At 62.3% G+C, this 114,948-nt stretch carries 103 protein-coding genes, 1 tRNA gene, 6 pseudogenes and 1 riboswitch (2 of these 111 cut by a window edge); of the genes and pseudogenes, 51 read left to right on the top strand and 59 right to left on the bottom strand.

Features of this window, described 5'->3' with window-relative positions; translation table 11 throughout:
- The 4 genes from purB to NWI_RS11320 all read left to right on the top strand — a co-directional run.
- Positions 1–970 carry the 3' portion of an adenylosuccinate lyase gene (purB, locus tag NWI_RS11305; RefSeq protein WP_011315390.1) on the top strand. The gene continues 338 nt to the left of window position 1, outside the view, so the window shows 970 of its 1,308 coding nt (coding positions 339–1,308); its start codon lies off the left edge, out of view; it ends in the stop codon at positions 968–970.
- A gap of 176 nt (positions 971–1,146) precedes the next feature.
- Positions 1,147–1,755, top strand: coding sequence for a PilZ domain-containing protein (locus tag NWI_RS11310; RefSeq protein WP_041345035.1), 609 nt, complete (start codon positions 1,147–1,149; stop codon positions 1,753–1,755).
- A 107-nt stretch (positions 1,756–1,862) separates the two neighbouring features.
- Positions 1,863–3,290, top strand: coding sequence for a porin (locus tag NWI_RS11315; protein ID WP_011315392.1), 1,428 nt, complete (start codon positions 1,863–1,865; stop codon positions 3,288–3,290).
- Positions 3,291–3,786: 496 nt separating this feature from the next.
- Positions 3,787–4,407: a transglutaminase-like cysteine peptidase gene (locus NWI_RS11320; protein ID WP_011315393.1), complete on the top strand. Its 621-nt coding sequence runs from the start codon at positions 3,787–3,789 to the stop codon at positions 4,405–4,407.
- A gap of 407 nt (positions 4,408–4,814) precedes the next feature.
- Here the strand turns inward: NWI_RS11320 and NWI_RS11325 are convergent, their stop codons facing one another.
- From NWI_RS11325 to NWI_RS11335, 3 genes are all read right to left on the bottom strand, one after another.
- Entirely contained in the window at positions 4,815–5,279 is a 465-nt protein-coding gene (locus NWI_RS11325; RefSeq protein ID WP_011315394.1) for an FKBP-type peptidyl-prolyl cis-trans isomerase, read from the bottom strand.
- 99 nt (positions 5,280–5,378) lie between these two features.
- On the bottom strand, positions 5,379–5,909 hold the full coding sequence (locus NWI_RS11330) for a gamma carbonic anhydrase family protein (protein ID WP_011315395.1): 531 nt from the start codon (positions 5,907–5,909) through the stop codon (positions 5,379–5,381).
- Between the two features lie 55 nt (positions 5,910–5,964).
- Positions 5,965–6,294, bottom strand: coding sequence for a DUF6949 family protein (locus NWI_RS11335; protein ID WP_011315396.1), 330 nt, complete (start codon positions 6,292–6,294; stop codon positions 5,965–5,967).
- A gap of 202 nt (positions 6,295–6,496) precedes the next feature.
- Here NWI_RS11335 and NWI_RS11340 point away from each other — a divergent pair, with 202 nt between their 5' ends.
- On the top strand, positions 6,497–7,213 hold the full coding sequence (locus NWI_RS11340) for a hypothetical protein (protein WP_011315397.1): 717 nt from the start codon (positions 6,497–6,499) through the stop codon (positions 7,211–7,213).
- Between the two features lie 10 nt (positions 7,214–7,223).
- Here NWI_RS11340 and NWI_RS11345 read toward each other — a convergent pair whose 3' ends face one another.
- Both NWI_RS11345 and cysE read right to left on the bottom strand, forming a co-directional pair.
- On the bottom strand, positions 7,224–7,442 hold the full coding sequence (locus NWI_RS11345) for a DUF3126 family protein (RefSeq protein ID WP_011315398.1): 219 nt from the start codon (positions 7,440–7,442) through the stop codon (positions 7,224–7,226).
- A 99-nt stretch (positions 7,443–7,541) separates the two neighbouring features.
- Positions 7,542–8,372, bottom strand: a complete 831-nt coding sequence (gene cysE / locus NWI_RS11350) for a serine O-acetyltransferase (protein WP_011315399.1) — start codon at positions 8,370–8,372, stop codon at positions 7,542–7,544.
- A 259-nt stretch (positions 8,373–8,631) separates the two neighbouring features.
- Between cysE and NWI_RS11355 the strand changes: the two genes are divergently transcribed.
- Positions 8,632–9,996: a hypothetical protein gene (locus NWI_RS11355; protein WP_187147970.1), complete on the top strand. Its 1,365-nt coding sequence runs from the start codon at positions 8,632–8,634 to the stop codon at positions 9,994–9,996.
- Here NWI_RS11355 and NWI_RS11360 read toward each other — a convergent pair.
- Together NWI_RS11360 and NWI_RS11365 are read right to left on the bottom strand one after the other, a co-directional pair.
- Complete coding sequence (locus NWI_RS11360; protein ID WP_011315401.1) at positions 9,954–10,706, bottom strand: alpha/beta fold hydrolase; 753 nt, start codon at positions 10,704–10,706, stop codon at positions 9,954–9,956. The two genes, NWI_RS11355 and NWI_RS11360, sit on opposite strands and share 43 nt — an antisense overlap.
- Before the next feature lie 55 nt (positions 10,707–10,761).
- A pseudogene (locus NWI_RS11365) lies at positions 10,762–11,873 on the bottom strand (hypothetical protein).
- Between the two features lie 405 nt (positions 11,874–12,278).
- Between NWI_RS11365 and NWI_RS17035 the strand changes: the two are divergent.
- Positions 12,279–12,524 (top strand): zinc-finger domain-containing protein, encoded by a 246-nt coding sequence (locus NWI_RS17035; protein ID WP_011315404.1) that lies wholly within the window; start codon positions 12,279–12,281, stop codon positions 12,522–12,524.
- Positions 12,497–13,735 carry an FAD-dependent monooxygenase gene (locus tag NWI_RS11375; RefSeq protein ID WP_011315405.1) on the top strand — a complete coding sequence of 413 codons (1,239 nt, stop codon included), beginning with the start codon at positions 12,497–12,499 and terminating at the stop codon, positions 13,733–13,735. The genes NWI_RS17035 and NWI_RS11375 overlap by 28 nt, the downstream gene beginning before the upstream one ends.
- Positions 13,736–13,785: 50 nt before the next feature.
- Here the strand turns inward: NWI_RS11375 and NWI_RS11380 are convergent, their stop codons facing one another.
- The 4 genes from NWI_RS11380 to NWI_RS11395 all read right to left on the bottom strand — a co-directional run bounded on the left by NWI_RS11380 (position 13,786) and on the right by NWI_RS11395 (position 16,022).
- Complete coding sequence (locus NWI_RS11380; protein WP_011315406.1) at positions 13,786–14,175, bottom strand: hypothetical protein; 390 nt, start codon at positions 14,173–14,175, stop codon at positions 13,786–13,788.
- Between the two features lie 86 nt (positions 14,176–14,261).
- On the bottom strand, positions 14,262–15,533 hold the full coding sequence (locus NWI_RS11385; protein ID WP_011315407.1) for an aminopeptidase: 1,272 nt from the start codon (positions 15,531–15,533) through the stop codon (positions 14,262–14,264).
- A gap of 145 nt (positions 15,534–15,678) precedes the next feature.
- Positions 15,679–15,861, bottom strand: coding sequence for a hypothetical protein (locus NWI_RS11390; protein ID WP_011315408.1), 183 nt, complete (start codon positions 15,859–15,861; stop codon positions 15,679–15,681).
- 72 nt (positions 15,862–15,933) lie between these two features.
- A tRNA-Leu gene (locus NWI_RS11395) sits at positions 15,934–16,022 on the bottom strand.
- A 155-nt stretch (positions 16,023–16,177) separates the two neighbouring features.
- On the opposite strand from NWI_RS11395, the gene NWI_RS11400 reads away from it, so the two are divergent.
- Complete coding sequence (locus NWI_RS11400; protein ID WP_011315409.1) at positions 16,178–16,576, top strand: hypothetical protein; 399 nt, start codon at positions 16,178–16,180, stop codon at positions 16,574–16,576.
- A 15-nt stretch (positions 16,577–16,591) separates the two neighbouring features.
- Here NWI_RS11400 and NWI_RS11405 read toward each other — a convergent pair whose 3' ends face one another.
- The 4 genes from NWI_RS11405 to NWI_RS11420 form a co-directional block, all read right to left on the bottom strand.
- Positions 16,592–17,197, bottom strand: coding sequence for a 2-hydroxychromene-2-carboxylate isomerase (locus NWI_RS11405; protein WP_011315410.1), 606 nt, complete (start codon positions 17,195–17,197; stop codon positions 16,592–16,594).
- 243 nt (positions 17,198–17,440) lie between these two features.
- Positions 17,441–17,947 (bottom strand): xanthine phosphoribosyltransferase, encoded by a 507-nt coding sequence (gpt, locus tag NWI_RS11410; RefSeq protein ID WP_011315411.1) that lies wholly within the window; start codon positions 17,945–17,947, stop codon positions 17,441–17,443.
- A gap of 99 nt (positions 17,948–18,046) precedes the next feature.
- Positions 18,047–18,787, bottom strand: coding sequence for a competence/damage-inducible protein A (locus NWI_RS11415; protein ID WP_011315412.1), 741 nt, complete (start codon positions 18,785–18,787; stop codon positions 18,047–18,049).
- 172 nt (positions 18,788–18,959) lie between these two features.
- Positions 18,960–19,259 carry an usg protein gene (locus NWI_RS11420; protein ID WP_011315413.1) on the bottom strand — a complete coding sequence of 100 codons (300 nt, stop codon included), beginning with the start codon at positions 19,257–19,259 and terminating at the stop codon, positions 18,960–18,962.
- Positions 19,260–19,681: 422 nt separating this feature from the next.
- On the opposite strand from NWI_RS11420, the gene groES reads away from it, so the two are divergent.
- Positions 19,682–19,999 (top strand): co-chaperone GroES, encoded by a 318-nt coding sequence (groES, locus tag NWI_RS11425; protein ID WP_011315414.1) that lies wholly within the window; start codon positions 19,682–19,684, stop codon positions 19,997–19,999.
- Between the two features lie 40 nt (positions 20,000–20,039).
- Positions 20,040–21,677, top strand: coding sequence for a chaperonin GroEL (gene groL / locus NWI_RS11430; protein WP_011315415.1), 1,638 nt, complete (start codon positions 20,040–20,042; stop codon positions 21,675–21,677).
- A gap of 241 nt (positions 21,678–21,918) precedes the next feature.
- On the opposite strand, the gene NWI_RS11435 is transcribed toward groL, so the two are convergent.
- From NWI_RS11435 to NWI_RS11450, 4 genes are all read right to left on the bottom strand, one after another.
- The gene (locus NWI_RS11435; RefSeq protein WP_041345038.1) at positions 21,919–22,116 is read right to left on the bottom strand and encodes a hypothetical protein; all 198 of its coding nucleotides are present in this window, start codon (positions 22,114–22,116) and stop codon (positions 21,919–21,921) included.
- Entirely contained in the window at positions 22,103–22,327 is a 225-nt protein-coding gene (locus NWI_RS11440) for a hypothetical protein (RefSeq protein WP_011315416.1), read from the bottom strand. Before NWI_RS11440 ends, NWI_RS11435 begins: the two co-directional genes overlap by 14 nt.
- Before the next feature lie 231 nt (positions 22,328–22,558).
- Positions 22,559–24,055, bottom strand: coding sequence for a glycosyltransferase family 39 protein (locus NWI_RS11445; protein WP_011315417.1), 1,497 nt, complete (start codon positions 24,053–24,055; stop codon positions 22,559–22,561).
- 7 nt (positions 24,056–24,062) lie between these two features.
- Positions 24,063–25,193: a glycosyltransferase gene (locus NWI_RS11450; protein ID WP_011315418.1), complete on the bottom strand. Its 1,131-nt coding sequence runs from the start codon at positions 25,191–25,193 to the stop codon at positions 24,063–24,065.
- A gap of 290 nt (positions 25,194–25,483) precedes the next feature.
- Here NWI_RS11450 and NWI_RS11455 point away from each other — a divergent pair, with 290 nt between their 5' ends.
- From NWI_RS11455 to bcsS, 3 genes are all read left to right on the top strand, one after another.
- Positions 25,484–26,287 (top strand): DUF72 domain-containing protein, encoded by an 804-nt coding sequence (locus tag NWI_RS11455; protein WP_011315419.1) that lies wholly within the window; start codon positions 25,484–25,486, stop codon positions 26,285–26,287.
- An 11-nt stretch (positions 26,288–26,298) separates the two neighbouring features.
- Entirely contained in the window at positions 26,299–26,760 is a 462-nt protein-coding gene (locus NWI_RS11460) for a DUF488 domain-containing protein (protein WP_011315420.1), read from the top strand.
- Between the two features lie 169 nt (positions 26,761–26,929).
- Positions 26,930–27,631 (top strand): cellulose biosynthesis protein BcsS, encoded by a 702-nt coding sequence (gene bcsS, locus NWI_RS11465; protein ID WP_244374905.1) that lies wholly within the window; start codon positions 26,930–26,932, stop codon positions 27,629–27,631.
- A 31-nt stretch (positions 27,632–27,662) separates the two neighbouring features.
- Here bcsS and NWI_RS11470 read toward each other — a convergent pair whose 3' ends face one another.
- The 8 genes from NWI_RS11470 to NWI_RS11505 form a co-directional block, all read right to left on the bottom strand.
- The gene (locus NWI_RS11470; protein WP_011315422.1) at positions 27,663–29,267 is read right to left on the bottom strand and encodes an NTP transferase domain-containing protein; all 1,605 of its coding nucleotides are present in this window, start codon (positions 29,265–29,267) and stop codon (positions 27,663–27,665) included.
- Positions 29,264–29,956 (bottom strand): XdhC family protein, encoded by a 693-nt coding sequence (locus NWI_RS11475; RefSeq protein ID WP_011315423.1) that lies wholly within the window; start codon positions 29,954–29,956, stop codon positions 29,264–29,266. The genes NWI_RS11470 and NWI_RS11475 overlap by 4 nt, the downstream gene beginning before the upstream one ends.
- Positions 29,957–29,999: 43 nt before the next feature.
- A complete protein-coding gene (locus tag NWI_RS11480) occupies positions 30,000–30,323 on the bottom strand; it encodes an XdhC family protein (protein WP_011315424.1) in 324 nt (107 codons plus the stop codon).
- Positions 30,307–31,533, bottom strand: coding sequence for a vWA domain-containing protein (locus NWI_RS11485; RefSeq protein ID WP_011315425.1), 1,227 nt, complete (start codon positions 31,531–31,533; stop codon positions 30,307–30,309). The genes NWI_RS11480 and NWI_RS11485 overlap by 17 nt, the downstream gene beginning before the upstream one ends.
- 12 nt (positions 31,534–31,545) lie before the next feature.
- Entirely contained in the window at positions 31,546–32,490 is a 945-nt protein-coding gene (locus NWI_RS11490; protein ID WP_011315426.1) for an AAA family ATPase, read from the bottom strand.
- A 1-nt stretch (position 32,491) separates the two neighbouring features.
- A complete protein-coding gene (locus tag NWI_RS11495) occupies positions 32,492–33,298 on the bottom strand; it encodes an FAD binding domain-containing protein (protein ID WP_011315427.1) in 807 nt (268 codons plus the stop codon).
- Positions 33,299–33,343: 45 nt separating this feature from the next.
- The gene (locus tag NWI_RS11500) at positions 33,344–33,829 is read right to left on the bottom strand and encodes a (2Fe-2S)-binding protein (RefSeq protein WP_011315428.1); all 486 of its coding nucleotides are present in this window, start codon (positions 33,827–33,829) and stop codon (positions 33,344–33,346) included.
- Positions 33,830–33,956: 127 nt separating this feature from the next.
- Positions 33,957–34,403 (bottom strand): SRPBCC family protein, encoded by a 447-nt coding sequence (locus NWI_RS11505; RefSeq protein ID WP_011315429.1) that lies wholly within the window; start codon positions 34,401–34,403, stop codon positions 33,957–33,959.
- A 137-nt stretch (positions 34,404–34,540) separates the two neighbouring features.
- Here NWI_RS11505 and pcaD point away from each other — a divergent pair, with 137 nt between their 5' ends.
- Positions 34,541–35,323, top strand: coding sequence for a 3-oxoadipate enol-lactonase (pcaD, locus tag NWI_RS11510; protein ID WP_011315430.1), 783 nt, complete (start codon positions 34,541–34,543; stop codon positions 35,321–35,323).
- A gap of 158 nt (positions 35,324–35,481) precedes the next feature.
- Here pcaD and NWI_RS11515 read toward each other — a convergent pair whose 3' ends face one another.
- Positions 35,482–36,006, bottom strand: a complete 525-nt coding sequence (locus NWI_RS11515; protein WP_011315431.1) for a hypothetical protein — start codon at positions 36,004–36,006, stop codon at positions 35,482–35,484.
- A 416-nt stretch (positions 36,007–36,422) separates the two neighbouring features.
- On the opposite strand from NWI_RS11515, the gene NWI_RS11520 reads away from it, so the two are divergent.
- The 5 genes from NWI_RS11520 (at position 36,423) to NWI_RS11540 (ending at position 41,709) form a co-directional block, all read left to right on the top strand.
- Positions 36,423–37,337 carry an ABC transporter permease subunit gene (locus NWI_RS11520; RefSeq protein WP_011315432.1) on the top strand — a complete coding sequence of 305 codons (915 nt, stop codon included), beginning with the start codon at positions 36,423–36,425 and terminating at the stop codon, positions 37,335–37,337.
- 10 nt (positions 37,338–37,347) lie between these two features.
- The gene (livM, locus tag NWI_RS11525) at positions 37,348–38,733 is read left to right on the top strand and encodes a high-affinity branched-chain amino acid ABC transporter permease LivM (protein WP_049750636.1); all 1,386 of its coding nucleotides are present in this window, start codon (positions 37,348–37,350) and stop codon (positions 38,731–38,733) included.
- The gene (locus tag NWI_RS11530) at positions 38,730–39,566 is read left to right on the top strand and encodes an ABC transporter ATP-binding protein (RefSeq protein WP_011315434.1); all 837 of its coding nucleotides are present in this window, start codon (positions 38,730–38,732) and stop codon (positions 39,564–39,566) included. The genes livM and NWI_RS11530 overlap by 4 nt, the downstream gene beginning before the upstream one ends.
- Complete coding sequence (locus tag NWI_RS11535; RefSeq protein WP_011315435.1) at positions 39,563–40,306, top strand: ABC transporter ATP-binding protein; 744 nt, start codon at positions 39,563–39,565, stop codon at positions 40,304–40,306. Before NWI_RS11530 ends, NWI_RS11535 begins: the two co-directional genes overlap by 4 nt.
- A 287-nt stretch (positions 40,307–40,593) precedes the next feature.
- Entirely contained in the window at positions 40,594–41,709 is a 1,116-nt protein-coding gene (locus NWI_RS11540; protein WP_011315436.1) for a branched-chain amino acid ABC transporter substrate-binding protein, read from the top strand.
- Between the two features lie 95 nt (positions 41,710–41,804).
- Here NWI_RS11540 and NWI_RS11545 read toward each other — a convergent pair whose 3' ends face one another.
- Positions 41,805–42,539: a cytochrome c biogenesis CcdA family protein gene (locus NWI_RS11545; protein ID WP_011315437.1), complete on the bottom strand. Its 735-nt coding sequence runs from the start codon at positions 42,537–42,539 to the stop codon at positions 41,805–41,807.
- 150 nt (positions 42,540–42,689) lie between these two features.
- Between NWI_RS11545 and NWI_RS11550 the strand changes: the two genes are divergently transcribed.
- A complete protein-coding gene (locus NWI_RS11550) occupies positions 42,690–43,688 on the top strand; it encodes a P1 family peptidase (RefSeq protein WP_011315438.1) in 999 nt (332 codons plus the stop codon).
- 184 nt (positions 43,689–43,872) lie between these two features.
- Positions 43,873–44,130, top strand: coding sequence for a hypothetical protein (locus NWI_RS11555; protein ID WP_011315439.1), 258 nt, complete (start codon positions 43,873–43,875; stop codon positions 44,128–44,130).
- A 103-nt stretch (positions 44,131–44,233) separates the two neighbouring features.
- Here the strand turns inward: NWI_RS11555 and NWI_RS11560 are convergent, their stop codons facing one another.
- A complete protein-coding gene (locus tag NWI_RS11560) occupies positions 44,234–45,436 on the bottom strand; it encodes an outer membrane beta-barrel protein (protein ID WP_011315440.1) in 1,203 nt (400 codons plus the stop codon).
- Positions 45,437–45,654: 218 nt separating this feature from the next.
- Between NWI_RS11560 and rpe the strand changes: the two genes are divergently transcribed.
- Positions 45,655–46,356 carry a ribulose-phosphate 3-epimerase gene (gene rpe / locus NWI_RS11565; protein WP_011315441.1) on the top strand — a complete coding sequence of 234 codons (702 nt, stop codon included), beginning with the start codon at positions 45,655–45,657 and terminating at the stop codon, positions 46,354–46,356.
- A 193-nt stretch (positions 46,357–46,549) separates the two neighbouring features.
- A riboswitch (cobalamin riboswitch) is annotated at positions 46,550–46,761 on the top strand.
- A 111-nt stretch (positions 46,762–46,872) separates the two neighbouring features.
- The gene (locus tag NWI_RS11570; RefSeq protein WP_011315442.1) at positions 46,873–48,951 is read left to right on the top strand and encodes a TonB-dependent receptor plug domain-containing protein; all 2,079 of its coding nucleotides are present in this window, start codon (positions 46,873–46,875) and stop codon (positions 48,949–48,951) included.
- Between the two features lie 185 nt (positions 48,952–49,136).
- Here NWI_RS11570 and NWI_RS11575 read toward each other — a convergent pair whose 3' ends face one another.
- Both NWI_RS11575 and NWI_RS11580 read right to left on the bottom strand, forming a co-directional pair.
- On the bottom strand, positions 49,137–49,718 hold the full coding sequence (locus NWI_RS11575) for a peptidoglycan-binding domain-containing protein (protein WP_011315443.1): 582 nt from the start codon (positions 49,716–49,718) through the stop codon (positions 49,137–49,139).
- A 22-nt stretch (positions 49,719–49,740) separates the two neighbouring features.
- Entirely contained in the window at positions 49,741–51,567 is a 1,827-nt protein-coding gene (locus NWI_RS11580; protein WP_041345041.1) for a PAS domain-containing sensor histidine kinase, read from the bottom strand.
- Positions 51,568–51,989: 422 nt separating this feature from the next.
- Between NWI_RS11580 and NWI_RS11585 the strand changes: the two genes are divergently transcribed.
- The 4 genes and pseudogenes from NWI_RS11585 to NWI_RS11605 all read left to right on the top strand — a co-directional run bounded on the left by NWI_RS11585 (position 51,990) and on the right by NWI_RS11605 (position 54,966).
- Positions 51,990–52,406: a DUF5330 domain-containing protein gene (locus NWI_RS11585; protein ID WP_011315445.1), complete on the top strand. Its 417-nt coding sequence runs from the start codon at positions 51,990–51,992 to the stop codon at positions 52,404–52,406.
- Positions 52,407–52,481: 75 nt separating this feature from the next.
- Positions 52,482–52,910, top strand: coding sequence for a SufE family protein (locus tag NWI_RS11590; RefSeq protein WP_011315446.1), 429 nt, complete (start codon positions 52,482–52,484; stop codon positions 52,908–52,910).
- Positions 52,911–53,188: 278 nt separating this feature from the next.
- Positions 53,189–53,877, top strand: a pseudogene (locus NWI_RS17040) (IS5 family transposase); the annotation flags it as partial.
- A 138-nt stretch (positions 53,878–54,015) separates the two neighbouring features.
- Positions 54,016–54,966: an IS481 family transposase gene (locus tag NWI_RS11605; RefSeq protein ID WP_011315447.1), complete on the top strand. Its 951-nt coding sequence runs from the start codon at positions 54,016–54,018 to the stop codon at positions 54,964–54,966.
- Positions 54,967–54,993: 27 nt separating this feature from the next.
- Here the strand turns inward: NWI_RS11605 and NWI_RS17670 are convergent, their stop codons facing one another.
- The 7 genes and pseudogenes from NWI_RS17670 to NWI_RS11635 form a co-directional block, all read right to left on the bottom strand.
- Positions 54,994–55,617, bottom strand: a complete 624-nt coding sequence (locus NWI_RS17670; protein ID WP_041345605.1) for a DUF6456 domain-containing protein — start codon at positions 55,615–55,617, stop codon at positions 54,994–54,996.
- 108 nt (positions 55,618–55,725) lie between these two features.
- A pseudogene (locus tag NWI_RS18275) lies at positions 55,726–55,986 on the bottom strand (helix-turn-helix domain-containing protein); the annotation flags it as partial.
- A 146-nt stretch (positions 55,987–56,132) separates the two neighbouring features.
- Positions 56,133–56,546 (bottom strand): MucR family transcriptional regulator, encoded by a 414-nt coding sequence (locus tag NWI_RS11615; RefSeq protein WP_011315449.1) that lies wholly within the window; start codon positions 56,544–56,546, stop codon positions 56,133–56,135.
- A gap of 134 nt (positions 56,547–56,680) precedes the next feature.
- Entirely contained in the window at positions 56,681–57,505 is an 825-nt protein-coding gene (locus NWI_RS11620) for a hypothetical protein (RefSeq protein WP_011315450.1), read from the bottom strand.
- A gap of 394 nt (positions 57,506–57,899) precedes the next feature.
- On the bottom strand, positions 57,900–59,306 hold the full coding sequence (locus tag NWI_RS11625; RefSeq protein WP_011315451.1) for a M20/M25/M40 family metallo-hydrolase: 1,407 nt from the start codon (positions 59,304–59,306) through the stop codon (positions 57,900–57,902).
- 34 nt (positions 59,307–59,340) lie between these two features.
- The gene (locus NWI_RS11630) at positions 59,341–60,657 is read right to left on the bottom strand and encodes a glycosyltransferase family 87 protein (RefSeq protein WP_049750581.1); all 1,317 of its coding nucleotides are present in this window, start codon (positions 60,655–60,657) and stop codon (positions 59,341–59,343) included.
- 105 nt (positions 60,658–60,762) lie between these two features.
- Positions 60,763–62,328 carry a helicase HerA-like C-terminal domain-containing protein gene (locus tag NWI_RS11635; RefSeq protein ID WP_011315453.1) on the bottom strand — a complete coding sequence of 522 codons (1,566 nt, stop codon included), beginning with the start codon at positions 62,326–62,328 and terminating at the stop codon, positions 60,763–60,765.
- Between the two features lie 580 nt (positions 62,329–62,908).
- Between NWI_RS11635 and NWI_RS11645 the strand changes: the two genes are divergently transcribed.
- The 12 genes from NWI_RS11645 to NWI_RS11700 all read left to right on the top strand — a co-directional run bounded on the left by NWI_RS11645 (position 62,909) and on the right by NWI_RS11700 (position 75,522).
- Positions 62,909–63,316 (top strand): DUF4332 domain-containing protein, encoded by a 408-nt coding sequence (locus NWI_RS11645; RefSeq protein WP_011315454.1) that lies wholly within the window; start codon positions 62,909–62,911, stop codon positions 63,314–63,316.
- An 83-nt stretch (positions 63,317–63,399) separates the two neighbouring features.
- The gene (folP, locus tag NWI_RS11650; protein WP_011315455.1) at positions 63,400–64,278 is read left to right on the top strand and encodes a dihydropteroate synthase; all 879 of its coding nucleotides are present in this window, start codon (positions 63,400–63,402) and stop codon (positions 64,276–64,278) included.
- Entirely contained in the window at positions 64,275–64,640 is a 366-nt protein-coding gene (folB, locus tag NWI_RS11655; protein WP_011315456.1) for a dihydroneopterin aldolase, read from the top strand. Before folP ends, folB begins: the two co-directional genes overlap by 4 nt.
- Before the next feature lie 8 nt (positions 64,641–64,648).
- Positions 64,649–65,140: a 2-amino-4-hydroxy-6-hydroxymethyldihydropteridine diphosphokinase gene (folK, locus tag NWI_RS11660; RefSeq protein ID WP_011315457.1), complete on the top strand. Its 492-nt coding sequence runs from the start codon at positions 64,649–64,651 to the stop codon at positions 65,138–65,140.
- A gap of 80 nt (positions 65,141–65,220) precedes the next feature.
- Positions 65,221–67,140: a methylmalonyl-CoA mutase subunit beta gene (locus NWI_RS11665; RefSeq protein ID WP_011315458.1), complete on the top strand. Its 1,920-nt coding sequence runs from the start codon at positions 65,221–65,223 to the stop codon at positions 67,138–67,140.
- A complete protein-coding gene (locus NWI_RS11670) occupies positions 67,137–67,601 on the top strand; it encodes a GFA family protein (protein ID WP_011315459.1) in 465 nt (154 codons plus the stop codon). Before NWI_RS11665 ends, NWI_RS11670 begins: the two co-directional genes overlap by 4 nt.
- A 6-nt stretch (positions 67,602–67,607) precedes the next feature.
- Positions 67,608–69,773 (top strand): methylmalonyl-CoA mutase, encoded by a 2,166-nt coding sequence (scpA, locus tag NWI_RS11675; protein ID WP_041345044.1) that lies wholly within the window; start codon positions 67,608–67,610, stop codon positions 69,771–69,773.
- A gap of 163 nt (positions 69,774–69,936) precedes the next feature.
- Positions 69,937–70,749 (top strand): DUF3298 and DUF4163 domain-containing protein, encoded by an 813-nt coding sequence (locus NWI_RS11680; RefSeq protein ID WP_011315461.1) that lies wholly within the window; start codon positions 69,937–69,939, stop codon positions 70,747–70,749.
- Positions 70,746–71,726, top strand: coding sequence for a methylmalonyl Co-A mutase-associated GTPase MeaB (gene meaB, locus NWI_RS11685; RefSeq protein WP_011315462.1), 981 nt, complete (start codon positions 70,746–70,748; stop codon positions 71,724–71,726). Before NWI_RS11680 ends, meaB begins: the two co-directional genes overlap by 4 nt.
- A gap of 145 nt (positions 71,727–71,871) precedes the next feature.
- Positions 71,872–72,513, top strand: a complete 642-nt coding sequence (locus tag NWI_RS11690; RefSeq protein ID WP_011315463.1) for a pyroglutamyl-peptidase I — start codon at positions 71,872–71,874, stop codon at positions 72,511–72,513.
- A gap of 279 nt (positions 72,514–72,792) precedes the next feature.
- Complete coding sequence (locus NWI_RS11695; RefSeq protein ID WP_041345046.1) at positions 72,793–74,052, top strand: multidrug effflux MFS transporter; 1,260 nt, start codon at positions 72,793–72,795, stop codon at positions 74,050–74,052.
- A 102-nt stretch (positions 74,053–74,154) separates the two neighbouring features.
- The gene (locus NWI_RS11700; RefSeq protein WP_011315465.1) at positions 74,155–75,522 is read left to right on the top strand and encodes a TIGR03808 family TAT-translocated repetitive protein; all 1,368 of its coding nucleotides are present in this window, start codon (positions 74,155–74,157) and stop codon (positions 75,520–75,522) included.
- Positions 75,523–75,685: 163 nt separating this feature from the next.
- On the opposite strand, the gene NWI_RS11705 is transcribed toward NWI_RS11700, so the two are convergent.
- The 5 genes from NWI_RS11705 to NWI_RS11725 form a co-directional block, all read right to left on the bottom strand.
- Positions 75,686–76,180: a TIGR03809 family protein gene (locus NWI_RS11705; RefSeq protein WP_011315466.1), complete on the bottom strand. Its 495-nt coding sequence runs from the start codon at positions 76,178–76,180 to the stop codon at positions 75,686–75,688.
- A gap of 410 nt (positions 76,181–76,590) precedes the next feature.
- Complete coding sequence (locus tag NWI_RS11710) at positions 76,591–76,794, bottom strand: CsbD family protein (protein WP_011315467.1); 204 nt, start codon at positions 76,792–76,794, stop codon at positions 76,591–76,593.
- A 783-nt stretch (positions 76,795–77,577) separates the two neighbouring features.
- Positions 77,578–79,461, bottom strand: coding sequence for a S8 family serine peptidase (locus NWI_RS11715; protein ID WP_011315468.1), 1,884 nt, complete (start codon positions 79,459–79,461; stop codon positions 77,578–77,580).
- A 77-nt stretch (positions 79,462–79,538) separates the two neighbouring features.
- Complete coding sequence (locus NWI_RS11720; protein WP_011315469.1) at positions 79,539–80,231, bottom strand: hypothetical protein; 693 nt, start codon at positions 80,229–80,231, stop codon at positions 79,539–79,541.
- Positions 80,228–80,797, bottom strand: coding sequence for a sigma-70 family RNA polymerase sigma factor (locus NWI_RS11725; RefSeq protein ID WP_011315470.1), 570 nt, complete (start codon positions 80,795–80,797; stop codon positions 80,228–80,230). The genes NWI_RS11720 and NWI_RS11725 overlap by 4 nt, the downstream gene beginning before the upstream one ends.
- A gap of 526 nt (positions 80,798–81,323) precedes the next feature.
- Between NWI_RS11725 and NWI_RS11730 the strand changes: the two are divergent.
- The 3 genes and pseudogenes from NWI_RS11730 to NWI_RS11740 all read left to right on the top strand — a co-directional run bounded on the left by NWI_RS11730 (position 81,324) and on the right by NWI_RS11740 (position 84,373).
- Positions 81,324–82,432 (top strand): annotated as a pseudogene (locus NWI_RS11730) (DUF2336 domain-containing protein).
- 105 nt (positions 82,433–82,537) lie between these two features.
- A complete protein-coding gene (locus NWI_RS11735) occupies positions 82,538–83,260 on the top strand; it encodes a hypothetical protein (protein ID WP_011315473.1) in 723 nt (240 codons plus the stop codon).
- A 333-nt stretch (positions 83,261–83,593) separates the two neighbouring features.
- Positions 83,594–84,373, top strand: a complete 780-nt coding sequence (locus NWI_RS11740; RefSeq protein ID WP_011315474.1) for an enoyl-CoA hydratase — start codon at positions 83,594–83,596, stop codon at positions 84,371–84,373.
- Between the two features lie 45 nt (positions 84,374–84,418).
- Here NWI_RS11740 and NWI_RS11745 read toward each other — a convergent pair whose 3' ends face one another.
- The 5 genes from NWI_RS11745 to NWI_RS11765 all read right to left on the bottom strand — a co-directional run bounded on the left by NWI_RS11745 (position 84,419) and on the right by NWI_RS11765 (position 93,695).
- Complete coding sequence (locus tag NWI_RS11745; RefSeq protein WP_011315475.1) at positions 84,419–86,266, bottom strand: acetyl-CoA hydrolase/transferase C-terminal domain-containing protein; 1,848 nt, start codon at positions 86,264–86,266, stop codon at positions 84,419–84,421.
- Positions 86,267–86,461: 195 nt separating this feature from the next.
- A complete protein-coding gene (locus tag NWI_RS11750; RefSeq protein WP_011315476.1) occupies positions 86,462–87,709 on the bottom strand; it encodes a threonine ammonia-lyase in 1,248 nt (415 codons plus the stop codon).
- A gap of 103 nt (positions 87,710–87,812) precedes the next feature.
- Positions 87,813–91,340, bottom strand: a complete 3,528-nt coding sequence (locus tag NWI_RS11755) for an error-prone DNA polymerase (protein WP_011315477.1) — start codon at positions 91,338–91,340, stop codon at positions 87,813–87,815.
- Complete coding sequence (locus NWI_RS11760) at positions 91,337–92,944, bottom strand: Y-family DNA polymerase (protein ID WP_244375021.1); 1,608 nt, start codon at positions 92,942–92,944, stop codon at positions 91,337–91,339. Before NWI_RS11760 ends, NWI_RS11755 begins: the two co-directional genes overlap by 4 nt.
- Entirely contained in the window at positions 92,883–93,695 is an 813-nt protein-coding gene (locus NWI_RS11765) for an ImuA family protein (RefSeq protein ID WP_011315479.1), read from the bottom strand. The genes NWI_RS11760 and NWI_RS11765 overlap by 62 nt, the downstream gene beginning before the upstream one ends.
- Before the next feature lie 169 nt (positions 93,696–93,864).
- Here NWI_RS11765 and NWI_RS11770 point away from each other — a divergent pair, with 169 nt between their 5' ends.
- From NWI_RS11770 to NWI_RS11790, 4 genes and pseudogenes are all read left to right on the top strand, one after another.
- Positions 93,865–95,109 (top strand): putative DNA modification/repair radical SAM protein, encoded by a 1,245-nt coding sequence (locus NWI_RS11770; protein WP_011315480.1) that lies wholly within the window; start codon positions 93,865–93,867, stop codon positions 95,107–95,109.
- Positions 95,106–95,834: pseudogene (locus tag NWI_RS11775) on the top strand (TIGR03915 family putative DNA repair protein); the annotation flags it as partial. The gene NWI_RS11770 and the pseudogene NWI_RS11775, both read left to right, overlap by 4 nt.
- Before the next feature lie 87 nt (positions 95,835–95,921).
- Positions 95,922–96,858 (top strand): IS630 family transposase gene (locus NWI_RS17060; RefSeq protein WP_148203782.1). Its coding sequence is split into 2 segments (ribosomal slippage): positions 95,922–96,257 and positions 96,259–96,858, totalling 936 coding nucleotides; the frame shifts between segments, so codons are not numbered across the junction.
- A 20-nt stretch (positions 96,859–96,878) separates the two neighbouring features.
- A pseudogene (locus tag NWI_RS11790) lies at positions 96,879–97,595 on the top strand (UdgX family uracil-DNA binding protein); the annotation flags it as partial.
- Between the two features lie 40 nt (positions 97,596–97,635).
- On the opposite strand, the gene NWI_RS11795 reads toward NWI_RS11790, so the two are convergent.
- Together NWI_RS11795 and hpnO are read right to left on the bottom strand one after the other, a co-directional pair.
- Positions 97,636–98,805, bottom strand: a complete 1,170-nt coding sequence (locus NWI_RS11795) for a M20 aminoacylase family protein (protein WP_011315483.1) — start codon at positions 98,803–98,805, stop codon at positions 97,636–97,638.
- 76 nt (positions 98,806–98,881) lie between these two features.
- The gene (gene hpnO / locus NWI_RS11800) at positions 98,882–100,273 is read right to left on the bottom strand and encodes an aminobacteriohopanetriol synthase HpnO (RefSeq protein WP_011315484.1); all 1,392 of its coding nucleotides are present in this window, start codon (positions 100,271–100,273) and stop codon (positions 98,882–98,884) included.
- 166 nt (positions 100,274–100,439) lie between these two features.
- Between hpnO and NWI_RS11805 the strand changes: the two genes are divergently transcribed.
- Positions 100,440–101,024 (top strand): DUF2147 domain-containing protein, encoded by a 585-nt coding sequence (locus tag NWI_RS11805; RefSeq protein ID WP_148203847.1) that lies wholly within the window; start codon positions 100,440–100,442, stop codon positions 101,022–101,024.
- On the opposite strand, the gene NWI_RS11810 is transcribed toward NWI_RS11805, so the two are convergent.
- Positions 100,992–103,580 carry an MMPL family transporter gene (locus NWI_RS11810; protein ID WP_041345049.1) on the bottom strand — a complete coding sequence of 863 codons (2,589 nt, stop codon included), beginning with the start codon at positions 103,578–103,580 and terminating at the stop codon, positions 100,992–100,994. The genes NWI_RS11805 and NWI_RS11810 overlap by 33 nt on opposite strands.
- A 508-nt stretch (positions 103,581–104,088) precedes the next feature.
- Between NWI_RS11810 and ispH the strand changes: the two genes are divergently transcribed.
- Positions 104,089–105,015 carry a 4-hydroxy-3-methylbut-2-enyl diphosphate reductase gene (ispH, locus tag NWI_RS11815; protein WP_148203939.1) on the top strand — a complete coding sequence of 309 codons (927 nt, stop codon included), beginning with the start codon at positions 104,089–104,091 and terminating at the stop codon, positions 105,013–105,015.
- A 46-nt stretch (positions 105,016–105,061) separates the two neighbouring features.
- Complete coding sequence (gene hpnH / locus NWI_RS11820; protein WP_011315488.1) at positions 105,062–106,231, top strand: adenosyl-hopene transferase HpnH; 1,170 nt, start codon at positions 105,062–105,064, stop codon at positions 106,229–106,231.
- A gap of 520 nt (positions 106,232–106,751) precedes the next feature.
- Here the strand turns inward: hpnH and NWI_RS11825 are convergent.
- The 6 genes from NWI_RS11825 to NWI_RS18280 all read right to left on the bottom strand — a co-directional run bounded on the left by NWI_RS11825 (position 106,752) and on the right by NWI_RS18280 (position 112,996).
- On the bottom strand, positions 106,752–107,606 hold the full coding sequence (locus tag NWI_RS11825; RefSeq protein WP_041345050.1) for a phosphorylase: 855 nt from the start codon (positions 107,604–107,606) through the stop codon (positions 106,752–106,754).
- A complete protein-coding gene (gene shc, locus NWI_RS11830; RefSeq protein WP_011315490.1) occupies positions 107,603–109,567 on the bottom strand; it encodes a squalene--hopene cyclase in 1,965 nt (654 codons plus the stop codon). Before shc ends, NWI_RS11825 begins: the two co-directional genes overlap by 4 nt.
- A gap of 13 nt (positions 109,568–109,580) precedes the next feature.
- Positions 109,581–110,834 carry a hydroxysqualene dehydroxylase HpnE gene (hpnE, locus tag NWI_RS11835; protein ID WP_011315491.1) on the bottom strand — a complete coding sequence of 418 codons (1,254 nt, stop codon included), beginning with the start codon at positions 110,832–110,834 and terminating at the stop codon, positions 109,581–109,583.
- Positions 110,834–111,670 carry a presqualene diphosphate synthase HpnD gene (gene hpnD / locus NWI_RS11840; RefSeq protein WP_011315492.1) on the bottom strand — a complete coding sequence of 279 codons (837 nt, stop codon included), beginning with the start codon at positions 111,668–111,670 and terminating at the stop codon, positions 110,834–110,836. Before hpnD ends, hpnE begins: the two co-directional genes overlap by 1 nt.
- Positions 111,667–112,545, bottom strand: coding sequence for a squalene synthase HpnC (hpnC, locus tag NWI_RS11845; protein WP_011315493.1), 879 nt, complete (start codon positions 112,543–112,545; stop codon positions 111,667–111,669). Before hpnC ends, hpnD begins: the two co-directional genes overlap by 4 nt.
- Before the next feature lie 193 nt (positions 112,546–112,738).
- A complete protein-coding gene (locus NWI_RS18280; RefSeq protein WP_011315494.1) occupies positions 112,739–112,996 on the bottom strand; it encodes a hypothetical protein in 258 nt (85 codons plus the stop codon).
- Between the two features lie 545 nt (positions 112,997–113,541).
- Between NWI_RS18280 and NWI_RS11855 the strand changes: the two genes are divergently transcribed.
- Positions 113,542–114,042, top strand: coding sequence for a hypothetical protein (locus tag NWI_RS11855; RefSeq protein ID WP_011315495.1), 501 nt, complete (start codon positions 113,542–113,544; stop codon positions 114,040–114,042).
- 41 nt (positions 114,043–114,083) lie between these two features.
- On the opposite strand, the gene NWI_RS11860 is transcribed toward NWI_RS11855, so the two are convergent.
- Positions 114,084–114,948: the 3' end of an efflux RND transporter permease subunit gene (locus tag NWI_RS11860; RefSeq protein ID WP_041345051.1), read on the bottom strand. Its footprint extends 1,502 nt past the window's final position; the window shows 865 of its 2,367 coding nt (coding positions 1,503–2,367); its start codon lies off the right edge, out of view — the gene reads right to left on this strand; it ends in the stop codon at positions 114,084–114,086.

Consider the following 114,948-nt stretch of genomic DNA (forward strand, 5'->3'; position numbering starts at 1 on the left):
CGACATCCTGATCGCCGATATCGACAAGCTGCTCGGGGCGCTGAAGACCCGCGCGTTCGAACACAAGATGACGCCGACCATCGGCCGCTCGCACGGCATTCACGCCGAACCCGTGACCTTCGGCCTCAAGCTCGCTTACGCCTATGCGGAGTTCTCGCGCGCCAGGGAGCGCCTGACCGCGGCCCGCCGGGAGGTCGCGACCTGCGCGATCTCGGGCGCGGTCGGCACCTTCGCCCAGATCGATCCGCGCGTGGAAGAGCATGTCGCGGGCGCGATGGGATTGATCCCCGAGCCGGTCTCAACCCAGGTGATCCCGCGTGACCGCCACGCGATGTTCTTCGCGACGCTCGGCGTCATCGCGTCGTCGATGGAGCGGCTTGCCATCGAAATCCGCCATCTGCAACGCACCGAGGTGCTGGAAGCGGAGGAGTTCTTCTCCGAAGGCCAGAAAGGCTCGTCGGCGATGCCGCACAAGCGCAACCCGGTTCTGACCGAGAACATCACGGGGCTGGCGCGTATGGTGCGCGCCTATGTGACGCCGGCTCTGGAGAACGTCGCGCTCTGGCATGAACGTGATATCTCGCACTCCTCGGTCGAACGGATGATCGGCCCGGACGCCACCGTGACGCTCGACTTCGCGCTCAACCGCCTCGCGGGCGTGATCGACAAGCTTCTGGTCTATCCCGCCAACATGCAAAAGAACCTCGACCGTCTCGGAGGACTCGTGCACTCGCAACGCGTGCTGATCGCGCTCACGCAAAAAGGCGCGAGCCGCGAGGACGCCTACAAGCTGGTTCAGCGGAACGCCATGCCGGTGTGGCGCGGCGAAGGCGACTTCGAAACGCTTCTGAAGAACGATGCCGACGTGACGAAATATCTCACCGGCGCCGAGATCGCCGAGCAGTTCGACCTCAACTATCACCTCAAGCACGTTGACACGATCTTCAAGCGGGTGTTCGGAAGCGCTTGAGCGGGCAGCCATCACCGATTTGGATGTCGACGCCGTTTCTTCACGCGAGCCGCCATCCAATCGGGGGAGGCCCGACGACAGGCTTTCCTCGAAAACGCTACAGGCTAACTCCGCGTTAACCCTGACACTCGTAGGGTTTCTTGATACCGATCACCGGTCGACCGGCGGGCCGATTTATGGCGTTGGCGCAGAAAATCTCAAACCTACCGGTTGAGCGCCGGCGCTTCCAGCGGGTCAGGGTTCACCTGCTGGGCCGCTACATGCTGCCCGATCGGCGCGAGTTCCCCTGCCAGGTTATCAACATGTCCCCCGGCGGGCTGGCCATGCTGGCGCCCGGTATCGGCCATGTCGGCGACCGCGTTATTGTCTATCTCGACCACATCGGCCGGGTCGAAGGCAGGATCACCCGCATTATCGACAGCGGGTTCGCCATGAACATCAGCGCGACCCCGCGCAAGCGCGACAAGCTGGCCTCGCAACTCACCTGGCTCGCCAATCGCGATATCCTCAACCTTCCGGAAGACCGCCGCCACGACCGCATTATGCCCCGCAACCCGATCGCGATCCTCACCCTCGAGGACGGAACAAGGATGACATGCCGGATCATCGACCTTTCGATGTCAGGCGCCGCCGTCTCGGCTGAAAAGACGCCCCCGCTGCAGTCCAGGGTCGCACTCGGCAAGGTGCTGTCCCGCGTGGTACGAAATCTGGAAGAAGGTTTCGCGCTCGAATTCATCCACGAGCAACATCCCGACACTCTTGAAGACGACGTTACCGCCAGGTAAATGGCCTCAGCCTCCGCGGTGTAATAAGCGTGTCATAAGCACCTGAAATAACGCCTCCGGTTTCAATGGGTTCCAGTGACGGATCTCTGAAAAGAGGCGAAGCAATAATGAATAAGAAGAAATTCAACGCGGCAGTATGCGGCTTTGGATTAGTTTTGGCTACATCCCAACTCTCCCCGGCCGGCGCCCAGGAAATGGAACTGTATGTCGATACAGTGACCAAGCAGGTTTACACGGAGCCCGGTAAAAACAGGGTCATGATGGGAACTTTTCAGCAGATAAAGAAGGGTTCAGGCCAGCGGGCGCAGAGGGGCTCAAGCCGGCAGGCACAGCAAGGCTCAGGACAAACCGTCGCCCACCGGACCGTCACGCAGGACAATGATCTCCCGGTTGTAAAATCCAGGGAGAAAAAAGAGTGGTACGACAAACTCAAAATTCGTGGCTACACGCAATTCCGCTCCGCCAGCACCGTGGGCGGAGACAAGGATGCAGTCTCGTACTGGCCGGATAAATCGGTAGGCGAGAACAGCTCTTTTCTGATCAGGCGAGCACGTGTGATCTTGTACGGAGATGTCAGCGATAATCTTTACGTGTATCTACAGCCTGATTTCGCCAGCACGCCATCCGGCTCCAGCACAGGCCATTTTGGTCAGCTAAGGGATGCCTACGCCGACATCGCCTTCGATCAGAAGAAGGAATTCCGCGTCAGGGTCGGGCAATCAAAAATCCCCTTCAGCTTTGAAAACTTGCAATCCAGCCAAAATCGCCTTGCGCTCGACCGTAATGACGGACTCAACAGTTGCTGCCGGGATGAGCGCGACATCGGCGCCTTCTTCTACTGGGCCCCGGCTCATATACGCGAACGGTTCAAGGATCTCGTATCGAACAATCTGAAGGGATCGGGCGACTACGGCGTGTTCGCCTTCGGCGTCTACAACGGACAGGGCGCCAACCGTGTCGAACAGAACAATGATATGCATATGGTCGTCCGCTTCACCTATCCGTATATGTTTGGCAACGGGCAGATTTTTGAAGCAGGCGTGCAGGCCGTCCATGGCCGCTTCGTTACATCGACAGGCCCCATAAACGGAGTCACTCCAATCATGGATGCCCCCGCGAAAGGATTTAAAGATCAGCGCGTCGGGGTCCATGCCGTGCTTTATCCGCAGCCCTTCGGGTTTCAGGCGGAATGGAACTGGGGACGGGGACCTCAGTTGAACGACACTCAGACAATGCTCACTGAATCCTCGCTGAGCGGCGGCTACGTCCTCGCAAACTATCGACTTAACGCGGGACAATGGGGAATGCTGTTCCCATTCGTTAAATGGCAGCACTTCGAGGGCGGTCAAAAGTTCGAGCGCAACGCTCCACACAACTACGTCAATGATTGGGAATTCGGCGTGGAGTGGCAGGTCACGAAAGAGATCGAGCTTACAGCGGTTTATCACATGATGAATCGCACCGATCTGGCGAACGCTCCCTACGAACGATACAAGGCCGATGTCCTGAGATTCCAGCTCCAGTGGAATTACTGACGCTCTCAAGCCGGACAATGGTTTCTTGAGCATGGTCCGATTTCATGCTTAAGGCATCAAGAACGCCTCATTGACAGGCTCACCCAGGCGCTGGTCGTGTGAGCGTAGCGCCGTCAATCGGCATCGTACTCGGGCTCATTCGGGAGTCGCATTCCGGCGCTCTCGCGAATAGCGTCACCGCCCGGTAAACGGCCGTTCTCGAAAAATCACGCCCCGATCGCCGCCGTCCGCTTCCGTCACGGGAGAAATCCGCGATCCTCAAGGTTAATGGCAATCGCGTTTTCGCTGCGAGAACCCTGATTCAATCGGGATTCAATCGCTAATACTTAAAATTTGAATCAAGGACGATCGCTAAAATTTGAATCAATATCGATTCAAGTATTGATTCAATTAGCTGAGAACTTGACTCGTATTTGCGTCGAATACACTTCGAGTACTTAGCGGCGGCGCAAATTCTTTGTGCGAAATGTGGTCCCAACAAGAAACGGGGGCCACAATGCTCAACAGGGGACAGGGAGTGGGACTGGCGGTCGTTGGCGCCATCCTGTGGGGAATAGCAACATCGGCGGGCGCCGCGGGAGCAGAAAAGCTCTATGCAAGTCTCGGCGACACCACACGGGCTCCGATCGGCTGGGTTGAGTTCTGCAACGACTCTCCGAAAGAGTGCCGCCCCGGCGCGACGCAGCCGCGCGATATCGTCTTAACGCCAGACGCCTGGCGGGATCTTCTGAAGGTCAACCGCTGGGTCAACGAAACCGTCAAGCCGATGACGGACAAGGATCACTGGGGCGTCGTCGAAAAGTGGTCGCTTCCCACCGACGGTCACGGAGATTGCGAGGACTACGTCCTGTTGAAGCGCAAGATGCTGATAGACGCCGGATGGCCACGCGAGGCATTGCTGGTCACGGTCGTCCGCGACAAGCAGGGCGACGGCCATGCCGTCCTGACCGTAAAGACCGACAAGGGCGAGTTCATCCTCGACAACCAGAATGAGAACGTCATGGCCTGGACGAAGACCGGCTATCGCTTCATGAAAAGACAATCGCAAAGCGATCCCGATATCTGGGTCGCACTGGATGACAACCATCCGGCGGTGGCGACGGCCAGTTCCCGATAGGCGGCCAATACGAGACCCGCGACCCGGTCATACCCCTCCCCGTCCCCAGACCGGCTCGCGCGCGGCCAGCCTTCCCCCAAGAGGCTGGCCGCACCCTTTTTGGGAAAGCTGACGAGGACTATAGCGTTTTCGGGCGAAGCATGTCCTCGGGTTGCCCCGAGAATGGATAGCGGCTCGCGTGAAGAAAACGCGCCAAACAACAATCCAAAGCTTCGCTTCTGATTCAATCAGAAGCGAAATGCTCGAGATCATGATGGCCCTGGATCGAATCGATCCAGGGTCATGAACGTATCGCCTTCAGTATTTTTGAGAAGCGGAACGCGGCCGGAAAACCGCGCCGCACCTTGTCTCTTCCCGCTCTGGAGCCGATCAGCGCGCTACCTATGAAGCAGCCGGCTGCCAGCATCTCAACCTTTCAGACCAAGCAACTCGACGTCAAAAATCAACGTCGCATTGGGCGGAATGACGCCGCCGGCGCCGCGCGCGCCGTAACCCAGTTCCGGCGGAATGATCAGCGTACGCTTGCCGCCGACCTTCATCGTCGCGACGCCTTCGTCCCAACCTGCGATCACGCGACGCTTGCCGATCGGAAACTCGAAGGGTTCGTTGCGATCCACCGAACTGTCGAATTTCTTGCCCTTCTGTCCGTTCTCGTAGAGCCAGCCGGTGTAATGCATGATGCAGATCTGGCCCGGCTGGGGCAACGGACCATCCCCGACCTTGGTGTCCGTGATCTGCAAACCCGATGCTGTCGTCATGGTTTTCTCCGCGGTTTGGGCCGCTGCTGTAGCCGAGGCCTCGATCAGAATAACGCCGCCGGACGCAATCGCGAGAACAAACGCCAAAACGCCCGCATGTCGAAGCATCCGCATCGCTACGTTCTCCAGCCTGTTACCGGTGTCCACATCTAACCCAAGAGATACGCCACGACCACGGCTTTTTGCGACCCCCAGCGTTGAGGTTCCACCGGGTCAGCCTGTTCGCTTCAGGCCTTTTTGGAAACGCTGGCCGTTCGCGGCGTAGGCCTTCGCGCCGCCTCCCGTCGTCTCGATCTCGGAAGGCTCAAGCGTGCGGATCACGCGCGCCGGCGCGCCGACGATGAGGGAATACTCCGCGAACTGCTTGCCTTCGGTGATGAGCGCGCCGGCGCCGACGATACAGCCGCGACCAACCCGCGCACCGTTCATCACGATCGAACCCATGCCGATCAGCGCGCCATCCTCGATCGTGCAGCCATGCAGAATAACGTTATGGCCAATGGTACAATCGCTGCCGATGGTCAGAGGAAACCCTTCGTCAGTGTGGCAGGTGCAGCCGTCCTGAACGTTGGAACCCGCTCCCACCTCGATCCACTCATGATCCCCGCGCAGCACCGCGCCGAACCACACGCTCGCATTCTCGCGCAGACGGACCCTGCCAATCACCGCGGCGGTTTCGGCGATGAAATAGCGTCCGCTTTCAGGGAGATCCGGCCCCTGCCCATCGAGTTCGTAAGTCGCCATGACGGTCTCCTGCTATAGCGAAAACACTCCAGAGGCGACAATGCCACGGCGTCGCTCAGGCGAGCAGTCCGACCGCCTTCAGCGTCAGAACCACGCAGGTGCCGGACATCAGGCTCCAGAACCCCGCGACAACCGTCGCCATCATGACGAACTCGAAACGGCGGCGCTCAATGCGTCGTCCGCGAAGTGTATTGCGCATGATGATGAAGGGCGCCGCGAAGACCAGGAACGGCACCGCGGCAAACGCCCGGGCGACGACACCCTGCTGCAGCAATCCGAAGCCGGCCGGCCGTTTGACCAACGCCTGATAACCGCTGGCAAGCGCGCCCGCGATGGCGAACCCGATGCACAGGGAGAAGAAGGAGTTCAACGCATTCGGCGACATCAAAGGGGCATCCGTTCACGACGACGACGCCCCCCCTTCGCAAAATGCCGCCTGACCCGCCACCTCATCCTTAAGAAAAGGTTAACGCGCCGCACGCCGCGAGTTGCGTGGCAACTGCGAGTGCTTCCGCTCTCTCGCATGAAAACTTCACATTGCGTGGCATAGTCGCGGGCTGATTCGTCCTCTCGGAAATGTCCATCCCATGGCCTTGCTGCTGTCCGCTCCGCGTCGGTCGCGCGGATCACGTAAATCTCGCGCCCATCACCTGACCCCGCTTCTCGCCGCCGCCGTGATCGCGATGCCTTCGATCACCGCGGTCGCCTATCTGTTGTGGCCGACCTGGACTCCCAAAGCACCTGACGACAACAAACGGTTGCCGGTCAGCATTGGGCAAACCGTGTTCAATGTGCCGGAGCGCGCCTTCCGCGTGAAAGTTCAGAGGCATTCCGGACCGCAGGAGCGGATCGATCTGAGTTTCCTCTATCCTTCGCTCGCCACGCCCGACGCGCCAAGACGTGTCACCGCCGAAAGCGCCGAAGATGAACCGCGGGCGTTGGACCGCATCTTCCTGTCGATTGCCGCCCATCACGATTCTCTGGCGCCGGACACCCTCGTGCGGACAATCTACCCGCGCTATCTGGATGCGGCCCGCGCGCAGGCCGAGGACGGATTATCGATGCACGCATTCCGCGACGGAACGCCATATGCCGGCGAGGACCTGTTTATCGCGCAGTCACCCGCGCTGGTGACGCGATGCACGCGCGAGGCCATGACGCCCGGCATGTGCCTGAGCGAACGCCGGATCGGCGATGCCGACCTGACGTTCCGTTTTCCGAGACAATGGCTGACCAGGTGGCGCGACGTTGCCGGCGCGATGGAACGGCTCGCGCAGCAAGTGCGCCCGGGGCAAGATCGTTAACCCAAGATCGTTAACCAACGTCGGCCAGATCTTCCTCGAGGATGGCCATCTGAAACTGAAACGAGCGGTCGTCATCCTCGTCATCGACGAACAGCACGCCAATGAACTCCTCGCCGATATAGACCTCGGCCGAGTCGTCCTTCTTCGGACGCGGCACCACCCGAATCTTGGCGTTGCCGAACACGCGCTTGAGGTAGGCGTCGAGTTTCCTGACTTCCTGAACGTTCACGACAATCTCCAGATGTAAGGGTTCGCAGAGCTTCTAGAGCATGATCCCGAAAAGTGGAAACCACTTTTCGGGTTCATGCTCCGGAGAACCTCGGCAAGCTCATGTTTCGAGTGTCGCGTTCAGCATCTGATTCATCGTGCGCGAGGGCTCCGAGCAGCCGGCCGGACCGATCGTCCTGGCTGGAACGCCGGCGACGGTGACATTGTGCGGCACGGGTTTCACGACGACCGATCCGGCCGCGATGCGCGCGCAATGTCCGACCTCGATATTGCCCAGGATTTTCGCGCCCGCGCCGATCATGACGCCGTGACGGATCTTCGGATGGCGGTCCTCGTTCTCCTTGCCGGTGCCGCCGAGCGTCACGCCATGCAGGATCGACACGTCATCTTCAATAACGGCGGTTTCGCCAACCACAAACCCGGTGGCATGATCGAGAAAAATGCCGCGGCCGATCCTGGCTGCCGGATTGATGTCCACCTGAAACACCGACGAGGAACGGCTTTGCAGGTAATAGGCAAAATCCTTGCGGCCTTTCTGGAAGAGCCAGTACGCAAGGCGGTGGGTCTGAATGGCCTGGAACCCCTTGAAATAGAGCAGCGGATCGATGAACCGCGCCGTTGCCGGGTCCCGGTCATACACCGCCACCAGGTCGGCGCGAAACGCGTTGCCGATGTCGGGATCGTCGCGAAGCGCCTCATCGAAGGTCTGGCGGATCAGGTCGCCTGACAGGGCCGAATGGTCGAGCCGCTCCGCGACCCGATGCACCACCGCAGCCTCGAGCCGATCATGGTGAAGAACGGCCGAATAGATGAAGGCCGCCAGCTCAGGCTCGCGGCGAACGATGTCTTCGGCCTCGCTGCGGACGCGATCCCAGATCGGATCGAGCGCAGCGAATTTGGGGTTCTGCGGATTGACGTGCTGGATCGCCATGGTCGTCTCGAAACCTTGAATTCTGCCTCGCAGTTTAACATGGCGCGAGGTGGTTGTCCTTGCCGTTCAGCGAATATTCATTCGGCCTGCTTAAGATCCGGACCCTTGATCAGGGGATCTCCCGAGCGGATCGATTTACCTCAAGCAAATTATGCATTTACGCCGGACACTCAATAGGCGTAACGGCGGGATAGGCGTAACGGCGGGCCGCGCAACCGGAGGAACACGCATTTCCACCCGAGTCCTATACAGGCGCTCCATGGAAGCACCTTGGGCCTGGATCGCGGCTGTCATCATTCCCATTCTTCTGCTCGCCCCCGCGATCTGGAACGGCTATCCGCTGCTTCAACATGATACCGGCGGCTATCTGGCGCGATGGTACGAGAGCCATCTCGAGATCAGCCGCTCGAACGCGTATGGCATCTATCTTCATTTGGGCCAGGGCTCCTACTTCTGGATCAACCTGGCATGCCAGGCGCTGCTGACGCTGTGGATCCTGCATTTGACGCTGCGCGTGCTCAACATGGCGCAGCCATTGCGGCTTCTCACGATCGCCCTGATCCTGATCGCCGCCACGGCGCTACCCTGGCTCGCCAGCATGCTGCTGACCGACATTTTCGCGGGGCTGGCGGTGCTCACGCTCTATATCCTCGTTGCGCATAACGGCAAGCTCTCGATCGCCGAGAGGATCTCGCTGTTTCTGTTTACGTCCTTCGCAGCGGCCAGCCACACGGCGACGTTCGGTGTTCTGTTGGGCCTGTGCTGCGCGGGATGGATCGTCAAGCCGTTGCTCGGCCCCAGGCTTCAGACCGGAGGCCTGATCCAGGGTTCCCTCACCATCGTGACCGGCGCGGCCATGCTGCTGGCCGCCAACTTCACGTTGACGGGTCAGCTTACCTGGACGCCCGGCGGCGCGGCCGTATCGTTCGGGCGGATGATGCAGGACGGTATCGTGGCGCGCTATCTCAACGACCACTGCGACAAAATCAAGCTGAAGCTGTGCCCCTATCGCGATCAACTGCCGGCAACGGCGGATGACTTCCTTTGGGGTAACGACAGCATATTCGACAAGCTCGGCCGCTTCGAGGGCATGAACGGGGAGATGGAGTTCATCGCCACGCACGCGCTGGTGGCCTACCCGCTCTGGCAGGCCGAAGCCGCGGTCGAAGCAACGGCAGAGCAACTGGTGAGCGTCGACACCGGCGAAGGCAACACCGGATGGATACCGCACACCTACGGCATCATCGAGCGCTATCTGCCGGAACAAGTGAAGACCATGCGCGACGCGCGGCAGCAGCACTGGAATATGAAATTCACGGCCATCAACTGGATCCACGTCCCGGTCGCACTCGCCTCGATGCTGTTGCTTGCCGCGATCGCCCTCGCCGCGCTGTGGCGCCGGCGGCTTGACGACGTCGATCTTCTAGCCGTCACGGTCACCGTCGCGCTGCTCGGCAATGCCTTCATCTGCGGCGTTTTATCAGGCCCCCACGACCGCTACGGCGCGCGAATGGTCTGGGTCGCGACCTTCGTCGTGCTGATCGCCGCGGCGCGATTTCTCGCCCACCGCCATGATCCGCCTTACGGCCGGCGTGACAAAAACTTCAGCACGCCGTCCTTATAGACCTTGTCGCCCACCGCCCGCATGTGGTCGCGGTTCGGAATATCCAGCACTTCCGCGCCGGGAATGATCTTCGCCAACGCCTGCGCGGAGCCTGCGATTTCGTCTTTGCTGCCGACCGCGATCAGCGTCGGCACGCTGATGCTCGCGGCTTCCGCTTCCGTCATCAGCCGCCGTGATCCGCGCAGGCAGGCCGCCAGCGCACGACGGTCTGAACGGGTTTGATCGGCGAATGCGCGGAACGTGCGGCCGAAGGGATCGGCAACGTCGTCGAGCGAGGCTGCCTCCAGCGCCCTCGCCACGCTTTCGCCGGGACCGCCGCCCTCGATCAGGCCGACGCCAAGCCCGCCGAAGATTCCGGAGCGTACCCGCTCGGGCCTTGTATGGGCCAGGATTCCCATGATCCTGGCCCCAAGCGAATACCCCATGACATCGGCGCGCGCGACGCCAAGATGATCCATCAGCGCTGTGACGTCGCTCGCCATCGTGCCGATGTGATAGTCTTCCGGATCGTAGAGCTTGGTGGAATCGCCATGGCCGCGATTGTCGAGAGCGATGACCCGGAATCCGTTCTTGCGCAATTCCGACACCCAGGTCGGATACACCCAGTTCACATTCTTGCTCGACGCAAAGCCGTGCACGAGAACGACGGGATCGCCCTCGCCCTCGTCGAGGTAGGAGACTTCAACTTCGCCGTGATGAAAGCTCGGCATCAGCGCTTCCGTGATTGGGTGGAGACGGGATGGCCAGCAACGATCGGTTGGACGATTACGCCGGCGACGACACCGCGGAAAGTCGGCGCTGACGCCTGGCCCTTGAACGTTGCAGCGATGAGAGCGTCAGGCGCTCGGTCGCGGCCCTGATCGATGACAGGAAACCGAACAGCGCCAGCGCGGCGCTGAACACCCACATCGTAAGATTGAATGCACCGGCGGTGAGCAGCAGCGCCCCTCGTCCCAGGATCTTGATGATCGCGCGGGTCTGTCCGCCTTTGGCTTTTGCAAGGCGGGCGGCGCGCGCCACATCTTTCGGCCCCTGAGCGATCCGCAGAACGTCGAACGCACCGCGCGTCCCAGTCTTCTCGCTGATGCGGCCGACATCCTTGGCGAGCCGCACCAGTCCGCCGGCTTTCTCTGCGCGAACCGCGGCCTTGATGGCGACCGCCGTCCGCGCGGTTGCGCCAGCGACCCCGCCGCAAAGGCCTTTTGCAGTTGCCGCATATCCACCATCTCGCGCGCCGAACGACCTGCCCACCGGCTCAGGCCCTCACCGAGCCGCCCGGCCTTGCGGGCATCCTTGACCAGGGTAAGCCCGACCCGGGCCGGCGCCGCGCTGCCAACGGTCGCGAAGGTGGCGCCGGTCACGGCGACGCCCGCGACAGCAAGCCCCAGCAACAGCCGATCGGTATCCTCGCCCTTCGCCAGATGGCTTCCCTCCCGCACGATGTCCCGGACATCACCGAATACGCAAAGATCGCCGGCGAGCGTGCCCGAAAGACTGGCTCCATCGACGGCATTGCCCGTGACCAGCCCGGAAAAGAATCTCTTTGCGACGCCCTTGGTGGAATTCTCTTCCTCGGCGGCCTCGGTGACGCGTTGAGTCAAATCGCCGGGGATCGATATCCCCCTGGCTTCCGCAAGATCGACGAAACTACCCGCAAGGTCCGGATCCTGCGACGCCAGCGCCGCCTCGATGTTGCGCCCGATCAGCGCAGGATCGTTTCGAAGAACGGATTCAAGCTGAAGATCTGCGAGCCGGACGGGGTCATCCTGGGCAACCAGAACGGCTCCGGCATCCGTGGCGCGTGGCGCCAGCACGGCGAACGCCGCCGCGCAGATTGCCGCCGCCGTCATCGCGCTGCCCGTTCGCCGCTCGCTCATTGAAAATCCCGATCGCGGCGCGCCTTCGTTGCACGCCCAAGGTGGTATGCCGTTTTTCAAGCACAGCTTGTCCCACCAAAAAAGGGGTTCCCTTGAACGAAAGGATTGTGTCGAACTGCATGGCTAACGAAACGGCAGATTTTCTAGGTGAACGAGAAACCGGTTCGCGAAAAGCCCGGTGAAAACAATAATCTAGAACTTCGCTTCCGAGTCAGTCAGGAAAATTGCTCTGGCTTTTTGATCTGACGCGTTTTCTTTACCCGAACCCGACCATGCTCGGGTCAAGCCCGAGGATACGCTTCACTTGAAAACGCTATAGGAATTCGAAGCGCCGACAAGTATGGTACCGCGCGATGTCGTCGTCATCGGTGTATCGATGTCTGGCGACGACCTGAGGTTGAAAGCATGTCCGATCACGTTGTTCCCCACTTCCATAACGATTCCGGCGTCGCCGTCATTGAAATCGGCTCGCGGGAGTTCATGTGTGTCGGAGCCAATCCTCCGTTCGATCATCCGCACGTCTTTCTCGATCTCGGCGACGACGGCGAAATCATCTGCCCCTACTGCTCGACGCTGTATCGTTTCGCGGCCGACCTAGGTCCCGGACAGTCCCGTCCTCCCGGATGCGTGGTGAGGGACAAGGCCGCCTGATCCACCCTGTGCGCACGTTACGCACAGTCGTCATCGCCGGCGCCGGAATCGGAGGCTTGACGGCGGCGCTGGCGCTGGCGGCGAGAGGGTTTCGCGTCCTCGTCATCGAAACGGCCGAACGCCTCGAAGAGGCCGGCGCGGGGCTGCAGCTTTCGCCAAATGCAACGCGTATCCTGATTGGGCTCGGCCTGCATGAGCGGCTGTCCGCCCGCGCGCTAATTCCGGAAGCCGTCAGCATCATGAGCGTAAGGCACGGCGGCGAGATCTGCCGCCTCCCGCTTGGCGAGGCAGCCGCCTCGCGCGCTGGTGCGCCCTACTGGGTGATGCATCGCGCCGACCTGCAGGCGGCCCTGCTGGAGCAGGTTCACGATCATCCCGGCATCGAGCTGCGTCTCGGCGCTAACGCCGAAGACGCGGCCGCATATGCCACCGGCGCGAATGCCGAGGTGTGCGGCGGCACGACACACCCGCAGGAGACCGCATGGGCGCTGATCGGCGCTGACGGGGTATGGTCCGCCTTGCGCAGGCGGCTTTTTCCGAACGCTGCGGCGCTGTTTTCCGGCCTGATCGCATGGCGTGGGACCGTCGAGACCGCTCAACTCCCGCATGACATGGCCGCGCCGCGCATCCAGCTCTGGATGGGTCCGGACGCGCATCTCGTGACCTATCCGATGTCGGGAGGGCGCCGGATCAACCTGGTCGCGGTCGTCCCTGGCGGCTGGACTGAGCCCGGCTGGAGCGCGGTCGGAGATGCCGCGGAGATCCAGCGCGCTTTCGCGCAGGCGTCCTGGCCCCAGCCCGCGCGCTTGATGATCGACGCGGTGGACCACTGGCGCAAATGGGCGCTGTTCACGATGCCGCCGATGGCCGCGTGGCACCGCGACACCACAGCCCTGCTCGGCGATGCCGCCCATGCGATGCTGCCGTTCGCCGCGCAGGGGGCGGGCATGGCGATCGAGGATGCCGCGGTTCTGGCGCGGTGTCTCGGCGAAGCCGCGAACGGGAACTCCGAAAGCGTCGCGTCCGCGCTCGCGCGTTACGCCGGGCTGCGCCGCGCACGCGTTGCGCGGATGCAAGACACCGCGCAACTAAATGGACGAATCTACCATCTTCGGGGCGTCGCCGCCTCGGCGCGCGATCTCGCCATCAGGGCGATGGGTCCGCAGCGTATGCTGGCGCGTCAGGACTGGATCTACAATTGGCGGCCCTGAACCGGGATGGTCCAGGCCCGTCCTTCATCAGGAAGAGCACCTGACGAAGATTACTTGCGAGCGTCGCCTGCGGGCGTCTCCTGCGCCGCGGAAGCCTCGTCACATCTGTTCTTCCGCCACGTTTCATCGGCAAGTTTGGCCGACGCGCGCGTGGTGATGTAGTCGTTGCGATACGCGACTTCGGCAACGGCGACACCCGCGACGCCGGTGTGAGCCTTTTCGATCAGCCCCTGCAACTCCGCCGTGCGGGTCGCCAGATACCTGCGCTGCTGGGCAAGTTGCGGGCAGTCATAGAGATCATACTTCGCGGGATCAACGAACGCGCCCGAGACGGCGCTGTCGCCGAGATTGGCGCAACCGCCAAGACCGCCACCCATGATGAGGAGAGCGACGACCGCGGGCAGCCGCAGACGACGGTCATTCGCGGTTCGGTCCGGCATGGGTCCCCATTGACGATGCCGGGCGAGAGGCCCGGCAAACTGCGAAAAAGCACCGGCTCGTGACCGCATTGAGGCCGATCGAACGATCAGGCGCGGGCGGCTTGCGCCCACTCGCCCTTGCGGAAAACGGGAACACGACTGCCGTCGCCGCTGATGCCGTCGATATCGGTCTCAGCTGACCCGATCATCCAGTCGATGTGAATGAAGCTCTTGTTGCCGCCTTGCGCCGCTATCTGCTCCGGCGAAAGCTTCTCGCCGCCGACGAAGCACTTCGAATAGCACTGGCCGAGCGCGATGTGGCTCGCCGCGTTTTCATCGAACAACGTGTTGTAGAATAACAGACCGCTCTTCGAAATCGGCGAGGAATGCGGCACCAGCGCCACCTCTCCGAGCCGCCGCGCGCCCTCGTCCGTATCCAGCACCTTGTTGAGTACGTCGGCGCCGCGCGACGCGTGGGCCTCGACGATCCGCCCCTGCTCGAAGCGCACCGCGATCCCCTCGATCAGCGTGCCCTGATACGACAGCGGCTTGGTGCTTCGGACGCGCCCCTCGACCCGCAAGGCATGAGGCGTCGTGAACACCTCCTCGGTCGGGATGTTCGGATTGCAGATGATGCCATTCCTGGCCATGGAAGCGCCGCCCACCCATTCATGACCGTCGGCCAGACCGACCGTGAGGTCGGTGTCCGGTCCGGCGTAATGCAAGGCATGGAAGCGCTGGCTGTTGAGCCAGTCGGTCCGCTGGCGCAACGCCGCATTGTGCGCGGTCCAGTTCGCCACCGGATCATCGTCGTCGACGCGCGAGGCCGAAAAAATCGCCTCCGCAAGCTTCGCCACCGCGCCGTCCGGGCTGTCGTCGGGAAACATCAGTCTGGCCCACGCCTCGCCCGGATAAGCGACGATGTTCCAGTTGACGTCGAAACCGACGATCTTTTCAAGCGCCGGCTGGTAGGCCACGGAATTCGCCTTGTTGGCGCGGGCGACTTTCGCTGCGTCTTCGCCCGACAGCAGCATCGGATTGTCGCCGACGATGGCAAGCCGCGCGGTGTTGGCCGCGAACGCCTTCGCCATGCCCTCATAGAGCCATCCGGCGGCGCGATCGAAACTCTGGTCCGGCCCGAACCTGTAACGCGACAACGTGATGTCTTCGTCGGAGAAAAACGGCGTCACCAGCCCCGCCCCCGCCCGATAGGCATGTTCGGCGATCCGCCGGACCAGCGGCAGCGCCACCGCGGGCGCGGTGATCAGAAGATCCTGTCCCGGCGCAAGCCGCAGGCCGACCTTGACCGCGACTTCCGCCAGACGATCCAGCTTCACCGGATCGATCGGCGTGATGATATTGCGCTGATGCTGGGTCATGCGAACTTATCCCAAAATGGCGCGGGCTTAAATCAGGGCCGCCGACTAGAGCACGATCCCGAAAAGTGGAAACCGGTTTTCGGATAAGATCATGCTCTAACAAAAAATAAGCGACGAGTCTGATTCAACGCAGTTGAAACAGTTTCTAGCCGTCAGGCGTCGTCTTGAAGCGTCCGACCAGACGCTCCCCGTCCCACATTTCCACGTGACGGACGCCGACCAACTTCTTTGCAGCTTCGATGGCCTGGGCGTCATCATCGCTCACGATGAGCGTGTCGCTCTGAATGTGGCCTTTGTCGTTAAGGATGTAGACTCGATAATCGGTCACCTGTCCTGTCTCCAGATTCTCGCTGTCACCGGCGCGCCTGCGGGCGGAGCGGGCCGGCGCCGGTTCACAAAATGGTGCCCCCAACCCGAGTCGAACGGGTACGTCCCTGACGGGACTACAGATTTTAAGTCTGTTGCGTCTACCAATTTCGCCATGGGGGCGGCGATTTCAAGTCCCTTCGTCTACCGATTCCGCCATGCCCGCGCGCTTTTCTTTTCAGACACTTATAGGGGAAATGCAATGGCGGTATTGCAAAGGACCCGCGCGTTCTGCAAATGCGTTCACTCGGCAATGAAACGATGCAGGAGATGCACCCATGACCTCAACCGACGACGTGACGAACCTGGTGGAGCGGTTGCGGCAGGACGCCGAGATGCTCAAGGACGGCTATCAGAGCAACCTCACCGAGCTTTGGCATGGCGTCGTCGTGAAGGATGCCGCAAAGGCTTGCGCGGAAGCCGCCGACCTCATCGAATCCCAGGCTCAGGCAATCAACAACGCCAAGGCGGAATGGGACGCATTGGATCAATCCCACCGATCCATCGGCGAGCAACTCGGCAACGAAGGCAGGCGTCGTATCGCCGCCGAAACCAGGCTGAAAGAGGCCGAGAAGGTGGTCGAGATGGTCGCGGCGATGCGAATTAACAACTCCGAGCAGATTCGACTGGTGACGCGCGCCCGCGCCTATCTCGCTTCAAAGGTGAAGGAAGAATAAGAATCGCCGCGAGCATTACGCGGCCTTCTTCCGTTGCAACGCCTCGCGGATCAGGGGCAGACGGTCGTTGCCGAAATACATGTCTGTCTTGTTCAGGAAGATCGTCGGCGATCCGAACGCGCCGCGCGCGATCGCCTCGTCGGTGTTGGCCTTGAGTTCGTTCTTGATACCCTCATCTCCGATGCCGGTCAGAAGCATTTCAGGATCGATGTCGAGCGACCTGCAAATCTCGGCCAGCACCGGTTCACGCGAGATGTCCTTGTCATCGCGCCAATAGGCCTCGAACACCGACCTCGCGAACGGCACCATCGCGTCGTTGCCGAGCCATAGACAGCCGCGCATCGCCTTGACGCTGTTCACTGGAAACACCGTCGGCGGCATCCTGATCGTGAGTCCAGCCAGCCGCGCCCAATCCGCGAGATCCTTCTTCAAGTAGTGAACCTTCGCCGCCACCGGATTTTCCCGCGCGGCGGAAACGCTCGGATTGACGGCATTGAATATTCCGCCGGCCAGAACCGGCCGCCACGAAATCTGCGCACCGAATTCTTTCGCCAATGGCTGGATGTTGTGGAAAGCGAGATAGGTCCAGGGACTGGCGCAATCGAAGAAGAATTCGATCATGGGCTGCTTCCTTTAATTCGTCCGATCGGATTGGCCCGCCGACCCATGGCTTGTCAACCTTGACACAACATGACGCTCAGGATTCGATGTCACGATGTCGATCATAGGAAGAACCCGTCGCACTTTTATGTAAGATCGCGCGATGTCCGCCATGCGCGCACGATGGATCACAGCGTGACGCATTATCCCGTTTGAAACGACCGCGTTTTCTTTCCTGTTGCAGGCAGGAACGGCGAAGAATTTCTACGCCGCGCCGTCGCGCAATGGCGGGGCGAAGGCAAGATCGAGATCCCACGGAAAATAGATCCAGGTATCCTGCGAAACCTCGGTGATAAACGTATCGACCAGCGGCTTGCCGAGCGGCTTGGCGTAGACGGTAGCGAAATGCGCATCCGGAATCATGCCGCGCACCACGCGCGCGGTGGCGCCGGTGTCGACAAGATCGTCGACGACCAGAAGATTCCTGCCTGAGCCGCCGCCGAGCTTCACCGTCATATCGGAGATGCCTTTCAGCACCTTCAGTTCGCTTTTGTGGAGATGATCATAGCTTGCGATGCACACCGTATCGATCACGCGGACACCCAGTTCGCGCGCCACGATCGCGGCGGGAACGAGACCGCCGCGCGTGATCGCGACCACCGCATGGAAGGGTCCGGTCTCGTTCAACCGCCAGCTCAGCGCGCGGCAGTCGCGATGAAACTGGTCCCAGGACACCGGGAAAGCCTTGTCGGGTGTTTTGTGAGCGCTCACTTGGTGATTCCGTCAGGAGTGTTTTCTTGATAGCGCTTTCGAGCGAAGCATGTCCCTGGACTTGAGTGCAAGCACGCCAACAGGAACAACGAATGACCGTTACTGAAGCACCTTGAGCGTCGCCAGCATCGCCTTCACGGCGTCCATTGCCGTTGTCAGGTTGGCCTGATCGCGGGATCGCACCACGATGCTCGTGTTCGGCTTGCCGTTCTCGTCGAGGAACGGATAACTGCCGATTGCGGTGTCCGGATGCGCCTCGGCGATCTCGCGCAGCGGCGTGCCGATGTCACCCTCACGGCAGTTGCCGCGCACCGATTCCGACAGCATCCGATCGCCGACCCGCAGCGTCGGCGCGACGATATCCATCATCGCTTGCATGATCGAAGGCACGCCCGCCATGACGATAACGTTGTCGATGCGGAAACCGGGCGCCAGAATGGTTGCGCTTTGAATCGGTTGGGCTCCCTGGGGAATGCGCGCCATCCGCAACCGCGCCTCATTCAACTCGCCGGGCTTCTGGTAGCGCTCCTTGAAACGCGCCACCACTTCGGGATGATGATCGATGCTGACATCCAGGGCTTTCGCGACGCTGTCGGCGGTGATGTCGTCATGCGTGGGGCCGATCCCTCCGGTGGTGAAGACATAGGTGTAACGCGCCCGAAGCGCGTTCACCGCCGCGACGATATCGGATTCGTCGTCGGCGACGATTCGAACCTCCTTGAGATCGATTCCGATATTCGTCAGGTATTCCGCGATGAATCCGATGTTTTTGTCCTTCGTCCTGCCGGACAGGATTTCATCTCCGATCACCAGAACGCCCGCGGTGACAATATCACCCATCACCTCTCCTCGCCGTCAGCAGGCTCTTGTCGCTCGCCACGCAAGGAAGCGATCGTGACACGGCTGCGCGCATTCGTGATCATCACATGACCCGCAGCCACGCCAGCGTCAAGACGCGCGCCTCCAACTGCGGAACGGCAAGAGCCGGCGGCGTTCCATCGTGAGGCTCGCCTCAATGCAGACGAAACACGCCATCCACCGCGCGCAATTCCGCAGGCTTGATCAGCCTCGAATGCGCGACCGTCACGGAAACCAGTGGACCGTCGAGCTGCTTTTCCCAAAAGGCGAGGAAGTCGCACAGCACCGGAAACTTCGGAAACATGTCGTAATTCTGCCAGACGTAACTCTGCAACAGCCACTGCCGATCGGGCCGGCGGTACAGGATTTCCGCAGTCGTCAAACCATAGCCGAGCACCTGCTTGCGAAAGTCGTCGGTAACGCCGCCGGGCCGCACATCATCCTTCGAAACCATGTCCAAACCTCCCTGGAAGGAGGCTGCGCCATCGGCGAAGTGACGGACTGGCTTCCCCGATCGCGCCAATGCCTCCATAGACCCGGCTTCGAACCGTTGGCTGACGGCCGCCATTCTTCGACGGATCATCCAGAAAATGTGACACCGCCCCGCCCCGATCGCAAGGTGGGCAACAGAATAGCATGTTGATTAACTTAGTTCTGGCAGCGACTTACCGCGCCTGCTAACAATGGATTTGCCGTTGCGAGGATCGGATGAACCACATTGGCAGTCTCCACCCTGGATTGCTTAAAAAATCCGCCTCTCACCCTTGTCCACGTCCCGAGCGTGCCTTATGTCCTGTGCGGTCATGCTGGCACTCGCTGGTATTGACTGCCAGAATTCACAAACATCACAGATTTTCAATGTCTTAGGAGGACTGCATGAAATTCCGTCCGCTTCACGACCGCGTCGTGGTCAAGCGCATCGACGCAGAAGAGAAGACCGCAGGCGGCATCATCATTCCCGACACGGCCAAGGAAAAGCCCTCGCAGGGCGAGGTTGTCGCCGTCGGCCCCGGCGGCCGCGACGAGGCCGGCAAGCTGATCCCGATCGACCTCAAGGTCGGCGACCGCGTGTTGTTCGGCAAGTGGTCCGGCACCGAGGTCAAGATCGAGGGTCAGGATCTCCTGATCATGAAGGAATCCGACATCATGGGCGTCCTCACCGACGTCGCGCCCGCCAAGAAGAAGGCCGCCTGAGCGCCATTCCCTGCACGATCATTCAAAGGAACAACTCAACATGTCAGCCAAAGATGTCAAATTCGGCGTCGACGCTCGCGACAAGATGCTGCGCGGCGTGGACATCCTCGCCAATGCCGTGAAGGTGACGCTGGGTCCGAAGGGCCGCAACGTCGTGCTCGAAAAGTCGTTCGGCGCGCCCCGCATCACCAAGGACGGCGTCACCGTCGCCAAGGAAATTGAGCTTGACGACAAGTTCGAGAACATGGGCGCGCAGATGGTGCGCGAAGTCGCCTCCAAGTCAGCAGACGCGGCCGGCGACGGCACCACCACCGCGACGGTTCTGGCCCAGGCAATCGTGAAGGAAGGCGCCAAGTCGGTCGCCGCCGGCATGAACCCGATGGACCTGAAGCGTGGTATTGATCTCGCCGTCGAAGCCGTGGTCGCAGACCTCAGCCGCAACTCCAAGAAAGTCACCTCGAACGAGGAAATCGCCCAGGTCGGCACCATCTCGGCCAACGGCGATTCCGAAATCGGCAAGTTCCTCGCCGACGCCATGAAGAAGGTCGGCAACGAGGGTGTCATCACCGTCGAGGAAGCCAAGTCGCTGGAGACCGAACTCGATGTCGTCGAGGGCATGCAGTTCGACCGCGGCTACATCTCGCCCTACTTCGTCACCAACGCCGAAAAGATGCGCGTCGAGATGGACGACGCCTACATCCTGATCAACGAGAAGAAGCTGTCCTCGCTGAATGAACTGCTGCCGCTGCTCGAAGCCGTGGTGCAGACCGGCAAACCGCTGGTTATCGTCGCGGAAGACGTCGAGGGCGAGGCTCTGGCGACGCTGGTGGTCAACCGCCTGCGCGGCGGCCTCAAGGTCGCGGCCGTCAAGGCGCCAGGCTTCGGCGACCGCCGCAAGGCCATGCTGCAGGACATCGCGATCCTGACCGGCGGTCAGGCGATCAGCGAAGACCTCGGCATCAAGCTCGAGAACGTCACGCTGCAGATGCTCGGCCGCGCCAAGAAGGTGATGATCGACAAGGAAAACACCACGATCGTCAACGGCGCCGGCAAGAAGGCCGACATCGAGGCGCGCGTGGCGCAGATCAAGGCGCAGATCGAGGAGACCACCTCGGACTACGACCGCGAGAAGCTGCAGGAGCGTCTGGCCAAGCTCGCGGGCGGCGTCGCGGTGATCCGCGTCGGCGGCGCGACCGAGGTCGAGGTGAAGGAGCGCAAGGATCGCGTGGACGACGCGATGCACGCGACCCGCGCGGCGGTCGAGGAAGGCATCGTGCCGGGCGGCGGCGTCGCCCTGCTCCGTGCTTCCGAGCAGCTCAAGCGCATCAAGACCCAGAACGACGACCAGAAGACCGGCGTCGAGATCGTGCGCAAGGCGCTGTCCGCGCCGGCCCGCCAGATCGCGATCAACGCGGGCGAGGACGGCAGCGTCATCGTCGGCAAGATCCTCGAGAAGGAGCAGTATTCCTACGGCTTCGACTCGCAGACCGGCGACTACGGCAACCTGATCTCCAAGGGCATCATCGACCCGACCAAGGTCGTGCGCACCGCGATCCAGAACGCCGCATCCGTCGCCTCGCTTCTGATCACCACCGAAGCGATGGTCGCCGAACTGCCGAAGAAGAACAGCCCTGCCCCGGCGATGCCGGGCGGCGGCATGGGCGGCATGGATTTCTGATCCACTCGTTCGAGCAATTCACGAAATGCAAACCCCGGCAGCGATGCCGGGGTTTTCATTTTTACAAGCTCGAGACTCGTCACGCCGAACGCGATGCAGAACGGAAGCACTACGTCGCACAGCGAATACAAAAAAGCCTAGCGGAAACGCATGGCTTTATCGCTGGCAACGCAAACTCACTCGGAAATGCAACTTGAACTCTTCCATGGCGACCCTGAAAGTTGCCGGTGCCAATCTAAATCTATTCTTCGAGCTTCTTTTCGAGATAAATATGCTTAAACAGATCAACCACGTTTTGCACATAGACCGTAATGTCTTCTGCAGCATCCTGTAGCTGGGGCAACGTTGTATAAGCCCGCATCAGTTTGAATTTTCCCTCTCCCTCCCGCTCATACATCAGAAGCTCGAAGCGATGATTCTCTTTCCTATCGGTGGTCAATGAAATGAAACCATGCGCTAGATTTGCGCAGATCGTTGTACTTCAGAAGATCCTCGCAAGCCTTCTCTAACTCAAACCTATAGGCCTCGTAGCCTTCGCGCTCTGCAATGCGCCGCACCGCCTTGATACGCTTGTCGATTGGATAAGGAAACTTCAGCTCTAGCTTTACTGCGATATCGGCCAGCAGAAATTCGACCTGCGCGTAAGACATTATTATCCGCCCCCGGACATATGTCATTTCCTTCACAAGCGATTTCTGGAGTTCAGTCGGCCCGTTCATCTAATGCCCAACCAAATAGAGGACAAACGCCGCTACCACAGTGGCCGGAATGCCGACAATCCCTTGGCGCAAACGCTCAATCCAAAAAATCAACAGTGACGATATCGCATGTCCGCATTCCAGCACGGACCATTGGTGCGAAAAGTACAAGCACCACGCGCGCTACCTCAGTTCCACCGGCAGCGGCGCGAGCACGTCGCCCTTGGGCTCCGCCACCACATTGATCGCGAAGGTCTCGATCGTCAGCGGACCACGCTTGCGTTCGAGGGTTGCGATCTTCTCGACCTGATTGAAAGAGTGCGCAACCGGCGGCCAGTTGCTGGAGCCGTCATCGACGAAAAGCAGCCGGCCCGCGAGCTGGTCCGCGTCCGGCGGCGGGGCGTTGATCCAGCGAATGCGCTCGAAGTGCTGCGCGACGCATGTGCCCTCCGGCAGGTAGAACCGGAGCCAGCTCGTCACGCCATACCCCTGAGCGAGCACGCACCGTGCGCCGTTTTTATCGCGCAACGCCTCGATCCCGGCGGCAAGCTCGCGCACCCCAACGCCGACGCTGCGCACCGAGGCATCACGCCGATAGGCCGAGAGAACGCCGGTGTTCACCTGCACCACCAGAGCCACGAACATGCCGACGCCCACCGGCAGCGCCCAGCGGCGGCACGCATCGGCGAAATTCCGGCCGCACGGCTGCCAGCGCGCGACGTCGGAAGCGACCGCCGCCGCGATCGCCAGCGCCGGATAGATCGGCCCGAACCAGTTGGCCTCGACGCGGCCATGCAGCGAATGCCAGACGAAATAGAGCGTCAGCGTCCACACCGTCGCATTGATCAGCACGCGCGCGGCGCGCGTGCCCTCGCCGCGCTTCGACAATGCAAACAGCCCCATCGCGGCGAGCGCAAACACCGGCGGCGTCGCAAAGGCGATCTGGGTCGGGATCAGTTCGACGATATAGCGAAGGGTGAACTGATCGACGCGCGCGCGGCCGAACTGCTTGGCGAACGACACCCAATGGTGCTCGGCATTCCAGATGATGACCGGCGAGAAGATCGCCAGCGCCACCAGACCCCCGAGATAGGGCCACGGCGTCCGCAGCCAGCGCCGCAACTCAGGTACAGTCAACAGCCAGATCAGGATCACCGGTCCGAAGAATAGCGCGGTATACTTCGACAGCAGCGCCGCGCCGACCGCAGCGCCGACCGCGAGCCACCAGGCGCCGCGCCCGCTCACCAGCAGTTCAGCAAGGAACAGCAGCACGAAACTCGATGCCGCCATCAATGGCGCGTCGGGAGTGACGATCACGGTGCCGGCCGCGACCATCAGCGTGACATTGAGAAAAACAGCCGCGGACGCCGCCGCGTGCGCACTGCCAAACAGCAGCATCGTCGTGCGGTAAACCGCAAAGCTCATCGGTAGCACGAGCAGGATCGACGCCAGCCGCACGCCGAGTTCGGTATCGCCCGCGATCATGGCGCCGAGGCGGATCACCACCGCCACCAGCGGCGGATGATCGTAATAACCGCCGGCCAGATGTTTCGACCATGTCCAGTAATAGGCTTCGTCGAAGGTCAGCGGCGTCAGCGCCGCGCAGACCAGCCGCAACGCCACCAGCGCGAGGACCGTAAGAACGACGGCGCGGACAGACCACGTCCCGGCCAGGCGCATCGCCGTGCTATCGCCTGCGCCAGACGAACAGGCTGGACACCGCGTAATTCCAGACCACGCCCATCAGCGCACCGGCCGCGCCCGCCAGCCACCAGATCGGCTTCTGATCGTAGACCGAAAACGCGACACCGACATTGGCGAGCAGGCCGACGCTGCACACCAGATAGAAAATCAGGAGGCCGCGAACAATGCCAAGTCCTTTCAGGCGCTGGTCGCGATAGGTCAGGAAATTGTTGAGCAGGAAGTTGCTCGTCATCGCCAGGATCGCGCCGAAGGCCTGCGAGTGCGGAAATGGCCAGGCCAGCACTTCGAGCGCGACAAACAGGCCGACGAAATGCACGACGACGCCGACCGATCCCACCAGAGCAAACAGCAGGAACCGCAGCGATACGGCATCATGAGTCAGCTTCGCCAGCACGAGGCCGAGGAAGTCCAGCGCGACCATCGAATCCAGCTTGCTCTCGCCGTGCAGACGCGAGCCGAAAGTGTAGGGAATCTCCCGGACACGCAACGCGCCGCGCGCCGTCGCGATCACGTCGAGCAGGATCTTGAAGCCCTGGGTCGAAAGCTCAGGCGCAAGCCGTTCGAAACGGTCGCGGCGAATCATGAAAAAGCCGCTCATGGGGTCGGCGATCTCGATGCGCAGCAGCTTCTTCGCGACCGAGGTTGCCAGCATGCTGAAGCCCGCGCGCTGCTTGTCGAAGCTGTCTGCGCTGCCGCCTTCGATGTAGCGGCTGCCGACGACGAGGTCGGCGGCGTTGCTTTCCAGCAGCCCGTGCATAGCCGGCAACCGGGTTTCATCGTGCTGAAGGTCGGCATCCATCACCGCGGCGCACGGCGCGCTCGAGGCCAGAATACCCTCGATGCATGCGCCGGACAGCCCGCGGCGGCCGACGCGCCTGATGCAGCGAACACGGGGATCGACCGCGGCCAGTTCGCGCACCACGTCCGAGGTTCCGTCGGGGGAATTGTCATCCACATAGATGACCTCCCACGCGATTCCCTTCAGCGCAGCGGTCAGCTTCTGGTACAACGCAACCACGTTGTCGCGCTCGTTGAAGGTGGGCACGACGACCGAAAGCTGGCGCGGCATACTGATTGATGGCTCGACCGGCTCCGGTCTGATGGCTTGATTCATGGCGCCAGCATATATCCGCGGCGGCTGGCAATGCCAAGATGACGGGCATCAGGCCAGCGGACACAGGACCGAACCGGCCGGGAGCGGGAAATTCTGATAAAAGCCAATCCCGATAAAAGCCGAAGATGTATGGGGAGCTGGCCGAAGCCAACGACCACGAACAACGGAGCGCGCGTACATCCGGCGCAGCCCAGTCATCCCGTGGTCGTTCCGGCGATGGAGCGGGCTTCGACATCGCCGTTGCGTTTAAGGTAGGTACGATCCGAGCGTCCGCAAGAGGCAGGGCCCCAATGGCGAGTAAAGCAGGCAACATTTATATCGGAATCGGCGGCTGGACCTTCGCGCCCTGGCGCGGCGTCTTCTACCCGGAGAAGCTCGCGCAAGCGAAAGAGCTGGCATATGCCGCCTCCAAGCTGACCTCGATCGAGATCAACGGCACCTATTACGGATCGCAGAAGCCGGAAAGCTTTCGCAAATGGGCGCTCGAGGTGCCTGACGGCTTTATATTCTCTCTGAAGGGCCCGCGCTTCGCTACCAATCGCCGGGTGCTGGCCGAAGCCGGCGATTCGGTGCAACGTTTCTATGATTCAGGCGTGCTGGCACTGGGCGACCATCTCGGACCAGTGCTGTGGCAGTTCGCGCCGACCAAGGCATTCGACGAATGCGATTTCGGCAAGTTCCTTGAGATCCTGCCGCGAAAGCTGGAGGGACATACGCTGCGGCACGTCGTCGAGGTGCGCCATGACAGCTTCCGCACGCCGGCCTTCATCTCGCTCCTGCGCCAGTTCCAGGTCCCGGTCGTATTCGCCGAACATGGCAAGTATCCGGCGATCGCCGATGTCGTCGGGGATTTCGTCTATGCGCGCCTGCAAAGGGGCAGCGACGAGATCAGGACCTGCTATCCTCCGGAGCAGCTCGACGCCTGGGCGAAGCGCTTTAAATCATGGGCCGCGGGGGAGGAACCCGACGATCTGCCGCGCGTGGACGAAGCCCGACCGAAGAAAGCGCCGCGCGACGTGTTCGCCTATGTGATTCATGAAGGCAAGGTGCGCGCACCTGCGGGCGCGATGGAGTTGATTGCGCGGGTGACGTAAAGGAACACGGCATGAAGTCACCCACGCCCCTCTTCACCATCGGTTACGAGCAGACCCCGGCCAATGCCGTCCTCGACGAACTCCAACGGGCCGGCATCAAGTGGCTGGTCGATGTCCGCGCGGTCACATCGTCCCGCCGTCCCGGCTTCTCAAAGAACCAGCTTGCCGCAAGTCTCGGCGATCGCGGCATCGCCTACCTGCACCTGCGGGGGCTTGGAACGCCAAAGCAAGGCAGGCTGGCCCGGCGCAGCGGCAAATTCGACCTGCTGCACGAGATTTACGCCGCGCACCTGAAGACGCCGCAGGCCCGCGAGGAAATCGACCAACTCTCGGCGCTTGTGAGGCAGTCCGGACCGGTCTGCATTCTCTGCTATGAGCGCGACCATCAGCATTGTCACCGTCGATGGATCGCAGAGACCATCGAAACCCGCAACGGCGTCACGGTGGAAAACCTGATCGCGCGGCCGCTTTGAAAACTCAAAGGTTAAAAAAACCCTGAGGGTGTTTCCATATTGTTCACTACGCGACACCCCGCCCGCCTGCTATCAGTAGTTGTACGTAGGGGCGTTTGGAGCTTGCGGGGGCTCGGGGACGTTGGTGAGCGTGCGCGCAGTTTGCATGGCCGCCTTGCTGGCGTGGCCGATGATCAGTCGGTCAGCGGCCCAGCCCGTAACCGGTCCACCGCTGACCGACAATCTCATCGGCGGCTCCAAACCCGAACGATTCCTGTTTTTCAGCGGCGTCGACGTCTGGCGCAACGGACTGGCCGGCTATGACGGAATGCTGCTGGCTCCTCAGGGCGACCTGAACAAGGACGGCTTTCTGGTTCGCCTGTTCATGTCCGACAACATTGAATTTTACGACACCGCGACGCGTCGCTTCACCACCAACATCTTCCGCGCCTCGGCCCTGCCCGGCTGGCGAATCAAGCGCGGTGATCTCGAGGTCCGGGTGTTTGCCGGTCCAACCATCGAAATCCGTGGCTTCAAACCCGCCGTCCAGATCGACAAGCTGAGCGGAAGCCGTTTCGGCGTCCAGTTGGCGAGCGAGCTTTGGTGGGAGCCCACGCCGGCGATGATGGTCGCCGCCGCCGCCGCCGTCACCACCATCAACTCGGTTTACAGCGCCCGCGCCGCGGCGGGCTGGCGCTTGTTCGACCGGTTCTGGATCGGACCCGAAGTATCCATGTCCACCGATCGGTTCAGCACCCAGTACCGGCTCGGCGCGCACGTCACGGGTTTCAGGACCGGGGTGCTGGAATGGTCGGCCGGCGTCGGTCTCGTGCAGGATAGTTTCGACCGCAACGGCGTTTACGGACGCATCAGCGCCCTGTTCCGAAAGTGAAGTTTTCAATGGAGCCTCTGACAGAGCGGTGTCAGCCGCGTTGAACCGCCGCCAGTGCTTGAGGCGTATCGATATCGAAGAACGCGCCGTGAGTATCGACAGAGACTTCCGCCACCGCCGCGGCATGACTCGCGAGCAGGTGGCGCCCGCCAATGTCGCCGTCAAGCGACATGAGCTCGCCGAAGAAGCGCCGCGACCACAACACCGGATTGCCCTGCCTGCCGTCGCTGACAGGCACGGCGATCAACTGGCCGCGATCCGGTGCGAAGGCCGCGATCAGCTGATCAATGAGATCCGCATCGACCAGCGGCATATCCCCAAGGCAGACCAGCGCGCCTCCTGCCTCTTTCGGGATCGCGCCGATCCCGACCCTGATGGAACTGGCAAGGCCCTCGGGAAAATCCGGATTATATACGAATGTGACGTTAAGCCCTCGCAGCGTGCGCTCGACCTCCGCGGCCTGATGGCCGGTGACCACGGTTACGCTCGACGCTTTTGATGCCAGCACCTGCTCTGTCACGATGCGCAGCAGCGGCTTGCCGCCTACCTCCGCCAACAGCTTGTTGGGACCGCCCATGCGGGTCGAACACCCGGCGGCGAGGATCAGCGCGGCGATATTGCAGTTACTGTCGGCCGCAGGTGAGATACGCGGTTGCGGCCGCGTCACGATTTCCATCAGCAGACCGCCCACTCCCATGCCGGTCAGGTCGCGTTTGGCGACCTTCAATCCGGCGAGAAGGCGCATCAGCACCCAGTCGAACCCGTTCTCAACGGGGGACCGCGCGCAGCCCGGCGCACCCAGCACCGGCACGCCGCGCGCTTTCCCGATCAGGAGCAGGTTTCCGGGATCGACCGGCATGCCGAAATGCTCGACCACGCCGCCGGCGCTGGTGAGAGCCGCGGGGATGACATCGCGACGGTCGGCGATCGCGGATGCGCCGAACACGATGACCAGCTCGGCGCCGAGATCGAGCATTTCCTTGATCGCGGCCGACAGCACGGCCTCCTCGTGCGGCACGCGTCGCTCGGCAATGATGGTCGCGCCCGCCGGAGCAAGACGCTCGGCGGTCACGCGCAAGGTCTTGTCGATTACCTTCGGCGCAAGACCTGGGAGCATGGTCGAGACGATGCCGACGCGCTTGATACGGTAAGGCAAAACGCGCAACACGTCACGTCGTGCCGCCGCCACCGCGGCATCGCGCAGCTTCGCCTCCACGCCGAACGGAATCAGCTTGACGGTGGCGACCATCTCCCCCTGCACGACCGGCTTGCAGGCCGGCAGCGTGGCGAACGTAATGGCTTCATCGATATTGTTGATACGGTTGACCGCCGGGCGATCGATCACCAGCACGCCGGCCCGCGCGGCGAACAGATTGGCCCGGCCGGTAAACGCCCGCTCCACCGTGACGCCTTCACCGGCGACGGCTTTCGCGACGTCCGCGGCCGCCACATCCTCGGACACATCGCCGTCCTCGAGGCGGACGACGACGATCTCCTTCACCCCCGCTCTGTTGAGCGCCTCAACCTCCATTGGACCGATGATGGTGCCCTTCTTGAGCACAAACGCACCCTGCCGCAGGGTATGAACGGTAACGCCGCCAAGGGCGTCGTCCGGAGTAGCGGGGCCAAATTTCATGCCGCGCTCGCTTTCGGCAACCGTAGCTGCGCCGTGATCTCCGCCATGATGGCGACGGCGATCTCGGCGGGCGTGATCGCGCCGATTTCCAGGCCAATCGGCGCGTGAATGCGTTCGATGCCGGCCTCGGAAACGCCCTTTGCTTTCAGGCGAACGGCGCGCTGACCGTGGGTATTCCGCGAACCCAGCGCTCCGATGTAGAAGCAGTCGCGCTCCAGCGCGTGCAACAGCGCGGGATCGTCGATCTTGGGATCATGAGTGAGAGCAACGAAGGCTGTATAATGATCGATGTTGAGCGGCGGCAGCGCAACGTCCGGCCATTCAGCGATCAGCCTCACGTCAGGAAAGCGCGCCGGACTTGCAAATGCCGAGCGCGGATCGACCACGGTGACGTCATAGCCGAGCGAACGCGCCAGCGGCGCCAGCGCCTGACTGATATGAACCGCGCCGATGATCACAAGTTTTGCCGTCGGCGCATAGACGTTCAGAAACAGCTTCCGGCCCTCGACTTCAATCACGCTGCTCTTGCCCATACGCAGATGACGCTCCAGTTCGATATGCAGCGGATCACGGGCGATGTCGACGGCCTTCACGAGGCGCTGCGCGCCATTACCGATATCGGTCACCACGATCACCGGCCTCCGCGCGGCTCGCTCGGCATTGATCGCTGAAAGGGTGGCAAGGTTCACGAGAAACGTCCGGGATCAAATGCATCAACATACGCCAATGGCGCTACACCACTTTCTCAACAAATACGCGGATCCTGCCGCCGCATGACAGGCCGACAGTCCACGCCGCCTCATCCGCTACGCCGAACTCCAGCATCCTGGGCGCTCCACTGGAGATCACGTCGAGCGCCTCGGTCACCACGGCGCCTTCGACGCAGCCGCCCGACACCGAGCCCAGAAACGTTCCGTCTTCGTTGACCACAAGACCCGAGCCCGCCGGACGTGGCGCGGAGCCCCAGGTCTCAACGACCGTCGCCAGCGCAACGCCTTTGCCCGCCTCCGCCCAACTTTCCGCCGCCTTCAGAATATCCTCATCGCGATCGAGCATAATGCCCCTCGTTCAAGCCGCGGGCGGCGCCGCGACCATGTCGTCCCGGTGCTTGGGAAAGCGCGGCAATGAGTCCCTCGATGGATGACAGATTATGCACCGGGCGAAATTCGTCAACGTGCGGCAGCATCATCTTAATGCCTCGCGCCCTGGGTTCAAAGCCATCATAGCGCAATAGCGGGTTCAGCCAGATCAATCGGCGGCAGGATCGGTGCAGCCGATCCATCTCGAACGCCAGTTCGGAGCCGGCCTCCCGCTCCAGCCCGTCAGTGATCATCAGGACGACGGCGCCTTGCCCGAGCACGCGCCTGCTCCACAGCTTGTTGAAATCGTGGAGCGAGGTCGCGATCCGCGTTCCCCCCGCCCAATCCTCCACCACCGAGGAACAGGCGGCCAGCGCCTCGTCGGGATCGCGCGCCCGCAACGCGCGCGTGACATTCGTCAACCGCGTTCCGAACAGAAAGACCGAAACGCGCCCGCGCCGGTTTGTGATGCCATGGAGGAAATGCAGGAACAGGCGGGTATACTCGCTCATCGAGCCGGAGATATCGAGCAGGGCTACGATCGGAGCCGGCTTGTCGATCCTCCCAAGGCGATGAATATCGACAATCTCGCCCCCGGTGTGCAGCCCGCCACGCAGCGTGCGGCGCAAATCCAGCCGCGACCCTCGTGGATCGGGCCGGATACGTCGTGTGTGCAGTCTGGCTTGCGGCAGCTTCATGTTCGCGATGATCTGCGTGACTTGGGCCAGTTCGGCTGCGCTCATCTGCGCGAAATCCTTCTTTTGCAGCACCTCCAGATCGGAGACTGAAGGCCGCATCTCCTGTCCCTGCGGCGCCTCGCGCTCGCTCGTGATCGCAGGTCGCGACAATGCCTCAAGAACACGCCGGGACGCCGACGGCGGCGGCTTCCTGGCCTGGTCCAGCGGCTGGACCGGATCCAGCATGTTTTTCCCTTCCTCCGCGATGCAGAAGAAAAGATCAAAGGCCTGGGCGAATATCGGCGCATGGTCGTGGCGCGTCATAAAAATCGCCTGAAGCGTGCTGAAGACGTCCGCGCGATTGCCGATGTCGATCAGACGCAAAGCCTTCAGCGCGTCGATGACCGCGCCGGGACCCACCGGAAGACCACAAGCGCGCAGCGTGCGGGCGAAGCCGGCGACATTGTCCGCGATGTGGCCGGTCGGCGAATCAAAGTGATTGATAGCCATGCGAATTCCGCCTTATGGATCGGTGGCGGCTTCTTTCAGCAGGTTTTGCACGACGTCGTCCTGCATCCGGCTGATATCGTCCTGATATTTCAGGAGCGCGCCGATCGTATCGCCGACGATCTGCGGCGTCAGCAAACGGGTATCGAGTTCGGTCAGGGCCATCGCCCAATCGATCGTCTCGGCGACGCCCGGATTCTTGTAGAAATCCCGGTTGCGCAGCGCCTGCACAAAGCCCACGACCTGCTGCGACAATGCGGCGGATATGCCGGGCACCCTTGACCTGACGATCGCAAGTTCGCGCTCGGCGGAAGGGTAATCCACCCAGTGATAGAGACAGCGGCGCTTCAAGGCGTCATGAATTTCACGCGTCCTGTTCGACGTCGCGATGACGATCGGCGGCGGCGCCGCCCTGACGGTGCCGAATTCGGGGATCGTCACCTGAAAGTCACCGAGAATTTCCAGAAGAAACGCTTCGAAAGCCTCATCCGCGCGATCGAGCTCGTCGATCAGAAGCACCGGCGGGCCGCGGACATCCGGCTCCAGGGCCTGGAGCAACGGCCGTTTGATCAAATACCTCTCGGCGAAGATGTCGCTCGACAACCGCTCGCGATCGGTATCACCCGCCGCTTCCGCCAGCCGGATCGCAATCAACTGAGCGTGGCTGTTCCACTCATAGGCGGCGGAGGCCAGATCCAGTCCTTCGTAACATTGCAGCCGGATCAATCTGCGGCCCAGCGCGGCCGACAGCACTTTCGCGATCTCGGTCTTGCCGACACCCGCCTCGCCCTCGACGAACAAAGGCCGCGCCATGCGCAGCGAGAGAAACACCACCGTCGCCAGGGACCGCTCGGCGAAATAGCCGTGCTTCGCCAGCAGATCGAGCGTGGCATCGACGGACGATGGCAGCGCCGATTCCGCTATCATGAGATCCGGCCCGGCGCGGCGAGGATCTCGCATGTCATGCCCTATCGTTCGCTGCGTCAACGGCGCGCCGCGCAAGCAACCCGATCAGATGCGCGCGATATTCCGCGCTGCCGTGCAGGTCGCTGTTGAGACCGTCGGAAGGGATGCTCAACCCTTCGAGCGACTTCGACGTAAAGCTCTTTTTCAGAGCCTCCTCGAACGCCGCCAGACGGAACACGCCGTCGGCCCCTGCGCCGGTGACGGCGACACGCACATCCGACGGCAGCCGGGCGACGAACACGCCCACCAGCGCGTAGCGCGATGCCTGGTTGCGAAACTTCTGATAGGCCGCCTGCTTCGGTAGCGGAAACATCACCTGTGCGATGATCTCATCCGCGTCCAGCGCGGTGGAGAACATTCCCTGGAAATAGTCATCTGATTCCAGCCGGCGCTTGCTGGTGACGATGGTGGCGCCGAGCGCCAGACACGCCGCCGGATAATCGGCGGTGGGATCGTTATTGGCCAGCGAGCCTCCGATGGTGCCCTTGTGGCGCACGGCGGGATCGCCGATCATCGCCGCGAGTTCGGCGAGCGCCGGGATGGCCTCGCGCACGATCGGCGAGTCGGCGACATCGGCGTGCGTCGCGGTCGCGCCGATCGCCAGCATGCCTTCCCTCATCTCGATGCCATCAAGCCCTTCGATATGAGAAAGATCGATCAGGTGCGCGGGGCTGGCAAGCCGCTGCTTCATGACCGGCACCAGCGTGTGGCCTCCCGCGATCAACATGGCGTCCTCGTTCTCGGCCAACAGGTTGACGGCCTGCTGCAAGGTGTCCGGCCGATGATACTTGAATTCGTACATGGCTCAGGGTCTCTGGTGTCGTTCCGCGGGGTTGTAAATCGGAACTCAAGCGCGATCGGATTTGGCCATCGCGGTCGCGCCGGCCGCGATCGATGCGACGATATTCTGATAGCCGGTGCAGCGGCAAAGATTGCCCTCCAGTTCCTCGCGAATGGTACGCTCGTCGAGAGCGTAGCCCTTGCGGCGAACCATATCGATCGCGCTCATGATCATGCCCGGCGTGCAGAAACCGCACTGGAGACCATGGTGCTCGCGAAACGCCTCCTGCATCGGATGCAGCGGGGCGCCGTCGGCTGCGAGACCTTCGATGGTTCTGATCTCGTGCCCGTCGGCCATCACCGCCAGCATGGTGCATGACTTCACCGCCTTCCCGTCGAGATGCACGATGCAGGCGCCGCACTGCGAGGTGTCACATCCGACATGGGTGCCGGTGAGACGCAGGTTTTCGCGCAGGAAGCGCACCAGCAACGTGCGAGGATCGATGTCGGCGGTGGTCGGTTCGCCGTTCACGATCAGCGAAATCTTGGCCATTGGCGCTCTCTACGGTCGCACGTCGGAATGATCGCGCTTTATAGCACGATATGAGCCGCCCCAATAACGGGTTCGCGCGGGCGGCGCCGGTCGTCGCGCCGAAAATAGGTCTGCCCCTAAGTCGCGCTTATCCCTCAATGGCTTTGGCGAACTTCGCGAAGAATTCACCGGCCAGCTTCCTGGCCGTACCGCTGATCAGCCTTTGCCCCAGTTGCGCCAGCTTGCCGCCGATCTGCGCCGCGGCTTCGTACTTCAGAAGAGTGCCTCCATGATGATCGAGCAGCACCACGGTTGATTCACCCTTTGCAAACCCGGCCACGCCGCCTTCCCCCTCGGCTGCAATCCTGTATCCGTTCGGCGGGTCGATATCGCTGAGCGTCACCCTGGCCTTGAAGCGGGCGGATACCGGACCGATTTTCAATCTGGCGACGGCCTGGAACTGGTTCTCGTCGACCTTGATGAATTCCTCGCAACCGGGAATACAGCTTTTCAAGACTTCGGGGTCGTTGAGCTTGGCCCATACAAGATCGCGAGAGGCTGCGAGTTCGACCTCGCCGTTCACTGTCATCGCCATGAGCCTGCCCTCTTGTCGGCGGTCACGCTGTTCCGAAAGCGTCCACCCTTGACGTAGAGGACGACGGCCGCAAAAGAAAGAGACGGCGATGGAATCGTTCCCGTTTCAAACGTTTGTGGCTGGCAGGAGAAACGACAATGCCCATGATCTATGCGGATGGCTGCCTGCTGAATGTTTCCGTCGAGGGGCGCGATGGCGGCCCGACGCTGATGCTGTCGAACGCGCTCGGCTGCACGCTGCAGATGTGGGAGCCGCAGATGGCGGCGCTGTCCAAGCTGTTCCGGATCATCCGCTATGACCGGCGCGGTCACGGCAAGTCCGGCGTTCCACCCGGTCCCTATTCGATGGAGCGCTTTGGCCGGGACGTGCTGGCGATTCTCGATGACCTCAATATTGCGAGGACGCACTGGTGCGGATTGTCCATGGGCGGCATGGTCGGCCAATGGCTCGGAGCACATGCGCCGGAACGTTTCGACCGCATCATTCTCGCCAACACGAATTGCTACTATCCCGATCCGGCCAACTGGCACGCCCGCATCAAGACCGTGAAGGAAGGCGGCCTCGCCGCGATCGCCGAGACCGTGATCAGCGGCTGGCTGACCACGGGCTTTCGCGAACGCGAACCCCAGATCACCGCGAAGATCAAAGCCATGCTGAGCGCTTCCCCGGTGGAAGGCTATATCGCCTGCTGCGAGGCGCTGAGCACCCTGGATCAGCGCGAGCTGCTGCCCCGCATCAAAAGCCCCACGCTGGTCATCGCCGGACGGCACGACCAGTCTACACCTGTCGCGGCCGGGGAATACATCCGCAGCCGGATTCCTTCCGCCAGCATGACCATTCTCGATGCCGCACATATCTCCAACGTCGAACAATCACATGCCTTCACCGAGGCGGTGACCGGATTTTTGATGCAGCAATAGAGCGTTTTCGAGCGAAGCATGTCCTCGGGCTTGACCCGAGGATGGATGGCCTGTTCGCGTGAAGAAAACGCGTCAAATCAATATCTGACAGCCCCGCCTCTGATTCCGTCAGAAGCGGGAAGGCTCTCGCCACCCGGCCAGAAAACCGGCGTGATAATTCAGGAACTGGAACTGGTGAAAGGCTGGACGTTCGGCTGCGAAGGCCAAGGCCGCACCGGCGGGTCGCGCTGGAACGGCGGCTCGGTCGCCATCAGGATCGCGCCGCCAAGCAGCAACAGCAGTTCGGTCGCATGCAGGCGCAGCGCGGCCATCTCGCCGACCTGTGACGCCATCACCATGCTGGCGAAGGCGATGGAGCTGCCGATGCCGAGAGCCAGCGCCAGCGCCTCATCGAAGCTGCCTGACTTCCGGACCGATGCGCGCGTGGTCATCACCAGGAACACCGCGAAGAACACAACCACCGTCATCTTGCCGAGCGCCAGAAGCCAGGCGAAACGCACAAGGTCCATCGCTACGACATGGAGGTGGTCGCTGAGAAACAACGCAACCGACACATTGGCCAGATCGTAAAGTCCGTGCACCGGCGACGCCACGATCTTGAATGCGACGAAGGTCCAGACCGGAATGAAATAGAGCGCCAGCAACGCTCCGTTGACGGTGCTGATGCGCCAGGAACTGGTCATGCGCCACCCGCTTTCGCGTGGCCGTGTCGAGAGCCGGCAAGGCCTTGACGGTGATTAACGCCGGGTAAACGCGGGAGCGCAAAGGAAACCCTTTGTTAACCTTAACAAGACCCGCTTCTGTGGACAACCGCCGGCCGTGGCCGCCGGAATGCAGGACATTTCCCGTCGCCCTTGCAGCTCCCCGCTTCCCCGCTCGACCGAAGCCTGCAAGACCCGGAGCCTGCAAGACCCGGAGCCTGCGAAACACCGGCGAAATGCACAGCCTTTATACGCTGCCGCCAGCCCCGCTGAACGGCTGCGGTTGCCGCACGCGAGCGCCACTGTTAGACATTGATTCAAGACGCGCCGGTCGGCTGCCGGAGCCCGTTACCGCGTCTGATATAAGTCGCATTCGGAATACCAGATTACGGCGGCGCATGGATTATTTTGCCCAGCAACTGATCAACGGCGTCGTGCTCGGCTCGATCTATGGGCTGATCGCGACCGGCTATACGATGGTTTACGGCATTGTCGGCATGATCAATTTCGCTCACGGCGACATCTTCATGATCGGCGGCTTCATCGCGCTGATCACCTTCCTGATCCTGATGTCGATGGGCCTCTCCGCCGTGCCGCTGATCCTGCTCGTCATGCTCATCGTTTCAATGGCCGTCACCGCCGTTTACGGCTGGGTTGTCGAGCGCATCGCCTACAGGCCCCTGCGCCAGTCGTTTCGACTCGCGCCGCTGCTGTCGGCGATCGGCATGTCGTTCGTACTCATGAATTTTTCGCAGGTTTCCCAGGGCGCGCAGGTCAAGCCGATCCCGCCGCTCATCACCGGCGGCTACACGCTGCACGATTCTGGAAACTTCGCGGTCCAGCTATCCAATGTCCAGATCGTGGTGGTGACCACCACCATCGTGCTGCTCGCGATCTTCAGCTACATCGTGTCGCGTACGCGCTTCGGCCGCGATATGCGCGCCTGCGAGCAGGATCAGACCATGGCGGCGCTTCTCGGCGTGAACGTCGATCGCACCATCTCGATGACTTTCGTGATCGGGGCGTCGCTCGCCGCCGTCGCCGGAATGATGTACCTGCTGTATTATGGCCTTGTTGATTTCTTCATGGGCTTCGTCGCCGGCATCAAGGCATTCACGGCCGCGGTTCTCGGCGGCATAGGCTCGCTGCCCGGCGCGATGCTCGGCGGCCTTGCGATCGGGCTGATCGAGACGTTCTGGTCGGCTTACTTTTCGATCGAGTATAAGGATGTTGCAGCCTTCTCGATCCTGATCATCGTGCTGATCTTCATGCCTACCGGCCTGCTTGGCCGTCCCGAAGTCGAAAAAGTCTGACGGTCCGGACGTGACAGCGCCCGCTTTGAGCCAACAAACCGCCACGCGCGATCGTGGTGTCGCGGCCATCATCAAGAACGCGGTCGTGAGCGCGCTGCTGGCGCTGGTGCTGTTCTCACTCATGATCGGCATCCGCACCGAAACCGGCCCATCCGGACAGTTGACCTACTGGACCCGGTTCGGCGAACTCGCGGCCGTCGTCGGCGCGGTATTCATCGGCAGCATCATCGTCGAAACAATCAAGCGCTGGACCGGCCCCGTCGGCAGCGTCGAACTGCCGGATACCGTGCGCCGTGCATTCGCAATGCTGGGCCGCCTGCTGATACCCGCGCTCCTGATTTTCGCCCTGCTGGTGCCGGTCATCTTCTATAATCAGCGCTACCTGCTCGACCTCGCGATCCTCGTGCTGACCTATGTGATGCTGGGTTGGGGGCTCAACGTCGTGGTCGGTCTCGCCGGACTTCTCGATCTCGGCTACGTGGCGTTCTATGCCGTCGGCGCGTACTCCTACGCGCTGCTGGCGCAGAGCGGGCTGCCGTTTCCGTATTTTATCGAGACCTATCCCTACGTCGCGATCGACTTCCTGCAACTTGGTTCGTGGGCGTTCTGGGCGCTGTTGCCGGTTTCCGGCCTGCTGGCCGCATTCTGGGGGGTGCTGCTCGGCTTCCCGGTGTTGCGGCTTCGCGGCGACTATCTCGCGATCGTCACGCTGGCGTTCGGGGAAATCATACGGCTTGTCATCCTCAACTGGCAGGATCTCACCGGCGGGCCGAACGGGATCAGCGGCATCCCGCGCCCCACCGTGTTCGGCATTCCCCTCACGCGGGGCGACGACGGCTTCGCGGCGCTGATCGGCGTTCCGTTCTCGCCCACGCATCGCCTCGTCTTCCTGTTCTACATCATCCTTGCGCTAGCGCTGCTGACGAACTGGGTCACCATCCGCCTGCGGCGGCTGCCGATCGGCCGCGCCTGGGAAGCGATGCGCGAGGATGAGGTGGCCTGCCGCGCGCTCGGCATCAACATCACCACAACGAAACTCTCGGCCTTCGCGATAGGCGCGATGTTCGGCGGCTTCGCGGGCGCGTTCTTCGCGACCCGGCAGGGCTTCATCAGCCCTGAGTCCTTCACCTTTCAGGAATCGGCGCTGGTGCTCGCCATCGTCGTCCTGGGCGGCATGGGCTCGCAACTCGGCGTGGCGCTCGCCGCGATCGCAATGATCGGTGGATTCGAGTTGTTCCGCGGCCTTGACCAGTTTCGTATGCTGGTGTTCGGCGGCGTCATGGTGCTGCTGATGATCTGGCGGCCGCGCGGTCTCGTCAGCCATCGCGCTCCCACCGTGTTCCTGCAAAAACCGACCGAGATATCATCGTCGCTGGTCAAGGAAGGCCGCGGATGACGACGCCTGCTCCCATTCTCGACGTCGATGGACTGACGATGCGGTTCGGAGGCATTCTCGCCATCAACGAGCTGTCGTTCACCGCGCAGCGCCGCCACATCACCGCGCTGATCGGGCCGAACGGCGCGGGCAAGACAACGGTGTTCAACTGCGTCACCGGGTTCTACCGGCCCTCGCGAGGCGCCATGCGCCTGGTGCACGATGACGGCGCGACCTTTCGGCTCGATCGCCTGCGCGACTTCCGCATCTGCAAATACGCCAAGGTGGCGCGTACCTTCCAGAACATCCGCCTGTTTCCCGGCATGACGGCGCTGGAGAACCTGATGGTCGCGCAGCACAATGCGTTGATGCGCGCGTCCGGTTTCAGCCTGCTCGGCCTGATCGGCGCCCCGTCGTTCCGGGCCGCGGAGAAGCAGGCAATCGATTCCGCGCGCGACTGGCTCGACCGCATCGGCCTGCTGCAACGCGCCGACGACGCCGCGGGCAACCTCCCCTACGGCGACCAGCGCCGCCTGGAGATCGCGCGCGCAATGTGCGCGCAGCCCGCGCTGCTCTGCCTCGATGAGCCGGCCGCGGGGCTCAACGCCAACGAGAGCGCGGGCTTGAGCGAGCTGTTGCTGTCGATCCGCAGCGACTTCGGCACGTCTATCCTTCTGATCGAGCACGACATGAGCGTGGTGATGGAAATCTCCGACCACATCATTGTGCTCGACCACGGCGTCAAGATCGCCGACGGCACGCCACGCGCGGTGCGCGACGATCCGAAAGTCGTCGCTGCCTATCTCGGCGCCGACGAGGACACCGCCGCCGCCGTGATGGAGGGCGACGTATGAACGCCGGCGCAACGCCCCTGCTCGCCATTCGCGGGCTGCGCGCCGCCTATGGCAAGATCGAAGCCCTGAAAGGCATCGATCTCGAAATCCAGGCCGGCGAGATCGTCGCGTTGATCGGCGCCAACGGCGCCGGCAAATCGACCTTGATGATGACCATTTTCGGCCGTCCCCGCGCCCGCGCCGGCCAGATCCTGTTCGACGGCCAGGACATCAGCTCCATGCCGACGCACGAGGTGGCTCGGCTGCGCATCGCGCAGTCCCCGGAGGGGCGGCGCATTTTCCCGCGCATGACGGTCGCGGAGAACCTGCAGATGGGCGCGGACGCCACGCCCGGCAGCAAGGCTGAGCGAGCCGCCAGCCTGGATCGCGTGCTAAAATTGTTTCCGCGGCTACAGGAACGCATGACGCAGCGCGGCGGCACGCTGTCCGGCGGCGAGCAGCAGATGCTGGCGATCGGCCGCGCGCTGATGAGCCGCCCGCGCCTGTTATTGCTGGACGAACCTTCGCTTGGTCTTGCGCCGCTGATCACCCGGCAGATTTTCAGCGCCATCCGCGCGTTGAACAACGAGGACCATCTCACGGTGCTGATCGTCGAGCAGAACGCCAATCATGCCCTTCGCCTCGCCCATCGCGGCTATGTGATGGTCAACGGGCTGATCACGATGAGCGGCGAAGGCATGGAGTTGCTGCAACGCCCGGAAATCCGCGCAGCCTATCTCGAAGGCGGCCGCCATGCCTGACGCAGGCGCTTGCTGGGCGATGACGTGGATGCGGAATTCGCTCCACCATAGCGTTTTCAAGCGAAATGGAATCCAGTTCGCGTGAAGAAAACGCGTCAAAAACATAAAGATAGAGTCTTTCATCGTTTCCGTGAAGCGGTGAAAGACTCTGGCCCGGCGTGACCAGGTGGCTGTCGCCGGATGAAACGGCGCTCGAAAATTTGTCCATGACACCGGCGGCAAATCATCGGACAATGTCCGCAATGTCAAACATGGTAACCTGCCCTACCTCCGCGAGGCTCGCTCGAATGAAATCATTGAAGCTGATCTGCCTGGCCCTTTGCGCCTCCCTGGCGCTGTCGGCCACGGCGTTCGCCCAGGACATCACCGTCGCGGTGGCCGGCCCGATGACGGGCAGCGAATCCGCTTTCGGCCGCCAGTTGCATAACGGCGCCGAGCAGTTCGTCGCCGATGCCAACGATATGGGCGGCGTGCTCAACAAGAAACTCAAGCTGTTCGTCGGCGATGACGCCTGCGACCCGAAGCAAGCGCGCTCCATCGCTGAACGAATCGCAAGCCGGGGCATTCCGCTCGTCGCCGGACACTTCTGCTCGTCGTCGTCCATTCCGGCTTCAGAAGCCTACGCCGACGGAAATACACTACAGATCACACCGGCCACCACCAACCCGCTGTTCACGGAACGCAAGCTGTGGAACGTGCTGCGCGTCTGCGGCCGCGACGACCAGCAAGGCATCGTCGCCGCCGAATACATCGTCAAAAATTTCAAAGACAAGAACATCGCCATCCTCAACGACAAGACCACCTACGGCAAGGGACTCGCCGACGAAACCAAGAAGGCGCTGAACAAGGCCGGCTTTCAGGAGAAAATGTTCGAGTCCTACAACAAGGGCGACAAGGACTTTAACTCCATCGTCTCCCGCCTGAAGCGCGACAACATCGATCTGGTGTTCATCGGAGGCTATTATCAGGAAGCCGGACTGATCCTGCGGCAGATGCGTGATCAGGGACTCAAGACCATCATGATGGCGGGCGATGCGCTGAACGACAAGAAGTTTGCCTCCATCACCGGCCCGCTTGCCGAAGGAACGCTGTTCACCTTCGGTCCCGACCCGCGCAACAAGCCGACCGCCAAGGCAGTCGTCGAGAAATTCAAGGCCAGGGGCATCGATCCGGAAGGCTACACACTCTACACCTATGCGGCGATGCAGGTGTGGGCGCAGGGCGCAGCGAAAGCGGGCACCACGGACCCGATGAAGGTGATGAAAGCCATCAAGGCAGGCGCGTGGGATACCGTCCTCGGCAAGCTGGAATTCGATGCGAAGGGTGACATCAGGCAAATCGACTATGTCATTTACAAGTGGGACGACAAGGGCAACTACGCTGAAATCGACCCTGCTTTGTGAACTGAGGCGTTCCTTTCAGGTCCTTGCATCGTTCCCTCGAAAGCAGCGAAGAGCCATGCTCCGGTCGGAGAACAAGCGGCGACGGCCTCCTCCCGTCATCCGAAGTTCTGCAACGCCGGAAAGGTCTCCAGCAGCCAGATGCTGACGTTGGAGATCGTTCCGGTGAGGAATGCTACGCCGGTCAGCACCATCAGCACGCCGATTCCGCGCTCTATTTTGGTGAGATGGCGTTTCAGCCGGTTGAACAGCGAGGAAAACCTTTCAATCATGAGCGCCGCCAGCAGGAACGGAATGCCGAGCCCGGCTGAATATACCGCAAGCAGACCGGCTCCCTTTACGACGGTGGCCTCCGCCGCCGCCACCGATAGGATCGCCGCCAGGATCGGCCCGATGCATGGCGTCCACCCGAACGCGAAGGCGAGGCCCATCACATAGGCGCCCCATAACCCGACCGGCTTAGGGGCCGTGAGCCGCCCTTCGCGCATCAAGAAGCCGATCCGCGTCAGCCCTAGAAAGTGCAGGCCCATGATGATGATGACGATACCCGCGACAATCGACAACTCCGCCGACCAGGCCCGGATAAAACTGCCGACGAAGCTCGCACTGGCGCCAAGCGCGACGAAGACCGTGGAAAACCCGAACACGAACATCAAGGCGGCGAGCATCACGGCCCGCTTTGAGGTCTTGGCCGTCTCGTCGTGAGAAACGTGTTCGATGGTGGCGCCGGTAAGATAGATCAGGTAGGGCGGCACCAGCGGAAGGACGCAGGGCGACAGGAAACTGACAAGGCCCGCGACCATCGCGGCGGGAACGGAAACGTCGTGAATCATGCGGCTACTTGCCCTGCCATCGCCCCGCGATGCAAGAGCCTCGGTTCCTTCCGCGACATTTGTGATCAGACGTGATCGATTGACCCGGCCTCGCGACTGCCGTCATCTGACAGCAACCCTTTTCCATCCGCCCGCGAACGAGACTGAACCATGAAGAACCTCCTCACCGACATTTCCGGGGTCCGTGTCGGCCACGCCGACGACGCACGGCTGGCGTCAGGCGTGACGGCGGTGCTTTTCGACACCCCCGTGGTGGCGGCGATGGACGTGCGCGGCGGGGGGCCGGGCACCCGCGACAGCACCCTGCTCGATCCGGTCAACACGGTGGAGCGGATCGACGCGCTCGCGCTGTCAGGCGGCTCCGCTTTCGGAGTCGAGTCCGGCGGCGGCGTTCAGGCCTGGCTCGCCGAACAGGGGCGCGGCTTCGTGATCGGCGACGCGACCGTCCCGATTGTGCCCGGCGCGGTGGTGTTCGACCTCTTGAACGGTGGCGACAAGAAGTGGGGTCGTTTTGCGCCTTATCGCGATCTTGGCTACGCCGCCGCAGCGGCGGCGGGAGAAGATTTCGCGCTCGGCAGCACCGGCGCCGGACTCGGCGCGACGACCGCCAATCTGAAAGGCGGCATCGGCTCCGCTTCGGCGGCCACGCCCGGCGGCGTGAAAGTGGCGGCGCTCGCCGTGGTGAACGCCGTCGGCAGCGTCACAGTCGGAGATGGCCCCTGGTTCTGGGCGGTGCCATTTGAAACCGGCGACGAATATGGCGGACGCGGGCTGCCGCCGTCGTTCACGCCGGATATGCTGGCGATGCGATTGAAGGACGGCGCGACAGCGAAGGCCGGCGAGAATACCACGCTCGCCATCGTCGTCACCGATGCCGTGCTCACCAAGCCGCAGGCCAGGCGGCTCGCGATAATGTCACAAACCGGTTTCGCACGGGCGATTTATCCGGTTCACGCGCCGCTGGACGGCGATATCGTGTTCGCTGCCGCTACCGGAGACAAGCCCATCGATCCGTTCGTCGAATTGACCGAACTCGGAATGATTGCGGCCAACACGGTGGCTCGCGCGATCGCGCGTGGCGTCTATGAAGCAAAAGCACTTCCGTTTCCGGATGCATTGCCGGCATGGAAGGACCGGTTTGCGCGCTGACCGCAATCGAGGCGCATAGGTTTTTCTCCTGAGCAAAGCGGTATGTATTTAAAGTATAGTTGGTGTATTTACGTGGATTAATCGACGTATTTAAGGTTAGTTTTCAGTACAACTTGAAGTAGCGGTTTGACCGGCGGATGCTCTCCTGGTGCGCAGTATCGCGCATCTAACAAGGAGAACCGTCATGAAGAAAATTCTCGTTCTCGCCGCAGTCGTCAGCGCTTTCATGAGCGCGCCGGCTTTCGCCAACAAGGGCCAGGGGATCGGTATCGGAGCGAACGTGCTGACCGGCCGCGGCGGCGTGGTCGGACTGCTCAACGGACGTGGCGCGCTTGTCGTCAACACCGCGGTCACCACGGGCAAGAGCGGCGTGCTCGGCGCGGTGCTCGGCCGCAGCCTTTCTTCGGGCGGCTTGCTCGGCGGCGGATGCGGCTGCCACTAGCTATAGCGTTTTCGAGCGAAGTGGACACCGGTTCGCGTGAAGAAAACGCGTCCAAACAAAGATCCAGAGCTTCGCTTCTCATTCAATCAGAAGCGAGCGTGCTCTAGCTTGGTGGAAGGCGGACGGGGCATCCCCGTCCGCACGACGCCGGTGCGGCGGATGCGGCTTTGTTCGGCTCGGGCGGGGCCGCGGAGAAGCGCTTCGTGATCGACGACATCACCACGAGCCCGTTCGACTGATCACCCGAAATCAGCAAGCCTCTTGCATAGGCGACATCGATGCTGACGCTCAGGTCATGGTCAAAGTCGCGAATCGCGCCGACGCCGCAAGTGAGAGTCCGCGCACGAAAGGGCGAATCCAGATACTCGGAAATCGAATAGCCCACCGAGGCCGCCAGCGTCATCTTCGGCTCCCAATTCCACGAGACCCTCGCTGAATATGCGGTGTCGATGGTGATCGGCGAAATGGGAAACGTGGTTTCACTCGCGCGCCGCCATGCCGTGAGGTCAATTCCAAAAGGCGCCGCGCGCCAGCTTAAACTTGCATCGAACAGAATTCGATCGACATTGGTGAAATCGGGATCGTGCCACGTCCCGTACAACCGTGAAACGGAGCCAAAGGCGGTCACGGCATCGCCGCCATACTTGGCGAACAGAAACGGCTGCACCCTCTCATTGTCGCGACGATAGCCGAACACATCGAACTCCTGCAGGTAGCGCCGCGCCGACAGATTCACGGACGCGCCGATTTCGAACTTTCCGCTGACGAGGCTGACGCCGGGGATCAGCGTGCCCCGCAGATGCTGCTGAGGGTCGGGGAGAAAATCCTGAAAGATCGCGTTGGCCTGATTCAGGCTCGACCGTCCCCCCTCCGCCGTAGCGAACAGCTTGATCGGGCCGCGCCGGGATTCAGCCCTGACCGATTGGATCAATTCGGACGATCGCAGAGTGTAGCTGCTGACGTCGGCAATGGTCGATGTGGAATCCAGCCTCAGATCGTCATCACCGATCGAGCCGCGCAGGATCACCTTGCCGCCACGAGTGGGCGTTATCCGCTGCTGCGCATAGTGCATGGCGGTCGCTTCCGCCGCGACGCCTAGCGTGTAGCCATCGGTCTTCATGCCCGCGGCCAACGCCGTGTCGGCGGCGACGAACAGGCTGCCGCCGCCCTGACCGATCGCCAGCAGCGGATTGGTGTCGAATCCGCCGCGCAGCCGGAACGAAGCCGTGAAATCGTTTTCGGCGCAGGCGTGGGAGCCGGCAAGGCCGAGGCAGCCGGCGAGTAGAAATACTTTCGGTATATGCATACGGCCCCGTATTACTTCGAAACAAGGACCGAATACTTGTTGTGTATGGTTATCGGATCATGAAAATCAGCGCCGACTGCGCAATGATGCGGATGCGGCGAACCCAAGACTACCGCTCATAAAGACGACCGCCGAAAACACGACCGCGCATTGCTCCGGGGCGCGGCTCATGTTACGCGGGGCTCTCTCAAGCTCCGCTGATATTTCCGGAAACGTTCATGTCCCAGACTTTTGCGCCGCGTCCTCTCGTCATCGCACCGTCGATCCTGGCCTCGGACTTCTCGAAGCTTGGCGATGAGGTTCGCGCCGTCGATCAGGGGGGGGCCGAGTGGATCCACCTCGACGTGATGGACGGCCATTTCGTGCCGAACATCTCCTATGGGCCCGATGTCATCAAGGCGATGCGTCCGCACAGCAAGAAGATCTTCGATGCCCATTTGATGATCTCGCCATGCGATCCGTACCTCGAAGCCTTCGCCAAGGCAGGTTGCGACCACATCACGGTTCACGTCGAAGCGGGACCGCACCTGCATCGCTCGCTGCAAGCCATTCGCAACCTCGGCAAGAAGGCGGGGGTCACGCTCAATCCCGGAACGCCATTGTCCACCGTCGAATACGTGCTCGACATGGTCGACCTGGTGCTGGTGATGTCGGTCAACCCCGGTTTCGGAGGCCAGAAGTTCATCTCCTCTGCGGTCGACAAGATTCGGGATTTGCGCGCGATGATCGGGGGACGGCCGATCGACATCGAGGTCGACGGCGGGGTCGGACCCGACGTCGCGGGTGATCTGGCCGCCGCCGGCGCCAACGCCTTCGTGGCGGGCTCCGCGGTGTTCAAGGGCGGCACGATGGAATCCTACAAGGCCAACATGGACGCGATCCGCAATGCCGCCGCCGCGGCGCGCGGCGAAATAGTCTGACGCAAGCGCGGTCGCCAACCGCCTACAGTTCTGTCAGGCCGCACGCGTTTTCTTCACGCGAACCGGTATCCATCCTCGGGCCAAGCCCGAGGACATGCTTCGCTCGAAAGCGCTCCTGCTGCGGATATGCAACGCCACGGGGAAAAGCCGGAACTCGATCGCCCCGTCGATTGACATCGACTTTGTTCCCCCCCAAACAGATCGGCGACGGTTCTCCCTTGGGAGATCAAAAGGGAACGTGGTGCGGGATCATCCTAACACCGGGATCATTCCAACGCCACGGCTGCCCCCGCAACTGTAAGCGGCGAATCTGCGTCACACGCCACTGGGACATCTCGGCCCCGGGAAGGCGACGTCAGGTAACGACCCGCGAGCCAGGAGACCTGCCGTCAACCCGTGGTCACACGCGAAGATGTCAGTCGGGGACTACAGACATCCGCTTCATCGGCGCCGCGCAGGCTCCTGTGAAACCTCGTTCGCTGTGACGTGCCACCGACGTCCAGCCGAGGTTTTCTTATGTCCGCCGCCTTCGTGTCCGGAGCTTATCGCAGAAGCCTGCTTGCTTCCGCCCTCCTCGCCTCGCTGGGATCGATCGGCCTGAATACGCCCACAAGCGCGCAGCAATCCGCCTCTCCCAACCTGCTGCCTCCGATCCGGATCGCGCCACCCCCGGATCGAGCGATGGCGCCCGCACACCGCACGACTTCGCGATCACGCCGTGTCGTCCGCCCCGCTCCCCGGCAAACTCCTGTCGCTGAGACTCATGTTCCGGGCACGATGGGTTCGACCGTAGTCAGCCCCACGGGAGTGGTGACGCCCGCGGGCCAGCTGGCCAGCTCCATCACCGTCGTCACCGAGCAGGATATCCAGACCCAGCAACACCGCAGCGTTCCGGATATCCTCAGGACGGCTCCCGGCCTGAATGTGGTGCAAGCCGGCGGACCTGGCGCCCAGACCTCGATCTTCATGCGAGGCACGAACGCCAACCACACCAAGGTGATGCTCGACGGAATCGACATCGGCGATCCCGCCAACTCGAATGGCGCGTTCGACTATGCGCACCTTCTCACGGCGGACATCCAGCAGATGGAAATCCTCCGGGGCCCGCAGAGCGGACTCTACGGCTCCGACGCGATCGGCGGCGTCATCTCCATCATCACGAAAAAGGGCGAAGGTCCGGCGCGGGTCACCGGCTCACTCGAGTCCGGCTCGTTCAAAACCTTCAACCAGACGCTCGGACTGAGCGGCGCCGAACGGAACTTCAACTACGCGGTCAACGTCGCCCATCTCCATGCCGGAGACGTTCCGGTCACGCCGCCCGAGCTTCTGCCGCCGGGGCGGCAGGCGATCGGCAACAACTATGACAACATGACTTACTCGACCAAGCTCGGAGTCGATCTCAATGAGTATCTGACCGTCAATTCGGTGGTCCGCTATACCGACTCGACGCTGCTGTTCACGGGCGACGGCGGATTTCCAAGCACTCCCAACGCCAGCCAGAGCACGCACGCCGTCCAGCAACTCTTCAACCGTCAGGAGGCCGTGTGGTCGCTGTTCGACGGACGCGTCCAGAGCTTCTTCGGTCTCAATTTCACGAACAGCAGAGCCTATGACGTGGGTCCGGGCGACCCGGCCGCGACGATCACCACGGGAGAACGCCTCAAATTCGACTGGCGCACCGTGACCGAGATTACGCGAGACAACCATCTGATCGTCGGCGCCGAGCATCAGACCGATCGCATGGACACCGCCGATTTTGCCGCCAGGAACGGCAACAAGGCAGGTTTCGTGCAGTTGCAATCGGCTTTCGCGGACCGCTTTTTCCTGGTGGCCAATGTCCGCCAGGATTCCAACGACCTGTTCGGCGGCCGCATGACTTACCGGATTGCGCCGGCGGTCATTGTTCCCGTTACCGAAACCAAGCTGAAAGCAAGCTACGGCACGGGATTCAAGGCGCCCTCGCTGAGCCAGTTGTTCCGGGATTATCCGACCTTCAATTTCTTCGCCAATCCCAACCTGCAACCGGAAGACAGCCGGGGCTTCGACGCCGGTTTCGAGCAACCTTTGTTCAACGACCGCGTGCGTTTCGGCTCGACCTACTTCCGAAACGACATCACCAACCTGATCGACTACAATTCCACGTTCACCTCACTGGTGAACGTGAACAGCGCGACGACCGAGGGCACCGAGACTTTCGTCGCGGCGCAGATCACCGAACGTTTCGGAATCCGCGCGGATTACACCTTCATCCGCGCCGTCAATGCCGCCACCGGCATGCAACTGCTGCGCCGGCCCAAGGAGAAATGGAGCGCAACCGCGACCTGGCTTCCGCTTGATGCGTTGACGTTGTCGGCAACTTTGGTCCGGGTCAACGACTGGCTCGATGTCACCCGCGACGGGATGGCATCCGGAATCACGGTGCCCGGCTATACGCTGGTGAACTTGCGCGGCGACTACGCACTCAGCGACCAGGTCAAGGTATTCGGACGGATCGATAATCTCCTGGACTTCCGCTACCAGAATCCGACCGGATTCCTCGCGCCGGGCCTCGCGGTTTTCGGCGGCATCCGGGTGGCCAGTTACGGAGTGCGATAGCGCTCGAAGGCCGCTAGAGCATTTTCCGGCGAAGTGGAAACCGGTTCGCGTGAAGAAAACGCGTCAAAACAACAATCTAGAGCTTCGCTTCTGATTCAATCAGAAGCGAAAAGGCTCTAGAGCCAAATCCCGAAAGCCTGCTTCCTCTTTATGCTGGCGCCGACCCTTCGGGTCGGGATCATGCCCTAATTGATCGGCCGCCCGGTCAAGGCAGAAAGCTCGCGCACGAGGCGGTCCGACATCTGTCCGGTCACCGGCATCCGGCGCGCCTGCTCGAATTTCCGGATCGCGGCCTGGGTTTCGGTCCCGACCGTTCCTGTCGGCTTCAATTGACCAAAGCCATATTCCGTCAACGCCCGCTGCACGGCGGCGATGCGGCGATTCGCATTGATGATGTCGGCAACGGGATCGCTATGCGGCCCGGCCTGTTGGACGGGATTGCCGGGCGCATTCGCCGCTCTCGCGCGCGGTTCGGCCCGTCCCGTCTCATCCGCCTCGACCGGGCGAGGCCGCGGCAACGGATTGCCCTGCTGCACCGCGTTGCCCTGCCGCGCCGGAGAAATCGTAACAGCCGATCCGAATATCGGCGACGGATGATGGCCGGCCTGCATGAACATGGCGTTGGCGATGATCGCGCCGGCGGCGGCAAAAGCCATGCCCCCCGCGACCAGATCTTTCGGGCTGTGCATGAGGATGCGCATCGCCAGACCACGCTCCTCGTCAGCCCCGCTCTTTCCGGTCGCCACGCCGCGACGGCGTGGCCGCATCCCATCCTCTCCAACAACTTTTCTAGGCACTCTTCCTCACCCGATAACCCTGGTCCTGCTTGCCGGAGCGGGAGGCCGGCGTCAGCGTGGCGATGTTGTTCGATGGCGGCTCCGCGGCGGGCATGAGCGTCAGCGGCAACATCACGGTGACCGTGGTCCCCTCTTCCACCTTGCTCTGCACGTCGATCTCGCCCCCATGCAACCCGACGAGACTCTTGACGATCGACAGCCCGAGCCCGGTCCCTTCATGGCGGCGCTGGTAGGTTTTTCCAGCCTGGAAGAAAGGGTCGCCGATCCGCTTGAGATCTTCCTGCGCGATGCCGACGCCGTTGTCCACCACGCGCAGCACCATGCGCGCTCCCTCGACGCGGGCCGAGATCGTGACGCGGCCGCCACGCTCGGTGAACTTGATCGCGTTCGACACCAGATTCAGAACGATCTGCCGGAACGCGCGCGGATCGCCGACCATCTGCGGCAGATTCTCCGGAACACGCGTGACCAGTTCGATGTCGTTGTCGCGCGCCTTGAGCGCGAGCAGATTGCTGCCGCTGAGCAGCACCTCGCGCGGCGCGAACGGCTCGGGCAATATCTCGAAGCTTCCGGATTCCATTTTCGACATGTCGAGAATGCTGTTGACCACCGATAGCAGATGCTGGCCGGAATCGTTGATGAGCTGGGCATACTCCTTGCGGCGCGTTGCATCGAGCGGCAGGGTCGCCTCCTGGACGATCATGTCCGAAAATCCGATGATCGCATTGAGAGGCGTGCGCAGTTCGTGGCTCATGGTCGCGAGAAATCGCGTCTTGGCGGCGTCAGCGCGCTCGGCCGCGGTTCGCGCCAGATCCAGCGCGTGCTCCTGCTGCTTCCTGTCGGTAACGTCCCGCATCACCGCGACGACTTCGGGTTCGGCCGGAGAGGACGGCTCAAGCGGCTGACACCGCATCTCCACCCATATGAAATTCCCGGAAGGGTGCCCCTCGAATTCTGCATCGGACGCGGCGTCGCGCCTGAGCCTGAATTCGACGCTCTGCGCGCCCTTGCCGAGCGCAGCCGCCGCGAGCGCGGTGAGATAGGCCGGACGATCGGCGACATGGACCCGGTCGAACAGACCATGGCCCTGCAACTCCGATACTGGCACGCCGAGCAGAGATTCCGCGGCCGGCGAAATGAACTGCACGGCTCCGTTGCGCCTGTGACGCGAAATCACGTCGCACATGTGGCGCGCCAGCAGGCGATAGCGGTTTTCCTCGACGTTCAGCATCGAGGCGCTGGTGCGCATCAAGGTCTCGCTGCCGAACGCGACGCCCGCAGCATAGATCAGGGCGGACGCAACGCCGAACATCATGAAACCGCCATGCGCCGCAACGCCGGCATCGGGCGGCGGAACATCGAGATAACTCATCGCCATCAGCGCGAGCAGGCACGCCGCCGCAAGCATCGAGGCGAAAGCGACCACGCGGCGGGACGCGGACAGCGCCGCCTCCAGTGGAATCACGACGAGCCACACGGTAGCGAAGGATCCAATCCCGCCGGTCGGAATCGCAATCATCATGACGAGACCGGCGAGCGCGATCGACGACAGCATGTGCGCGGTTTCGTAGCGGCCGGTCCGCGACAAAAAGTAGGACAGCAGAATCGGCACCACGAGCCAGGCGAACGCCGCCACCTCCAGCGCCGTCGGCGCACCGCGGATAGCCAGATATATCGGAAACGCCGCGAGCGCGGCCAGGCTCACGAGCAGCCGCGGCGCCATGAAAGTTCGATGCCGCGTCCGCGTCAACGCGTCGTATCGCGCCGACGGATGCAGCAACGCGTCGAGACGGTCCTTGATGATGCTCAATGCGGTCACGTCGCCTGCGCTTCAGCTTACGTCGCACTCGACGTGCCGGAACGCCCCCATTTTGTGGGTCCAACGTGTCAGAGCGAACTTAAGCGAACGCTAAGGCGCACCTCGCTTCGTCACGAAACGGCACACGCGGATGGCTCTTTATCGCCTCGCAACGCCTTCTTCGGCGCGGATGGTGAACGCAAGGTTTCCATCACCGCATAGGATGATGTCGACCACCAGCGACGCCGCAGGGCGCGAGCGCCGGCGCGAACACGCATCAAGCAAAAATTTACGCCGAATCGAATTCGAGCGCCGTTTACAGGATTTTGTTGGGTCCCACGGCGGCGGACAAACGGGGGATTCAGGACCATTTGATACGAAAGGGAACAGATTGCGAAATTCAACGCAACGCGACGAAGATCAAAGACGCATGGGGACGCGACATGTTTTTCCTGCTTCGCATGGCATTCTGGCTCGGGCTGGTGCTCGTGCTGCTGCCGAGGGATGAGGCGCCCGAGGCCAACAAGGCTCCCCGGATCGGAGCTTCCGAGGCTGTCTCGGCCGCCACGGCTGCCGTATCGGACATGACTCAATTCTGCACGCGGCAGCCCGCCGCCTGCGAAGTCGGCGGCCAGGCGGCGGCCGTCATCGGCCAGCGCGCGCAAGACGGCGCGAAAAAGCTCTACCGGATCATCACCGACAAGCGCCCTCCCGATCATACGGGGTCGATCGACACCGTCCCGGCCGTCGAAACGGCGGCTTCCGGCGACGCGCAGCATGATACCCTGACGCCGGAGGATCTGCAGGCGGAATGGCGTCTCGCCGCTCCGAACGCCGTTCCGAGGGAACAAATCCCGTAGATCCGGGACCCGTATCGATTTTATGCGTCCTTGGCCCTATATTGGCCCGGTGGGACACACTATACACGGGCCGTGATGACGATCGACGAGATCAGGGACAACTTTGAACTCCTGGAAGAGTGGGACGACCGCTACCGGTACGTCATCGAACTCGGGCGCACCCTTGAGCCCATGAGCGAGGCCGAGCACTCCGCGGCCAACAAGGTGCAGGGCTGCGCCAGCCAGGTCTGGCTATCGCTCCGGACCAGCCGCGGCCCTGACAGCGCCCCGGTGCTGACCTATGTCGGCGACAGTGACGCGCATATCGTGCGAGGGCTGATCGCGATCCTGCTGACGCTTTATTCGGGCAGGAAACCGCAGGACATTCTGGACACCGACGCCATCGCCGTCTTCGACGAACTCGGCTTCCGCGAGCATCTCACGCCGCAACGTTCCAACGGGCTGCGCGCCATGGTCGAGCGCATTCGCAGGGACGCGCGCGAAGCGCTGGCCGCCGCGGCCTGAGGCATTTTCCGGCGAAGTAGATGACGGGTACCCGTCGCCGCAAGAAAAGCGGCCGGACAAATTTCCAGAGCACGATCCGATTCAACATGAGCGGATCATGCTCTCGAGTCTGATCCAAACTGCGTTGAACCAGACCCCAAGCTAATTTTTTAATCGAGCATAATCTTGTCCGAAAACCGGTTTCCACTTCGCTCGAAAACGCTCTAGGTCACGAACCCATAAACGGGATTCCGTTTGGACGGGATGCGTGATTCAATCTCCAGAGGTGGGAGGATTGAATGGCACGTTTTGATCTGACGGATTTTGAATGGTCTGTGATCCAGCCGCTGTTGCCGAACAAGTCGCGCGGCGTTGCACGGGTGGATGATCGGCGGGTGCTGAACGGGATTTTCTGGCGGCTGCGCACCGGTGCGCCGTGGGCGGACATTCCAGCGCGCTACGGCCCGCACACCACTTGCGTGAACCGCTTCAACCGGTGGCGCAAGGCAGGCGTGTGGGATCGCATTCTGTCGGCTGTTTCAAAGGCTTACGATGGCGACATCCAAATGATCGATTCGTCGTCGATCCGCGTGCATCAACATGCGGCCAACGGTCAAAAAAACAGACGCGATCCCGTTGCATGGGTCGCTCGCGCGGCGGGCTGACCACCAAAATCCACGCGCTGGTGGATGCCTGCGGCCTGCCGATCGTCCTCAAGATCACCGAAGGCCAGGCCCATGACGGGCGTAGCGCGCAGGACATGATCGACACCGTCGAACGCGGCGACGTGCTGCTGGCCGACCGGGCCTACGACTCCAACGCCCTGCGTCAAACGCTGGCCGCGCGCGGCGCGAGAGCCAATGTGAAGCCGATGCCAAATCGCGTTGCGGCCTTGCAATTCAACAGACGGCTCTATCGCAAGCGCAATCTGGTCGAACGCTTCTTCAACAAAATCAAGCACTATCGCGCCGTCGCCACCAGATATGACAAACGTGACGACAACTTCCTCACCTCCATCAAGCTCGCCTCAATCCGCATCTGGTTGCGATTTAATGAGTCGATGACCTAGGTGTTCAGTCCCGGCATTTGATGGTGCATTATTTTCCGGAGAATGGAAGGATGCGCTATGGGACAGGTTCTTCACGGGAGCGCCACGACGACAGAGGCAATCCGTCGAGCAATACAAAATAGTGAAGAGAGCCTGAGAGCGCTGTCGAAACGCTACGGGATCAACCAGAAGACCGTCGCAAAATGGAAGAAGCGGACCTCGGTGGCCGACCTTCCGACGGGACCGAAAGATCCGCGCTCGACGGCGCTCTCATCCGAGGAGGAGGCGATCATCGTCGCCTTCCGCAAGCATACCCTGTTGCCGCTCGATGATTGCCTCTACGCGCTTCAGCCAACGATCCCGCACCTGTCGCGGTCTTCATTGCATCGCTGCCTGCACCGTCACGGCATCAGTCGGCTCCCGGAGGTCGAAGGCGACAAGCCGATCAGGAAGACGTTCAGGAGCTACCCGATCGGCTACTTCCACATCGACATCGCCGAGGTGCAGACGGCTGAGGGCAAGCTGCGCCTGTTCGTGGCCATCGACCGCACTTCGAAGTTCGCCTACGCCGAGCTCCACCAAGAGGCGGGCAAGATGGTCGCGGCTCAGTTCCTGCGCAACCTCATCGTGGCAGTTCCCTATGCCATCCACACGGTGCTGACGGACAACGGCATCCAGTTCACCAACCACGCCCGTCACAAATATGCGTTCCACCACATCTTCGATCGCGTCTGCGACGAGAACGGCATCGAGCACAGGCTCACCAGGATCAACCATCCCTGGACCAACGGACAGGTGGAACGGATGAACCGCACCATCAAGGACGCCACCGTCAAGCGCTTCCACTACGACAATCATGACCAACTGCGCCGGCACCTTCAGGACTTCATCAAGGCATACAACTTCGGTCGAAGGCTGAAGACGCTCAAAGGCCTCACACCCTACGAGTTCATCTGCAAACGATGGACTTCAGAGCCCGATCGATTCATCATCGATCCAATCCATCAAATGCCGGGACTGAACACCTAGCGCGGCCCTTCGGGTCGGGATCATGCTCTAACCGCTCGTGAATCTTGCATCGCTCGCCAGCCAGGTCCGTACGTGGGCACTCGTTTCCGCGCGCGCTTGAATACCGTAGTGTCTGGCGAGCCTGTCCAGCGCCAGTTGCAGGACTACTTTCGCCGATCTCGAGGGCCAGCCGCGCTCTCGCTCGACATCCTCAAGTCCGCGAAGAAAGCAGCAGACATCCATCAGCAGGCCGGAAAATTCCGGTCCGCACGCCTCCAGCGCCAGCCGCACCCGTTGCCGCGCCGCGACGATCAGATCGGTCATCTCACAGGGGCCGGCCCCAGACCCGCGCGGGCGTCCTCCGGTCGGCGCCGACCAGTTCGAGGTCACCCGCGGCGTGAGATTCCCACGCGTGAAATCCGCGCGCAGTCTTTCGCCGGCCGCGAACTGATCCCGGCTGATCATGGCGCGTCCGTCGCGGCCCTTGCGGCGCGCGAGCCAGGCGAGAGGACTCTCGCTGTCATCGACCATCACGGTCGCAACGCCCGCGTCGGTCATGATCTCGCGCTCGGCCAGCGCGAGATGCCGCGCGCGAAACCGGTCCACGATTTTCGCCGGCCTGCTCTTGGAGCGGCGCGACGATTGCCGGCTACCGCGATCAGACGCCGGCATCGGACGCTCCTTCGAAGCGGTCATCACAACCGCGCACATCGCCTCAAGCGCCGCGAGCCGGCGATCAAGTCCGGCGTCGTCGCGACTGTCTTCGACGACGCGGCAAGCATGAGAGACCGTGGTGCGATCGCGATCAAAGGCACGGCCGATCGCCTCGAAACTCAGCGCGAAACCAACGTGCGCCAGATACATCGCGACCTGCCGGGCATATGCGGCGCGCGGCGCGCCGCGGGTCGGCGCTATCACCGCGGCAGCATCGAGTTCGAACTCTTCAGCGACCAGTCGCGCGATAGCGTGACAAATTCGCGTCGCCGAAGTTGGCGACGGTCGAACGGACGCGGGTGAAGTGGATGGATGGATCAGAAGCATTGAGCGGCCCCTCTAGGAATATAGTCATACATCCTAGAGGCTAATACCGCTCCGGGGATAGCATTTTCATCAAAATTTGACAGTCGAATGCCGCGCCGGGTGATGGTTTCGGATAATAATCCTAACGTTCGGTAGTCAGCGACCCCTTATTTTCGGCGTCGGCGCTGCTGACCGAGGCCCATGTTCTTGGCCAGCTGCGATCGCGTGACCGCGTAGTTGGGAGCCACCATCGGATAGTCCGCGGGGAGTTTCCATTTGTCCCGATACTGCTCCGGACTCATGTTGTACTGCGTACGCAGATGGCGCTTGAGCGACTTGAAACGTTTCCCGTCCTCCAGACAGATCAGGTAGTCAGCGGTCATCGACTTCCTGACCGGCACGGCCGGCTTGGCCGGTTCCGCCGGCAGCTCGCCGCGGCCGGAAGACACGCGCGTCAGCGCCGCATGCACCTGGTTGATAAGGGCGGGAATTTCCGAGGCGGGCGTCGTGTTGTTGCTGAGGTAGGCGGACACGATCTCCGCCGTGAGGTCCAGAAAACTTTTACTGGCTGAATCACTCATGATTTCAATTTTCCGGATCGCGAAGCATCGATACACTCCGAATGCGATCAGAATCGGCCTTTACGCAACCTGTATGATATGAGCGGATTGCTGCGGGCATGACAAGAACGGCGCGGACACACACAGAGTTTTATTTAAGAGGATCGGCGGGAACCTTGATCGAGATGCGCGCGCAATTGATCGATCGACGCAAACCGCACCTCTCCTTCCGGGAGTTGGGCATCGATCGCGCCATCGGAATAAAGCGAATAAGCCATTCCGTTGACAACACCGGATCTGAGCACAGTGGCCGGGGAAGCGTTGCGATCCGAAGCGTCCGCCGGTTGATCGCCTCTTGAGGCCGGCTTGGGCGTTTCAGGATCCGGAGCGTGGACCGCGGGAGCGGACAGGCCGAACCGTTCCGCGCGCCCCTGCTCGCGCTCCCTGACCGTGGATGCGAACAGAAGATTGCGCCGTGGCTTCGGCTGCGACGGCTGGTCGGAGGATGCCGGGAATTCAGCATCCGGGACGGAAGCAACTGTCGCGCGATCGCGGTCGGCGGGCACGTGATCGCGCTCGGGCGCTTGCCCCTGCCGGCGTTGCGACAGCACGGAGGGGGCTGAGCGCAGATCACTTCTCGGATCTGGCGCGATCCGATCGCCGTCCGCCAGTGGTGGCGGACTATCCGCGACAGGCCGGCCCGGCGGAATCGGCACGCGGACATCACCTGCATGGACGCCACTATGGTTAGCAACCGCTCCGGAGCCGAACCGGTCTCCTGAGTTGAGATGGTCCGCGACCTTTTGCAATTCACGGACGACGACCGACAGGCTGACCATTATCAGACCGGTACAGGACACGACCGCGCCCGATACGATCATGGTATCGCCGAAGCTGAACTCCTTGATGGGAATTCCGAAGGCGACCGTCACCAGACCGGTCACGAACACACCGAACCCGGCGATCGAAAGTACGCTCATCGAGAAGCTCCCCCGTGACGAGCGCGCCTGACCGCCATGCCATCCGCCCCGCCGCCTGCCGATCCAGCCGCCATTATCGGCGACACGATGGCGATGGAGTTAACCGCGAGCGGCGAAAATGGTTCAATTCAGCGGCACCGAAACTGAAACATTTTCCGGCGAAGCGGCGTGACCTGTCCTCGTGAAAAAAACGCGTCAAGACATAGAGTCCTTTCACCGTTTCCCATGAAGAAGTGAAAGACTCCAGCGGCGATTTGATGTAGGCTCAGCTATCATCCCTCTGCACGTCGACTCCAGCGCCGCCCAATTCCGGGCGGCGTTGTCACATACAGATAGCTTCAGCCAGATAGCTTCAGCCAGATAGCTTCAGCCAGATAGCTTCAGCCAGATGGCTTCAGCGCGGCGCCTCGGCCAGCGCCGCGAGAATCCGGGCCCATGACCGGATTCCCTTATGAAAGCTTTTCAGGTCGTACTTCTCGTTGGGCGAATGGATGTTGTCGTCTTCGAGACCGAAGCCGACCATCACGGTGTCGAGCCCCAACGACGTCTTGAAATCGGCAACGATCGGAATCGACGCGCCGCAGCCGATCAACAGCGCTTCCTTATTCCATTCCTCGGTCAATGCCTGCTTCGCCGCCGCCAGCGGCTTCATATTCCAGTCGAGCGCAATCGCGGGCGCGCCGGCGTGATCGAGAAACGCGACGGAGCAGTCGGCCGGCACCCGCTCCTTCACGAAAGCACGGAAGGCGTCACGTATCCTGCCGGGCTGCTGGCCCTCGACGAGGCGGAACGACACTTTCGCCGACGCCTGCGCGGGAATGACCGTCTTGGAGCCCTCTCCCGTGTAGCCACCGACAATTCCGTTGATGTCGCAGGTCGGCCGCGACAATAGCTGCTCGATCAGCAGACGGTCCTTTTCACCGGCAGGGATCGAAAGCCCGATCGGCTTCAGAAATCGATCCGGCGTCAGATCGAGTTCAGCCCATTGAGCGCGAATCTGGGGCGGCAAGTCCTTCACGTCATCATAGAAACCGCGAATAGCGATGCGGCCGTCATCATCATGAAGATCGCCAAGGATTCGGGTCAGGATCCTGATCGGGTTCTGAGCGCCACCGCCGAAAAGGCCGGAATGCAGGTCGCGGTTCGCGGCCTTGATGATCACCTCCTCATAGACCAGACCGCGCAGCGAGGTGGTGATCGCCGGCGTGTCGGGATCCCACATGCCGGTGTCGCACACCAAGGCGAAATCCGCGGCGAGATCCTTCTTGTTCTGTTCGAGGAAAGGCACGAAGTTTTTCGAGCCCACCTCTTCCTCGCCCTCGATCAGGATCGTCACGTCGAGCGGCAGTGAGCCGGTCACCGACAACCAGGCGCGGCAGGCCTCGACGAACGTCATCAACTGGCCCTTGTCGTCTTCCGCGCCGCGCGCCACGATGATCTTGCGCCCGTCCGCATGGTTGGTGACCACCGGGTCGAACGGCGTGCGATGCCACAGATCCAGCGGGTCGACCGGCTGAACATCGTAGTGGCCATAGAACAGGACATGCGGCCTTGTCCCGGTGTTGCCGTTGCTTTTGGCGACGATCGCGGGATGACCCGCGGTCGGGCGAACCTCGGAAGCGAAATTCAGTGTCGCGATATCGGCCGCGAGATGATCGGCGGCCGCCTTGCAATCATCAACAAATGCCGGATCGGCCGAGATCGATTTGATGCGCAACAGCGCGAACAGCCGCTCCAGGCTGTTGTCGAAATCGGCATCGATGTGGTCGAGGACGGTTTGCAGTTGCGACGTGCCGGACATTCTGTTTCCCCTCGAATTGCGGTCGGACAATCTTTCAGATTCGCGGTTGCGCGGTCGAATGCGGATCGCGCGCCGGCGGCGGATTAAGGATATGCCAGGCCAGTGCCGCCACCATCACGAAAGTCGCCGCGATGTTGTTTCCGGCGGCCTGAAGAATCTTCGGAAATACCGGCAGCGACAGCGCCATCAGCGCAAACGATGCGCCGAGCGCCAGACGCGAGATCGCCCGCGCCTTGGGCCGGCCATCGAGCGCGGCGCGATGAAACAGAACCGTGATCGGAAAGAACAGCCACACAAAGTAATATTGACGCGCCAGCGGCGAAGCGAGCGTCATCAGGCAGAACAGAATCCCGACCTCCTCGGCGATCGATCTCTGCGTCATGTTCGCCCGCGCCGGAATAATGGCGATGAAGCCCAGCCCTATCGCGGCGAAGACAGCCAGCACGATCCAGTTCGCCGTCCTGTAATCGACATTGGCGACGTTCATGTATTGCGCCGGCTTGGCGGGATCGATCTGGTTATAATTGACCGGACGTACCAGCCGATGCGTGACCGCGATGATGGACTGATTGACCCAGGACCAGTTCTGGGCGTCACGCTGCCCGAACCCGTGCTCCGAGTTCGATCCGATCATTCCACGATACCATGTGGTCAGTTCCGAGACGTTGCGGTCGAAGCCGCGGATCGGAGCCGGCGCCAGAAACAGCAAAACGCCCAGGAACGCGACCATGCTTATCGCGCTTGTCCAATGGCGGCGCCAAAGCAGATACGGCAGCACGGCGACGGGAAAGACCTTGATGGCCGCCGCGAGCGCGAACATGCCTCCCGACAGCCACCCGCGCCCCCGCCACAGGCACCAGAAGCCGAACAGCATCATCGCGAGCAGAACGAGGTTGGGCTGCCCGAGATCAAACATATCAAAAACAAACGGAATCGTCACAAGGCCCGGCAGGGCTTCGAGCCAGGGGTCAGGAGTCTTGCCCGACCCTGTCATGGCGTTGGAGAGCTGCGCCGTCATCCACCATGCGGCGGCATTGAGCAAGCACAGGCCGAGATAAAGCGGGAGCTTTCCGAAGGCGCTCGGCAGGGCGAGCAGAATGGCCGATAGCGGCGGATAAAGGAATGCGAAGCCATCGTTCGGCCCGTGCGGATACAGATCGCCGCCGTGCAGGATCTGCTGCCCCGCCCAGTACCACAGCGGATAATCCTTCGTCTTGCCGTGGCCCCAGATCTCCGGGACAAGAACGTCGGCGGTCAGCAGGATGCAGGCCACGAGAAACAGGACATCCAGCGGGCGCCGGAACGACGGCCATCTCAGCACGGGCATTTTTCCGTTGTCACGCGGCGGCATCGTCCGCGCGCTCTGCGTTATCAGATGCGCTCCCGGCTGCAAACCGTCTCGCTTATCCGCGCCACGCCGCAGCCATGCGGCGGAGGCCCGTAACCGCCCGCGCGCTCACCGCCGCAGCAGCCCTCCGAGCGCGCCGCGCACCAGCGCGCGACCGACCGAACTGCCGACCGAACCGCCGACCGACTTGCCGAGATCGGCGACGATGCCTCCGACCACCTTGTTGGTGACGGAACGCGTGACGTTGCGCGCGATCACCTGCCCGGCCGACAATCTGCCGCGAGGGGTGTTGGTACCGAATATGCTGCCGACGATCGATCCTATCTGACCAAGAACGCCGCCGTTCGATCCATCAGCCGCCGCCGCGGTATCCTCGACTCGCTTCTGGAGCAGTTCGTATGCCGATTCGGAATCGATCGCGGTGTCGTACTTTCCCTTCACCGGGCTGCCGGCAATGAGCGCCTTGCGTTCCTCGGGAGAGATCGGGCCGATCCGGGCGGACGGAGGCCGCACCATCACACGCTCGACCACGGCCGGCGTTCCGTTGCCTTCGAGGCACGATACCAGAGCCTCGCCCTTGCCGAGTTCGGTGATGACCCGCGCCGTGTCCAGCTTCGGATTTGGCCGGAACGTCTGCGCCGCCGCTGCGACGGCCTTCTGGTCGCGGGGCGTGAATGCGCGCAACGCATGCTGAACCCGGTTGCCGAGCTGAGCGAGCACCTTGTCCGGAACGTCGATCGGATTCTGGGTAACAAAATAAACTCCGACGCCCTTGGAGCGGATCAGCCGCACCACCTGCTCGATCTTGTCCATCAACGCCTTGGGCGCGTCGTTGAACAGAAGGTGCGCCTCGTCGAAGAAGAACACGAGCTTCGGTTTCGGCGGATCGCCGACCTCCGGCAGGCGTTCGAACAGTTCCGACAACATCCACAGCAGGAACGTCGCATAAAGCCGCGGGTTTTGCATCAGCTTGTCGGCGGCCAGAATGTTGATCATGCCGCGGCCGTCGCGATCGGTGCGCATGAAATCATTCAGATCCAGCGCCGGCTCACCGAAAAACCTGTCGCCGCCCTGATGTTCGAGCACCAGAAGCCGACGCTGAATGGCTCCCACGCTTTGCCTGGACACATTGCCGTACTGCGTCGTCAGTTCCGCCGCACGTTCGGCGATGAAGGACAGGATGGCGCGAAGATCCTTCATGTCGAGCAGCATCAGTCCCTGCTCGTCCGCCACCCGAAAGGCGATGTTGAGCACGCCCTCCTGGGTCTCGTTCAAATCCATCATCCGGGACAACAGCAGCGGACCCATTTCCGACACGGTGGCGCGCACCGGATGTCCCTGCTCACCGAAAACATCCCAGAAAATTGTCGAGAACCGATCGGGCTGGAACTCAAGCCCCATCGTCCTGGCGCGGTCGAGTATGAAGTCCCTGGCTTCGCCCGGCTCTGAAATGCCGGACAGATCGCCTTTGATATCGGCAACGAAGACCGGCACGCCCGCGCGAGAAAATCCTTCCGCCATCACCTGAAGCGATACGGTTTTTCCTGTTCCGGTGGCACCGGTGACAAGACCGTGCCGATTGGCGAGGCCCAGCGTCAGCCACACCGGCTGCTCACCCTTGCCGATGAAGATGCCTTGATCGGTATCGCCGATCCCGGTCGCGGTCTTCGTCATGAGCGCCTCTTCTCGTGATCCGTCGTCGAGCCCTTATTCTACTTCAAGTTCCGCGCCGATTGAAGCCGGCCGACCGCCGCGAGAGCGCTCGAAATCTTTCAGCCCGAGCTATCAGCGGATCAACGTGCGGAATCATTCTAACAAGTGACAGACGATCGCGTCTTCGACGTGAACCAGGCACGCGAGTCTTGCATCTTGGCAACACTCGCGGTGCGATTGCATGTCAACAGCCGTTTGTCCTGTTTCCTGGCTTGTCTTTCGTATCTCGGGCGTATCATGATGAAAGCATAAATAACGAGCCGGCGAGCAACCGGCGGAGGCGGGGTACCATGAACGATCTGGTGGAGCGGCGTGCCGCGATAGCTGGCATCGCTGTCGCGCGAGCGGCCGTCGGTACGATTCCGGTCTTTCACAGCAAGGGAAGAGCGGCCGGCAGGGTTCAATCCAAGATTCAGTCCAGGATTGAAGCGATGTTCGGTGCGACAGCCGGTGCGGAGAACGCGATCGCGGCTTCCCGAAACCGGATGGGACGTTCGACGTTCGCCGGCGTCCGAAAAACATCCCGGCATCTCCGAACGTCATGACATACTCGATCTCCAAGATCGAAGGGCTGAGCGCCTTCGAAGCCAAGAAGCTGAGGTCGATCGGCATTCGAACAACCGATGCTTACCTCGAAGCGGCGCGCACGTCGAAAGGCCGCAAGGCGCTCGCCGCCCGGACCGGCATCAGCGAACAGCAACTGCTGGAGTGGGCCAACCTCGCCGACTACATGCGCATTCCCGGAATGGGCAACGGCAAGACCAAGCTGCTGCGCGCGGCCGGCGTCACCACGGTACGGGAGTTGACGCACCGGAACCCGGCTCGCCTGGCTCAGGCCATGAAAGACGCGAACGCCAAGCGCAAGCTTGTCAGCGCCCTTCCCTCGGAAAAGTCGATCGGCGATCTGATCGCGCAAGCGCGAAAGCTTCCGCTCAAGATCACCTATTGAGCTTTCCATCGTTGCAAGCCGGGCTTCCCTGAACAAGCTTTTCGCGCCTTGACAGCCTGTCCGGGACCGCGCAAAGCCACCGCATGACCTCGGCGGATTCCATGTCCAGAGCTGTGACGGATGATGCACGTCATCCCGCGCTTGAGGCGCTGCTGTCGCGCCCCTGCCCGGCGGTCATGGGGATCCTGAACATCACCCCCGACTCGTTCTCCGATGGCGGTCAGTTCATGACGCCCGACCGGGCCGTGGCGCAGGCGCGCCGCATGATCGCGGACGGGGCCGACATCATCGATATCGGCGCGGAGTCAACCCGCCCCTACGGAGCGCAGCCGATCTCGCGCGACGAGGAAATGCGGCGGCTGGAGCCGGTGCTCGCCGCGGTGGTCGCGCTTGGAATTTCCGTCTCCATCGACAGCATGAAGTCCCCGGTGGTGGAGTGGGCGCTCGGGAACGCGGCCGCGATCGCCAACGACGTGTGGGGATTGCAGCGCGATCCCGACATGGCCCGCGTCGTCGCCGCGCGCAACGCGCCCGTCGTCGTCATGCATAACCGGGACAAGCCCGATGGTACGCTCGACATCATGCGGGACATCACAGCGTTCTTCGAACGATCGCTGAAGATCGCGGCGCAAGCCGGCATACCCGCCAGCCGCATCATCCTTGATCCCGGTATCGGATTCGGCAAGACGCCGGAACAGAGCATGATCGCGCTGGCCCGGCTCGGCGAATTGCAGACCTTCGGATTGCCGGTTCTCGTGGGCGCGTCCCGCAAGCGCTTCATCAGCATGGTGACGCCATCAGAGCCGCAACAACGGCTCGGCGGCTCGCTCGCCGCGCATCTGATCGCGGCAAGAAGCGGCGCGCGCATCATCCGCACACACGATGTGGCCGAGACGGTGCAGGCGCTGCGGGTGGCGCACGCCATCGAGACCGCAACACAGCCGGGATCTTTTGAACCATGACCGATACGATTTTTATCCGCGGCCTCGTGATTCACGCGCAGCACGGCGTCATGGCGCACGAGACCGAAGTCGGCCAGCGCTTCGTGATGGACATCGAACTGTCGACCGACCTGTCCGAATCCTCCCGCACCGATCGGCTCGCCGATACGGTATCGTATGCGGGCGTGGTGGCGACGGCCAGCGCCGCTTTCAAGGACGCCAACTACAAGCTGCTCGAACGCGCCGCGGGAGCGGTCGCCGATGCGGTGCTGGCGGCTTATCCGCGCGTGAGGACGATCACGATCACCGTGCACAAGCCGCACGCGCCGATCCCGGCGATCTTCGACGACGTCGGCATTTCACTTACCCGCGGCAGGGACTAGCCTTCGCGATGGCCAGCGTCCTGATCGCGCTCGGGGGTAACGTCGGAGACGTCAGGCAGACGTTCCGCAAGGCCATCGCCAACATCCGCGGCATGGCGCAGGCCGCGCTGCTCGCCCGTTCGTCCGACTACGCCACGCCGCCATGGGGCGAGGAGAAACAGGCTCGTTTCGTCAACGCCTGCATCGAGATCGACACCGGCCTCGACCCGCACGCTTTGCTGTTCACGCTGCAAAAGATCGAGAAGAAATTCGGCCGCGACCGCGCCGCCGAACAACGCTGGGGACCGCGCACGCTGGACCTCGACCTGATCGCCTATGACGACGCCATTCTCGACAAGCCGGAACTGACGCTACCGCATCCGCGCCTGTTCGAGCGCGCCTTCGTTCTGGTTCCGCTTGCCGAAATCGCGCCGGACCGCATTATCGCAGGGCAAACACCGGCCAGGGCGCTGGCCGACATATCGACCGCAGGAATCGAGCGCCTCCCCGACCTTCCCTGATCGCGCGCAAACGACCGTTTGGCTTGTCCGCCGCTGCGTGGCATTTTGAGAATCCGGATTCTGCCGGACACGAGCGAACAATGCCCGCTGCTCCCCATGAACCCATCGATCCGCCGTTGGCAGCCGATTTCGCACCGGCGCTCGCGGCCGACTGGCGCAAGCTGGTCGATGGCGTGCTGAAGGGCGCGCCCTTCGAGAGGCTGGTGGGAAAGACCTATGACGGTCTCCGGATCGAACCGATCTACACGCGCGCGGAAGGTGCCCCCCCGATCGCCGGCCGCGCCGCGGCCACGCCATGGCGGATCATGCAGCGGATCGATCATCCCGAGCCCGCGCAGGCCAACGCGCAGGCGCTGCACGACCTCGATAACGGCGCCGGCGGCCTGACCCTGGTGTTCGCGGGGGCCAACGGCGCGCGCGGTTTCGGGCTGCCGCCGACCGCCAAGGCTGTCGCCAGAGTGCTGGACGGCGTCTTTCTCGATGCAGGCATCACCATCGAGTTGCACATCGCCCCGCAATCGCTCGGGGTCGCTTTCCAGATCGCAGACCACATCAGGACAAAAGGAATAGACCCGGCCGCCTGCGATATCCATTTCGGTCTCGATCCGCTCGGTGCCTGCGCGACATCCGGATCCAGCACCAACGAATGGGCTGAGATCGTTGCGGCCGCGACGGAGACCGCGAAGACGCTCGCCGCCCGAGGCTTCAAGGGGCCGTTCCTTGTCGCCGACGGCCGCGTGATCCACGACGCCGGCGGATCGGAGGCTCAGGAACTCGCCTTCGTCCTTGCGTCGGCGGTCACATATCTCCGCGCGCTCGAAAGCGCCGGCGTCGTTCTCGATGACGCGCGCGGCATGATCCACGCGCGGCTCAGCACTGATGCCGACCAGTTCCTGACGCTGGCCAAATTCCGCGCTCTGCGGCTGTTGTGGGCACGGGTCGAGCAGGCCTGCGGCCTCGCGCCGAGGCCATTGCTGATTGCCGCCGAGACCTCGTGGCGGATGCTGACCCGGCGCGATCCCTACATGAATATGCTGCGCGCCACCGTCGCGGCATTCTCGGCGGGCCTCGGCGGCGCTGACAGCGTCTGCGTGCTTCCGCATACGCAGGCATTGGGCCTGCCGGACGGCTTCGCGCGACGCATGGCGCGAAACACGCAGCTCATCCTGCTGGAGGAAGCCAACCTCGCCAAAGTCGCGGATCCGGCGGCAGGCTCTGGTGGCATCGAGACCTTGACGCGCGAGCTTTGTCAAAAGAGCTGGGCGCTGTTTCAGGATACCGAGAGAGCGGGTGGAGCGTTCGCCGCGCTCGAACAGAACCTGATCCAGCGCGGCGTCGCCGCGACGCGCGACGCGCGCCAGACCAGTGTCGCCAAACGGCGCGACGTGCTCACCGGCATCAGCGAATTTCCCGACCTGCACGAAACGCCGATCGACGTGCTCGATGTGGAGCCTGTCACGCTCGCGCCCTCCGGCGAGGCAAAAATCAGCTTCGAGGCGCTGACGCCGATACGGCTGGCCGCCCCCTTCGAACAACTGCGCGATCATTCCGACGATTGGCTCAAGGCCACCGGCGCGCGGCCGAAGATCCTGCTCGCCACTCTCGGCGTCCCTGCCGGCTTCGCCGCGCGCGCGGCCTTTGCCAGAAGTTTTTTCGAGGCCGGCGGCATCGAGGCCGTCGATCCGCCCTCCCCCCGCTCGCGGCAGGGAGATGTCGAAGGCGCCGCTCGGCGAGAAGATGAAAACGCGCTCGCCGAAGCCTTCAAGGCATCCGGCGCTCGAATGGTCTGCCTTTGCTCCTCGGATGAGGTCTATGCCGAACAGGCGGTGCTTGCAGCGCGGGCCTTTCATGCCGCCGGTGCAGGCCATATCTATCTGGCGGGACGACCGAATGAACTGGAACCTGTGTTGCGCCAGGCAGGCGTGCGCGATTTCATCTTCGCGGGGAACGATGCGTTGGCGGTGCTGAACGAGGTCTGGCAGCGACTGGAGCAACCATGACAGAGCAGATGAGCCCGTCGCTGACCGGCGGATGCCAATGCGGCGCCATTCGTTTCGCGCTGACGGCCCCGCCGGTGCGCATCAGCATCTGCCACTGCCGGATGTGCCAGAAAGCCGCCGGCGCGCCGTTCGCGTCTTTTGCCGACATCCCGCGTGAGAACTTTCACTGGACCAGAAGCACGCCGGCGACGTTTCGTTCGTCCTCGATCGCGGAGCGCGCTTTCTGCGCCGCCTGCGGCACGCCATTGAGCTTCAGCCGCATCGGCGGCCCCTGCATCGAGATCATGACCGGCGCTTTCGACCGGCCCGACCTGCTGGTGCCGACCGGACAATACGGAACTGAATCCCGGCTGGGGTGGATTGCGACCATCGTCAACCTGCCGAGCCACACTACACCCGAAAATTACGGACCCGATAAGATGGCGACCATCATCAGCCACCAGCACCCGGACCATGACTGATCGATGATGGCCCGCGTTCCGGATTTCGCCGACGTGGCGTTCGAGCCGGTCGCGCCTCCCGTCGCCGGCGGCTTCGAACGCTCCCCGGAAGTCTGGCTGACCCCGGAAGGCATTCCGGTCAAGACCGCCTATTCGGAAGCCGATCTTGACGGGATCGACTTCCTCGACACATGGCCCGGCATCGCGCCTTACCTGCGCGGCCCCTACCCGACCATGTATGTCAACCAGCCCTGGACCATCCGGCAGTATGCGGGGTTCTCGACGGCGGAGGATTCCAACGCCTTCTATCGGCGTAACCTCGCCGCCGGCCAGAAAGGGCTGTCGGTCGCCTTCGACCTCGCCACCCATCGCGGCTATGATTCCGATCACCCGCGCGTTTCGGGCGACGTCGGCATGGCCGGCGTCGCGATCGATTCTATCTACGACATGCGCACGCTGTTCGCCGGCATTCCGCTCGACCGGATCAGCGTATCGATGACCATGAACGGCGCGGTGCTCCCGATCCTCGCGCTGTTCGTCGCGGCGGCCGAGGAACAGGGCGTGCCGGCGGAAAAACTCTCGGGCACCATTCAGAACGACATCCTCAAGGAGTTCATGGTGCGCAACACCTACATCTATCCGCCCGCGCCTTCGATGCGGATCGTTTCCGACATCTTCGCCTACGCCTCGCGCAGGATGCCGAAGTTCAACTCGATTTCCGTTTCGGGCTACCACATGCAGGAGGCCGGCGCGACGCAGGACCTGGAACTCGCCTATACGCTGGCCGACGGCGTCGAATATGTCCGCGCGGGCCTCAAGGCGGGCCTGGACATCGATCGCTTCGCGCCGCGGCTGTCGTTCTTCTGGGCGACCGGCATGAACTTCTTCATGGAAGTCGCCAAGATGCGCGCCGCGCGGCTGCTATGGGCGAAGCTCATGAAGCCGTTCAATCCGAAGAATCCGCGTTCGCTCAGCCTGCGCACCCACTGCCAGACTTCCGGCTGGTCGCTGACCGCGCAGGACGTTTTCAACAACGTGATCCGCACCGCTATCGAGGCGATGGCGGCGACGCAAGGCCATACCCAATCGCTGCACACCAACGCGCTGGACGAGGCTCTGGCGCTGCCGACCGACTTCTCCGCCCGCATCGCCCGCAACACCCAGCTTTTCCTGCAACAGGAGAGCGGCACCACGCGCATCATCGATCCCTGGGGCGGCTCGCATTACGTCGAACGGCTCACGCATGATCTCGCAATCAAGGCCTGGGGCCATATTCGCGAAGTCGAGGAACTCGGCGGCATGGCCAGGGCGATCGAGGCCGGCGTGCCGAAGCTGCGCATCGAGGAAGCGGCGGCGCGGACGCAGGCCAGGATCGACGCCGGAGCGCAGGTCGTGATCGGCGTCAACAGGTACAAGCCCGAGCATGAGACGCCGATCGACGTGCTCAGGATCGACAACTCGGCGGTGCGAAGCCTGCAGATCGAGAAACTGAAACGATTGCGCGGCGAGCGCAGGCAGGAGGATGTCGATGCCGCGCTGGCGGCGCTGACGCGCTCGGCCGGCGAAGGCAACGGCAACCTGCTGGCGCTCGCGATCGACGCCGCGCGCGCCAAGGCGACCGTCGGCGAAATTTCCGACGCAATGGAGAAGGTGTTCGGCCGGCATCGCGCCGAGATCAGGTCGATCACCGGGGTCTACAAGCGCGAGGTGTCCGCGATGTCCGACAAGGTGGAGCAGCTGCAACGGCTCATCGACGCCTTCGATGAGGCCGAGGGCCGCCGTCCGCGAATTCTCGTCGCCAAGATCGGCCAGGACGGCCACGACCGCGGCCAGAAAGTGATCGCTTCCGCCTTCGCCGATATCGGCTTCGACGTCGATATCGGACCGTTGTTCGCGACAGCGGAGGAAGCCGCGCGGCAGGCGATCGAGAACGACGTGCACATTCTCGGCGTGTCCTCGCTCGCCGCCGCGCATCTGACCGCGGTGCCGGAACTGAAGGCAGCGCTGACAAGACATGGCCGCGACGACATCATGATCATCGTCGGCGGCGTGGTGCCGCCGCAGGACTACGATGCGCTTTATAAAGCCGGCGCGGAGGCGATCTTTCCTCCCGGCACGGTGATCGCAGACGCCGCCGAAGACCTGATCCGCAAGCTCAGCGCGCGGCTCGGACACGGAACGACGATGGAGTAGCACAGGCGTTCTTAAACTCTCCACAAATGACCATCATGCCCGCGCTTGTCGCGCGCATCCACGTCTCTATGATCCGGACTCCAGGACGCGGATGGCCGGGACATAGGCGAGCGAAGCGACGCCGTTCTTCGAACGGCTATGCCCGGCCATGACGAGGGTTGCCATGATCACCAGACTGAGTTCCATCGTGATTTCGCTTCAGAAATTTTCATGTCTCGCGGCAGCCCTGGTACTCGCAGGCATCGCTCCCACCATCGCGGCCCAACCCAAGCCCGACGTCGCCGTCAAGACGAAATACATCGACGCCAGCGTCACGCTCGACAAGCAGATCAGGGCCAATGCGCCGCTGGCGGAGAACCTGCTCGCGGAAGGCAAGCATTGGGTCGAGAAGAACCGCGCGGATGCGGCGAAGGAATTCAAGACATCGCCGGAATTATTCCGCGACGGTCGCGCTTGGACCTTCGAACGCAGTTACGCCCAAACGTCGAATGTCGGTGACCGGTACGTCAGCATCGTGCGCACCGACTATGTCTATACCGGGCGCGCGCATCCCAATACGCTCATTGATACGATCCTTTGGGACGAAGAGACGAGGAAGCAGATCAGCATCCGTCCGTTCTTTAAGGAAACCGCCGACACCGGCCCAACGCTGAAAACGCTGCGCAACGCCGCTATCGCCGCCGTAAAGGCCGAGAAGAAGGAACGCGGCATCGAGGATTCCGGCGACATCGACTGGTACCAGGGCATATTGCCAGCGCTGCTGAAGGTCGGAGCCATATCGCTGGCCCCTTCCACCGTGGCCGGCAAGAGCGCCGGCCTCGCGTTTCATTACTCGCCCTACGCAGTCGGTCCCTACGCCGAGGGTTCATATACCGTGTTCGTGCCGTGGGAGACCTTCAAGGCGCATCTGTCGCCGCAGGGCCTTGCGATCTTCGGCGGCGACCGCCCTCCCGATACGAAGCCTGACGCCGAATGAACCGCCCGCTCGCTATCCCCGGCATCGCCGCCGATATCCGCGCCGGCAACCGCGCGGCGCTGGCGCGCGCCATCACCCTGATCGAAAGCCGCCGCGCCGATCACGAGGCTACCGCGCGCGAACTGGTGCAGGAGCTTCTGCCGGCGACCGGCAACGCCATCCGCGTCGGCATCACCGGCTCGCCGGGTGTCGGCAAGTCCACCACCATCGATGCACTCGGCATGGACCTGATCGCGCGTGGCCACAGGATCGCGGTGCTGGCGGTTGATCCTTCCTCGGTGCGCAGCGGCGGCTCGATCCTCGGCGACAAGACGCGGATGGCGAGGCTGGCGGCGGCGGAAGCCGCCTACATCCGGCCCTCGCCCGCCGCCGGAACGCTCGGGGGCGTCGCGGCCAGAACCCGCGAGGCGATGCTGTTGTGCGAAGCGGCGGGCTTCGACGTGATCCTGGTGGAAACCGTGGGAACGGGACAGTCGGAAACCGCCGTGTACGACATGACGGATTTCTTCCTCGCCTTGATGCTGCCCGGCGCGGGCGACGAACTGCAAGGCATCAAGAAAGGTCTGGTCGAACTCGCCGACATGATCGCGGTCAACAAGGCTGACGGCGATAATCTGTCACGCGCCAACACCGCCGCCGCGGCCTATCGCTCCGCGATGAAAATTCTCGTCCCCCGCTCGCAGCACTGGTCTCCGCCGGTGCTGACCTACTCAGGGCTGACCGGATCAGGCATCCCGGAGCTGTGGCGGAAGATCGTCGAGCACCGCGCCGCGATGAACAGATCCGGCGAGTTCGCGCAGCGGCGCAGCCGGCAGCAGGTGAAGTGGATGTGGTCGATGTTCGAGGATCGCATCAAGGCGCGCCTGCGCAACGATCCAGTGATCCGCGAGAAAGTGAAGGCGACCGAGGCCGCGGTTTCCGAGGGCCGCGTCACGCCGGCGCTGGGAGCAAGCCAGATCGCGGAACTGCTGCGGTGAATTGCGCTGTTTCCACGATCGTCATACTCGGCCGTAGCAGTTCGAAGAACGGCGGCGTTTCGCTCGCCTGTGTGCCGGGCATCCACGTCTTCCCTAGTGGCAGACTTCCAAAGGCAAGACGTGGATGGCCGGGACAAGCCCGGCCATGACGACGTCCCTTCGTGTCCTCATCACCGGCTTCGGCCCGTTTCCCGGCGCGCCGTTCAATCCGACTGTTCCGCTGGTGAAGCAACTCGCGAGATTGCGCCGGCCCGCGCTGGACGACGTTACGATCACAACCCACATCTTCGATGTCGCGTATGCGACGGTGGATTCTGAACTGCCGCGGCTTCTTGCGACGCATCGTCCGCACGCGCTCCTGATGTTCGGTCTCGCGGCGCGCACCCGCTGGCTGCGGATCGAGACGCGCGCGCGAAACGCAATGACGACGATCTGGCCGGACCAGCACGGGGCGCGGATTCGCAAGGGCGCGATCGCGGGCACGGCGAATGCGCGTGCGTTCGGGCCGCATGTTTTCAAGCTGCTGCACGCGGCACGCCGGACGGGCATCGACGCCCGCGCCTCCCGCGATGCCGGCAGCTACCTTTGCAATTATCTCTGCTGGCGCGCCGTCGAGGCCGCCGATCATCAGGCAGGGCCGCGGCTCGCCGCGTTCATTCATGTTCCGGCGCTGAAACGCGACGGCTCGGCTGCCGTTCCCGGCGGCATGACGCTGGCGCATCTCGTCGATGCCGGCGAGGCCATGCTCATGGAAATGGTGAAAGCGGCGCGGCAGACGAGGCTATAGAGCTTTCAGGCGAAGCATGTCCTTGGGGTCGACCCGGAATCCGGTTCGCGTGACAAGACCGTCAAATCAAATGGACAGCCATATTCGAAACGGGCACTGTGCCGCGCAATAAAGCATGATCCCGACCCGAAGGGCCGCGCCAGCGCAGAGTGGAAACCGGTTTTCGGATATGATCACGCTCAATCGCAAAGAGATAAAGCCGGAGTCTGATTCAACGCGGTTGAATCAGACTCCGGCGGCATCGATATGGCTGCGTACCGATCCTTTCGAGACACATCGATGACCGACGCCGATATGGACGGATGGGTGTCGCGAGCCCATCAGCCGAGAGGGTTCCCTGAATTCGTCGCCCTCGTCGCCTGCATCATGGCGCTGAACCCGATCGCGACCGACATGATGCTGCCGGCGATGCCGGACGTCCGCGATGCCTACGCCATCGTTCACCCCAATCATGTCCAGGCCGTAATCTCGGTGTATCTGGCCGGCTTCGGCGCGGGCCAGTTCATCATGGGTCCGCTGTCGGACCGGTTCGGCCGCCGCCCGATCCTGATCGGCGGAATGCTGCTCTACAGCGCGGCTGGCCTGTTGTCGGTGGTCGCGTCCTCGTTTGAAACGATGCTGCTGGCGCGCGTGCTGCAGGGAATCGGAAGTTCGGCCGCCCGCGTCATCGCCACCTCTATCGTGCGCGACTGCTACAGTGGCCGGCGCATGGCGAGCGTGATGTCGCTTGCGATGATGATCTTCATCTCGGTGCCCGTGCTTGCGCCATCACTCGGACAGGCGATCCTGCTGTTCTCGGAATGGCGCGGCATCTTCGTGGTGCTGACCGCCTACGGCCTGCTCGCTTTGCTGTGGTGCGCGCTCCGATTGCCAGAGACCCTGCCGCCCGCGGGGCGCAAGCCGCTGACCGCCGCAAACGTCTTCGACGCATTCCGTCAGACCGTCACCAACCGGCAGACCATCGGCTACGCGCTCGCGGCCGGCGGCGTGCAGAGCGTGCTGTTCGCCTATGTCTTTTGTTCGCAACAGATCTTCACCGGGATCTACGGCCTCGGCGACTATTTCCCGCTCGCCTTCGCCGCCATCGCCACCGGCCTCGCCGCCGCTGGTTTTCTGAACGCCCGCATCGTCGGCCGGTTCGGCATGCGGGTGATTTCGCACGGCGCGTTGACGGGATCGGTGGTGATTGCTGCGCTGACGTTGCTCGCGGCGTGGCAGGGCTGGCTATCGTTTCCGGTTTACATGGTGTTTGCGATCGGCACGATGTTCGCGTTCGGGCTGATGTTCTCAAACTTCACCGCGCTCGCGATGGAGCCGCAAGGCCATATCGCCGGAACCGCCTCATCCCTGTTCGGCTCGATCACGACATTGATAGGCAGCGGCGTCGGCGCCATGATCGGACAGGACTTCAACGGCACCATGCTGCGGTTCACAGCAAGCGCCTTCCTTTGCACCATCGCCGCTTTGGTCGTCGTGATCGTTGTCGAGCGCGGACGGTTGTTCGTGCCCCACAACCCCGCGGTCCCGCCGCCGCGTTAACGCGAACCGATTTCCATCCCCAGGGTCAGGCTCGGGGACATGCCTTGCTCGAAAACACGATCGACGTAAGATGCTCGCCTGCCTCAAAAGGATCCGCCATCCATGGATATCGACCGCCGCCATATCCTCGGAGCTTCCGCCGCCGGCATCATCGGTGCGCAGGCGATGCCGGCGAATGCAGTTCGCGCGGCGCCGCTGACATCGACGCTCGGGCGCGATGCCGCTCATTACGGCGTGCGGCCCAACGCCACCGGCGACCAGACCCGCGCGCTGCAACGGGCGATCAATGAGGCCGCGCGCGCCAACGCACCGCTCGCGCTTTCCCCCGGCGTCTATCGCACGGGACCGTTGTTGCTCGCGAAGGGATCGCAACTTGTCGGCGTGCGCGGCGCGACCACGCTCGCCTTCACCGGCGGCGCTTCGCTACTGGCAGCCGAGGGCGCGGACCACATCGGCCTCAGCGATCTCACCCTCGATGGCGGCGGCGTTCCCCTTCCCGATCGGCGCGGTCTGGTCCATTGCCTCGGCGGACGCGATGTCAGGATCATGGATTGCGCGATCACCGGCAGCGGCGGCAACGGCATCTGGCTCGAAAATGCCGCCGGCGAGATCAGCGGCAATCTCATCGAGAAGATCGAGACGACGGGAATCGTCTCCTTCGATGCACTCGGATTGACGATCGCGCGCAACACCATTCGCCAGACAAGGGATAACGGCATCGAGATCCTGCGCACCGCCATCGGCGACGACGGCTCGATCGTCACCGGCAACCGGATCGAGAACATCAAGGCGGGCCAGGGCGGCTCCGGCCAGCACGGCAACGCCATCAACGCCTTCCGCGCCGGCAATGTCATCGTCAGCGGCAACCGCATCAGCGACTGCGATTACTCCGCCGTGCGCGGCAACTCGGCATCCAACATTCAGATCACCGGCAACAGCATCAGCAATGTGCGCGAGGTGGCGCTCTATTCCGAATTCGCCTTCGAGGGCGCGGTGATCGCCGGCAACACCGTGGACGGCGCGGCGGTCGGCGTCTCCGTCAGCAACTTCAACAAGGGCGGCCGGCTTGCGGTCGTGCAAGGCAACATCATCCGCAACCTGTTGCCGAAGCGACCGATCGGCACCGCGCCCGACGACGACGCCGGCATCGGCATCTATATCGAGGCGGATACGTCGGTGACCGGAAACCTCATCGAGAACGCACCGTCGTTCGGCATCATCGCGGGCTGGGGCAAATATCTCCGCGATGTCGCGATCACCGGCAATGTCATCCGTAAAACCTTCATCGGCATCGGAGTTTCGGTCGTGGACGGCGCAGGCACGGCGCTGGTCAACACCAACGTGATTTCGGATGCGCCGCGCGGCGCGGTGGTCGGACTTGACCACGCCAGGCCCGTGACGCCGGATCTTTCCGCCGCTGGCGCCGCCAAGTTCACGCAGATCGTCATCGGCGCCAACGCGGTGCGTTGAAATGAGTTTCTATAGCGTTTTGAGCGAAGCAGGTCCTCGGGCCCGACCCGAGGATGGAATCCGGTTCGCGTGAAGACGACGCGTCAGAACATAAAGACAGGGTCTCTCCCCGTTTCCATGAAGCGGTGAAGGACTCTGATGTGACGTACTCCTTCGCGACGGATCACCCTGTTCTGGCGTATCGAAGGATCGGATAGCGCATCTGAAGGGTTTTCAGATCCGGCAAAATCCCCGTCGGCCGATCAGCATCCCGCGCATTCTTTCCGGCCGGCACTTCGTCCTTCGCTCGCGGCGTCGCCCCTTCCTGTAAGCCGACAACCACCCGCGGCGCGTAAGGTATCGCAGCTCCGGCTGACGACTGCCCGGCGCCATGCTGAGAAACGGCAGGGGTTTGCGAAGGCCGATCGAGCCGCGACCAGTCGAATGCCCGATTGTCCGGCGTCGCCTCGCGCTGGGCCAGCGCGCGCCAGGTTTCGACGACGGCCTTTGCCTCACGCAGGTTGTCCATGAAGGCATTTTCGGAATGGTAGCGTCGCCACCTGCCGCTTTCATAAAGCTCGATCAGAAAATCGAGCCGCTGTTCGGCAAGCACACACCATCGATTGAGGATGTCTTGAGCGAGGTCGGGCGCGCGCCCGGCGTCGTATCGTTGGGTCATGGTTGGGGACAGTCCGCAGGGAGGAAAACGGACGCAGACGCAACGAACCGAATCAATTCAGGCAATTTCTGGATATTCTGTGGAAAACTTTGGCGAAGTCCAGCACTTTGTGGCGTGAATATGTCCCCACTGTGGAAGCGGCCTCAGGATGGGGGTCATGCGCGGCTTCGCGAGACGTCGAGACAGGTGTCCGGACGGCCGGGTCCACAAGACTGCGACAAGGGGGAAGCCGTGGTTACTCGGCCGGGAATGGAATGGCGGGCATGATCCGATCAGGTTGAATCCGACCACGCCCTGAAATGATTATTCGGTCGCATCTTCTTTCGGCGAACAGGTCTTCCGCTTCGCGGCCGATCGAGACAAACCTGACCTGCAACGAAAAACCCCGCCTTCTTGGCGGGGTTTGAAGATCACCACTTCCGGCTACCGAACCAATCGTCGATTTCCTTCTTGGCCTGATCTTTCTGGTATCCGTAGCGCTCCTGAATTTTTCCTTCGAGCTGTTCACGCTTGCCGTTGATGACATCAAGATCATCGTCCGTCAGCTTGCCCCATTTCTCCTTCACGGAGCCCTTGAGTTGTTTCCAGCTTCCTTCGACACGATTCCAGTCCATCGCAATCTCCCTTGTTGCCGGGATATAATACGGAGATGGCCCAGTCGTTCCCGAGCAAGCGAAGCCGGATAGAGGATGGTGAGCGAGAGGAGCATGGAGATCAAAGAAAAACCCCGCCGAAGCGGGGTTTGAAACTCAGTAACGATAGAAGCGTCGGGGAGCATAGTACCGGGGACCATAGAAGCGACGCGGCGCATAGTATCTCCGACCATAACCATATCTCGGACCGAAGCCATATCGCGGGCCGAAGCCGTACCGCGGCCGATAATATCGGCGGCCATAGCCATAGTACTGGACCTGCTCGACGTGAGGCGTGACACCTGCGGGAGCAACAATCGCGGCTGGCGACAAAGGAGCTGCCGAGGCGGTGTGGCTACCAAGGACTGCGACGAGTCCGGCCATCACGGCGGCCGCGGCGACAAGTTTAAGGTTCCAGATGATTCTCAATTTTACGCTCCTTCTTTCGTTCCAAACGCCTCATACCCGAAGCTTTATTTACGGGCGGAGAGTTCCGTTTCCAGTTCGTCAGAACTCCCCTGGACGACAGGCAGGTCAAATTCGCATTCTGCCGCGGCCAAAATTTGGCATTCGAACATCCAGTCAATGAGAAGACCCGTCCGGGGGGACAACCGGACGGGTCAAGCCATATGGGCGCTGGGGTGGATGGGCGCTCGCGCCTGATATAGCCTCGGGGAGTTTGGCCTCCCACACTTGTTCTGTCGTCGCGCCCCGGAAAAACGTTCAAGACGATCTGAAAATTTTTAAAGGGTATGGAAAGGTTATCTATCTCGCGGACGGATCAGCGCCGCGCGATTCCAGACCCGCCGGCGCCGGCTGCTGCTCGCTTGAAGACGCGGTTTCACCAGCCGCTTCATCGGCGCTACCGGATACGACAGTCGCCGGACCGGACACCGCGATGGCCGGCATCTCCTTGTCAGCGGCGGGACCGGCGTTGTCCGGGACAGACTGCACCGCGCGATACGCATCCGCCTGACCGGCCCCGAACAGATCATCGCGGCCCGGCGCCCCGAGGTCCCGCGCGCTCGTCATCAGGATGGCCCGGACTTCGGCGGGTTTCAGCGCCGGACGACGCTCCAGGATCAGCGCTGCGAGACCGCTGATGTAAGCCGCGGCGAATGAAGTCCCCGACGTCATCTGATATTTACGGTCCGGCGCGGGAAGGAAGATATCGACGCCGGGAGCCGCGACCGCGACATGACTGCCGCGATTGGAGGCCGGGAACAGCCGGTCGTCCGCATCGGTCGCGCTGACCGCGATCACCTGCGCGGCGGCGGCCGGATGGAGCGGCGGCGATTTTGGACCTGCATTGCCGCTCGCGGCCACCAGGACGATGCCCTTCTCCGCCGCGGCGGCAATGCCGCGCGAGACCAGTGCATCCTTCGGACCAGCGAAACTCATATTGATGATCCGCGCGCCATAAGCCGCCGCGTGATCGAGACTTCTCAAGATGGTGAACGAGGTGCTCTCGGCCGCACCCTGCGTCACGCCGAACGCGCGGATCGCGAGAATCCTCGCGGACGGCGCGCTCCCCATCAGCCGCGCATGGGCGACGATCGCGCCGGCAACCCCGGTGCCGTGAACGTGCGGCTTACCCTTGCCGTCGAGCGCGTCGAAACTCGCCGCTATCGAGCCGGCGAGTTCAGGATGATCGACGTCGATCGCGGAATCGATCACCGCGACAATGACGCCCTCGCCATTTGCCAGCCTATGCGCTTCGGGCAACCGCAGCTTCGCCAGCGCATATTGCGCAGGATCGCCTTCGGTGACGGCCTCCGTATTCTGGTCCTGCAGAATATAACGGAAATTCGGCTGCGCCGAACGCACGGCCTCATCGGCGCGCAGTTCGCGTTGCACATCCTCGACCGGCCGGCGGCCTGCGATGCGGAACAGGCTGACCGTACTGCCGGTCAGCGGAAAATCCTGCGAGGCGATTAGCTGCAACCAGTGCCGCCGCGCCAGCGCCGTGAGTTGCGCTTCCCCCATCGTTTCCGTCTCGGCGACGATCTCGCCGGGCAGATAATTGCGCGTCACCGCCGCCTGCCCCGCATTGCGGCGAGGCCCGCTGTTCTGATCCCGAGGCGGCGGGCCATTGCCTCCGAGGTCGACCACGAACGGACGGCCGTTGCAGTCGCCGCTCATCGCTCCATTGCCGCGGGCGCAAGCCGGAAAGGTGTTGGGCGCGTAGCGAATGTAGGAAATACCTGACGCCGTGACCCCGATAACCGGCTTTCGCGGCTTTCGTTCACGGCTGACCGTCTTGCGGGGCTGGGGACGCGATGGCCGGCGGTTCACATTTTCGTCGCGCTCGATGGCGCGGTCAGGGACTTCGACATAGGGGGCCCTGCTGGAAGCTCCCGTCGCGCCGAGCATCAGCCCGTAGCCCAAACCCAGACCCAGGCCCAAACCCGATCCCAAGCCCGACCCCATGCCGCGCGGTCCCCCGCCCCGGTCAGGAAATCCGGTCATGCCGCCGCCCGGCGATGGCATCGGCGCGCGCCCCTGCATACCGAAGCTCGGAGAGCCCCTGAAACCTTGCATATTGCCTTGCGCATGGGCTGGCGAAGCATCGCTTGCGAGCCAGCACAGACCCGTCAGGGCAAAGAGCGCGCCGCTCCATTTCATTCTGCCCGTCATGCGCTGGCGCATCACGCGGTTCTCCATCGTGGACTTTTCTCATACCTCAAGGCGGAAACGGGTCACGATCGGAATAAAGTTCACGTCCGCTACTCGGCAGGCACCGCCAGGTTGACGATCCTTTCGCCCTGGAGCTTGCTCAACAGGCCAGGAAGATCCTTGTGCTGATCGAAGCGCAGCCGGAACAGGCCATTGCGGGAGGTCGAAACGACCGTCACCTGATAACTGTCCAGGAATTCAGCGATATCCGACATGCGGGCGTCCGGTGCGAACCGCACCAGTGCCTGCGGTCCCGATTCCACGCTCAATCCGCGGGTCAACGGCGCATCCGGCGCGCGGTGAGAGGCGGTCTGGAACGATTGGCCGCCATCGTCCTTCGCCAGCATCGCGGCGATCACGCCGGCCTGAAGCACCACCACCAGCGCTCCGACCGCGCCGGCGGCCGCCAGCGCGCGCGGCGAGAGGTCGCCGAAGAACCGCGACAGACGCGCCAACAGGCCAACGCGCGCTACCGGAACCCGCGCTGCCGGCTCGGCCTCGATCGCGGCGAACAGCTTGTGCATCGCGCCGGCGGACGGAGCGCCGAGGCTTTCATTGAGCGAAATGGTTTCGGCGTACTCATCCCGGATTACCGCATATTGCTTCGCCAGGCCCGGATCGCTGGCAAGCGCTTCCTCGACCCGGCGTGTGTCACGCGCGCTTAGCGTACCGGCGGCATGCCACGGCAACAGCCCTTCGACATCTCCCGGCCCGCCGTCCGCAACCCTCTTCGCCACTGTCATGGCCATCCTCGTTCTATTCCGGCTTCCTGCAGCAGACCGGCCAGTTTCTTGCGCGCGTAGAACAGCCGCGTCTTCACGGTGTTCTCGGGAATTCCGACAATCTCGGCGACCTCTTCCACCGATTTCTCGTGATAGTAGACGAGATCGACGATCTCCCGGTGCTCCGCTGAAAGCTGCATCAGGCACTTGCGCAACGCGTTACCCGTATCCTTTTTCTGTACCGTCACCTCCGGGTCATCGGACTGATCCTCGATCTCATTGGCTGTCTCATCGTCCAGTTCGGCATCCTTCCTGCGGCGAAGCGCAGAAAGGGCCTTGAAACGCATGATTGCCAGCAGCCAGGTGGAGACGGCGGATCGGCCTTCGAACTTGCCAGCCTGACGCCATACATCGAGAAAAACCTCGCTGATAAGGTCTTCGGCGATCTGTTCGTTCCGCACGAGCCTCAGTCCAAACCGAAAGACCTTAACGTGATGGCGCCCGTACAGCACCTGCATGGCGAGGCGGTCGCCCTGAGCGATCCGGGCAATCAGAGCTTCATCGGAAGCCGCCTGTGTCGCGCTCATTGGCCGTCTCGTGGAATTGGTCGGGATTGCAGGAAAGAAGGTTCGATTGGCAAAGTAAAATCTTCTCAATTTACAGATATCAGCCGTCCGGCCGTGGCTAGATCACGATGGTTTTGGATCGAATCGATCCAAAACCATCGTGATCTATTCCAACATTTTAGAGCGGGATGCGGGCGGAAAACCGCTACACACTTTTCCTCATCCCGCTCTAGGTTGTGCCCGAATCGGCGGAAAGGGCAAGCGCCAGAGAGTCCGGAAGAGGGCCGCCTCACAAGAGGCCGTCCGACACCGAAGCCAAAATCCGCAACCCGCTCAGGCAAGCGGAAATTTCCGTTTGGAAATAATGCATTAAGCATATTCGAGGCGCCGGGGCCAGTATACCCGGACTTTAAGGCTTTCACCTTAAATTCCTGCGCTGCTACCCATCCATATTGATTCCGCCGCGTTCGGCGGGCCGCAATCCCCGGATCAGAACGACCGGAACATCGCCGCGGACACCGGGACAGAGCCACTCCAGGAAAGAGCCATGGCTTCCAAATCGGCAGGGTCGGCGGATCTGCTCGATGAGCTCCAGACCGTTCTCGTCCATGGACGATCGCGCGGCGGATCGAAACGCTGCGGCGGGTCACCGACCTGTTCCTGAACAGCACGGTCGATTATTCCGACGAGCAGGTCACGCTCTTCGATGACGTTTTCAACTGCCTGATCCGCCATATCGAGAGTTCGGCGAAAGCACTGCTTGCCAGGCGTCTTGCTCCTGTCGCCAAGGCTCCGCCGCAGATCATTCGCGCCCTCGCCTTCGACGACCTAATCGAAGTCGCGGCTCCGGTGCTGTCGCAATCCGAGCGGCTCAGCGATGACGCGCTGATCGAGAACGTCCGCAGCAAAAGCCAGGCTCATTTGCTGGCGATCTCCACGCGCAGAGTCTTGAGCGCCGCGGTCACCGACGCGCTGATCGAGCGGGGCAACGACGCCGTCGTCAAAAGCACCGTCAACAATGCCGACGCGGAATTCTCCGAATTCGGCTTCACGCGGCTGGTCGAACGCGCCGAAGGCGACGACGACATGGCAACCTGCATCGGAATGCGGCCGTCGATCCCCCGGCATCACTATTTGAAGCTGATCGCCAAGGCCTCCGCCACGGTGCGGGCGCGTCTCGCGGCGGCTTACCCCCAACAGGCGAACGACGTTTCGGCCGTGGTCGGCGAGGTGGCGCGGCGCGCACGCTCGGCGCCAGAGGCGATCGGAAGGGAAACCACGATCGCGCACGGACTGGTCAGGTCGCTGTACGAAGACGGACGGCTGGACGAGCAGGAAGTCGCCTCGTTCGCGGAAGCCAGAAAGTTCGACGAAACCAATGCCGCCATCGCCTGCCTCGCCAACGTTTCGATCTCAATCGCCGAAAAAATGATGGTCGAATCCGATACCGAAGGCGTCCTTATCCTGGCCAAGGTCAGCGGCCTCTCCTGGACAACGGTGAGAACCATCATCGACATGCGCCGCGATCTGACGCAGGTCGAAGTGACGGATATCGAAGCCGCGAGACAGACTTACGAACGTCTGCGCCAATCCACGGCGCAGCAAGTGCTGCGGTTCCATCGAACGCAACAAGCAGTTCCGGCCGGCGACGGATGACCGCGGTTTCGCCGTTAAGGTCGAAAAATTCCCTTTTTCTGCCCCGGTCTGGCCACTCCCGCCGTTTCTCTTGCCGATCAGGGACCGACAAACGGGGAGATCGTCATGAGCATCGGAGCCAGCGGGCGCTCGGCGTTGATCATCGCAGCGGGGCTTTTACTGGGCTTCGCGGGGCCAATGCGCGCGACCGACAGCGCCGCGGAACCCGCAGGCGTGGCCGCCGCCACCCATCCCGGACAGGCGGGAGCGCCGATCAAGCTTGGCAAGTTTTCCAAGCACCGCGCGCACAAGCGGCACGCCGCACGCACACGAAAAGTCAAACCTGAACCCAGAGCCAATGTAAAAGCGGAGGAAACGACCGCCTCCACAGCCCAGGACAGCAACAAGCCCATACCGCTGCCGCCGACGATCGCCAACGCAAACGCCAGCGTCGAGATGCCCGCCGGCACCGCAGGGTTGTCGGGGGACGATTCCCCAAAAACCGAAGCAAGCGCGCTTGCCAACAGCGCCGGCGAGATGCTGGCCGTCAATCAGGAAGACGGCGCGCTGCCCCCCGACAACACCTCCTCCCCCGCGGCTCGCGTTGATATCGTTTCCTCCGATGAGATCAATGAAATCGATCGCACGGTGGCCGGGAACCATCAGGTTGCACCAAGCCTGGCATTGGCCTCGATTGACATCGCACCGACCTCTCATAACGCCGATACCGGCCAGACCGCCGCGAACGACAGTTCTACCTGGAACCAGACCTCCTTGATCGGCAAGATCTTCATCGCCTTCGGCGGCCTGCTCATGATCGGCTCCGCCGCCCGGATGTTCATGGCCTGATATCCGCACACGGCCGCTGATCGCGCGAAGAAAACACATCGAGTCAAAATCCGGGCGCCCCGCTTCTGATGACCCCAGAAGCGGGAAGGTTTCACCCGCTTCGCGCGGGAACGGTCCACACGACCTTGCGGCGCGAGTCGACCGCGGGCACATTGTCGTCGGTCGCCACGTACTCCTCACGACCGGCCAGGGCGTTTTCAAGCGAATCATGTCCTCGGGCTTGACCCGAGGATGGACACCGGTTCGCGTAAAGAAAACGCGTCAGATCAAAGTAAGAGCCCGCTTCTGGTTCTACCAGAAGCGGAAAGGCTCTATCACAAAGCGGGACCGACCATGCGCACTTTCGAGCACATCATCATCGAGAGCAAGGACCAGGTCGGCGTCATCCGATTGAACCGCCCGAAAATGCTCAACGCGCTGTCTTTCGCGGTGCTTCGCGAGATCGCAGCGGCGGTCGACGGGTTCGAGGCCGACGACGGAATCGGATGCATCCTGATCACCGGCAACGAGAAGGCATTCGCCGCCGGAGCCGACATCAAGGAGATGCAGCCGAAAAGCTTCATCGATATGCTCAACGAGGACTTCAAGGCCATCGGCGGCGACCGTATCGCCACCTGCCGCAAGCCGACGATCGCGGCGGTCAGCGGCTACGCGCTCGGCGGCGGCTGCGAACTGGCCATGATGTGCGACATCATCATCGCCTCCGACAACGCGACATTCGGCCAACCCGAAATCACCCTCGGCACCATTCCCGGCATCGGCGGCACGCAGCGCCTGACCCGCGCCATCGGCAAGGCCAAGGCGATGGACCTCTGCCTCACCGGGCGGATGATGGACGCAGCCGAGGCGGAGCGTTCGGGCCTCGTCAGTCGCGTCGTGCCCGTCGACAAGCTGATGGACGAGGCGATGGCTGCCGCGAAAAAAATCGCGTCGATGTCGCGTCCAGCCGCGGCGATGGCGAAGGACGCCGTGAACCGCGCCTTCGAAACCACGCTGTCGGAAGGCATGAACGTCGAGCGCGACCTGTTTCGTGCGACCTTCGCGCTGGAGGATCGCGCCGAAGGCATGGCGGCGTTCATCGAGAAGCGCAAGCCGACCAACAAGAACCGATGACCTATCGTTCTCGCTCAGCGCGCGAGGCGACTGCGGCACCGTGTTTTACTTCCCGCTCTCCTTCAGCGCGCCATTGAGCAGCGCACGGTAGAGCCTGTCTGATAACGTCGTCGGATGATCGAGCCCCATGCGGGCGAGCGCGGGCTGAGTCGACACATCGCCGGGACGCAATCCCTTCATCAGCAAACCCATCAGCGAGAGCGGGGAGCGCGATGCGTCGCGCAAGGTTTCAAGCGCAGGGATCAGCCGCTGCTCGACTTCGGTGAAGTCGCTGCCGAAGGGAAACCGCGGCAGCAGCCCGGCCGCGTGCGCAGGCCTCAACGCAGCCTTGATCCGGCCGGCGAAATTCTCGCGATGAACGGCAGGTATCTCATGGCTTTTCGGCAACTTGCCGGCGTCCTTGGCCTGCCGCATCAGCTCGGCCTGAAAACGCGAATCCGCCACGTTGAGCATCGCCGCGATCACGTCGGCATCGGATTTTCCGCGCAGGTCCGCGACCCCGTATTCGGTGACGACGATATCACGCAGGTGGCGCGGAACGGTGGCATGACCGTAAGCCCAGCGGATGTTCGACACCACGCCGCTTTTCTCCCGCCTGCTCGCCTCCAGCGTGAGGATCGAACGAGCGCCTTGAAGCGCGAAAGCCTGCGCCACGAAATTGTACTGACCGCCGACGCCGCTCACCACCTGACCGTTCTCGAGACCGTCGGAAACCGCAGCCCCCATCAGGGTCGCCATCATCGTATTATTGACGAAACGAGCATCAACGCGGGCGTGGCGCTTGCCGGCCTCATCGCCATAAAGATCATTGGTGAAAGACACCGCCGTCATCTGAATGCGGGATAGTTCGTCCGGCGTCATCTCGCGCAAGGCGCGGTAGAACGATTGCGATCCGAGGAAGAACGCGCCATGCAGGACGGCGCCGTCGACCTCGCGCTTCAACACGCCCGCCTTGATCAACCCGAGAAACGCCTCGAACACCATTTCGCTGACGCCATAAAGGCCGATCGCGAACGGCGCGGTCTCCGCCATCGTCCTGTCCGGCGCAAGCCGCGTAGCGATCTCGCGGAAACGCGCGTTGTCGCGGTGACGAAGGATCAGGCTTTGCGCCAGCGCGTCGCTGGTCTGGCCAATACCGATCTGCAGGCTGCCGCCATCCCTGATCAATCCGGCGGTATGCAGGCCGATGGCATATTTGGTGTCGGATACCGGCTCTGACGGCGGCGCGAATAACGGAAAGTCTGTAGCGGGACTGTCGAGGACTGCGCTGAATTCGCTGGCCGGCAAATCGCCCGCCCCCGGCATGAACGGCAATTGCGAATTGACCTGCCCCACCAGCTTGAACGACGCACGGCCGGCGGCGCGGGCGCGCAGGAGATCCAGCGTGGTATCGGTGTTGCAACTCAGGCTGTAGCGCGTCTCGCCGCCGACGACGCGCTTGGCCACAAGTTGCGTGATGACGTTGAGGCCGTGGTCGAGGATATAGGACGCGGCGTGAGTGTAGTTGGCGGCGACGTAGTGTTGCTGGGCATAGGTGTTGCGAAGCCACTTTCCGGCCAGGAAGAAGAATTCGATGATCTTGATGTTCGGCGGCAGGTCACCTTTATGCAACGCGGAGGCGTAGTCGAGGTCCGGCCATTCGCCGAACAGCCTTTCGATCACCGGCGCTATGAACCTTCTTTCCATTTCATTCGACGGGCGCGGCTTCTCCAGCGTCAGCGCCGCGAAAAACGTGAGGTCAAGATCACTATCGGCCGCCGCCCGGCGATACAGCGCATTGGCGATGTGATTGGCCTTGCCGAGCCCGAGCGGCAGTCCCACCGTCAGGCGAGGACCGGTCTCGCGGATGATGTCATCGACGACCGCGGCGGGATCGGTGTAAATCCTGGGCATCAGGTCATTGTCCGCACATCCGTCATGTTATAGCGTTTTCGAGCGAAGTGGATACCGGTTCGCGTGAAGAAAACGCGTTAAATCAAGGTTATAGAGCCTCGCTTCTGATTCTATCAGAAGCGAGAAGGCTCTGGATACGCCTTCATGCTTCCATGTTCCGGTAACGGCCCGCAACCATCCAATGTGATTGCGCTCTCAATCCCTCGATAGCACCAGCCGGTCACGGCGGCGCGCTCTCACACCCTTGGCTTCCAGCCCGGCGACGATCGCGCTGCCGTGCGCCGTGTCCTGCGCCTCGATCACCAGTTCGACCTCGGTCATGTTGGCGGACAGTGCGCTGAACAGGCGCTGATGCTGCACCTCGACGATGTTGCCACGGAGTTCGGCGATGATGCATGCGAGTTCAGCCAGCGCGCCCGGCTTGTCGGAAATCTCCACCACGAGATCGATCAGCCGGCCGTCGCGCACCAGCCCTCGCATCAGCACATTGGCGAGCGTCCGCGTATCGATGTTGCCGCCGGAGACGATCAAGCCGACCTTGCGCCCGACAAACCGTCCGGGATCGCTCATCAGCGCGGCGAGCGCGGCCGCGCCCGCGCCTTCCGTCACGGTCTTCTCGATTTCCAGCATCTGGATGACAGCCTTCTCGATCATGCGCTCAGCCACCGTCACCACCTCGATGCCGTGCTCGCGCAGGATCGCCAGCGGCAGCGCGCCGACATCGCGCACCGCGATGCCTTCGGCGATGGTCGCGCCGCCGACCGAGACCGGACGCCCGGCGAGATGCTGCACCACGGCGGCGTAGGATTCCACCTCGACGCCGATGACCTCGACCTGCGACGTATGATCCGCTGCCGCGATCGCGCAACCTGCGACCAGCCCCCCGCCGCCGACCGGCGTGAGGATGCAGTCGAGGGCCGGTTGATCTTCCAGCATCTCAAGCGCCACCGTGCCCTGCCCGGCGATCACCGCCGGATCATTATAAGGGTGAACAAAGACAAGATTCTCATCGGCGGCCAGTTGCCGGGCAAAGGCGGCGGCTTCCGCCAGGATCTCACCCTCGAGCCGAACCCGCGCGCCCAGCTTCCTGGTTCGCGACACCTTCACGAAAGGCGTCGATTTCGGCATCACGATCGTGGCGGCGATTCCGAGATTGTGAGCGTGATAGGCGACGCCCTGGGCGTGGTTACCCGCGGACATGGCAATGACGCCGCGCTTCGCCTCGTCTTCCGACAGCGTGAGAATCTTGTTGGCGGCGCCGCGCTCCTTGAAAGAGGCGACGAACTGCTGATTTTCCAGCTTGAGCCAGACCTCGGCCCCGGTGATCTCCGACAGCGTGCGCGAATGAACCAGCGGCGTGCGAACGACGCGGCCGGCGAGCCGGGCGGCGGCGGCCTGCAGGTCCGCCGTCCCGATGGATTTGCCCTGCTCCGCGTCGCTCATGCTGGTTCTCCGTAACTGGCGTCTGAACGAGGGGCGCTCAATCCGCCGCAAGAAAGAAATATGAATCGGTACAGCGCGCTCTTGCGACAGAGAGGCGGCTTTTTCAATGAAAATCCCTCGAGCGTGGCAGGATACGCACATTGCGGGGGTGACGGACGCGTTGCGCCGCATGGGCGGGCTGATCACGGCGATCGTCACTGAACGGTTCGGCCGATGCGGCGGGTTGCGGCAGCGGGTGACGGGAAACCAGCGCGTCGTTCGCCAGATGCATCAGTTCGGCTGAACGATCAGCGAGCCTGCTTGCGACAAGATGGACGACCCGCTCCGGGCTGCTCTGGATGAGGCCCTCCACCTCGATCAGCCGCGCGCCCATCACCTCCTTGCGGTAGCGCTCCATGATCTTCGGCCACACCACGATATTGGCAATTCCGGTCTCGTCTTCCAGCGTCATGAAGACGACGCCGTTGGCGCTGCCCGGCCGCTGCCGCACCAGCACCACGCCCGCGCATCTGACGCGCCGCCTGTCATTGGCATGGCAAACCTCGGCGCAACTCGCCACGCCCTCGTTTGATAATGTCCCGCGCAAAAATTCCATCGGATGGCCCTTCAGCGACAACCGCACGGTCTGATAATCGGCTACCACCTGCTCGGATAGCGGCATCGGAGGCAGAGGCGCGGCATGTTCGTCAGGCAGTTCGCGCGCGATGGCGCTTTCGAACAATGGCAGCGGCACGTCATCCGGCAGGCGGCGCACCGCCCATAGCGCCGCGCGGCGGTCCAGCCCGAGCGAGCGAAAGGCATCGGCATCGGCCAGCAGGATCAGAGCTCGCTTCGGCAGTTTCGTGGCGCGGGCAAAGTCCTCAATGGAGGCGAACGGCCTGTGTTGGCGCGCGGCCACGATCCGCTCACCCCAGTCATCGGATGTCAGCGAAGAAGAAAATAGCTGCTCTCGCGACGACGGGTTTGAAGTTCCAATCCACGCACTGCCTGCTCTCTCCCCCCCTGTGGAGGAGAGGTGGAGAGGAGAGCATCTCAAGCACTGGTCTTGTAGCTCACCCCCCTCCCTGACCCTCCCCCACAAGGGGGGAGGGAACAACTCCTTATCGGCCGCCTGCTGCCTGCCCCGCTCCTCATCCTTATCAACCCACTTGAATCCGTCGATCTGGCGAAAGCCGAGACGCACGGCGCAATACCTGCCCGTGCGCTCTTCCAGCGTGTTCTGCGAATGGCTGAACGAGACGTCGACCGGCCGCACCTCGACGCCGTTCTTGCGGGCATCGCCGACGATCTGCGCCGGCGCGTAAAAACCCATCGGCTGCGAATTCAAAAGACCGCAGCAGAATGCATCCGGATGGAAACACTTCAGCCATGCGGACACATAGACAAGCTGCGCAAAGCTCGCCGCGTGGCTTTCGGGAAAACCATAGGATCCGAATCCCTTGATCTGCTCGAAACAGTTTCTCGCGAACACCGGATCATAGCCGCGCGCGATCATGTTGCCGACCATCTTGGCTTCGAATTTTCCGATGGTGCCGACATGACGGAATGTCGCCATGGCGCGACGCAGGCCGTTGGCTTCCTCGGAGGTGAATTTCGCAGCCTCGATGGCGATGCGCATGGCCTGCTCCTGAAACAGCGGCACGCCGAGCGTCTTGTGCAGCACGTTGCGCAATTCGTTCCTGTCGCCGTTCTTCGGATAGGGATAGTCGATCTTCTCCGGGTCCATGGCCCGCCGCTTCAGATAAGGATGCACCATGTCGCCCTGGATCGGTCCGGGGCGAACGATGGCGACCTCGATGACGAGATCGTAGAACGTGCGCGGCCTCAAGCGCGGCAGCATGTTCATCTGGGCGCGGCTTTCGACCTGGAACACGCCGAGGGATTCGCCTCGCTGCAACATCTGATAGACTTCGTCGTCGTCCCTCGACCTGATATCCGCCAGCTCCCGCCGTTCTCCCTTGTGCTCCGCCATCAGATCGAAACATTTGCGAATGCAGGTCAGCATTCCCAGCGCCAGCACGTCGACCTTCATCATCCGGAGCGCGTCGACATCGTCCTTGTCCCACTCGATGAAGGTGCGATTCTCCATCGCCGCATTGCCGATCGGCACATAGGTGTCGAGCCGATCCTGGGTCAGCACATAGCCGCCGACATGCTGTGACAGATGGCGCGGAAACCCGATCAGCTCGGTGGCGAGCGCGACGGCGCGGCGCACCATCGGGTTCCGCGGATCAAATCCCGCCTGCCTGATCTGCGCGTCGCTGACCTCATCGCCCCAGCTTCCCCACACCGTGTCGGCAAGCGCCGCCGTGACATCCTCGGTCAGGCCCAGCGCCTTGCCGACATCGCGGATGGCGCTGCGCGGCCGATAATGAATGACGGTGGCGATAATCGCGGCGCGATGACGGCCATAACGGCGATAGACATACTGCATCACCTCCTCGCGGCGCGAATGCTCGAAATCGACGTCGATATCAGGCGGCTCCAGCCGTTCCCTGGAAATAAAGCGCTCGAACAGCAAGTCGACCTTGGTGGGATCCACCGATGTGACGCCGAGCACGTAGCACACCGCCGAATTCGCAGCCGATCCGCGCCCCTGGCAGAGAATGTCCTGATCGCGCGCCCACCGCACGATGTCGTGCACGGTGAGAAAGTAATGCGCGTATTTGAGCCGCCGGATCAAACGCAACTCCTTGTGCAGGACTTTCCTGGTCCTGGGCGGAATACGCACCGGAAAGTACTTGTGAGCGCCCGCCCACGTCAGATCCTCAAGGTGCCGCTGCGCGCTCTTGCCCAGCGGCACAGGCTCGTCGGGATATTGATACTGAAGCTGGTCGAGCGTGAATTCGATGCGCGATGCGAACCGCATTGTTTCGGCGATCGCTTCCGGGAGATCACGAAACAGCTTCTCCATCTCGCACGCCGATTTCAGATGACGCTCGGCATTGAGTTCAAGCCTTCGGCCGATGGCATCGACCGCGGTCTTTTCGCGAACGCAGGTGAGGACATCCTGCAACGGACGGCGTGCGGGGTGATGGTACAGCACTTCGTTGGTCGCAAGCAGCGGGACATGAGCGGTGGCCGCGATCCGCTGCAATCGCAACAGGCGGCGGCGATCGTCGCCGCGATAGAGCAGACTTGCCGCGAGCCAGACGCCGTCCGCGCTAGCCTGCCTCAACCGGTCCAGCACCTCCATGGCTCTCGCCGTTTCAAGACGATGCGGCAAGGCCAGCACAAGCAGCTGCCCTTCGGAAAAATCCAGAAGATCATCCAGCTTCAGATGGCACTCGCCCTTCGTCGCGGCCCGCTTGCCGCGGGTCAGCAACTGGCAGAGCCGGCCATAGGCATTCCGGTCCCGAGGATAGATGAGAATGTCAGGCGTACCGTCGATGAAGACGAGGCGCGATCCGATCAGCAGCCGCGGCTTATAACGAACTTCGGGATTTTTTAGCTCCGTATAGGCGCGCACCACGCCCGCCAGCGTGTTGCGGTCGGCAATGCCGATGACAGGCAGCCGAAGCTCGCTGGCCTGATGTACATACTCCTGCGGATGCGACGCGCCATGAAGGAACGAGAAGTTGGTGGCGATGCCGATTTCGGCATAGCACGGAGTGTCGCGCGTCGGCCTCATGCGAACATCCCGTGCAAAAACCACCGGAACGTTTGAACTTCACGCCCGTAAATTCCTTCGCGATAAAGCCAATAACGTACGCCTCCCTTATCCTCGGCACGAAAATAATCACGCGTCAGCGCATGGCCATCGGCGCGCGGGACCGCAACCTCGCCTCGCGGCGGACGCAGGCGCATGAATTCATCGTCGGGTTCGGGCGACAAGGCCCGCTCGCAGCGATTCCACCATTCCATGGCAATGCGTTCGGGGCCTTCGACGTGGGCAATGAGACACTGACGATGGCGCCATTTGAACTGCGCCGGCGGGCCATCGGGAAACATCGCCGTCACCTCTATCGGCTCCGGCCGCGCAAACATCCGCAACGGCCGTAACGGCGGCTCGCTTCCGATACGTGCGGGCCACTCGGCGCGCATGGCCATCACGAAATGCTGTTGCGCCGGCAATGAGAGCGCTCCGCGTTCGGGAATATGAGTATCCTGCGGCAGGTGAACGACGACGCGATGGCTGCCGATGCGCGCGGCAATGCGGTCGATCAGCGCCGCCACTTCGTCATTGTCCTGAACGCGCGCATCGAGGTCGCGCTGCTCGTGCACGACGGATTCGGTTCGCACGGCGGACAGCCGCACCAGATCGAAGCCGAAACCGGGATCGAGCGGGTCGGCCAGCGCATCGAGCCGCTCACGGAACAGGCGATCGACGATCTCGCCGCGCGTGACGGGACGGCCGGTTTCCACCGTGATGACGCGCACCGCGCCGTCGGTGCGGAAAAAACCCGCTTCCAGATGCCGTGCGCCCTTGCCCTGTTTTTCCATCGCGGCGATCAGCGTGCGCGCAAGACCCGCCAGCGTCATCGCGATGGCGCTGTCGGTGGCGATCGGCTCGGCGAACCGCTTCTCGACGATATAATCCGGCGGCGGCCTGCGTGGGTTGATGGGCGCGTCGCGCTGCCCCAGCGTCTGTTCCAGGAGCGCCGTGAAAGCTGCCCCAAAACGCGCGGCGATCTCATGGCGTCCGCGTACGGCGACATCGCCGATGGTTTTCAGGCCGGCGCGGCGCAGCCCGCGCGTGATCTCATCATCCGTCCCCAGCGTGAACACCGGCAGCGGCGCGACGGCCTCCAGTTCCTCGCCGGGCGCAACGATCCGGCCATGAACATGACGCGTCAGCGCCCGTGCACAGGCCGGCGTGCCGGCGATGGCCGCGCTGACGGCAAAGCCCTGTCGCGTCAGCGCGCTGCACAACGCATTCATCAGCGCCGCCTCCCCGCCGAACAGATGCGCGCAGCCGGTGATGTCCAGCAGCAAGCCGTGCGGCGGATCGAGCGCCACCAGCGGCGTGAAGCGGTCGCACCAGTCGGCGATGCCGTTCAATGTCCGCGCGTCCGCCGTCTCGTCAGCATCGAACACGTCGATGTCGGGACAGATCGCGCGGGCATTGGCCAGCGGCAGGCCAATCGTCAGGCCGAGGCGCGCGGCCGCGTCATTCAGCGCGGAAATGACCATCGCGTTGTTTTGTTTGGCGACGATGACGCAAGGCCGGTCGTTATCCCGCTCGCCGGAGCGGAACGACTTTCGCCGGATACGGTCGGCCGGCAGGCGCGGCAACCACAGGCTGAGGATGCGCCTGCGGGCCGGAGCACGAGGCGTTACGGAAAAGGCACTCATCACATTTCCATTCCATGATCCACTGACCGGTCTGGCCATGACGATTACGCACAAGCCGGGCTTCGAAGACGGGCGCGCCCCATGCCTGCCAGGCCGCGCACGGCCAGCTCGCCGCCGGGCGCACGATCCATCGTGTCTCCGCCGTCGAAGGCAGCGGCGTCGCCGCCACCCGCAGCAGCAACCCGGTGACGCCGGAATGACGCGCGGCCAGCGTCAGCCTGCGGCTGGCGACGAGATCGAACAGACGCGTCTCGCCCCATATCTCCATCACCACGGCGCCGAGCGCATCGCAGGCCAGCGCGTCGGACGCCGTCCGCAGCGCGCTCTCCGCATCGGCTACGTGGACCATCACCAGAAGACGCGGATCAAGACCGAGTTCGCGCCATCCGCACATCGACAACGCGCCGGATTCGCGTGCGGCAAAATCCTGCCGAACCCAAAGCAGCGGCCGTCTCGCACATATCCTCCGCGCAAGACCCGCGATGAATCCGGTCGCCGCCGCGCTGTGACGTCCTTCCGCAAACACCTCGTGCACGGCGCCGCGCGAGAGCCCGCCCTGCAACACCGCATCCATCTCCGCGTGGTCGAGCGCCGCCCTGCCTAACATTGCGCCGCCATGACAGGTCTCAATCCGCGCGATGCGGTCACGCAGGCGCGCAAGCTTTCCCGCACTGCTTCCGGTTCCAGGCATGATCAAAAATCCGTCCGTGACATCAGAACCCGTGACAAGCCTTAATGTTCACTATATGTTCTAGTAAATGCCCGCCGTGGCCAAGAGTCAACCGGGACCTTTCCGGCGACGCTTTCGCCCGGGGGATCGCCAACCTTGTTTTGGTTGTGGCGCCAAAGGATTGGAAAGCATGAACCTGCAACGCAAGCTGGAAATCCTGGCTGACGCCGCCAAGTACGACGCTTCCTGCGCCTCCAGCGGCACGGAACTGCGGGACAGCCGCGACGGCAAGGGTCTCGGCTCGACCGCTCCCGGCATGGGCATCTGCCATTCCTATGCGCCGGACGGACGCTGCATTTCACTGCTGAAGGTGCTACTGACCAATGCCTGCAACTACGACTGCCTCTACTGCGTCAACCGGGCATCGTCGAATGTGCCGCGCGCCCGCTTCACAATCGACGAAGTGGTCAGGCTGACCATCGACTTCTATCGCCGAAACTACATCGAGGGGCTGTTTCTCTCTTCGGGCATCATCCGGAGCGCGGACTATACCATGGAGCAGGTGGTCGCTGTCGCGCGCAAACTACGCGAGGAACATCGCTTTCGCGGCTACATCCATCTCAAGACCATTCCCGACGCGAATGATGCCTTGATCACGGAGGCCGGCAAATATGCCGATCGCCTCTCCATCAACATCGAGATGCCGGAGGAGGACAGCCTCGCGAAGCTTGCGCCCGAGAAGGATGCGCGCGCCATCCGCCGCACCATGGGACGATTGCGGCTGAAGCTGGATGAAGCGAAGGAGGCAAGGAAGGCCGACGCCACAGCGCGCGTGAGAGCGCCACGCTTCGCGCCGGCCGGCCAGACGACGCAGATGATCGTCGGTGCCGATGCCGCATCGGATCAAACGATCTTGAGCACAAGCGCCAATCTCTACGGCTCCTACCGCCTCAAGCGCGTCTATTACTCGGCCTTCAGCCCGATCCCCGACGCAAGCCGCGCCCTGCCCTTGAGCGCTCCGCCTCTCATGCGTGAACATCGGCTGTATCAGGCCGATTGGCTGATGCGTTTCTATGGCTTTGACATCAGCGAGATCGTCGATGCCACGAACCCGATGCTGCCGCTCGACATCGATCCGAAACTCGCCTGGGCGCTGCGCCACCGCGATCGCTTTCCGCTCGACATCAACCGCGCCAGCCGGGAAGAACTGCTACGGGTGCCGGGTTTTGGAACCAAAGCCGTGGACCGCATTCTCTCCGCGCGACGTTACACCTCGATCCGCGCCGCGGACCTTTCGCGCCTGCACGTCCCCCGAAACAAGGCGCTGCCCTTCATCGTTCTTGCCGACCACCGGCAGTCGCCGAAAGCCCTGGAGAGCATGACGCTGGCGGAGCAGTTGAAGCCGAAAGCCGTGCAACTGGGGTTCGGATTTTGACCCGCCACATCATCCTCGACGGCGAAACCGATTTCGACGGTTGGCGCCGCGCCGCCCGCGCGCTCGCGCTCAACAATGCCGCCCCGCACGATGTAGTCTGGCGCGCGCCCGGCAACGAACCTGACCTGTTTACACCCGCCGCCGCGGCTCTGCCCGACGGACCGTTTGTCAGCACCTTCAATATCCCGGCGCGGTTCATCGAACTCGCGCAGGCGGCGATCCTGCATCGCGATCCCGAGCGGTTTGCCCTGCTCTATCGCCTGCTGTGGCGACTGCGCATGAACCACGATCTGCTCGATATCGCCACCGACCAGGATGTCGTCAGAATAAGGGACATGGTCAGGGCGGTCCGCCGCGACGAACACAAGATGCACGCCTTCGTGCGGTTTCGCGAGATCGGCCGTGAACGCGACACCCATTTCATCGCCTGGTTCGAGCCCGAGCATCACATCGTCGAACTTGCCGCTCCCTTTTTCATGCGGCGTTTCGCGGACATGAACTGGTCGATTCTGACGCCCGACACCTGTGCGCACTGGAACGATAACCGGCTGTCGTTCACGCCGGGCGTCTGCCGCGACGAGGCGCCGGCCGGAGACCGGCTCGAAGAAGTCTGGCGCAGCTATTACGCCAGCATTTTCAATACGGCCCGCCTCAAGGTGAAGGCGATGCAAACTGAAATGCCGAAGAAATACTGGCGGAACCTGCCCGAGGCTTCGCTGATTAGAGTCTTTTTGGGTTGATCTGACTCGTTTGAGGATTCACGGAGGGGTTTTTCTGGGCCAGGGTTTGGCTGTCTTGATTCGGAGGCAGCGATGACACGGGCCTATTCGTCTGATTTGCGCGAGCGGGTGATTGGTGCGGTTGCGGGCGGGCTTTCGGCAACCTCGGCGGCCAAGGTTTTTTCGGTGAGTGCCAGCAGCGCGATCAAATGGGTCCGTCAGTGGCGGCTTGACGGACGAACGGCGCCGAGCGGCCTTCGCGGTCATCGTCGCGCGGTTCTTGAGCCGCATGCCGCGTGGCTGCTCGACCTGATTGGGGCACAGTCGGATATCACGCTTGAAGAAGTCCGGGTCCTGCTGCGCGAGCGCGGCATTACGGTCAGCGTGGCAACGGTGTGGAGCTTCTACGACCGGCGCGGCATCAGCTTCAAAAAAAAGCGTTTACGCGACCGAGCAGGATCGGCCCGACGTGGCGATGGCCCGCGAGGTCTGGAAAGCGCAACAAGGGCTGCTTGATCCAGCCCGCCTCGTCTTCATCGATGAGACCGGCACCTCGACCAACATGGCGCGATTGCGTGGCCGCTGCCGCCGTGGCCAACGCCTGGTCGGCAAGATTCCACACGGTCACTGGAAGATCACCACCTTCGTCGCGGCACTGCGCCACGACGCTATCACCGCTCCCTTTGTCATCAACGAGCCGATGAATGGCGAGATCTTTCGCGTCTACCTGCAACGATGCCTGGTCCCGACCCTGAAGCCAGGCGACATCGTGGTGATGGACAATCTGCCCGCCCACAAGAACGACGATGTTCGACAAATCATCGAGGCCGCTGGCGCGCAGTTGCGCTATCTGCCGCCGTACTCGCCCGACCTCAACCCGATCGAGATGGCGTTCGCAAAGCTCAAGGCCCATCTGCGAAAGGCCGCCGAGCGATCGATCCCCGCACTCTGGAACAGGATCGGTTCTATCCTCGATCTCTTCTCTCCAGACCAATGCATCAACTTCTTCAATCACGCCGGTTATGCGTAATCTCAATCCAAAATGGCTCTAAATCCCTGATCGCGAACGCAAGCCGCGCCTCGAGCGAGATGATCGCGACCGAGGCCACCATGCCCAGGAAACCGCAGAAGCGGGAGCAGCCAATGGCACGCCAGTCCTCAGCCCATGACAGCCTCCCAAGCCTCCGCGAAGAGGCCGCCGGCTGCCGCGCCTGCCCCCTCTGGAAGGATGCGACGCAGACCGTGTTCGGCGAAGGACTGGCGCACGCACAGGTCATGCTGGTGGGCGAGCAGCCCGGCGACAAGGAAGACCTCGCGGGGAAACCGTTCATCGGCCCGGCGGGGCAGATGCTTGACCGCGCACTCAAGGAAGCCGGAATCGACCGCACGAAAGTTTACGTCACCAATGCCGTGAAGCACTTCAAGTTCGTGCCGCGCGGCAAGATCAGGCTGCACCAGAAGCCGAACACGCCGGAAATTAGGGCGTGCCGCCCATGGTATGAGCGCGAACTGGCGGCGGTCAATCCGGCGCTGGTGGTGGCGATGGGCTCAACCGCTGCGCAAAGCGTGTTCGGAAAGATCACACCGATCAACAAGTCGCGCGGACGGCTGATCGATATGAAGGACGGGCGCAAGGCGCTGGTGACGGTGCATCCGTCCTATCTGCTGCGGTTGCCGGACCAGGACGACAGAGCCCGCGAATATAAGCGTTTCGTCGACGATCTGAAAATTGCCGCGACACACCTGCAACGCGACCGGGCGGCGTGATGGCCGCTGATTCATAGCCACTTTTGTGTTCAAAAGCTGCTTATGCCGCCAGCGTGGTCTCGACCAGCCTGATCCAGTACGACGAGCCATATGCGATGGCGTCGTCGTTGAAGTTGTAGGCGGGATGATGCAGGCCCGCGCTGTCGCCATTGCCGATGAAGATGAAAGCGCCGGGCCGGGCTTCCAGCATATAGGCGAAATCCTCCCCACCCATCATCGGCGGCGTCCCGTGAACATTGCCGTCGCCAGCAATCTCTTTCGCGATCCTGATCGCGGTTTCCGTCTGCTCCGGATGATTCACCGTGACCGGATAGCCGCGCCGGAATTTGACATCGATGTTGGCGCCGGTTGTCAGCGCCACGCCGGCGGCGACCTCCCGAATCCGCTTCTCCATCTGGTCGCGCACGTCGGCCTTCAGGGCGCGGACGGTTCCGCGCAACTCGACCGTCTGCGGAATGACGTTGCGGGTGCTGCCGGCGCGGAACTCGCATATGGAAATCACCGCCGATTCCAGCGGATCGACATTGCGCGACACGATCGATTGCAGGGCCATGACAAGCTGCGAACCTGCCAGCACCGGGTCGATGCACAGATGCGGACGCGCGGCGTGGCCGCCGTGACCCTCGATCCTGAAATCGACGCTGTCGGTCGCGGCCATGATCGGCCCCGGCCGGATCGCGAAGGCTCCGAGCGGAACGCCGGGGAGGTTATGCATGCCATAGACCTGATCGATCCTGAAACGATCCATCAGCCCGTCCTTGATCATCGCCGCGGCGCCTGCGCCGCCCTCTTCCGCCGGCTGAAAGATCACGATCGCCTCACCGGCGAAATTCCGCGTCTCCGCGAGATAGCGCGCGGCGCCAAGCAACATCGCGGTGTGGCCGTCATGACCGCAGGCATGCATTCTGCCGGCCGTCGCCGAGGCGTAAGGCAGGTTGGTTTCCTCCTGGATCGGCAGCGCGTCCATGTCGGCGCGCAGACCGATCACCTTGACCTCCCCGCCCGCCGGGCGTCTGCCCTTGATGACGCCGACGACGCCGGTGCTGCCTAGACCGGTTACGATCTCGTCACAGCCGAACTCCCGCAAGCGGTCGGCCACGAACGCGGCGGTGCGAGGAACGTCGTAGAGCAACTCCGGGTGGGCGTGGATATCCCTGCGCCAGCCGGCGATATCGGATTGCAGATCGGCAACGCGGTTGACGACAGGCATCTTTGAGTTTCCGGGCCGGGTTGCAAGAATCTCCCCGGCGCATTTGATTGCACTCGTTCAGCAGACGGTAAGGGCGTCACGCCGACTTGCGGACGGCATTATCCATCAAGGTCTTGCCGAGCGACCAGATCGCACCTGGAACCTGATGGCTTGCGGCAATGACGCTGTCGAACGAGGTCTCGATCCACTTGCAGTCTTCGTCATTGATGATGAGCGGCGGCAGCAGCTTGATCGTATGGCTGCCGTGACCGGCGACCTGGGTGAGGATCTTGTGATCCTTGAACAACGGCACGGTGATAAGCTGGCAGAACAGACCCTTGTTGGCGGTTTCCAGCAGATTCCAGGACGCTCTCAGGCGCAGCGATTTCGGAGGCCCGAACTCGACGCCGATCATGAGGCCCTTGCCGCGCACCTCTTTCAGAAGTTCATAGCCGGGCACCATGCGGTTGAGCGCCAGCTGCAATTCCGCGCCGCGCCGCGCCGCGTTCTCGATCAGATTCTCGGCTTTCAGCACTTCAAGCGTGGCAATGCCGGCCGCCATCGCGAGATCGTTTTTGGCGAATGTCGAACCGTGCACGACGGCGCGATCCATCCGGTTGAAGACTTTGTCGAAGATGTGCTTGCGGGTCAGCACCACGCCGATCGGCACATGACCGCCGGACAACGCCTTGGCCAGCAGCACCATGTCCGGCTCGACGTTCCAGTGCTCGACGGCCAGAAACCGTCCGGTACGGCCGATACCGGTTTGAATTTCATCCGCCACGAACAGCGTGCCATATTTGCGACACAACGCGGCGGCTCCGGGCAGGAACTCATCGGTGGGCATATTGACGCCCTTGCCCTGGATCGGCTCGACGATGAGGGCCGCGATCTGGCGCGACGACAGCGCCTGCTCCAGCGCGGCCAGATCATTGAAGGGAACCACCTTGCAATCCGGCAGCAGGGGATCGAATCCGCCACGGAAATTCTTGTCGTCCGTCAGCGAGAGTGCACCGTAGGTCAGGCCATGGTAGCCGTGATCGCAGTACACGATACCGGTCCGCCCGGTGGCGACGCGCGCGAACTTGATGGCGGCCTCGACGCTTTCCGCTCCGGAATTCGCAAAAAACACCTTGTCGAGATAAGGAATATGATCGAGCAGCCGCTCGGCCAGAACACCGGCCAGCGTGGAGACATCCATCTGCACGAGATTGGGAAGATCACTGTCGAGAACGCTTTTCAGCGCATGCCGCAACACCGGATGGTTCCGGCCGATCGCAAAAACGCCAAACCCGCTCAGTAGATCAAGATAACGCGCGCCATCGCGATCGACCAGATATTGACCCTGCCCGCTTTGGAAACCAACGTCATAGCCGATGGTCTTCAGAACCCTGACAAGCTGTTCATTGAGATGGCGGACGTGCATCGCGCTGCGTTGCGCCTGCCGCTCCACAAACATCTCGGAAACGTCTAGATTTGGATATAGCATCCGCTACATAGTTCGGTTGATGACCGCTTCGTCAACTGAAAAACGTGAATACGGCATTCGACTTTGTCACTGATCCCCAATCCTCTACCCTCAGCACAGGCTTGAAAATATGCTCCAGCGCTCGAGACATCCCATGCGTATTCTAGATTATTGCAGAACTTCCGCCATGACTTCCCTTGTCGCGGCAACCGTGATGACGGCGAGTTCCGGTGTCGCCGGAGCGGCTGATCCGACCGGTGACTGGCGCGTTGCCGAGGGAGTCGCCAACATTCGCGTCGCCGAATGCAACGGCTCGATGTGGGGCGTTGTCGCGTGGGAGAAAAAGCCTGGCGGCGTCGATCGGAACAATCCGGACGCCTCCAAAAGGAGCCGGCCGACGCTGGGGATGCCGATCCTTCTGGATATGAAGAAGAAGGCCGACAAGGATGCGTGGGAAGGCCAAGTCTACAACGCAAAGGACGGCAAGACATACGAGTCGACGATCAAGCTTGCATCGCCCGATCAACTCGAGATCGAAGGTTGCGTGCTCGGCTTTCTTTGCGGCGGCGAGACGTGGACCCGCGTCGGCCCACCGATTTCGACCAGTGCGTCCAACGCCCCTGGCGCGACTGCCTCAAAGACAGGCACAGCCAAGACCGCGAAGCCACACAAAACCTCGTCCAAAAACAAGGCATCGACCACCGGCACGGCATCCGATGATCCTGTCGGCGACATCTGCCTACTTCCCGACATCGCGGGGGCGACCCATTAACGCGGGCTGAAACAGGAGCACCGCGGCAAGTGTGGTGATGAGTGACAGCGCCAGCAGCTTACCCATACTTGCCGTGCCCGGATGACTGGACAACCACAGGCTCCCGAAAGCAGTCGCGGTTGTCAGGGCGCTGAAGAAGATCGCCCGTGTCAGGCTTGATTGCAGCAGGTTCGTTCTGCCGGATCGCCATGCCGTGACATAATAAATCTTGAACGCCACGCCGACGCCGAGCAGCAAGGGCAGCGCCACGATGTTGGCGAAGTTGAGCGGGAGTCCGATCAACACGCATATCTCCAGCGTGACGGCTCCGGCCACCAGCAGCGGCACCAGCGTCAACAGCACATCGGTAATCCGCCGCAGCGCCAGCCAGAGCAGAATGCTGATGGAGACCAGAGCCCAAAGCCCGGCCTCGATGAACGCCTTGACGATGGTGTCGCCGGACTTGAGAATCGATACCGGCCCGCCGATCGCGTTGGGCGCGGCTGCAAGCACGGCGCTGGCAAATTCTCGCAGCGTTTCATTGTTGTCCGGATCCCCGCGCGGCAATACTTCGACACGGGTAATGCCGTCCTCGCTCTTCCAGAGATTCACGAAATCCGGCGGCAGGGATTCAAGCGTGACAGGCTCCGCCTTCAGCAAGTTGCGTAGCTGATCGAACATGATCTTAAGCGGCTCGACGAACGCGGCTTGCGCTTTCTCGCGCGTGGCCTGGTTCGAATCAGCCAACCGGGTCAGGTCGTCAGCCAGCCGTTTCGCGGCAGTGGCACCCGCCCCCTGATGAGTGCCTGCCGCCTTCCGCAGGCTATCGGCGGTACCCTTCAGCGCGTCGATATTCTCCTCGTCCGAGGGCGGCGGATCGATCGAATCCGGATTGAGCGCGGGGTCAAGAATTTTGGCGCCCCGCGCGATCAGCTTGAGCTTCGCGGGCTGGTCAGCGGGCACAAAACTATCGAGCGACCGGGTGCTTGCGACTTCAGGCACCTCGGCGAGCCGGGCCTCGACCTGCCGCGCTTCCTGTTCGGACTTGACCATCACATTGATGGCGTTCGCGCCTGTATCGGGATCTTTTCGCAAATCCAGATACGTCGCGATCGACTCGACCTTTGCGCTCCTGAGGTGGATCGGATTGAAATCGAACCGCAGGAAGTAAAGCGCAGGCGCGCCGAGAATGACGACCGCGATCGTGCCGCCGACGATCGCCACGCGATGGTCTTCGAGAAAGCGATCGAGCGGAGCCAGAAACGCGTAGCCGACGGGCTCTTTCTCGCCCGGCGGGTTCAGAATGCGCAGCAGGGCCGGAAGAATGGTGATGCTCGCGAAAAACGCAATCATCATGCCCACGCCGGCGATTTTGCCGAGTTCCGAAACGCCCTTGTAATCAGTCGGCATGAACGACAGGAAGCCCGCCGCTGTCGCCAGCGCCGCCAGCGAAAGCGGGACCGAGGAACGCTTGGCCGCCACCACCAGCGCCCTTTCCAGATCGTCGGACTTGAAACGCTCGGATCGGTAGCGGACGCTGTACTGGATGCCGAAATCAACGCCGAGACCGACAAACAGAACGGCAAAGGCGATCGACAGCAGCGTGAGCGATGTCACCATCATAAGGCCGACCGCCGTCGTGATCGCCAATCCGATGAACAGCGTTGCGGACACCGCGAGGATGATTTTCGGCGAGCGCAACGCCAGCCAGAGGATCACCAGCACGATCAGCACCGTCCCCACGCCGTTGACGATCGCCCCCTCCTGCACGGTGGCGAATTCCTCGTTGGCGATCGGAACCGGCCCGGTCAGCCGGACGCGCGCCCCGAACTTGCCGGCGATATCCAGATCGGAGGCGGCGTTACGGATCGCATCGGTGGCGTCCTTTCCGGGCTCCAGCGCGTTGAAATCGAGGTATGGTTTGATCTGGATCAGCGAGCGGCGATCGGAATCCGGCAGCGGCTTGTCGCTTGCAAGCTGACGCCAGGAGAAGACGCCGCTTCCCTTTGTCAGCACGTCCTCGACGCTCCCGGCGATCAGCGAGAACGGCCTAGCGGTGCTGTCGAGTTCGAACTGCCCCCGCTTCAAGCCAACCAGCGCCGTTTCGAGCGCGGCGGTCAGCCCGCGCAAGCTCGGATCGCCGGCCATGATCTCGACCAGCGGCGCGGCCTCGCCGAACTGGCCGGTGAGTTGCTTGACCTCCTCCGTGGGGAGGAACAAGAGGCCGTTGCGCTCGAAAAACGGCCCGCCGCCCAGGAACTGGACGGATTCGAAATGGCGATGATCCTCGGTGAGCTTCGCGGCCAGCATAGCGCCGGCGGCACTGGCGAACTCCGCCGTGGGGGCCTCCACGACCGCAAGAATCAGCCTCTCCCGGTCGAACGCCTTCTCGAACGCGATGTCGCGTTGCCGCCAATCCAGGTCGGGAGATATTAACCTATTGATATCCGTATTTATTTCGAAATTCTTAACCGAATAGAAGACAGCCCCGGCGGCCAGGACGGTCGCAATCAATGCAGTAGCCCAGGCAAATCGCGTGCAAGCCTTAACGATTGAAACAACAGTACTTGTCAGCACATTCTTTCTTTCTGCTACCGTATACGGATACGCACCACGAGCGGACCGGCGTTTGTTTTGACGCGTTCTTTTCACGCGAGGCGATACCTGCTTCGCTCGAAACGCTATAATGAGTTTTTATGCTATTTCAGAGACATGGATAAGGTGCGTAACACCCGCGGAAGGGTTTGGTTCGGGAGATTGCCGATGATTCAAGCGCCTTGATATAGTCGACTCCACGAACGGCAAGTGACGAATGAGTGAGGGCCATTCAGGCAGGTTAACCCTATATCATAATACCGGGGATCTTGTTCCGGGATCGGCCGCGGGCTAGGAGTCTGCGGCATCGGAGCGTTTTGTTCTGACGCAAATGCCATATATGTCATAGCTTTGAAACCCGGAAATGGCGGCTCGCAGATTATACGTCTGTGACATTTCTTGAAGGCGCGCGCGATTTTGAGAAGACCGTCCGGTTCTATATGGAGTTACAGCATAATGCATAAGGTGCGAATTGACTGATCCTCGTCCGATTGAAGTTCTGCTGGCACAGCCGCGCGGATTCTGCGCAGGCGTTGTCCGCGCGATCGAGACTGTCGAACGCGCGCTGGAGAAGTACGGTCCCCCAGTGTATGTCCGCCACGAGATCGTACACAACAAATACGTCGTCGAAAGCCTGAAGAATAAAGGGGCGATTTTCGTCGAGGATCTGTCGGAGGTCCCTCCAAAGGCGGTGACCGTATTCAGTGCTCACGGCGTGGCGCAAAGCGTGGAAGAAGAGGCCGCCGCTCGCGGTCTTCCCGTGCTCAACGCCACCTGCCCGCTCGTCACCAAGGTTCACAACCAGGGCAAACGCTACACGTCCAAGGGCCGGACCCTGATCCTGATCGGCCATGCCGGCCATCCCGAGGTCGAGGGAACTATGGGACAGGTTCCAGGACCCGTCCTGCTTGTTCAGAATGTCGACGACGTCGCGGCCCTGACGCTGCCCGCCGATACGCCCGTGGCCTATATCACGCAGACGACGCTGAGCGTCGACGACACCAAGGACATCATCATCGCCCTCCAGCAGCGTTTTACTGATATTCAAGGTCCCGATACGCGGGATATCTGCTATGCAACGCAGAATCGCCAATCCGCGGTAAGAGACCTGAGCAAGCTGGTGGACGTCATTCTGGTGGTCGGCGCAGCCAATAGTTCCAATTCAAACCGGCTGCGGGAAATTGGCACCGAGGTCGGCGTCGCCAGTTATCTTATCGCTGACGGCAGCGAACTCAACGCTGAGTGGCTGGAAGGGGCGAAAGCCGTGGGCGTTACCGCGGGCGCTTCGGCTCCGGAAGTCCTGGTCGACGACGTCATCGAGGCCTTGAAGCGCATCAGGCCGGTCGCTGTCTCGGTCCTGCCGGGACGCGAAGAGAACATTGAATTCCGGCTTCCCTCTGAACTCACCTCAGCTTGATCCCCTTCAGATTTTCAGCTGTTAACTCCCGAAAGAACACTCGATTATGGCAATACCGTTTTTCAAAGAACTGAAGATCAGCGGGTATCTGATCAAGCAGAAGCTGATGGGCCGCAAGCGCTATCCGCTTGTGCTGATGCTGGAACCCCTCTTCCGCTGCAATCTCGGCTGCGCCGGATGCGGCAAGATCGACTACCCCGATGCGATCCTGAACCGTCGCATGAGCGCTCAGGAATGCTGGGACGCCGCCGAGGAATGCGGAGCGCCGATGGTCGCCATTCCGGGCGGCGAACCGCTGATCCACAAGGAGATCGGCGAGATCGTGCGCGGACTGGTCGCGCGCAAGAAGTTCGTCTCGCTCTGCACCAACGCGCTCCTGCTGGAGAAAAAGCTCGATCTGTTCGAGCCCTCGCCCTATCTGTTTTTTTCCGTGCATCTCGACGGCCTGCGCGAGCACCATGACAAGTCGGTATGCCAGGAGGGCGTGTTCGATCGCGCGGTCTCCGCCATCAAGGCGGCGAAGGCACGGGGTTTCACCGTCAACGTCAACGCCACGATCTTCGACAATTATCCGGCGGAAGAGATCGCAAAGTTCCTCGACTTCACGGCCGAGCTTGGCGTCGGCGTTTCGATGTCGCCGGGTTACGCCTATGAGCGCGCGCCCGATCAGGAGCACTTCCTGAACCGCACCAAGACCAAAAAACTGTTTCGTGATGTCTTCGCGCTCGGCAAGGGCAAGAAGTGGAGTTTCATGCACTCCAGCCTGTTCCTCGACTTCCTCGCCGGCAATCAGGAATATCATTGCACGCCATGGGGAATGCCGGCGCGCAACATTTTCGGTTGGCAGAAACCCTGCTACCTGCTCGGCGAAGGCTATACCAAAACCTTCAAGGAACTCATGGAGACCACCGACTGGGATTCCTACGGGACCGGCAAGTATGAAAAGTGCGCCAACTGCATGGCGCACTGCGGATACGAGCCGACCGCCGCCACCGCCGCCTTGAACAACCCGCTCAAGACCATGTGGGTGGCCTTGCGCGGGGTCCGGACCACGGGCCCGATGGCGCCCGAGATCGATCTCAGCACGCAGCGTCCCGCGCAATACATCTTCGCCGAGCAGGTTCAGAAGAAATTGTCGGAAATCCGCAAGGATGAAGCTGCCGCCGCCGCTGCCAAGCAGGCGGCAAAGGAACAGAAGGACTCTACCGCAGCGTGACACCGTTTCGCGACAGGCCCGCAGCCCGCGCAGACTCGCAGCAAAAGAACACCGTTGTGAGCTTTCCGGATTAGCCGGTCTGGTCTCAACCGGGAAATCCGGGAGCCCCGCTTCTGATGGAATCAGAAGCGGGGCTCTTGGGCTTTGATTGGATGTATTTTCTTCACCAGAACCAGCGCCCGCTTCACTCGAAAACGCTATGTGATCTGATCTGACGCGTGTTCTTCACGCGAGCCGGTATCCCGACCCTCGGGTCACGCCGAAGGATGTGCTTCGCTGGAAAACGCCGTGGGTTGCGAAGCCTCGGTTCCCCTGGAACCAGATGTCGCCGCAAATGCGCCGGCGACCTCGCCAACACAGCAACGCGCTTCAACCTATAGCCTTTTCGCTTCTGATGGAATCAGAAGCGAGGCTCTATGATCTTGTTTTGACGCGTTTTCTTCACGCGAACCGGTATCCACTTCGCCGGAAAATGCTCTAACGCGATCGCATGTTTGAAGAGTCGACCCGGCTCAGCCCATCAAAGCCGGGCGGGTTGAGGCACGCTCGCTCGCAAACCGGAAAAGCGCCTTGCCGGAACCGGCTCTCCGGCGCGGCCTTTTCGATGGCCTGGCCCCCGGGATCTTGCGGCCGGCGCCGCTGGATAATCCGCCGGAGCGAGAGTCGCACCGCCCAACAGAAAAACACGGCATCCGCGCAAGGAGCGCAGAGCCCGATTGAAATCCACTCCGGTCGACACCAGCGCACGCAAAGTCAGCGGATTTCGAGCAAGGCCGCTCAGCACCTTCTTCAGGTCGATGTTGCCGTTCGGCTTGATGGCGTTGCGGGCGATCGCCGGCAGCGCCCGCGTCGCCGGATCACTGATCACACGCAAGGCGGCGAAAGGGAGACCTGCCTCCGTCGCATAAGCAGCCGCGATGTGACTTTCCATATCGACAGCCGAAGCGCCGGTCGTCGCATGGAGCACCGCCTTGCCGGCCTGTCCCAGCACGACCTGCTCGACGCCGGCAAGCCCGGCGCGCACCACCTTTTGACCGCCCAGACCGGTGCCGTCGATCAGTTCCTCGCTCAAAGCGAGGCCTGCCCGCCACCGCGAAGGACCGTTCACGACTTCCGTTGCAACGACAACGTCTCCCGATTTCAGGGACGGATCGAGCCCGCCGGCGACGCCGAAGCTGATCACGCCGCGCACCGTGGACGAATCGAATTGGTCGAGAAGCTTGCGCAACTGCCGGGGATTGCTGCTGCTGCAAATGACGGTCATGCCGGGGCCTGCGGCGATGCGGGCTTCCTGAACCAGACCGGTCACAATCAATACCGGCCGCGGGTCAAGGGCATCGCCCACGGACACGTCAATCGTCGTCCCCAAACTCACATCCCGACCCCTACCGCCTTGCTATTGGTGCTTCTCAAATTCCGATACCGCGCCAGCGCCCAGAGCGGGAAGAACTTGGAGTAGCCATGGTACCTCAGATAAAATACGCGTGGAAAGCCCGTGGCCGTATAGCGCTGCTCGTCCCACAGACCTTTTTTTGTTTGTGTGTCTATCAGGTACTTGATTCCCCTCGCCACCGCAGGATTTTCGACCTCGCCCGCCGCCATCAAGGCCAGCAACGCCCAGGCCGTCTGCGAAGCCGTGGTCGGCGCTCCCTCGAATCCCTTATAGTCGAGTCGGTAGCTGACCGCATCCTCGCCCCAGCCGCCATCGGCATTCTGGATCGACACCAGCCAGTTCACCGCCCGGCGGATCACGGGATCCTGGTGATCGACCCCGGCGACGTTGAGCGCGCAGAGCACTGACCAGGTGCCGTAGATGTAGTTCAGGCCCCAGCGGCCGTACCACGAACCCTCCGCGAGCTGGGTCCGGCGCAGATACTCGACTCCCGCCGCCATGGACGAGCTGCTGTCCACGGTCTCGCCGAGTTGCGCCAGCATCGAGACGCACCGCGCGGTGACATCCTCGGTCGGCGGATCGAGCAGAGCGGCATGGTCGGAGAACGGGATGTTGTTAAGGTAGTATTCAAGATTGTCGGCATCGAACGCGGCAAAGCCGCCGTCCCGGCTCTGCATCCCCTCGATCCACTCACGACCACGCGCGATCGCTTCGTCGTATCGACCATTCGGGCCGTTCCGGCGCACCCGATCCATCGCCATGACCACGACAGCGGTATCGTCGAGATCGGGATAGTGGCCGTTGGCGTATTGAAACGCCCAGCCGCCCGGCCGCACGTCCGGACGTTTCACCGCCCAGTCGCCCTTGAGAACCAGTTCCTGTTTCAGAAGTAGCCAATCGAGGCATTTGCCGGCGCTGTTTACGGCCTCAGGTCCGCCCGCTTCGAGCAGCGCGTGACAGCTCAGCGCGGTATCCCAGATCGGCGACACGCATGGCTGGCAGTAGGCCTCATTTTCGCCGACGACCAGAAGCTTGTCGATGCCGCGTCGCGTCACCGCGCGCGGCGGATGCTCCGGTGGGAATCCCAACGCGTCATACATCATCACCGTATTGACCATCGGCGGAAAGATCGCGCCGAGGCCGTCCTCTCCGTTGAGGCGCTCCTCGACAAACGCGATCGCCTTTTTCATGGCGCGCGCCCGCAGCCACTTGGGAGACAGCGGTTCTATCAGCCGCAAGACCCGGTCAAAGCCGGTAAACAGCGCGAACCAGCCCGGACTTTGGTGCGGAGCCCTCTTCGGCGTGCCTACCGTCGCCGGATCCTCAAGAAAAAGTTCGCGGATGCCGATGCCGCGCGGATTGCGCGCGCGCGGCTTCAGCGCGGCCAGCACCATCAGCGGCACCATGGTGGTGCGCGCCCAGTAGGAGACCTTGTTGAGATGGAACGGCGACCACATCGGCAGCAGCATGATCTCGACCGGCAGCACCGGAACGCTGCGCCACGTCAGTTCGCCGAAAAACGAGAGCAGAAAGCGCGTGAAGACGTTCACATTCGCCGCGCCGCCTCGGGACAGGATGGCCTCGCGCGCCCGCGCCATGTGTGGCGCGTCGATGGAATCGCCGGCCATTTTCAGCGCGAAATAGGCCTTCACGCTGGCGCTCATGTCGAACGGGCCGTCATGCACCAGCGGCCAGCCGCCATGCGCGCCCTGGATGCGGCGGAGGTAAGCCGCGATCTTGGCTTCGAGCACCGTATCGACGGGTTCGCCGAGGTAATGCCGCATCAGGATGTATTCGGACGGGATGGTTGCGTCGGCCTCGAGTTCGAACACAAAATGACCGTCCGACTGCTTGAGGCTTAGAAGCCCGCGCGTCGCGGCGCCGATACGGTCCCCGAGAACATTATCGTCGATCGGCGCGGCTGTGGCGTTGATGGAATTCATGGCGACTGACGTCTCAGATTGAGCGGGTTTTCAGAACGTGATCGGCGGCCCGGTTTCCGGAGCGAACCGATCCCTCGATGGTTGCCGGCAACCCCGTATCAGTCCAGTCGCCGGCGAGAAACAGGTTTTTCCAAGCCGTCAGGGTTCCCGGACGCAGGGCATTCTGCTCGGGCGAAGCCTCGAATGTGGCGCGGCGCTCGCGCACGATCTGCCAGGCCGGCATCTCGGCCTCGAGGCCGGCGACCGCGCAGATATCCTTCCAGATCGCCCGCGCCAGTTCCTCGCGCGGCATGTCCACCAGCCGGTCGCCACCGCTGATGGTGATGGAAAATCGGTCCGGAAACGCGAACAGCCATTCGATCAGGCCGTTCACGACGCCGATCATCGGCGGATGATGCGGCGGCGGAACGAAACGGAAATGCGCGTTGACGATGGCGCGGAACCTGGTCGGCACGGTCAGGCCGGGCAGCAACATGGCCGCGGAGCGCGGCGGAACCGCCATCACGACGGCATCTTCAGGCCCGAGCGCGATGGTCTGATCGCCGAGCGCGAGTTCCGTGACCCTGCCGTGCGCCATCGTGAGACGCCTCACCTCGTGGCCGACATCGACGCTGCCGCCCCTGGCGCGAATGTAACCGATCGCCGGCTCGATCAGCACCGAACTCAGCCCGTCGCGCGCGATCAACGGGCGGCACGCCTGCCCACCCGCCAGCAACGTCTCGCGAATGATCGCACCGGCAAGGCCGGCCGATCCATCGGGCGGATCGATGTTCAGCGCCGCAAGCAGAAGCGGCAGCACCAGCCGCTTGTAAAGCACGCCCTCGCACTTGATGGCGTCGCCGACCCGCGTGCCGGCGCTCGCCCAGATCAGCGGCGCGAGCGCGAAGTAATCGGCGGGTGATGTGTCCGGAACCCGGCGAGTGCGGTCGAACACCCAGAATGGAACGCGCCCGTCGTTGATCCGCAGGGTCCAGCGTTTATCGGCGGCAAGATCGATGAACTGGAACTCGGCCTCCGGCGGCCCCCGCAGGCCGGCTTCGGAGCCGATCGTGCGTGCATAGGCCATCACATTGTTGTTGCCGGAGAGCACCAGATGGTTGCCGTTATCGATCGTCAGATTGGTCGCGCCGTCGAAATAGGAACGGCAACGGCCGCCCACCTGCTGCGCGGCCTCGTGCACGCGAACCAGATAACCGGCGTCGGCCAGGCGCACGCCCGCCGCAAGCCCGGAAATGCCGCCACCGGCGATATGAACGGTCCGTTCCATCAGATCAACGCATACCGAAGGACGATGGCGATCTTCGCCGCGTAGCTCACGCGGACGGGTGAACGTGGCGGCTGAAAACCGCGCTCCTCCAGCAAATCCAGTATCGCGTGATAATATTTCGACATGATGCGCGGCGCTCGCACGGCACGGCGCGCGTTACGATTCATGATCTCGTCCGATTCGACGAAATGCGTCCGCGCCCGCTCCATGAGCCGGACACAGACTTCGGGGATCGCCGGGCTCGATATCACGGCGGCCGGATCGGTGCAGTCTATACCGGCGCGGAGCAGTTCCTCGCGCGGCACGTACAGCCGGCCGATCGCGGCGTCCTCGTCGAGGTCACGCAGGATGTTCGTCAACTGCAGGGCGCGGCCAAGATGGTGGCTGAGCAGGATGCCGTCCTGCTCAGGCAAGCCGAACACCCGGACCGACAGCCGTCCGACGGCGCTGGCGACGCGATCGCAATACAGATCGAGCGTGGCTTCCTCAGGCGCGCGAATATCCGCCAGCACGTCCATTTCCATACCGTCGATGACGGCAAGAAAATCCTCGCGGCGCATGCCGAAGGCGTCAACGGAGGCGACGTAATCGCGCAACCGTTCCGGCGCGCGTCCCTGATAGAGCGCGTCGATATCGTCACGCCACTGCTGAAGCGCGGCCTGCCGTTCGGACCGTGGACGGTCCGAATCCGCAATGTCGTCCACATAGCGGCAAAACGTGTAGATCTGGAACATCGCCTCGCGCTGCGCGCGCGGCAGGATACGCATCGCCGCGTAGAACGAACTGTTGGACGCGGTTTCTCCCGAACTCGCGTCGGCTGTCGTCGCGATTGTCATGCGCCGGCCGCAGGGTTCGACACCGGCCGTCGCCGCAGCAAGCGGCGAAGCATTTCCATGGTGATGCCGGCGGCGCTGTAACCGAGCAGTTGCAGCGGCTTGAGATGAACCGTCTCGCTCAGAGGATCGCGCGCTTTCAGCAAGGCGACGATCTTGTCGGCGAACATCTGAATCACGCCGACTTCAAGTCCCAGCCTCGTATCCCTGATCTCGCCCGCGAGCGGCCGGCCCTCGTCGAGCAAAACTTCGGTCCGTCCGGCGAGCGCGTGCAGGCATTGCAGGAGCGCCGGCGAGGATTTGTCCTCCCCGAGCATTTCCACCGAGACGCCCGAGGCGGCAAGCGCATCGCGCGGCAGATAAACGCGGTTGAGATTCCTGTAATCCTTGGCGCAATCCTGAAGATGGTTGTTGATCTGCAGGCCGGCGCACAGGGCGTCCGACGCGGTCCAGGTCGACATGCTCTCGCCATGCACGTCGAGCATGAAACGCCCGACCGGCATCGCCGAGTAGCGGCAATAATCGATCACGTCGTCCCAGGTCTCGTAGCGCAGCTTGGTGACGTCCATCCGGAACGCCTTCAGCACATCGATGGCGTGGCGCGGCGGCATCGACCGTTGCGCCAGCGCCTTGCGAAGGTTGACGGCTTCGGGCTGGCTGTCTCCCTGTCCCAGGAGTTCGCTCTCAAACAGGTCGAGCCAGGCAAGCTTGTCCTTTTCACCGAGTTCGGCGTGATCGGCGATGTCGTCCGCCGTCCGGACGAAATTATAGAATGCGAGAATCAACGCGCGATGACGCGGGTGAATGAGACGCGACGCGACGGGAAAATTCTCGTCGCGATGGGTCTTTCCGGATCGTAGCTGGTTCGCGGCGGGCATCAGGAAGGCATCAGGACCGGTTACGTTGACTTAATCGCAATCGGGCCTCCCGCAGGTTCCAAAACCGACGGGGCAGAATAGCCCGCGTTCCATATAGGGGAAACCGCGAGCTAAACCAATGCTATCTTTCGCCTTTTAGCCCAGCCGCCTGGCGCTGCGACAAAAAGGAACGAATAAAGATGACCGGTCGGGTTTACTGGCCGTGGCTCAGCAGAACCTGATTGCACGCCTTGGAAATTTTCGGGCGATACTGCTGCAGGCATGCGAGAACCGTCAAATCACCCTGATCCATCACGGCGCGGCAAAAACGGCTGACATCTCGCACGCAAGCGCGGTGTTCCGCCTCAGTCCCGCTGTGCGGTTGAAGCTGGGGCTGCCTCTGGACCTGCGCCATTGCCAGAGTCGATCCGAAGGACAAGAGCAGGGCGGACGATAGTAAAATTTTGGACATCATAATCCTTCATTGCAACGAGGGAGAACTCAAACCTGCACGATACTGGGCAGACCCGGCGACAGGCTTTTCAAAACTTTGGAAGAGATCACGTCACTCTTTATCGAGACCATACCGAAACAGTCCGCAAGGAACACAGCCGTTTCGACGCCGTGTGCGTGTCGACGTCCCAAACCTGTTGGCTGCCGCGGCGCGCAGCGAACACGATCGACTTGGACCATTCCTGAGCACACCCTTCCGGTACATCGGCGGTTGTCAAAAGCGCTGCGAATACGGCTAAATTTGCGGCGGCCGGCGATTGCCCGGCTGCACCCAAGCGGTTTTTCAGATGATAATTTTTAACACGGCTGAAATAATCGACTAAATTACGCGCAAGGATTCTGCTATGCTCCGTGGCAGGTTTGCCGATGGCCCGTCAAGTGTCATCCTCTCGTTTTTCACGGTTCATCCGCCCCGATTGAACCGCGCGAGCACAGTAGAACTTATTCGCTTGATGCAACTCGAGAAGCATTGGCAAAGCACCTGCTTGATAAGGAAAACCGGACATGAAGCAGTTTGCCATCAGGCTGATTCGGGGATCCGCCATCATCGCCGGTTTAGTCGCGGGCCTCGCATTGTCCGCCCCGGCGAGCTTCGCCCAGTCTGCTCCGTTCACAGGATTCGCGGGCAACTGGTCGGGAAAAGGCACCGTCACCCTGTCCGACGGATCGAAAGAGAACATTCGCTGCAAGGCGTCTTACAAGGTGGACGGCCGTGGCACGGCCATGAACCAGAGCCTGCACTGCGCCAGCGCCAGCTACAGGTTCGATCTCTCCAGCGACGTCGCCAGCCATGGCAATGAGATTACCGGGCATTGGAGCGTAGCCAGCCGGAACCTCTTCGGCTCCCTGCACGGCCGCGCGGGAGGCGGCGGGATCGACGTGTTCGCGCAAGCCGCCGGCTTTGCCGCGAACCTGACGATACGTACCCAGGGCAACCGGCAATCGGTCAGGATCACATCCAGGGACGAAATCAGAAACGTTTCCATCACCATGGCGCGTCGCTGAGGACTTACTGATCCGCCGTCAAGCCGTGCCGCCGGCGCTGCTTATTCGGCCGGCTTCGCCACGGCGCCGTGGCGGAAACGTTCCGCAAAGGTGATCAGCCACATCGCGGTCGGGCGAAGGATCAGGAAGTCCGCCACCAGAGCGGCGACCATCGCGAAGGCGCTGAGCCAGCCGAACAGCCGCAGTGACGGCAGATCCGAAAATACTGTCACCACCAGACCGCAGGCCAGCACCACGGTGGTGAGAATCAAGGCCGGCCCCATCAGCACGGTCGCGCGCTCAACCGCCTTGCCGGCGCCGACGCCAGGCCCGGTCTCCGACCGCAGGCGGTTGAGAAAGTGGATGGTCGCACTCAGTCCAAGGCCGAACGACACCGTGAGCGCGACCACGCTCGCGAATTGCAGCCCTTCCCCGAGCAACCACAACAACGTGCCGGACAGCACGACCGGGAAAATTCCGGGCAGGATGCAGGCAAACATCACAACGACCGAACGGAACGCCAATCCGATAAAGACCGCAACCAGCACAAACTCGATCGTAAGACCGTGGTTGAGCTTCTCGATCATACTGGCGCTGTTGCGCGCGGCGATGGCGGACAGGCCGGTGACGGCCATCTCATAACCGGGATGCGCTGTTCTGACAGCATCCATAGCGCGGTCGAGCTTCTCGACCACCGGCAGAATCTGGCTCGAATCGCGGTCAGGCACCCGGCCCGACACCACGACCGCCGTCTGGTCCTCAGAGATAAAGCGACGCACCAGATGCTCGGGAATGACGCTGACATATTCCTTGAGGGTCGCGACATCGTGGCTGCCGGCCTTTTCGGCAAGCCACCGCCGCAATGTTTCGATCGACCAGACGTTGCCGACGCCGGCCTGCTCCTCCACCAGCTTGTGGACCGCGGCG

The sequence above is a fragment of the Nitrobacter winogradskyi Nb-255 genome (assembly GCF_000012725.1).
GTDB classification, from domain to species: Bacteria; Pseudomonadota; Alphaproteobacteria; order Rhizobiales; family Xanthobacteraceae; genus Nitrobacter; species Nitrobacter winogradskyi.

What these genes read in the sequence shown, in the direction of transcription:
- NWI_RS11535 (WP_011315435.1), top strand. Translation starts at nt 39,563, where the DNA reads ATGAACGCCGGCGCAACGCCCCTGCTCGCCATTCGCGGGCTGCGCGCC.
- NWI_RS11385 (WP_011315407.1), bottom strand. Translation starts at nt 15,533, where the DNA reads ATGACCCAGCATCAGCGCAATATCATCACGCCGATCGATCCGGTGAAG.
- NWI_RS11440 (WP_011315416.1), bottom strand. Translation starts at nt 22,327, where the DNA reads ATGTCTTACGCGCAGGTCGAATTTCTGCTGGCCGATATCGCAGTAAAG.
- NWI_RS11490 (WP_011315426.1), bottom strand. Translation starts at nt 32,490, where the DNA reads ATGCGAGATCCTCGCCGCGCCGGGCCGGATCTCATGATAGCGGAATCG.
- folK (WP_011315457.1), top strand. Translation starts at nt 64,649, where the DNA reads ATGGCCAGCGTCCTGATCGCGCTCGGGGGTAACGTCGGAGACGTCAGG.
- NWI_RS11680 (WP_011315461.1), top strand. Translation starts at nt 69,937, where the DNA reads ATGATCACCAGACTGAGTTCCATCGTGATTTCGCTTCAGAAATTTTCA.
- NWI_RS11555 (WP_011315439.1), top strand. Translation starts at nt 43,873, where the DNA reads ATGAAGAAAATTCTCGTTCTCGCCGCAGTCGTCAGCGCTTTCATGAGC.
- NWI_RS11745 (WP_011315475.1), bottom strand. Translation starts at nt 86,266, where the DNA reads ATGCCCAGGATTTACACCGATCCCGCCGCGGTCGTCGATGACATCATC.
- hpnH (WP_011315488.1), top strand. Translation starts at nt 105,062, where the DNA reads ATGGCAATACCGTTTTTCAAAGAACTGAAGATCAGCGGGTATCTGATC.
- NWI_RS11530 (WP_011315434.1), top strand. Translation starts at nt 38,730, where the DNA reads ATGACGACGCCTGCTCCCATTCTCGACGTCGATGGACTGACGATGCGG.
- NWI_RS11710 (WP_011315467.1), bottom strand. Translation starts at nt 76,794, where the DNA reads ATGGACTGGAATCGTGTCGAAGGAAGCTGGAAACAACTCAAGGGCTCC.
- NWI_RS11505 (WP_011315429.1), bottom strand. Translation starts at nt 34,403, where the DNA reads ATGGCGATGACAGTGAACGGCGAGGTCGAACTCGCAGCCTCTCGCGAT.
- NWI_RS11450 (WP_011315418.1), bottom strand. Translation starts at nt 25,193, where the DNA reads ATGAATCAAGCCATCAGACCGGAGCCGGTCGAGCCATCAATCAGTATG.
- NWI_RS11735 (WP_011315473.1), top strand. Translation starts at nt 82,538, where the DNA reads ATGAGCATCGGAGCCAGCGGGCGCTCGGCGTTGATCATCGCAGCGGGG.
- bcsS (WP_244374905.1), top strand. Translation starts at nt 26,930, where the DNA reads ATGATCAGTCGGTCAGCGGCCCAGCCCGTAACCGGTCCACCGCTGACC.
- NWI_RS11630 (WP_049750581.1), bottom strand. Translation starts at nt 60,657, where the DNA reads ATGCCGCCGCGTGACAACGGAAAAATGCCCGTGCTGAGATGGCCGTCG.
- NWI_RS11495 (WP_011315427.1), bottom strand. Translation starts at nt 33,298, where the DNA reads ATGTACGAATTCAAGTATCATCGGCCGGACACCTTGCAGCAGGCCGTC.
- NWI_RS11480 (WP_011315424.1), bottom strand. Translation starts at nt 30,323, where the DNA reads ATGCTCGATCGCGATGAGGATATTCTGAAGGCGGCGGAAAGTTGGGCG.
- NWI_RS11670 (WP_011315459.1), top strand. Translation starts at nt 67,137, where the DNA reads ATGACAGAGCAGATGAGCCCGTCGCTGACCGGCGGATGCCAATGCGGC.
- pcaD (WP_011315430.1), top strand. Translation starts at nt 34,541, where the DNA reads ATGCCCATGATCTATGCGGATGGCTGCCTGCTGAATGTTTCCGTCGAG.
- NWI_RS11725 (WP_011315470.1), bottom strand. Translation starts at nt 80,797, where the DNA reads ATGAGCGCGACACAGGCGGCTTCCGATGAAGCTCTGATTGCCCGGATC.
- hpnC (WP_011315493.1), bottom strand. Translation starts at nt 112,545, where the DNA reads ATGCCCGCCGCGAACCAGCTACGATCCGGAAAGACCCATCGCGACGAG.
- NWI_RS11570 (WP_011315442.1), top strand. Translation starts at nt 46,873, where the DNA reads ATGTCCGCCGCCTTCGTGTCCGGAGCTTATCGCAGAAGCCTGCTTGCT.
- NWI_RS11470 (WP_011315422.1), bottom strand. Translation starts at nt 29,267, where the DNA reads ATGAAATTTGGCCCCGCTACTCCGGACGACGCCCTTGGCGGCGTTACC.
- groES (WP_011315414.1), top strand. Translation starts at nt 19,682, where the DNA reads ATGAAATTCCGTCCGCTTCACGACCGCGTCGTGGTCAAGCGCATCGAC.
- NWI_RS11635 (WP_011315453.1), bottom strand. Translation starts at nt 62,328, where the DNA reads ATGACGAAGACCGCGACCGGGATCGGCGATACCGATCAAGGCATCTTC.
- NWI_RS11415 (WP_011315412.1), bottom strand. Translation starts at nt 18,787, where the DNA reads ATGGGTGATATTGTCACCGCGGGCGTTCTGGTGATCGGAGATGAAATC.
- NWI_RS11770 (WP_011315480.1), top strand. Translation starts at nt 93,865, where the DNA reads ATGAACCTGCAACGCAAGCTGGAAATCCTGGCTGACGCCGCCAAGTAC.
- scpA (WP_041345044.1), top strand. Translation starts at nt 67,608, where the DNA reads ATGGCCCGCGTTCCGGATTTCGCCGACGTGGCGTTCGAGCCGGTCGCG.
- NWI_RS11795 (WP_011315483.1), bottom strand. Translation starts at nt 98,805, where the DNA reads ATGCCTGTCGTCAACCGCGTTGCCGATCTGCAATCCGATATCGCCGGC.
- NWI_RS11805 (WP_148203847.1), top strand. Translation starts at nt 100,440, where the DNA reads ATGACTTCCCTTGTCGCGGCAACCGTGATGACGGCGAGTTCCGGTGTC.
- NWI_RS11460 (WP_011315420.1), top strand. Translation starts at nt 26,299, where the DNA reads ATGAAGTCACCCACGCCCCTCTTCACCATCGGTTACGAGCAGACCCCG.
- NWI_RS11500 (WP_011315428.1), bottom strand. Translation starts at nt 33,829, where the DNA reads ATGGCCAAGATTTCGCTGATCGTGAACGGCGAACCGACCACCGCCGAC.
- NWI_RS11590 (WP_011315446.1), top strand. Translation starts at nt 52,482, where the DNA reads ATGACGATCGACGAGATCAGGGACAACTTTGAACTCCTGGAAGAGTGG.
- NWI_RS11335 (WP_011315396.1), bottom strand. Translation starts at nt 6,294, where the DNA reads ATGTCGCCGAATGCGTTGAACTCCTTCTTCTCCCTGTGCATCGGGTTC.
- hpnE (WP_011315491.1), bottom strand. Translation starts at nt 110,834, where the DNA reads ATGGAACGGACCGTTCATATCGCCGGTGGCGGCATTTCCGGGCTTGCG.
- NWI_RS11575 (WP_011315443.1), bottom strand. Translation starts at nt 49,718, where the DNA reads ATGCGGCCACGCCGTCGCGGCGTGGCGACCGGAAAGAGCGGGGCTGAC.
- NWI_RS11330 (WP_011315395.1), bottom strand. Translation starts at nt 5,909, where the DNA reads ATGGCGACTTACGAACTCGATGGGCAGGGGCCGGATCTCCCTGAAAGC.
- NWI_RS11325 (WP_011315394.1), bottom strand. Translation starts at nt 5,279, where the DNA reads ATGCGGATGCTTCGACATGCGGGCGTTTTGGCGTTTGTTCTCGCGATT.
- NWI_RS11340 (WP_011315397.1), top strand. Translation starts at nt 6,497, where the DNA reads ATGGCCTTGCTGCTGTCCGCTCCGCGTCGGTCGCGCGGATCACGTAAA.
- NWI_RS11690 (WP_011315463.1), top strand. Translation starts at nt 71,872, where the DNA reads ATGACGACGTCCCTTCGTGTCCTCATCACCGGCTTCGGCCCGTTTCCC.
- NWI_RS17035 (WP_011315404.1), top strand. Translation starts at nt 12,279, where the DNA reads ATGTCCGATCACGTTGTTCCCCACTTCCATAACGATTCCGGCGTCGCC.
- NWI_RS11360 (WP_011315401.1), bottom strand. Translation starts at nt 10,706, where the DNA reads ATGCCGAGCTTTCATCACGGCGAAGTTGAAGTCTCCTACCTCGACGAG.
- NWI_RS11755 (WP_011315477.1), bottom strand. Translation starts at nt 91,340, where the DNA reads ATGAGGCCGACGCGCGACACTCCGTGCTATGCCGAAATCGGCATCGCC.
- NWI_RS11520 (WP_011315432.1), top strand. Translation starts at nt 36,423, where the DNA reads ATGGATTATTTTGCCCAGCAACTGATCAACGGCGTCGTGCTCGGCTCG.
- NWI_RS11315 (WP_011315392.1), top strand. Translation starts at nt 1,863, where the DNA reads ATGAATAAGAAGAAATTCAACGCGGCAGTATGCGGCTTTGGATTAGTT.
- hpnO (WP_011315484.1), bottom strand. Translation starts at nt 100,273, where the DNA reads ATGCTATATCCAAATCTAGACGTTTCCGAGATGTTTGTGGAGCGGCAG.
- NWI_RS11355 (WP_187147970.1), top strand. Translation starts at nt 8,632, where the DNA reads ATGGAAGCACCTTGGGCCTGGATCGCGGCTGTCATCATTCCCATTCTT.
- NWI_RS11625 (WP_011315451.1), bottom strand. Translation starts at nt 59,306, where the DNA reads ATGTCCGGCACGTCGCAACTGCAAACCGTCCTCGACCACATCGATGCC.
- shc (WP_011315490.1), bottom strand. Translation starts at nt 109,567, where the DNA reads ATGAATTCCATCAACGCCACAGCCGCGCCGATCGACGATAATGTTCTC.
- NWI_RS11375 (WP_011315405.1), top strand. Translation starts at nt 12,497, where the DNA reads ATGCGTGGTGAGGGACAAGGCCGCCTGATCCACCCTGTGCGCACGTTA.
- NWI_RS11605 (WP_011315447.1), top strand. Translation starts at nt 54,016, where the DNA reads ATGGGACAGGTTCTTCACGGGAGCGCCACGACGACAGAGGCAATCCGT.
- NWI_RS11550 (WP_011315438.1), top strand. Translation starts at nt 42,690, where the DNA reads ATGAAGAACCTCCTCACCGACATTTCCGGGGTCCGTGTCGGCCACGCC.
- groL (WP_011315415.1), top strand. Translation starts at nt 20,040, where the DNA reads ATGTCAGCCAAAGATGTCAAATTCGGCGTCGACGCTCGCGACAAGATG.
- NWI_RS18280 (WP_011315494.1), bottom strand. Translation starts at nt 112,996, where the DNA reads ATGTCCAAAATTTTACTATCGTCCGCCCTGCTCTTGTCCTTCGGATCG.
- NWI_RS11615 (WP_011315449.1), bottom strand. Translation starts at nt 56,546, where the DNA reads ATGAGTGATTCAGCCAGTAAAAGTTTTCTGGACCTCACGGCGGAGATC.
- NWI_RS11720 (WP_011315469.1), bottom strand. Translation starts at nt 80,231, where the DNA reads ATGACAGTGGCGAAGAGGGTTGCGGACGGCGGGCCGGGAGATGTCGAA.
- NWI_RS11560 (WP_011315440.1), bottom strand. Translation starts at nt 45,436, where the DNA reads ATGCATATACCGAAAGTATTTCTACTCGCCGGCTGCCTCGGCCTTGCC.
- NWI_RS11695 (WP_041345046.1), top strand. Translation starts at nt 72,793, where the DNA reads ATGACCGACGCCGATATGGACGGATGGGTGTCGCGAGCCCATCAGCCG.
- NWI_RS11740 (WP_011315474.1), top strand. Translation starts at nt 83,594, where the DNA reads ATGCGCACTTTCGAGCACATCATCATCGAGAGCAAGGACCAGGTCGGC.
- NWI_RS11405 (WP_011315410.1), bottom strand. Translation starts at nt 17,197, where the DNA reads ATGATCGAATTCTTCTTCGATTGCGCCAGTCCCTGGACCTATCTCGCT.
- NWI_RS11420 (WP_011315413.1), bottom strand. Translation starts at nt 19,259, where the DNA reads ATGGTTTCGAAGGATGATGTGCGGCCCGGCGGCGTTACCGACGACTTT.
- NWI_RS11855 (WP_011315495.1), top strand. Translation starts at nt 113,542, where the DNA reads ATGAAGCAGTTTGCCATCAGGCTGATTCGGGGATCCGCCATCATCGCC.
- folP (WP_011315455.1), top strand. Translation starts at nt 63,400, where the DNA reads ATGACCTCGGCGGATTCCATGTCCAGAGCTGTGACGGATGATGCACGT.
- NWI_RS17670 (WP_041345605.1), bottom strand. Translation starts at nt 55,617, where the DNA reads ATGCCGGCGTCTGATCGCGGTAGCCGGCAATCGTCGCGCCGCTCCAAG.
- NWI_RS11645 (WP_011315454.1), top strand. Translation starts at nt 62,909, where the DNA reads ATGACATACTCGATCTCCAAGATCGAAGGGCTGAGCGCCTTCGAAGCC.
- NWI_RS11620 (WP_011315450.1), bottom strand. Translation starts at nt 57,505, where the DNA reads ATGAGCGTACTTTCGATCGCCGGGTTCGGTGTGTTCGTGACCGGTCTG.
- NWI_RS11380 (WP_011315406.1), bottom strand. Translation starts at nt 14,175, where the DNA reads ATGCCGGACCGAACCGCGAATGACCGTCGTCTGCGGCTGCCCGCGGTC.
- NWI_RS11700 (WP_011315465.1), top strand. Translation starts at nt 74,155, where the DNA reads ATGGATATCGACCGCCGCCATATCCTCGGAGCTTCCGCCGCCGGCATC.
- NWI_RS11765 (WP_011315479.1), bottom strand. Translation starts at nt 93,695, where the DNA reads ATGCCTGGAACCGGAAGCAGTGCGGGAAAGCTTGCGCGCCTGCGTGAC.
- NWI_RS11705 (WP_011315466.1), bottom strand. Translation starts at nt 76,180, where the DNA reads ATGACCCAACGATACGACGCCGGGCGCGCGCCCGACCTCGCTCAAGAC.
- NWI_RS11665 (WP_011315458.1), top strand. Translation starts at nt 65,221, where the DNA reads ATGCCCGCTGCTCCCCATGAACCCATCGATCCGCCGTTGGCAGCCGAT.
- NWI_RS11445 (WP_011315417.1), bottom strand. Translation starts at nt 24,055, where the DNA reads ATGCGCCTGGCCGGGACGTGGTCTGTCCGCGCCGTCGTTCTTACGGTC.
- NWI_RS11400 (WP_011315409.1), top strand. Translation starts at nt 16,178, where the DNA reads ATGACCTCAACCGACGACGTGACGAACCTGGTGGAGCGGTTGCGGCAG.
- NWI_RS11540 (WP_011315436.1), top strand. Translation starts at nt 40,594, where the DNA reads ATGAAATCATTGAAGCTGATCTGCCTGGCCCTTTGCGCCTCCCTGGCG.
- hpnD (WP_011315492.1), bottom strand. Translation starts at nt 111,670, where the DNA reads ATGACAATCGCGACGACAGCCGACGCGAGTTCGGGAGAAACCGCGTCC.
- NWI_RS11585 (WP_011315445.1), top strand. Translation starts at nt 51,990, where the DNA reads ATGTTTTTCCTGCTTCGCATGGCATTCTGGCTCGGGCTGGTGCTCGTG.
- rpe (WP_011315441.1), top strand. Translation starts at nt 45,655, where the DNA reads ATGTCCCAGACTTTTGCGCCGCGTCCTCTCGTCATCGCACCGTCGATC.
- NWI_RS11485 (WP_011315425.1), bottom strand. Translation starts at nt 31,533, where the DNA reads ATGGCTATCAATCACTTTGATTCGCCGACCGGCCACATCGCGGACAAT.
- meaB (WP_011315462.1), top strand. Translation starts at nt 70,746, where the DNA reads ATGAACCGCCCGCTCGCTATCCCCGGCATCGCCGCCGATATCCGCGCC.
- NWI_RS11545 (WP_011315437.1), bottom strand. Translation starts at nt 42,539, where the DNA reads ATGATTCACGACGTTTCCGTTCCCGCCGCGATGGTCGCGGGCCTTGTC.
- cysE (WP_011315399.1), bottom strand. Translation starts at nt 8,372, where the DNA reads ATGGCGATCCAGCACGTCAATCCGCAGAACCCCAAATTCGCTGCGCTC.
- NWI_RS11320 (WP_011315393.1), top strand. Translation starts at nt 3,787, where the DNA reads ATGCTCAACAGGGGACAGGGAGTGGGACTGGCGGTCGTTGGCGCCATC.
- NWI_RS11515 (WP_011315431.1), bottom strand. Translation starts at nt 36,006, where the DNA reads ATGACCAGTTCCTGGCGCATCAGCACCGTCAACGGAGCGTTGCTGGCG.
- NWI_RS11310 (WP_041345035.1), top strand. Translation starts at nt 1,147, where the DNA reads ATGGCGTTGGCGCAGAAAATCTCAAACCTACCGGTTGAGCGCCGGCGC.
- folB (WP_011315456.1), top strand. Translation starts at nt 64,275, where the DNA reads ATGACCGATACGATTTTTATCCGCGGCCTCGTGATTCACGCGCAGCAC.
- NWI_RS11455 (WP_011315419.1), top strand. Translation starts at nt 25,484, where the DNA reads ATGGCGAGTAAAGCAGGCAACATTTATATCGGAATCGGCGGCTGGACC.
- NWI_RS11715 (WP_011315468.1), bottom strand. Translation starts at nt 79,461, where the DNA reads ATGCGCCAGCGCATGACGGGCAGAATGAAATGGAGCGGCGCGCTCTTT.
- NWI_RS11750 (WP_011315476.1), bottom strand. Translation starts at nt 87,709, where the DNA reads ATGAGCGACGCGGAGCAGGGCAAATCCATCGGGACGGCGGACCTGCAG.